The 115343-nt window shown below is 70.1% G+C and carries 99 protein-coding genes and 2 pseudogenes (2 of these 101 cut by a window edge); 54 read left to right on the top strand and 47 right to left on the bottom strand.

The genetic code is table 11. The features are described 5' to 3' along the window. Positions 1–826 carry the 3' portion of an SDR family oxidoreductase gene (locus HF323_RS13065; RefSeq protein WP_169583039.1) on the top strand. 50 nt of this gene lie to the left of the window's left edge, so the window shows 826 of its 876 coding nt (coding positions 51–876); the start codon falls outside the window, past its left edge; it ends in the stop codon at positions 824–826. 2 nt (positions 827–828) lie between these two features. Here HF323_RS13065 and HF323_RS13060 read toward each other — a convergent pair whose 3' ends face one another. Further along, complete coding sequence (locus HF323_RS13060; protein ID WP_211160579.1) at positions 829–3336, bottom strand: DEAD/DEAH box helicase; 2508 nt, start codon at positions 3334–3336, stop codon at positions 829–831. 183 nt (positions 3337–3519) lie between these two features. Between HF323_RS13060 and HF323_RS13055 the strand changes: the two genes are divergently transcribed. Together HF323_RS13055 and HF323_RS13050 are read left to right on the top strand one after the other, a co-directional pair. Next, the gene (locus tag HF323_RS13055) at positions 3520–3837 is read left to right on the top strand and encodes a GNAT family N-acetyltransferase (protein WP_169583037.1); all 318 of its coding nucleotides are present in this window, start codon (positions 3520–3522) and stop codon (positions 3835–3837) included. 10 nt (positions 3838–3847) lie between these two features. Further along, positions 3848–4834 carry a pirin family protein gene (locus tag HF323_RS13050; RefSeq protein WP_169583036.1) on the top strand — a complete coding sequence of 329 codons (987 nt, stop codon included), beginning with the start codon at positions 3848–3850 and terminating at the stop codon, positions 4832–4834. 64 nt (positions 4835–4898) lie between these two features. Here the strand turns inward: HF323_RS13050 and HF323_RS13045 are convergent, their stop codons facing one another. Then, positions 4899–7907 (bottom strand): S8 family serine peptidase, encoded by a 3009-nt coding sequence (locus tag HF323_RS13045; protein ID WP_169583035.1) that lies wholly within the window; start codon positions 7905–7907, stop codon positions 4899–4901. A gap of 141 nt (positions 7908–8048) precedes the next feature. Here HF323_RS13045 and HF323_RS13040 point away from each other — a divergent pair, with 141 nt between their 5' ends. The 5 genes from HF323_RS13040 to HF323_RS13020 all read left to right on the top strand — a co-directional run bounded on the left by HF323_RS13040 (position 8049) and on the right by HF323_RS13020 (position 12772). Next, entirely contained in the window at positions 8049–8600 is a 552-nt protein-coding gene (locus tag HF323_RS13040) for an ECF transporter S component (RefSeq protein ID WP_169583034.1), read from the top strand. Between the two features lie 73 nt (positions 8601–8673). Next, the gene (locus tag HF323_RS13035) at positions 8674–10467 is read left to right on the top strand and encodes an energy-coupling factor transporter ATPase (RefSeq protein WP_169583033.1); all 1794 of its coding nucleotides are present in this window, start codon (positions 8674–8676) and stop codon (positions 10465–10467) included. A gap of 56 nt (positions 10468–10523) precedes the next feature. Beyond that, on the top strand, positions 10524–11303 hold the full coding sequence (locus tag HF323_RS13030; protein ID WP_169583308.1) for an energy-coupling factor transporter transmembrane component T: 780 nt from the start codon (positions 10524–10526) through the stop codon (positions 11301–11303). Between the two features lie 30 nt (positions 11304–11333). Then, positions 11334–12209 carry a siderophore-interacting protein gene (locus HF323_RS13025; protein ID WP_169583032.1) on the top strand — a complete coding sequence of 292 codons (876 nt, stop codon included), beginning with the start codon at positions 11334–11336 and terminating at the stop codon, positions 12207–12209. Beyond that, positions 12206–12772, top strand: coding sequence for an ECF transporter S component (locus HF323_RS13020; protein ID WP_169583031.1), 567 nt, complete (start codon positions 12206–12208; stop codon positions 12770–12772). The genes HF323_RS13025 and HF323_RS13020 overlap by 4 nt, the downstream gene beginning before the upstream one ends. 67 nt (positions 12773–12839) lie before the next feature. Here HF323_RS13020 and HF323_RS13015 read toward each other — a convergent pair whose 3' ends face one another. Together HF323_RS13015 and HF323_RS15755 are read right to left on the bottom strand one after the other, a co-directional pair. Then, positions 12840–14003 (bottom strand): acyl-CoA dehydrogenase family protein, encoded by a 1164-nt coding sequence (locus tag HF323_RS13015; RefSeq protein ID WP_169583030.1) that lies wholly within the window; start codon positions 14001–14003, stop codon positions 12840–12842. A 175-nt stretch (positions 14004–14178) separates the two neighbouring features. Next, a complete protein-coding gene (locus HF323_RS15755; protein ID WP_169583029.1) occupies positions 14179–15324 on the bottom strand; it encodes a M15 family metallopeptidase in 1146 nt (381 codons plus the stop codon). A gap of 119 nt (positions 15325–15443) precedes the next feature. Here HF323_RS15755 and HF323_RS13005 point away from each other — a divergent pair, with 119 nt between their 5' ends. Further along, positions 15444–17588: an intein-containing Rv2578c family radical SAM protein gene (locus HF323_RS13005; RefSeq protein WP_169583028.1), complete on the top strand. Its 2145-nt coding sequence runs from the start codon at positions 15444–15446 to the stop codon at positions 17586–17588. Positions 17589–17590: 2 nt separating this feature from the next. Here HF323_RS13005 and HF323_RS13000 read toward each other — a convergent pair whose 3' ends face one another. After that, entirely contained in the window at positions 17591–18496 is a 906-nt protein-coding gene (locus HF323_RS13000; protein ID WP_188241712.1) for an alpha/beta hydrolase, read from the bottom strand. Positions 18497–18567: 71 nt separating this feature from the next. Here HF323_RS13000 and HF323_RS12995 point away from each other — a divergent pair, with 71 nt between their 5' ends. Continuing rightward, positions 18568–19233, top strand: a complete 666-nt coding sequence (locus HF323_RS12995) for a TetR/AcrR family transcriptional regulator (RefSeq protein WP_169583026.1) — start codon at positions 18568–18570, stop codon at positions 19231–19233. 47 nt (positions 19234–19280) lie between these two features. On the opposite strand, the gene HF323_RS12990 is transcribed toward HF323_RS12995, so the two are convergent. Both HF323_RS12990 and HF323_RS15480 read right to left on the bottom strand, forming a co-directional pair. Then, positions 19281–21284, bottom strand: a complete 2004-nt coding sequence (locus HF323_RS12990) for a DEAD/DEAH box helicase (protein WP_169583025.1) — start codon at positions 21282–21284, stop codon at positions 19281–19283. A gap of 327 nt (positions 21285–21611) precedes the next feature. Next, on the bottom strand, positions 21612–22232 hold the full coding sequence (locus HF323_RS15480; protein ID WP_248279611.1) for a hypothetical protein: 621 nt from the start codon (positions 22230–22232) through the stop codon (positions 21612–21614). Between the two features lie 168 nt (positions 22233–22400). On the opposite strand from HF323_RS15480, the gene HF323_RS12980 reads away from it, so the two are divergent. Together HF323_RS12980 and HF323_RS12975 are read left to right on the top strand one after the other, a co-directional pair. Further along, positions 22401–23036, top strand: a complete 636-nt coding sequence (locus tag HF323_RS12980; RefSeq protein WP_169583024.1) for an antibiotic biosynthesis monooxygenase — start codon at positions 22401–22403, stop codon at positions 23034–23036. A 57-nt stretch (positions 23037–23093) separates the two neighbouring features. Further along, positions 23094–24170 (top strand): DUF998 domain-containing protein, encoded by a 1077-nt coding sequence (locus HF323_RS12975; RefSeq protein WP_169583023.1) that lies wholly within the window; start codon positions 23094–23096, stop codon positions 24168–24170. A gap of 7 nt (positions 24171–24177) precedes the next feature. Here the strand turns inward: HF323_RS12975 and HF323_RS12970 are convergent, their stop codons facing one another. The 6 genes and pseudogenes from HF323_RS12970 to HF323_RS12945 form a co-directional block, all read right to left on the bottom strand. Beyond that, positions 24178–26097 carry a clostripain-related cysteine peptidase gene (locus HF323_RS12970; protein WP_169583022.1) on the bottom strand — a complete coding sequence of 640 codons (1920 nt, stop codon included), beginning with the start codon at positions 26095–26097 and terminating at the stop codon, positions 24178–24180. A gap of 883 nt (positions 26098–26980) precedes the next feature. Next, a pseudogene (locus HF323_RS12965) lies at positions 26981–30052 on the bottom strand (efflux RND transporter permease subunit); the annotation flags it as partial. A gap of 114 nt (positions 30053–30166) precedes the next feature. Beyond that, positions 30167–30550: a CrcB family protein gene (locus HF323_RS12960; protein ID WP_317451074.1), complete on the bottom strand. Its 384-nt coding sequence runs from the start codon at positions 30548–30550 to the stop codon at positions 30167–30169. After that, positions 30547–30957, bottom strand: coding sequence for a CrcB family protein (locus HF323_RS12955; protein ID WP_169583020.1), 411 nt, complete (start codon positions 30955–30957; stop codon positions 30547–30549). The genes HF323_RS12960 and HF323_RS12955 overlap by 4 nt, the downstream gene beginning before the upstream one ends. A 9-nt stretch (positions 30958–30966) precedes the next feature. Further along, positions 30967–31953 (bottom strand): DNA topoisomerase IB, encoded by a 987-nt coding sequence (locus tag HF323_RS12950; protein ID WP_169583019.1) that lies wholly within the window; start codon positions 31951–31953, stop codon positions 30967–30969. Between the two features lie 25 nt (positions 31954–31978). Continuing rightward, the gene (locus HF323_RS12945; protein ID WP_169583018.1) at positions 31979–32248 is read right to left on the bottom strand and encodes a Rho termination factor N-terminal domain-containing protein; all 270 of its coding nucleotides are present in this window, start codon (positions 32246–32248) and stop codon (positions 31979–31981) included. Positions 32249–32510: 262 nt separating this feature from the next. Between HF323_RS12945 and HF323_RS12940 the strand changes: the two genes are divergently transcribed. Further along, positions 32511–32675 carry a hypothetical protein gene (locus tag HF323_RS12940; RefSeq protein WP_169583017.1) on the top strand — a complete coding sequence of 55 codons (165 nt, stop codon included), beginning with the start codon at positions 32511–32513 and terminating at the stop codon, positions 32673–32675. A 97-nt stretch (positions 32676–32772) separates the two neighbouring features. Here HF323_RS12940 and HF323_RS12935 read toward each other — a convergent pair whose 3' ends face one another. Further along, positions 32773–33552 (bottom strand): MerR family transcriptional regulator, encoded by a 780-nt coding sequence (locus tag HF323_RS12935; RefSeq protein WP_169583016.1) that lies wholly within the window; start codon positions 33550–33552, stop codon positions 32773–32775. Between the two features lie 135 nt (positions 33553–33687). Between HF323_RS12935 and HF323_RS12930 the strand changes: the two genes are divergently transcribed. Continuing rightward, positions 33688–34575: a DUF4097 family beta strand repeat-containing protein gene (locus tag HF323_RS12930; protein ID WP_169583015.1), complete on the top strand. Its 888-nt coding sequence runs from the start codon at positions 33688–33690 to the stop codon at positions 34573–34575. Next, complete coding sequence (locus HF323_RS12925) at positions 34572–35183, top strand: helix-turn-helix transcriptional regulator (protein WP_169583014.1); 612 nt, start codon at positions 34572–34574, stop codon at positions 35181–35183. The genes HF323_RS12930 and HF323_RS12925 overlap by 4 nt, the downstream gene beginning before the upstream one ends. Before the next feature lie 66 nt (positions 35184–35249). On the opposite strand, the gene HF323_RS12920 is transcribed toward HF323_RS12925, so the two are convergent. Next, positions 35250–35792 (bottom strand): universal stress protein, encoded by a 543-nt coding sequence (locus HF323_RS12920; protein WP_169583013.1) that lies wholly within the window; start codon positions 35790–35792, stop codon positions 35250–35252. Positions 35793–35952: 160 nt separating this feature from the next. Here HF323_RS12920 and HF323_RS12915 point away from each other — a divergent pair, with 160 nt between their 5' ends. Then, on the top strand, positions 35953–36129 hold the full coding sequence (locus HF323_RS12915) for a DUF3073 family protein (RefSeq protein ID WP_169583012.1): 177 nt from the start codon (positions 35953–35955) through the stop codon (positions 36127–36129). A gap of 37 nt (positions 36130–36166) precedes the next feature. Here HF323_RS12915 and HF323_RS12910 read toward each other — a convergent pair whose 3' ends face one another. The 4 genes from HF323_RS12910 to HF323_RS12895 all read right to left on the bottom strand — a co-directional run bounded on the left by HF323_RS12910 (position 36167) and on the right by HF323_RS12895 (position 41239). Further along, on the bottom strand, positions 36167–37396 hold the full coding sequence (locus HF323_RS12910; protein WP_169583011.1) for an MFS transporter: 1230 nt from the start codon (positions 37394–37396) through the stop codon (positions 36167–36169). Positions 37397–37450: 54 nt separating this feature from the next. Beyond that, positions 37451–38911, bottom strand: a complete 1461-nt coding sequence (gene purF, locus HF323_RS12905) for an amidophosphoribosyltransferase (RefSeq protein ID WP_169583010.1) — start codon at positions 38909–38911, stop codon at positions 37451–37453. A gap of 6 nt (positions 38912–38917) precedes the next feature. Further along, positions 38918–40072 (bottom strand): phosphoribosylformylglycinamidine cyclo-ligase, encoded by a 1155-nt coding sequence (gene purM, locus HF323_RS12900; RefSeq protein WP_317451075.1) that lies wholly within the window; start codon positions 40070–40072, stop codon positions 38918–38920. Positions 40073–40372: 300 nt separating this feature from the next. After that, the gene (locus HF323_RS12895) at positions 40373–41239 is read right to left on the bottom strand and encodes a DUF559 domain-containing protein (RefSeq protein WP_169583009.1); all 867 of its coding nucleotides are present in this window, start codon (positions 41237–41239) and stop codon (positions 40373–40375) included. Positions 41240–41460: 221 nt separating this feature from the next. Between HF323_RS12895 and HF323_RS12890 the strand changes: the two genes are divergently transcribed. Continuing rightward, positions 41461–42072, top strand: coding sequence for a zinc-binding alcohol dehydrogenase (locus tag HF323_RS12890; RefSeq protein WP_169583008.1), 612 nt, complete (start codon positions 41461–41463; stop codon positions 42070–42072). Between the two features lie 23 nt (positions 42073–42095). Here HF323_RS12890 and HF323_RS12885 read toward each other — a convergent pair whose 3' ends face one another. From HF323_RS12885 to HF323_RS12875, 3 genes are read right to left on the bottom strand one after another with little or no spacing between them, the layout of a single operon-like run. Continuing rightward, positions 42096–43778: an aminotransferase class V-fold PLP-dependent enzyme gene (locus HF323_RS12885; RefSeq protein WP_169583007.1), complete on the bottom strand. Its 1683-nt coding sequence runs from the start codon at positions 43776–43778 to the stop codon at positions 42096–42098. Between the two features lie 39 nt (positions 43779–43817). Further along, positions 43818–44150, bottom strand: a complete 333-nt coding sequence (locus tag HF323_RS12880; protein ID WP_169583006.1) for a potassium transporter Trk — start codon at positions 44148–44150, stop codon at positions 43818–43820. 43 nt (positions 44151–44193) lie between these two features. Beyond that, entirely contained in the window at positions 44194–44559 is a 366-nt protein-coding gene (locus HF323_RS12875) for a sterol carrier family protein (protein WP_169583005.1), read from the bottom strand. A 173-nt stretch (positions 44560–44732) separates the two neighbouring features. On the opposite strand from HF323_RS12875, the gene purD reads away from it, so the two are divergent. Next, positions 44733–46004 (top strand): phosphoribosylamine--glycine ligase, encoded by a 1272-nt coding sequence (gene purD, locus HF323_RS12870; protein ID WP_169583004.1) that lies wholly within the window; start codon positions 44733–44735, stop codon positions 46002–46004. A gap of 25 nt (positions 46005–46029) precedes the next feature. Here the strand turns inward: purD and HF323_RS12865 are convergent, their stop codons facing one another. Both HF323_RS12865 and HF323_RS12860 read right to left on the bottom strand, forming a co-directional pair. Further along, positions 46030–47556, bottom strand: coding sequence for a DHA2 family efflux MFS transporter permease subunit (locus tag HF323_RS12865; protein ID WP_169583003.1), 1527 nt, complete (start codon positions 47554–47556; stop codon positions 46030–46032). Then, complete coding sequence (locus HF323_RS12860) at positions 47553–48173, bottom strand: PadR family transcriptional regulator (protein ID WP_169583002.1); 621 nt, start codon at positions 48171–48173, stop codon at positions 47553–47555. Before HF323_RS12860 ends, HF323_RS12865 begins: the two co-directional genes overlap by 4 nt. A 167-nt stretch (positions 48174–48340) precedes the next feature. On the opposite strand from HF323_RS12860, the gene HF323_RS12855 reads away from it, so the two are divergent. From HF323_RS12855 to HF323_RS12845, 3 genes are all read left to right on the top strand, one after another. Further along, a complete protein-coding gene (locus HF323_RS12855; protein ID WP_169583001.1) occupies positions 48341–49303 on the top strand; it encodes a phosphoribosylaminoimidazolesuccinocarboxamide synthase in 963 nt (320 codons plus the stop codon). Positions 49304–49369: 66 nt separating this feature from the next. After that, positions 49370–50707: a solute carrier family 23 protein gene (locus HF323_RS12850; protein ID WP_169583000.1), complete on the top strand. Its 1338-nt coding sequence runs from the start codon at positions 49370–49372 to the stop codon at positions 50705–50707. Positions 50708–50779: 72 nt separating this feature from the next. Beyond that, a complete protein-coding gene (locus HF323_RS12845) occupies positions 50780–51649 on the top strand; it encodes a VOC family protein (protein ID WP_169582999.1) in 870 nt (289 codons plus the stop codon). A gap of 17 nt (positions 51650–51666) precedes the next feature. Here HF323_RS12845 and HF323_RS12840 read toward each other — a convergent pair whose 3' ends face one another. The 5 genes from HF323_RS12840 to HF323_RS12820 form a co-directional block, all read right to left on the bottom strand. Next, positions 51667–52680 (bottom strand): LacI family DNA-binding transcriptional regulator, encoded by a 1014-nt coding sequence (locus HF323_RS12840; RefSeq protein WP_169582998.1) that lies wholly within the window; start codon positions 52678–52680, stop codon positions 51667–51669. Between the two features lie 42 nt (positions 52681–52722). Beyond that, positions 52723–54192 carry a family 1 glycosylhydrolase gene (locus HF323_RS12835; RefSeq protein WP_169582997.1) on the bottom strand — a complete coding sequence of 490 codons (1470 nt, stop codon included), beginning with the start codon at positions 54190–54192 and terminating at the stop codon, positions 52723–52725. Between the two features lie 49 nt (positions 54193–54241). Next, complete coding sequence (locus HF323_RS12830; protein ID WP_169582996.1) at positions 54242–55165, bottom strand: carbohydrate ABC transporter permease; 924 nt, start codon at positions 55163–55165, stop codon at positions 54242–54244. Beyond that, on the bottom strand, positions 55162–56118 hold the full coding sequence (locus tag HF323_RS12825) for a sugar ABC transporter permease (protein WP_317451081.1): 957 nt from the start codon (positions 56116–56118) through the stop codon (positions 55162–55164). Before HF323_RS12825 ends, HF323_RS12830 begins: the two co-directional genes overlap by 4 nt. Positions 56119–56267: 149 nt before the next feature. Further along, on the bottom strand, positions 56268–57548 hold the full coding sequence (locus HF323_RS12820) for an ABC transporter substrate-binding protein (RefSeq protein ID WP_169582994.1): 1281 nt from the start codon (positions 57546–57548) through the stop codon (positions 56268–56270). Between the two features lie 315 nt (positions 57549–57863). Between HF323_RS12820 and purS the strand changes: the two genes are divergently transcribed. After that, positions 57864–58112, top strand: a complete 249-nt coding sequence (gene purS, locus HF323_RS12815; protein ID WP_169582993.1) for a phosphoribosylformylglycinamidine synthase subunit PurS — start codon at positions 57864–57866, stop codon at positions 58110–58112. After that, positions 58109–58816, top strand: coding sequence for a phosphoribosylformylglycinamidine synthase subunit PurQ (gene purQ, locus HF323_RS12810; RefSeq protein WP_169582992.1), 708 nt, complete (start codon positions 58109–58111; stop codon positions 58814–58816). The genes purS and purQ overlap by 4 nt, the downstream gene beginning before the upstream one ends. A 6-nt stretch (positions 58817–58822) precedes the next feature. Here the strand turns inward: purQ and HF323_RS12805 are convergent, their stop codons facing one another. After that, positions 58823–59251, bottom strand: coding sequence for a DUF1761 domain-containing protein (locus HF323_RS12805; protein WP_169582991.1), 429 nt, complete (start codon positions 59249–59251; stop codon positions 58823–58825). Between the two features lie 94 nt (positions 59252–59345). Here HF323_RS12805 and HF323_RS12800 point away from each other — a divergent pair, with 94 nt between their 5' ends. Then, on the top strand, positions 59346–60278 hold the full coding sequence (locus tag HF323_RS12800) for a 2-hydroxyacid dehydrogenase (protein WP_188241713.1): 933 nt from the start codon (positions 59346–59348) through the stop codon (positions 60276–60278). A 40-nt stretch (positions 60279–60318) separates the two neighbouring features. On the opposite strand, the gene HF323_RS12795 is transcribed toward HF323_RS12800, so the two are convergent. Then, on the bottom strand, positions 60319–60834 hold the full coding sequence (locus HF323_RS12795) for an adenine phosphoribosyltransferase (protein WP_169582990.1): 516 nt from the start codon (positions 60832–60834) through the stop codon (positions 60319–60321). A 95-nt stretch (positions 60835–60929) separates the two neighbouring features. Between HF323_RS12795 and HF323_RS12790 the strand changes: the two genes are divergently transcribed. The 9 genes and pseudogenes from HF323_RS12790 (at position 60930) to HF323_RS12750 (ending at position 72151) form a co-directional block, all read left to right on the top strand. Further along, positions 60930–62612: a glycoside hydrolase family 13 protein gene (locus HF323_RS12790; RefSeq protein ID WP_169582989.1), complete on the top strand. Its 1683-nt coding sequence runs from the start codon at positions 60930–60932 to the stop codon at positions 62610–62612. A 42-nt stretch (positions 62613–62654) separates the two neighbouring features. Then, positions 62655–63668: a LacI family DNA-binding transcriptional regulator gene (locus HF323_RS12785; RefSeq protein WP_169582988.1), complete on the top strand. Its 1014-nt coding sequence runs from the start codon at positions 62655–62657 to the stop codon at positions 63666–63668. 123 nt (positions 63669–63791) lie between these two features. Next, a complete protein-coding gene (locus HF323_RS12780) occupies positions 63792–65012 on the top strand; it encodes an amidohydrolase (RefSeq protein ID WP_169582987.1) in 1221 nt (406 codons plus the stop codon). An 89-nt stretch (positions 65013–65101) separates the two neighbouring features. Further along, positions 65102–67255, top strand: a complete 2154-nt coding sequence (locus tag HF323_RS12775; protein WP_169582986.1) for an APC family permease — start codon at positions 65102–65104, stop codon at positions 67253–67255. Positions 67256–67373: 118 nt separating this feature from the next. Further along, entirely contained in the window at positions 67374–68648 is a 1275-nt protein-coding gene (locus HF323_RS12770) for a SufS family cysteine desulfurase (protein WP_169582985.1), read from the top strand. Then, positions 68645–69088 (top strand): Fe-S cluster assembly sulfur transfer protein SufU, encoded by a 444-nt coding sequence (gene sufU, locus HF323_RS12765; RefSeq protein ID WP_169582984.1) that lies wholly within the window; start codon positions 68645–68647, stop codon positions 69086–69088. Before HF323_RS12770 ends, sufU begins: the two co-directional genes overlap by 4 nt. A gap of 86 nt (positions 69089–69174) precedes the next feature. Beyond that, on the top strand, positions 69175–69360 hold the full coding sequence (locus tag HF323_RS12760; RefSeq protein WP_223169401.1) for a hypothetical protein: 186 nt from the start codon (positions 69175–69177) through the stop codon (positions 69358–69360). Between the two features lie 698 nt (positions 69361–70058). Then, positions 70059–71474 (top strand): annotated as a pseudogene (locus HF323_RS12755) (DUF4118 domain-containing protein); the annotation flags it as partial. Beyond that, complete coding sequence (locus HF323_RS12750; RefSeq protein ID WP_169582982.1) at positions 71471–72151, top strand: response regulator transcription factor; 681 nt, start codon at positions 71471–71473, stop codon at positions 72149–72151. The pseudogene HF323_RS12755 and the gene HF323_RS12750, both read left to right, overlap by 4 nt. Before the next feature lie 145 nt (positions 72152–72296). Here the strand turns inward: HF323_RS12750 and HF323_RS12745 are convergent, their stop codons facing one another. Both HF323_RS12745 and HF323_RS12740 read right to left on the bottom strand, forming a co-directional pair. Then, positions 72297–74552: an esterase-like activity of phytase family protein gene (locus HF323_RS12745; RefSeq protein ID WP_169582981.1), complete on the bottom strand. Its 2256-nt coding sequence runs from the start codon at positions 74550–74552 to the stop codon at positions 72297–72299. Between the two features lie 108 nt (positions 74553–74660). After that, positions 74661–75572, bottom strand: coding sequence for a TerC family protein (locus HF323_RS12740; protein ID WP_211160578.1), 912 nt, complete (start codon positions 75570–75572; stop codon positions 74661–74663). A 182-nt stretch (positions 75573–75754) separates the two neighbouring features. Between HF323_RS12740 and HF323_RS12735 the strand changes: the two genes are divergently transcribed. Further along, positions 75755–76876 carry an acyl-CoA desaturase gene (locus HF323_RS12735; protein ID WP_188241722.1) on the top strand — a complete coding sequence of 374 codons (1122 nt, stop codon included), beginning with the start codon at positions 75755–75757 and terminating at the stop codon, positions 76874–76876. Between the two features lie 53 nt (positions 76877–76929). On the opposite strand, the gene HF323_RS12730 is transcribed toward HF323_RS12735, so the two are convergent. Both HF323_RS12730 and HF323_RS12725 read right to left on the bottom strand, forming a co-directional pair. Continuing rightward, positions 76930–77910, bottom strand: a complete 981-nt coding sequence (locus HF323_RS12730) for an SRPBCC family protein (protein WP_169582978.1) — start codon at positions 77908–77910, stop codon at positions 76930–76932. A gap of 1 nt (position 77911) precedes the next feature. Further along, entirely contained in the window at positions 77912–78307 is a 396-nt protein-coding gene (locus HF323_RS12725; RefSeq protein ID WP_169582977.1) for a metalloregulator ArsR/SmtB family transcription factor, read from the bottom strand. 100 nt (positions 78308–78407) lie between these two features. On the opposite strand from HF323_RS12725, the gene purL reads away from it, so the two are divergent. The 10 genes from purL (at position 78408) to HF323_RS12675 (ending at position 88579) form a co-directional block, all read left to right on the top strand. Further along, the gene (gene purL / locus HF323_RS12720; RefSeq protein ID WP_169582976.1) at positions 78408–80741 is read left to right on the top strand and encodes a phosphoribosylformylglycinamidine synthase subunit PurL; all 2334 of its coding nucleotides are present in this window, start codon (positions 78408–78410) and stop codon (positions 80739–80741) included. 9 nt (positions 80742–80750) lie between these two features. Beyond that, positions 80751–80888: a hypothetical protein gene (locus tag HF323_RS12715; protein ID WP_169582975.1), complete on the top strand. Its 138-nt coding sequence runs from the start codon at positions 80751–80753 to the stop codon at positions 80886–80888. Positions 80889–81077: 189 nt separating this feature from the next. Continuing rightward, positions 81078–81878, top strand: coding sequence for a hypothetical protein (locus HF323_RS12710; protein ID WP_169582974.1), 801 nt, complete (start codon positions 81078–81080; stop codon positions 81876–81878). A 63-nt stretch (positions 81879–81941) separates the two neighbouring features. After that, positions 81942–82886 carry a hypothetical protein gene (locus HF323_RS12705; protein ID WP_169582973.1) on the top strand — a complete coding sequence of 315 codons (945 nt, stop codon included), beginning with the start codon at positions 81942–81944 and terminating at the stop codon, positions 82884–82886. Positions 82887–82981: 95 nt separating this feature from the next. Continuing rightward, positions 82982–83374 carry a GntR family transcriptional regulator gene (locus HF323_RS12700; RefSeq protein WP_169582972.1) on the top strand — a complete coding sequence of 131 codons (393 nt, stop codon included), beginning with the start codon at positions 82982–82984 and terminating at the stop codon, positions 83372–83374. Further along, positions 83371–84285, top strand: a complete 915-nt coding sequence (locus HF323_RS12695; protein WP_169582971.1) for an ABC transporter ATP-binding protein — start codon at positions 83371–83373, stop codon at positions 84283–84285. Before HF323_RS12700 ends, HF323_RS12695 begins: the two co-directional genes overlap by 4 nt. Then, the gene (locus HF323_RS12690; protein ID WP_169582970.1) at positions 84282–84977 is read left to right on the top strand and encodes a hypothetical protein; all 696 of its coding nucleotides are present in this window, start codon (positions 84282–84284) and stop codon (positions 84975–84977) included. Before HF323_RS12695 ends, HF323_RS12690 begins: the two co-directional genes overlap by 4 nt. Positions 84978–85138: 161 nt before the next feature. Continuing rightward, positions 85139–85786: a GntR family transcriptional regulator gene (locus HF323_RS12685; RefSeq protein ID WP_169582969.1), complete on the top strand. Its 648-nt coding sequence runs from the start codon at positions 85139–85141 to the stop codon at positions 85784–85786. A gap of 67 nt (positions 85787–85853) precedes the next feature. Beyond that, the gene (locus HF323_RS12680; RefSeq protein WP_188241714.1) at positions 85854–87788 is read left to right on the top strand and encodes a hypothetical protein; all 1935 of its coding nucleotides are present in this window, start codon (positions 85854–85856) and stop codon (positions 87786–87788) included. Next, positions 87785–88579, top strand: a complete 795-nt coding sequence (locus HF323_RS12675; RefSeq protein ID WP_317451076.1) for a ribonuclease activity regulator RraA — start codon at positions 87785–87787, stop codon at positions 88577–88579. The genes HF323_RS12680 and HF323_RS12675 overlap by 4 nt, the downstream gene beginning before the upstream one ends. Positions 88580–88603: 24 nt before the next feature. Here HF323_RS12675 and HF323_RS12670 read toward each other — a convergent pair whose 3' ends face one another. After that, positions 88604–88897, bottom strand: a complete 294-nt coding sequence (locus HF323_RS12670; RefSeq protein ID WP_169582968.1) for a chorismate mutase — start codon at positions 88895–88897, stop codon at positions 88604–88606. A 130-nt stretch (positions 88898–89027) separates the two neighbouring features. Between HF323_RS12670 and HF323_RS12665 the strand changes: the two genes are divergently transcribed. Both HF323_RS12665 and HF323_RS12660 read left to right on the top strand, forming a co-directional pair. Continuing rightward, positions 89028–90236: an AI-2E family transporter gene (locus HF323_RS12665; RefSeq protein WP_169582967.1), complete on the top strand. Its 1209-nt coding sequence runs from the start codon at positions 89028–89030 to the stop codon at positions 90234–90236. 83 nt (positions 90237–90319) lie between these two features. Further along, positions 90320–92191 carry an alkyl sulfatase dimerization domain-containing protein gene (locus HF323_RS12660; protein WP_169582966.1) on the top strand — a complete coding sequence of 624 codons (1872 nt, stop codon included), beginning with the start codon at positions 90320–90322 and terminating at the stop codon, positions 92189–92191. Between the two features lie 9 nt (positions 92192–92200). Here the strand turns inward: HF323_RS12660 and HF323_RS12655 are convergent, their stop codons facing one another. Together HF323_RS12655 and HF323_RS12650 are read right to left on the bottom strand one after the other, a co-directional pair. Next, on the bottom strand, positions 92201–93406 hold the full coding sequence (locus HF323_RS12655; protein ID WP_169582965.1) for a beta-propeller fold lactonase family protein: 1206 nt from the start codon (positions 93404–93406) through the stop codon (positions 92201–92203). Positions 93407–93413: 7 nt separating this feature from the next. Further along, entirely contained in the window at positions 93414–94700 is a 1287-nt protein-coding gene (locus tag HF323_RS12650) for an adenylosuccinate synthase (protein WP_169582964.1), read from the bottom strand. 78 nt (positions 94701–94778) lie between these two features. Here HF323_RS12650 and HF323_RS12645 point away from each other — a divergent pair, with 78 nt between their 5' ends. Beyond that, entirely contained in the window at positions 94779–95543 is a 765-nt protein-coding gene (locus HF323_RS12645; RefSeq protein WP_223169402.1) for a Pr6Pr family membrane protein, read from the top strand. Between the two features lie 9 nt (positions 95544–95552). Here HF323_RS12645 and HF323_RS15300 read toward each other — a convergent pair whose 3' ends face one another. Continuing rightward, a complete protein-coding gene (locus HF323_RS15300) occupies positions 95553–97118 on the bottom strand; it encodes a DUF1254 domain-containing protein (RefSeq protein ID WP_211160577.1) in 1566 nt (521 codons plus the stop codon). 89 nt (positions 97119–97207) lie between these two features. Between HF323_RS15300 and argG the strand changes: the two genes are divergently transcribed. Both argG and HF323_RS12630 read left to right on the top strand, forming a co-directional pair. Continuing rightward, positions 97208–98650: an argininosuccinate synthase gene (gene argG, locus HF323_RS12635; RefSeq protein ID WP_169582963.1), complete on the top strand. Its 1443-nt coding sequence runs from the start codon at positions 97208–97210 to the stop codon at positions 98648–98650. 178 nt (positions 98651–98828) lie between these two features. Further along, positions 98829–101444, top strand: a complete 2616-nt coding sequence (locus tag HF323_RS12630; RefSeq protein WP_169582962.1) for a penicillin acylase family protein — start codon at positions 98829–98831, stop codon at positions 101442–101444. A 20-nt stretch (positions 101445–101464) separates the two neighbouring features. On the opposite strand, the gene mnhG is transcribed toward HF323_RS12630, so the two are convergent. From mnhG to HF323_RS12600, 6 genes are read right to left on the bottom strand one after another with little or no spacing between them, the layout of a single operon-like run. Next, the gene (gene mnhG / locus HF323_RS12625) at positions 101465–101821 is read right to left on the bottom strand and encodes a monovalent cation/H(+) antiporter subunit G (protein ID WP_169583294.1); all 357 of its coding nucleotides are present in this window, start codon (positions 101819–101821) and stop codon (positions 101465–101467) included. Between the two features lie 2 nt (positions 101822–101823). Further along, entirely contained in the window at positions 101824–102093 is a 270-nt protein-coding gene (locus tag HF323_RS12620) for a monovalent cation/H+ antiporter complex subunit F (RefSeq protein WP_169582961.1), read from the bottom strand. Beyond that, positions 102090–102707 carry a Na+/H+ antiporter subunit E gene (locus HF323_RS12615; RefSeq protein WP_169582960.1) on the bottom strand — a complete coding sequence of 206 codons (618 nt, stop codon included), beginning with the start codon at positions 102705–102707 and terminating at the stop codon, positions 102090–102092. Before HF323_RS12615 ends, HF323_RS12620 begins: the two co-directional genes overlap by 4 nt. After that, positions 102704–104296, bottom strand: a complete 1593-nt coding sequence (locus HF323_RS12610; protein ID WP_169582959.1) for a Na+/H+ antiporter subunit D — start codon at positions 104294–104296, stop codon at positions 102704–102706. The genes HF323_RS12615 and HF323_RS12610 overlap by 4 nt, the downstream gene beginning before the upstream one ends. Next, the gene (locus HF323_RS12605) at positions 104293–104847 is read right to left on the bottom strand and encodes a Na(+)/H(+) antiporter subunit C (protein WP_169582958.1); all 555 of its coding nucleotides are present in this window, start codon (positions 104845–104847) and stop codon (positions 104293–104295) included. Before HF323_RS12605 ends, HF323_RS12610 begins: the two co-directional genes overlap by 4 nt. Further along, positions 104844–107765: a Na+/H+ antiporter subunit A gene (locus HF323_RS12600; RefSeq protein ID WP_169582957.1), complete on the bottom strand. Its 2922-nt coding sequence runs from the start codon at positions 107763–107765 to the stop codon at positions 104844–104846. Before HF323_RS12600 ends, HF323_RS12605 begins: the two co-directional genes overlap by 4 nt. A gap of 151 nt (positions 107766–107916) precedes the next feature. Between HF323_RS12600 and HF323_RS12595 the strand changes: the two genes are divergently transcribed. Continuing rightward, positions 107917–109461 (top strand): hypothetical protein, encoded by a 1545-nt coding sequence (locus HF323_RS12595; RefSeq protein ID WP_317451077.1) that lies wholly within the window; start codon positions 107917–107919, stop codon positions 109459–109461. Here HF323_RS12595 and HF323_RS12590 read toward each other — a convergent pair. Then, entirely contained in the window at positions 109458–110513 is a 1056-nt protein-coding gene (locus tag HF323_RS12590) for a LacI family DNA-binding transcriptional regulator (protein ID WP_169582956.1), read from the bottom strand. The two genes, HF323_RS12595 and HF323_RS12590, sit on opposite strands and share 4 nt — an antisense overlap. Positions 110514–110593: 80 nt before the next feature. Here HF323_RS12590 and HF323_RS12585 point away from each other — a divergent pair, with 80 nt between their 5' ends. The 4 genes from HF323_RS12585 (at position 110594) to HF323_RS12570 (ending at position 115067) form a co-directional block, all read left to right on the top strand. Next, complete coding sequence (locus tag HF323_RS12585) at positions 110594–111823, top strand: MFS transporter (RefSeq protein WP_188241715.1); 1230 nt, start codon at positions 110594–110596, stop codon at positions 111821–111823. Positions 111824–111848: 25 nt separating this feature from the next. Continuing rightward, on the top strand, positions 111849–112544 hold the full coding sequence (nucS, locus tag HF323_RS12580; RefSeq protein WP_169582954.1) for an endonuclease NucS: 696 nt from the start codon (positions 111849–111851) through the stop codon (positions 112542–112544). 581 nt (positions 112545–113125) lie between these two features. Next, entirely contained in the window at positions 113126–113809 is a 684-nt protein-coding gene (locus HF323_RS12575; protein ID WP_169582953.1) for an HAD hydrolase-like protein, read from the top strand. Beyond that, a complete protein-coding gene (locus tag HF323_RS12570; protein ID WP_169582952.1) occupies positions 113802–115067 on the top strand; it encodes a hypothetical protein in 1266 nt (421 codons plus the stop codon). The genes HF323_RS12575 and HF323_RS12570 overlap by 8 nt, the downstream gene beginning before the upstream one ends. A 159-nt stretch (positions 115068–115226) precedes the next feature. On the opposite strand, the gene HF323_RS12565 is transcribed toward HF323_RS12570, so the two are convergent. Continuing rightward, positions 115227–115343 carry the 3' portion of a cold-shock protein gene (locus HF323_RS12565; RefSeq protein WP_135062416.1) on the bottom strand. It continues 90 nt past the right edge of the window, so 117 of the gene's 207 nt are visible here — the last part of the coding sequence; its start codon lies off the right edge, out of view; it ends in the stop codon at positions 115227–115229.

Genomic DNA, 115343 nt, shown 5'->3' with positions numbered 1-115343 from the left:
GACCGGCGTCTCGCGCCGCCGCGGCATCGGGTTCGCCGTCGCGCGACGCTTCGCCGAGCTCGGTGCGAGCGTCTTCATCCACCATTACTCTCCGCACGACACCCCGCTGCCGTGGGGCGGCGACGACCTCGACGCGGTCCGCGACGAGCTGCGCGCGGCACTCGCGGACGACGCCGTCCTCGGTGACGTCAGTGCCGATCTGCGGGATGCCTCGGCCCCCGACGACGTCATCGCCGCCGCTCAGACCCTCACCGGCCGGCTCGACATCCTCGTCTGCAACCACGCCCAGTCCGGCGACGACGGCTCGCTGCTGGACATGACCGCCGAACGCCTCGACGGCTTCTGGTCGGCGAACGCCCGGTCGACGCTGCTCCTCACGCGCGCATACGCCGCGCTGCACGTCACCCAGGCGCCCGGGGCACGACCCGGCGAGCGGACCGAGCGCTCGGGCCCCTTCGCCGAGCCCGTGGGCCGGGTCTTCTGGATGACGTCGGGCCAGATCCACGGACCGATGCGCGGCGAGGTGGCCTACGCCACGAGCAAGGCCGCCCTCGCCGGGATCACCCCGACGGTCGCCGCCGAGCTGCTCGACCTGGGCATCGTCCTCAACACCGTCAACCCCGGCCCGGTGAACACCGGCTACCTCGACCCCGAGACGACGGACCGGCCCCTCGACGAGATCCAGGAGTGGATCCGCACGACGCCGTTCGGCAGAGTCGGACGCCCCGCCGATCCCGCGAACCTCATCGCGTGGCTCGCGACCGACGAAGGCGCATGGGTCGTCGGCCAGGTGCTGACCTCCGACGGCGGCTTCAGTCTCGGCTGAGACTAGAGCCGGAGGACGTGCGTCACGCGCAGCACGGCGGTGCCGGCCTCCTCGGACGCGGCGAGGTCGACCTCGCCGCGGATGCGCCAGTCATGGTCGCCCTCGGGGTCGTCGATGGTCTGCTCGACCCGCCAGACGCCGGCCGAGGCATCCGACTCGTCGATCGTGACCAGCCGCGGCGAGCGCGCCGGCCCGCCCGTCAGGATCTCGTCGTGCTCGTCGAAGTAGGCGTCGAGCGCAGCGGACCAGTCGACGTCCGGGTCGACGGCGAGCAGCTCGTCGTCGCGCTGCAGCGCCGCCAGCTGCACCCGCCGGAACAGCTCGTTGCGCACGAGCACGAGGAACGCGCGCCGATTGGTGAGCACCGACGGCGGGGCCGGCGGCACGACCGGCTCGTCGGGATCGGTCGACGGATTGACCAGCGCCTCCCACTCGTCGACGAGGCTCGAGTCGACCTGCCGCACCAGCTCGCCGAGCCAGGCGATGAGGTCGAGCAGCGACTCGGTCTGCGCCTCGGCCGGCACGGTCTGCCGGATCGCGCGATACGCATCGGAGAGGTAGCGCAGCACCAGCCCCTCGCTGCGGGCCAGCTGGTAGTGCGAGATGAACTCGGCGAACGACATGGCGCGCTCGAACATGTCGCGCACCACCGACTTCGGCGAGAGCTCGAAGTCGCGCACCCACGGCTGGCTCGTCGCGAACACCTCGTACGACTGCGCGAGCAGCTCCTCGAGCGGCTTGGGCCAGGTGACGCCCTCGAGCAGCTCCATCCGCTCGTCGTACTCGATGCCCTCGCGCTTCATCGCGGCGACCGCCTCGCCCCGTGCGAGGAACTGCTGCTGCGACAGCACCGGACGCGGGTCGTCGAGCGTCGCCTCGATCACGCTCACGACATCGAGGGCGTAATGGCCGGTTCCCGCGCCGCCCGGCGCCTCGTCGGGATCGAGCAGGCCGATCGCCGCGAGGGCGAACGGCGACAGCGGCTGATTGAGAGCGAAGTTCGGCTGCAGATCGACGGTGAGACGGATGCCTCCCGCGCCGTCCACCTCGACGACATCCGCCGCCACCAGGGTGCGGAAGATCGCGAGCGCCCGCCGGGCCAGCTCGAACTGCCGCGCGCGGGGTTCGTGGTTGTCGCGCACCAGCGCACGGACGTTCGCGAACACGTCACCGCCGCGCGCGATGACATTGATGAGCATCGCCGCCGTCAGCTGCAGCTGCGGAACGAGAGGCTCGGGCTCGGCATCGACGAGCCGCTCGAACGTGGACTCGCTCCAGTTGACGAAACCCTGCGGGGCCTTCTTGCGCACGACCTTCTTGAGCTTCTTGGGATCGTCTCCGGCCTTGGCGACAGCTGCCGCGTTCTCGATCTCGTGGTCGGGCGCCATCACCACGACCGTGCCGGCGGTGTCGAACCCGGCCCGGCCGGCGCGACCGGCGACCTGATGGAACTCGCGGGCGGTGAGCTGCCGCATCCGCTGTCCGTCGTACTTGGCGAGCGCCGTGATCAGGACCGTGCGGATCGGCACGTTGATGCCGACGCCGAGCGTGTCGGTGCCGCAGATCACGCGCAGAAGACCCCGCTGGGCGAGCGTCTCGACGAGGCGCCGGTACCGCGGCAGCATGCCGGCGTGATGCACGCCGATCCCCGCGCGCACATAGCGAGACAGCGTGCGCCCGAACGCGGTGGTGAAGCGGAAGCCGCCGATGGCCTCGGCGATCGCGTCGCGCTGCTCCCGCGTGATCACCTTGATGCTCGAGAGCGCCTGCGCGCGCTCCATCGCCGCGGCTTGCGAGAAATGGACGACGTACACCGGCGACTGGTTCGTCTGCAGCAGCTCTTCGACCGTCTCGTGCACAGGCGTGCGCGCGTAGGAGAAGTGCAGCGGCACCGGGCGCTCGACGCCGGTGATCCGCGCGGTCGGCCGCCCGGTGCGGCGGGAGAGATCGTCGGCGATCGCGGTCACGTCCCCGAGGGTCGCCGACATCAGCACGAACTGCGCACGCGGCAGCAGGAGGAGCGGCACCTGCCACGCCCAGCCCCGGTCGGGATCGCCGTAGTAGTGGAACTCGTCCATGACCACCTGGTCGGCCGAGGCATCCGCCCCCTGACGCAGCGCGAGGTTCGCCAGGATCTCGGCCGTGCAGCACACGATCGGAGCATCGGGGTTCACGGAGGAGTCGCCCGTGACCATGCCGACGTTCGCGGCGCCGAAGATATCGACGAGCGCGAAGAACTTTTCGCTCACCAGCGCCTTGATCGGCGCCGTGTAGTACGTACGCCCGCCCCTCGCGAGCGCCGCCGCGTGGGCGGCCACGGCGACGAGCGACTTGCCCGTGCCCGTCGGGGTCGACAGGATCACATTCGACCCCGACGCGATCTCGATGATCGCCTCGTCCTGCGCCGGATAGAGAGTGAACCCGCGCTCCTCGGCCCACTCGACGAAACCGGTATAGACGGCGTCGTCGTCGGCGCCGGCCGGCACGGCGTCGAGAAGCGAGAGCATCATCCGAGTCTGCCAGGCCGCGCGAGCGGCCCGGCAGCTCGGACGAATGGGCGGATGCTGCGCGCCTGCGCGCCGGCTACGGCATCAGCGCGGCGGCGATGACGTCAGGGCGGGATGCCCGGGGTCAAGCGGTGGCGGAACACCCGGAGCGGCCCGTACGTTGAAACGGACGACGAAAGGACGCCGATGACCGCCACCGAAGAGATCACCGTCGTGCGCAATGACGAGGACGCCCGCTACGAGGTCCATGTGGGCGACGTGCTCGCCGGCTTCACGACTTTCCGCATCGACGCGCGCGGTCGCCTCAACTTCCCGCACACCGAAGTCGACCCCGCCTTCCGCGGCCGCGGCCTCGCGCAGACCGTCGTGGCCGAGGCCATGGCAGACCTCGCCCGTCGCGGCGAGACCGTCGTGCCGCACTGCCCCGTAGTCGTGAAGTACCTGCGCGAGAACGAGGTGCCGGGCCTCGTCATCGAATGGCCGGCGCACGCCCGGCCGGAGTGACGACCCTGCGATGACACGGCTCGACACCGGCGAAGGCGTGCAGGCCGAGGCATCCGCCGACTGCGACGGCCCGCGCGCACTGCTGCTCGAAGCCCGCGAGGTGCCTCTCGGCGGCGTCCGTGCCATGAACGTGCGGCGCGCGCTGCCCCAGCGCGACCTGCCGCTCGTGGGCGCGTGGTGCTTCCTCGACCGGTTCGGGCCGCAGGTCACGCGCATGCGCGTCGAGCCGCACCCGCACATCGGCCTGCAGACGGTGACCTGGCCGCTGACCGGCGACGTGCGCCACCGCGATTCGGTGGGCAGCGACGTGATCGTGCGCCGGGGTGCGCTCAATCTCATGACGAGCGGCGCCGGCATCTCCCACTCGGAGTACTCGCTGGGGGAGGATGCCGCGCCCCTCGATGCCCTCCAGCTGTGGGTCGCCCTCCCCGAGTCCCGTCGGCACGGCGCACCGGCGTTCGAGCAGCATGCGACGCTCCCCGAGATCGCGCTCGCCGCGGTCGAGGGGGCGGAAGGCGCGGCGACCGTGGTGCTCGGCGACTTCGCCGGCCTCTCGTCGCCCGCGACCGCGTACACGCCGATCGTCGGGGCCGAGGTGCGCGTCCCCACAGGCGCCAGGCTGCGCGTGCCCCTCGATCCGTCGTGGGAGCACGCCCTCGTCGGAGTGATCGGCGAGGCGACGGTGCACGCGGGCACCGAGGACCGCATCGACCTCGACGTCGAGCACCTGCTCTACCTCGGCATCCACCGCGAGGAGATCGAGATCTCGAGCGCGACCGGGGCCACGCTGTTCCTCCTCGGCGGTGAGCCCTTCCCGGACGAGATCGTCATGTGGTGGAACTTCGTCGGCCGCAGCCACGAGGAGATCGTGGTCGCACGGGACGCCTGGGAGTCCGCCGACCCTCGGTTCGGCCGCGTGGTGGACCACGGCGACGAGCGCATCCCGGCACCGCCGCTGCCCGCCGTGCGGCTGACGCGCCGCCGGCGTCGGGTCTGACCCTCCCCTCGAGCGGCGAAGGGCGCCCGGGCCGAAGCCCGGACGCCCTTCGCCTGTGCAACCGTTACGGCACGTCGACCGAGAGCACGGTGCGCACCTGCGAGTCGCCATAGCGGACGACGCCCAGGTAGCTGCCGGCCTCGAGCCCCGACCACGACACGGTGTACTCGGTCGGAACGCTCTCCGTCGCCGCGACCGGGTTGGGCGTCGCAGTGAGCGAGCCGTCACCGGCGGGCATCACGACGGCGCTGGTGCCCTGCCACGTGAACGGCGCGGTGTGCGAGTACACGTGCGCCTCGACCAGGTAGTAGCCGGCGGTGGGCGCCTCGAGCTGGACGGACTCGTCGGCAGCGGCCGACGCGGACGTCCAGGTCTCGTAGTAGCGCCAGTCCTCGGGGCCGACCACGCGGTAGACGAACAGGTCGAGGTCCGACCCGCTGTCGTCCGACGAGTCCAGGGCGAAGCGGGCGAGCTCGGCACCCTCCTCGACCTCGACCACGTAGTAGCTGTAGCCGTCCTCGGCCTCGCCCGTGGTCTCGTCGCCGTCGACCAGCACCTGCTCCTTGGCGAGACCCGCCAGGTTCAGGGCGAGGTCGCCGGTGACGCCGGGCGTGAACTCGACGTCGACGCTTCCGGCCGCGCCGCTGCCCTCCACCGAGGCCGGGGCGTCGGCGGTCACGGGGAACACCGCGATGGGCGAGCGCACGGTCGAGCCGGCGCCGGTCCACGTGAGCGAACCCGTCGACCACGCCTCGACATCCGCGTCGCCCTTGGCGAGCGTGACCGTGAAGGACTTCGTCTCACCGGCCTTCGCGAAGGTGAGGGTGCTGGGTTCGACGGTGACGTCGATGCCGGGAACCGAAGCGGATGCAGTGAAGGTGCCCGCCTTAGTCGAGGTGACCGACCGCGTCACGGTCTGCGGACCCGCGAGCGAACCGATGCCGATCGAAGCGAGGTTGAGGTCGCTCGCGTCGGTCGGCTCCACGCCGAAGTCGAAGAGGTCGAGACCCTGCAGGTACGAGGCCCAGTTCTCCGGGCCGTTGAGGTACAGCAGTCCGGCGTCGAAGTACTTCGTGGGGTCGACGTGTCCGGCACCCTGCGCGAACGGATCGGTGTTGGTCGAGCCGTCGCCGTTCTTCGAGTCGTATGCCGTCGTCATGAGGGCGGACTTGATCTCGGCGGGAGTCGCGTTGGGCTTCTCACCGAGGTAGAGCGCGCCCAGTCCGGCGACGTGCGGCGACGACATCGAGGTGCCCGACTTGAAGCCGAACGTCGCGGCCTCCTTCGGACCGTTGTGGGTGGCGGCGAGGATCGCCACACCCGGTGCGGTCACATCGGGCTTGATGACATCGCTGCCGTCGGCGAGCATCGGTCCGCGGCTGGAGAAGCCGGCGACCACGGGGGTCGGCGTCTCCTCACCGGTCACGTTGTCGCCCACGAGGGTCGCGGTGGCACCGGCCGTGTTGCGCACGTAGTCGAGCAGCGCGGTGCGGTGCTCGGCGTTGAGGTGCACGGTGGGAACGGAGTGGAAGTCGTTGTCGAGCGAACCCGCCGTGACGTTCACGAGGATCATGCCCGTGCCGCCGGCCTCGGCGACCGCCTGCGACTTCTCGACGCGCGCGTTGGTGCCGCGGTCGCACACCACGATCTTCCCGGCGATCTTGGCCGGGTCGAGGGTGTCGAGGAAGCAGAGCGCCGCCTCGGCGGGCGCGGCGCCTGCGGCCGCCGCGTCACCCGCATAGACCACGGGACCGCTGATCGTCTGACCGAACGGCACGGTGACCGACGCCCCGGCCTCCTCGAATCCGTTCGGCAGCTGAACCGTTCCCTCGTACGTCGGAACGGTCGACGCGGCGACGGTCGTGTACCACGGCGCCGCGTGGTCCGCCGTGGACGCACCCGGTCCGTCGTTGCCGGCGCTGACGGCGACATAGACGCCTGCCGCGGCCGCGTTGAAGAACGCGATGTCGTCGGCCTGCAGGACCGTCGTGGCCGCCCCGCCGCCGATCGAGTAGTTGATGACGTCGACGCCGTCTGCAACCGCCCGGTCGATCGCGGCGAGGAGGTCGCTGCCTGCGCAGATGTCGTCCGAGGTCACGAGGTCGTCCGGGCCGACGTAGCACGCCTTGTACGAAGCGACCTTGGCGGCCGGGGCGACGCCCGAGATCTTGCCGAAGTCGACGCCTTCGACGGATGCCTGGACGCCGAAGTTTCCGGCTGCGGTGCTCGCGGTGTGGGAGCCGTGGCCGTCGCCGTCGAGCGGGGACAGGTAGTCGTAGGTGAAGTCGAACCCGGCGGCGGCGGCGCCTTCGCTGAAGTGACGCGCGCCGATGAGCTTGGTGTTGTAGTCGAGCTTGTTCCAGCCCTGACCGATCTCGATGGCGCTGCGGAACTGGCCGCCGTCGGCCTTGTCGAAGACGATGGTGTCGCCGTTGACCGTGTACGGCTCGGCGCCCGGCTTCTTCTTCAGGGGTGCCCCGGCGAAGGACGGGTTGTCGGCGGCGATGCCGGTGTCGATCACACCGACGACGATGCCCTTGCCGGCTTCCTTCACACCGCCGACAGCATCCCAGACGCCGCCGGTGCCCTTGTCGCCGCTGCCGAGCCCGAGGAACTCGGTCGACGGCGTTGCGGTCGGGTGGTACACCTCGTCGGGGTATACCGCGAGCACATCCTTGCTGCCGCGCAGCTTGGCGACCTCGGCGCCGCTGAGGTCGGCGCTGAAGCCGTTCAGCGTGACCTGATACGTCGTGGCCGGCTCGACGCCGGCCTCGGCGGCGACGTCCTTCTGCTGCTTCTTGAGGTGCGCGACGTACTTCTGCGAGTTCGCGGAGTGGGCGTCGAGCTGCTTGCCCTTCGCGGGCTTCGTGCGCGCGATGCCGCTCTCGCCGCCTTCGTAGGTGGCCAGCGGTGCGTCCTTGAGCAGGACGATGTAGCGGCCGGCCGGAGAATCGATCGGAATGGGGGTTCTCACCTCCTCCGGAGCTGCACCGAAGCTTGCGGTTGCTGCTGTGCCGGTGAACAGTGCGGCGAGTGTGACGACCGCGGCTGCCCGCACGGAGGATCTACCCATCAGGGCCCCCATCTAGGTGTACAGGAGTGATGTTGCGCCGCGTCTTCGAGGCGCAACAGGCTCAAACGTAACTTCCGCAACACCCGTCGCAGATGAGGAATATGTGAGAATCGCGGAGTCGCTCGCCAGTACGCTGGGCATGTGGCCAACCCGTCCCGAATCTCGACGAGCGTTCTGCTCACGTGCGCCGCGATCGGCGTCGCAGCGGGCATTCTGCAGGCGATCGCGGGGGTCTCCAGCGGCTTCGTCGTCGCCTTCGCGCCGATCGTCTACGGCCTCGTCCTCGGTGTGCACGTGCTGCCGGGAGTCATCGCGCAGGAGCTGCTCCGCGCGCCGTGGGTGGCGCTGATCACGCATCTCGTCGCCGCGCTCGTCGCCAGCGCGGTCACTCCGGTCTGGATCGGGCGCTACGTCGGCACCGCGCTCCTGATCGGCGGGCTGCAGGAGCTCATCGCCGCCGTGTCGCGCTACCGTCGCTGGGAGCCGTGGCGGTTCTTCCTGTCGTCCGTGATCATCGGCGTGGTCATCGCCGCCGTCATCTGGTTCGCCGCCGACATCGCACGCTTCGCGCTGTGGGGACAGGTCGTCTACGTCGCCCTCTTCGTGCTCGGTCCGGTGCTCTGGACCGCCATCGGCCTCGCGATCGGACGGGCGCTGCGCCGTGCCGGCGTCCCGCGTCAGCGCGGCGCCTAGCGTCATCGACTTCTCCGCCCAGGTAAGGGTCGGCTAAGTTAGGAGAGACTTAGTACTCTCCCGAGGAAGATCCGTGACCGCACCCGAGCGCGACCCTTCCGCCGCGCTCGCGGCGGACCGCGACGCGCTCCCGGTGCGCGTGCGCGGCCTGGGAGTCACCCACGACGGCGAGAGCACGGCGGCACCGGCATCCGTCACCTTCGACCTCGCCCCCGGCGAGGTCGTGCTGCTGCTCGGACCGAGCGGCTCGGGGAAGTCGACCCTGACCCTCGCGCTGAACGGACTGATCCCCCACGCCGTCCCCGCGGCGCTGACCGGTTCGGTGCACGTCGCCGGACTCGACACGAGCGCCGCAACCGTGGCCGAGCTCAGCACGCACGTCGCGATGGTGTTCCAGGACCCCGACGCGCAGCTCGTCACCGGCACCGTGCTCGACGAGGTCGCCTTCGGTCCCGAGAACCTGCGGATTCCTGCGGCCGACGTGCTCGCCCGGGCCGAGACCGCGCTGCGACGGGTCGGCCTGTGGGAGCGGCGTTCCGAGAATCCCGATCGCCTCTCGGGGGGCGGGCGCCAGCGCCTCGCGATCGCGTGCGCACTCGCCATGGGCTCGCCGCTCCTGGTGCTCGACGAGCCGACCGCCAACCTCGACCCGGCCGGCATCGAAGACGTCTACGAGGCACTCGCCGGCGTCGTGGCCGACGGTGATCGCGCGATCCTCCTCGTGGAGCACAACCTGGATGCCGCCGTGGGATTCGTCGATCGGGTCGTCGTGCTCGATCACGATGGATGCCTCTCGATGGACGGAACGGTCGACGCCGTGCTGCGCGGGCGGGCCGACGAGCTCCACGACATGGGGGTGTGGCTGCCGGTGTCCACCCTCGCCGCGCTGCGACTGCGTCGCGCCGGCTACACCCTCGACCCGCTCCCTCTCACGCCCGATGAGCTGCGATCGGCACTGGAGGCGACGGATGCCCCGGCGCCGCGCTCCCCGGCCGTCACCGCAGGCACGAGGACCGCCGCCGAACAGCGTGCCGCCCACGATGCCCGCGCCGAGGCATCCGCCCCCCTGATCAGCGTCCGCGGCCTCACCGTCCGTCGGGGGCGCACCGAGGTGCTGCACGGCATCGACCTCGACATCGCGGCCGGCGAGTTCGTCGCCGTCGTCGGCACCAACGGCGCGGGCAAGACCACGCTGATCCAGGCGCTCGCCGGCGTGGTGCCGCCTCCCCGCGGCACGGTGCGCGTCGACGGGCGCGACGTGGGGCGCACCGATGCGCGCACGCTCGCGCGCCGGATCGGGTTCGTGTTCCAGAACCCCGAGCACCAGTTCATCGCGCACACGGTGTTCGACGAGATCGCCCACGGCCTCCGGCGTCAGCACCTGCCCGAGACCGAGGTCCGCGAGCGGACGATCACCCTGCTGCGCCGGTTCGGACTCGAGACGCGCGCCGACGCGCACCCGTTCCTGCTCTCCGGCGGCCAGAAGCGCCGGCTGTCGGTCGGGACCGCACTCGTGACGGGGGCATCCGTGCTGGTCCTCGACGAGCCCACCTTCGGTCAGGACCGTGCGCGGGCCGACGAGCTGCTGGGCCTGCTCGACGAGCTCAATTCCGAGGGCACGACCGTCGTGGTGGTGACCCACGACATGCAGCTCGTCACCGATCACGCGCACCGCACGATCGTGCTCGCCGACGGGCGGGTCCTGGCCGCCGCCCCCACCTCCGAGGTCTTCGCCGACGACGCCCTGATCGAACGGGCGGGCCTTCGGCTGCCGCCGCTGCGCCGCGCGCTGCGCGGTCTGACGTCGCACCCCTTCCTTTCGACCGTCGCCCGCATCGGCGATCTGCCGGCGGAGGCATCGGCATGACCGGACGCCTCACCGCCGCCCAGGGCATCCGGGCGCCCTTCGATCCGTATGCCGGGATGGCGCCGTCCTCACCGGCGCGGTTCCTGTACGCCCTCAATCCGCTGGCGAAGATCGCGGCACCGCTGCCGGCGATCGTGCTCCTGGTCTTCGTGCGCGACCTCGCGACGCCGATCGCGTTCCTCGTGCTGAGCTATGCGATCCTCCTCGTGGGGGTCAGGTTCTCGGCCGGTCTGGCGGCGATGCTGGCCGCGCTGCCGGTCGGCGCGATCGTGATCGGTGTCGGCTTCTCGCTCTGGACCGATCCCGCGCGGGTCGATCAGTCGGTCATCGTGTTGCAGCTCGGTTCGTGGACCCTGTACGGCGGCGCGCTGTCCGTCGGCCTCGCCACCGGCGCGCGGATCGCCGCGATCGTCGCCCTCACGTTGATCGCGGGCGTCTCGACGACCGGCCCCGACCTGGTCCGGGCGACGGTGCAGCAGCTGCGCGTGCCGTACCGCATCGGCTATACGGCCCTCGCGGCGTTCCGCTTCGTTCCGCGGTTCGGTCACGAACTCGATGTCATCCGGCAGGCGCACCGGGTGCGCGGCGCGCACGGCGGGCGCGGACCGTTCGCCGCGATCGCGCGGTGGTTCGGCTACGTCGTGCCGCTCATGGCGGGCGCGATCCGTCACGCCGAGCGCGTCGCCCTGGCGATGGATGCCCGCGCGTTCGGCGCCTACCCCGACCGCACCGAACGCCACCTGGTGCCGTTCCGCGCCCGCGATGCCGTCTTCATCCTGCTGCTGTGGGCGGTCTCGGCGGCGATCTTCACCTTCTGCTTCCCCTGGGGCCTCTGAGCCCCCTCACCTCGCACCGACGGAGGATCCATGGCCGGCGCCAGCAAGCTCGTGAAGCCCGAGACGCAGGGACTCGTGCACCTGACGGTGCTGCGACGCGAGCGGCTGTCACCGCACTGGATGCGGGTGACCCTGGGCGGGGGTGAGATCGAGCAGTTCCGGCCGATGGGCTTCGACCAGTGGTTCCGCCTCTTCCTCCCGCTCGGCGGAGACGAAGGGCTGGATCGCCTCCCCGCCAAGGCCAACAAGCTCATCGGCTACCTGCGGTATCTGCGCATCCCCGACGGCGTGCGGCCGGTCATGCGCAACTACACCGTGCGAGCCTTCCGCCCCGCCACAGCGCAGAGCGGTGCCGAGCTCGACGTCGACTTCGTGCTGCACGGCTCCGCCGAGGACGGGACCGCGGGTCCCGCCTCCCGGTGGGCCGAGACCTGCGAGCCGGGCGAGAGCGTCGTCATCATCGACGAAGGGCTCGCCTTCAACCCGCAGCGCGGCATCGACCGCGTCCTGCTGGTCGGCGACGAGACCGGCCTGCCCGCCATCGCCGGGATCTGCGGGTCGCTGCCCCCGCACGCGTCCGGTCTCGCGATCGTCGAGGTGCCGACTGCCGAGGATGCGCTCGGCTTCGACCGCCCGACGGGCGTCGAGGTGCGGTGGCTCGTGCGCGACCACGATGTCAAGCCGGGCACGCTCGCCCTGCAGGCCCTTCGCGAGGCGTCGATTCCGGATGCCCCGTTCCACGCGTACCTCGTCGGCGAGCAGGCCCTGCCGACCGAGGGCCGCCGCTACCTCGTGAACGAGTGCGGCGTCGCCAAGGACGCGGTCAGCTTCTGCGGATACTGGCGCGTGGGCGCGGCATCCCCCACCCCGAAGGCGCACCTCGCGACGAGCGAGGCCTCCGCATGAGCCGGATCACGACCGCGTACCTGCTTACCTGCGCCGCGATCGGGGTGGCGACGGGCCTGCTCGTGATCCCGGCGACCGCGCTCTCGACGGCCCTCTACGTGTCCGCGCCCCCGCTGTCCGCACTGACCTACGCGGCGTGGGTGATCGGCTACGTCCTGGCGATGCGCCTCCTCGAGCGGCCGGGGGCGGCACTGCTCACCGGATTGATCTCGGGGATCGTCGCCACTCCGCTGTCGGTCACCGGCCCGGCGATCATCGTCACGAACCTCATGTTCGCCGCGGTGATCGAACTGCCCTTCCTGGTGACGCTGTACCGGCGCTGGTCGGCCTGGCTGCTCTACGCGGGCAGCATCGCCGGCGCCGTGCTGTACTCGGCGTGGACGGTGCTCGCCGCCGACATGACGGCCTTCGCCGCGTGGGTGCTGGTCGCCTACATCGCCGCCACGCTTCTCTCCGCGGCGGCGGGCGCCTGGCTCGGCATCCTGATCGCCGACCGCCTGAAGCGCGCAGGCGTCGCAAAGGTCGCCCGCCGGCGCCCGGCCGTCGTCGGGCGCGACGCCTGAGACGACGGATGCCGCGGCCCGACCATCTCCGAGAGACGGGGGCCGCGGCATCCGGAACCGCGGAACGCTACCGCTTGCCGACGATCTGGCGCGCGACGAGGTCGCGCATGATCTCGTTCGTGCCGCCGTAGATGCGGTGCACGCGGGCGTCGAGGTAGGCGCGGGCGATCGGGTACTCGGTGATGTAGCCGTAGCCGCCGTGAAGCTGCACGCCGATGTCGAGCAGCTCGGCCTCGCGGTCGGTGGTCCAGAACTTGACCTTCGCCGCCTCCTCGGCCGTGAGCTTCTCCTCCTTGTACAGCTTCATGGCGCGGTCGACGTAGGTCCACATCACGTCGACGGTCGTGGCCATGTCGGCGAGCTTGAACCGCGTGTTCTGGAAGTCGGCGATCGACTGGCCGAACGCCTCACGGCTGAGCACGTACTCGCGGGTCCAGACGAAGGCGGCCTCGCCTGCGGCGGCAGCGGCCACGCCGATCGACAGGCGCTCGAGGGGCAGGTTCATCATGAGCTGGATGAATCCGAGACCCTCCTTGCCGCCGATGAGGTTCGCCTCGGGCACGAAGACATCGCTGAACGAGAGCTCGGCGGTGTCCCAACCGTGGAAGCCCATCTTCTCGAGCTTCTTGCCGTGGTCGAAGCCCTCCATGCCGTCCTCGAGGATCAGCAGGCTGAAGGCGTCGGGACGGTTGCCCTCGCCGGTCTTGACGAAGGTGACCACCATGTCGGCGGTCTTGCCGGAGGAGATGAAGGTCTTGGCGCCGTTGACGATGTAGCCGCCCTCCACCTTCTTCGCGGTCGTCTTGATTCCGCGCAGGTCGGAGCCGGCGCCGGGCTCGGTCATCGCGAGAGCTCCGAGGATCTCGCCGGTCGCCATGCCGGGTAGCCACTTCTCCTTCTGCTCCTGCGTGCCCATGTGAACGATGTAGGGCACGGCGAGGTCATCCTGGATGCCCAGCGCTCCAGCGAGCGATCCGAGGCCCGCGCCGATCGTCTCTTCCAGGACGATCGAGCGGAAGCGGTAGTCCTGGAGCATCCCGGCACCGCCGAACTCCTCGGGAACCGACAGGCCGATGATGCCGGCCTCACCGGCCGCGAGCATCGTGGCGCGGTCGATCTCGCCGTCGCGGTCCCACTGCTTGCGCTTGTCGTCGCTCGCGTAGCGCTTGATGAACTCCTTGACGACGTCGCGAAACGCCTCGTGGTCCTCGTCGTAGATGTCACGCTCCATGCGCGCCTCCTTCTCGTCTTCGAGTGGCGCGCCACGGCGGTCGGATGCGATTGCCGCCCGGCGCTGCCCCCTCGAATCCTAGGGGCCCGCGACGGCGGAACCACGTCGATGTGAGATCGGATCCGAAGAAAGCTGGCACTCAGTGTCGGACGTTGTGGGATGCCTCCAGCCGCCGTCACTCGACGTAGTTCGGGGCCGCCTCCAGGCCGAAGAACGCCTCGAGCGACGTCCAGGCGCCGTCGTGATACGTGCGGGCGAGCTCGGGGCCGATATAGCGAAGGTGCCACGGCTCGGGCAGGTATCCGGTCACATCCGTCGCCCCGTCGGCGTACCGCACGATCCACCCGTACTCCCACGAGTGCGCGGCGACCCAGTCGCCCTGTGGCGAGCCGGCGAGGTCATCGAGGGAGCCGCACGTGCCGGCGCACGGGACCACGTCGCCGGCGAGGCCGGACTGATGCTCGCTGTACCCTGGCCGGGCGCTGACCTGGTCGGCGCCCTCTTGGCCGCGCGCGGCTACGTGCCGCCCGTAGGTGTCCTCTTGCGACGGGTACGACCGGAACGCGCTCAGCAGAGCGATCTCCCCGACGCCGGCCTCACGGGCAGCCGTCACCATCGCGGTCATGGCGGCCGAGGCATCGGACCGCAGCGATCCTCCCTCGAGGCTGCGAACGCCGTCGGGGAACATCAGGCCGGCGGGCCAGTAGTCGATCGGGACGTACTGACGGTGCTTGTTGACCACGACCCACAGCCGGGTGGGGTCGTCGAGGTCGACGCACGACGCGGCTCCCGCGGCGACAGCGGCGCGGAACGCCTCGCCCCCGCCCGCGGCGAGGATGGCGCCCGCGTCGTCGTGCGCCTCGAGCGCGGCGATGACGTCGGGCTTCGCGCAGATGTCGTTGGAGACCGGCTTCTGCTCGACCCGCGGCACCGGCAGGCGGTCCACGTTCGGCGGCGGCTCCAGCACGGGCGCCGTCGCGGCGACGGCTGCGGGCTGCGCGCCCGACACGAGAGCCGTCACCGCGGCCGTCGACCCGGCGAGGAGCACCCCCGCGACGGCGATCACGCCGACGACGCCCGCCCGCGTGAGGCGGCGTCTACCCGCATGCCGCGGGGCGAAGACCCCGGCAGGCGGGCCCCCCGGTCGCGCGAGCGAGGCCGGCCGCATGTCGGGGCCGACGAGGTCGTCGGGCAGCACGAACGGGGAGAAGGCGCGCGCGTCATCCGAGCGCGTGTCGCGGGCACGCCCATCGGCCTCTTCGCGCAGGGCTCGGGCGGCGCGACGAGTCACCGGGGTCTCGGGTGGGCCGGAGGCCGTCACGCGTGCCATTCTGGCCCCCGCGGGCGCGCCGCGCAAAAGCCGGTGCTCGCATCGGACGAGATTCGAAGATAGGCCGACTCGGTCTTGACAGTCTCTCGAACATCTGTTCCCATGGTTGCATGCGGTGGCAGGGTCAGGAACTGGGTGTGGCGGATGCCGCGGCCCTCCCCGGCCTCGAGCATCTGAACGGCCTCGTCCGCTCTGTGACGACGCCCGAGTTCGCTGACGTGACCTTTCACGAAGTCCTCGCACGGACCGCGCTCAACCATGTGCCCAGCGCGTCCGCGATGCCGTTCGACTGGACCGTGAACCCCTACCGCGGATGCAGTCACGCCTGTGTCTATTGCCTCCACCCCGATACGGCCATCCTCATGGCTGACGGGCGCACGAAACCCCTGCGCGAGATCACCGTCGGCGATGCGGTGGTGGGAACGCGCCGCGAGGGCGCCTATCGCAGATACGTGACCGCGACCGTCGGTGCGACCTGGGCGACGCGCAAACGGGCGTATCGGGTGCGGCTCAGTGACGGAACGGAGGTCGTCGCGAGCGGCGACCATCGCTTCCTGACCGAGCGTGGATGGAAGTTCGTCCAACCCTCCGAGTCGGGTGGACAGCGCCCGATCCTCACAACGAACAACCGCCTGCTCGGCTACGGCACCGCTGGGGCGGGGCCAGTTCCTGAGGAGACCACCGACTTCCGCGTGGGTTATCTCAGCGGGATGATCCGCGGCGACGGCATGATGCTGAAGCGGGAGTACCGACGCGCGCGGGGAGGGACGTACACAGCACACAGGTTCCGACTGGCGCTGGCAGACCGAGAGGCGCTCGACCGGTCGCATGCCTACCTCACGGCCGCCGGAGTGACACTTCGCGAGCACGCATTCTCGCCCGCCTCCGCCACGCGGCGTCAGATCGATGCGATCCACTCATCCCGCGCCGCCGATCACGAGGTCATCAGCTCCATCATCCAGTGGCCGGTGGACCCCTCGTCGGAGTGGTCTCGGGGCTTCCTGTCAGGAGTCTTCGACGCGGAGGGCAGCTGCAGCCGGGGCATCCTGCGCATCAGCAACAAAGATCAGCACATGCTGCTCACGATCGCTCGATCGCTGCGCGCGCATGGATTCGAATACGTGACCGAACCGGCCCGCGAGAACGGGGTGGTCTCGATTCGCCTACTCGGAGGCCTGCTCGCGCGGCGCCGGTTCTTCGATCTGACGCAACCCGCGATCACACGCAAGCTGAACCTGGTCGGAGCTGCCGTCAAGACGACCGCACCTCTTCGAGTGGTCGCGATCGAGGACGTCGGCGAGACGATCGACATGATCGACATCACGACCACCACCGGCGACTTCGTTGCCAATGGCGTGATCAGCCACAATTGCTTCGCGCGGGGCACGCACGAGTACCTCGAGCTCGACTCGGGGCGGGACTTCGACTCTCAGGTCATCGTCAAGATCAACGTGGCCGAGGTGCTCGAGAAAGAGCTGCGCCGCGGCAGCTGGGTCCACGAGCCGGTCATGCTCGGCACCAACACCGATCCCTACCAGCGCGCGGAGGGCCGCTATCGCCTGATGCCGGGGATCATCGGCGCGCTCACCGAGTCGGGCACACCGTTCTCGATCCTCACGAAGGGCACGCTGCTGAGGCGAGACCTGCCACTTCTCACGGAGGCGGCGAAGCAGGTCGATGTGACGCTTGCCATGTCGATCGCCGTCTTCGACGACGCCCTGCAGCACCTCATCGAGCCCGGCACCCCTACTGCCACCGCGCGCCTCGAGACCGTTCGGGCGGCGGCCGACGCCGGCTTCCGCGTGACGGTGTTCCTCATGCCGATCATCCCCCACCTCACCGACTCCGTCGCGGCCATCGACGACGCGCTCACGCGCATCAAGGCCGCCGGTGCGGTGCGGGTGATCTACGGGGCACTGCACCTGCGACCCGGCGCCAAGCAGTGGTTCATGCAGTGGCTGCAGCGGGAGCATCCCGAGCTCGTGTCGTCGTACCTCGGGCTGTACCCGGGCGCGTCCACGACGGCTCCCAAGGCCTACCGTGCCTGGCTCGCGAAGAGAGTGCGTCCGCTCCTCCGCGTGCACGGTCTCGATGGGCGGGCCGAGGACGACCACCCCCGCGACACGCCGGTCTCGGGTCTTGCGGCGCGCGCGGAGGCGCGGACGGCCGGCGTCGTCGTCACGTCGCGCGGTCGAGCAGCCGCCTCGCGCGCGGTGTCGGCCGGACCCGTGGTGCCCGAGCCCCGGCTCTTCTGAGGTCAGGCCGGGCGAGCGACCGCACTCGTCGTCGACGGCAGGGCGACCGGTCCGTCGACGAATTCGAGGATCGCGTCCAGCACCGGGTCCGCCGAGAGCACGCGATTGTGACCGAAACCGCCCGTGAGAAGCACTCGCGCGTGCGGATGTGCGTCCGCGAGCCGCCGCACCTCGTTGACAGGAACCACCCGGTCGCGCTCGTCGTGCACCAGCATCATCCCGACAGTCGTCCCCACGGGATGGCGCAGCGGCGACAACCGTGCGAACGGGTCGCGCTCGCCGGGGAAGTACCGGGATGCGAACGCGCGGCGCAGCGCCTCGGCGGTCGGGTCGGCCACGCGCAGCATCGACTGGAACTGCGACAGAAGCGAGTCGGCCTCTGCTGGCGCGGCGATGCTGACCACCCGCGCGACATCCAGTCCGTGGCCGGCCGCGACCAGCGCGGCCAGCCCGCCGAAGGAGTGGCCGACCACCGCAGCGAGGGTGCCGTACCGCCCTTGCAGTTCGGTGAGGATGTCGGTCCAGTCGATCAGATAGGTGCCCCGCGCGAGCGTATCGCCGTGCGCGGGTGCGTCGAAGGCGACGACGCGAAAGTCCTCGGCCACGAGCTCCCGCACGAGGGTGGCGAATTGACTCGCGCGCCCATCCCAGCCGTGGGCGAGCGCGATCGTGCCGCGACCACCACCGCCCCACGCATACGTGACCACATCGACGCCGCGCCCGCGCACCCCCGCGACGCGCACGGTCGAGCGGCGAGCGCGATCCATCGTCGGGATGTCGTGGTCGGCCACGGGACGCGGCCGGGCGACGCGAGCGAACAGCGGCAAGGCCGCCGTCGCCGCCAACCCGGGCGACAGGGCTCCCAGCGCGCGTACGGAGGATCCGGCGATCGAGAGCGCCACGTCCATTGAAGCCACCATCCTATCTATACGAACGATCGTGCGTATGAATACGAACGATCGTACGGTAACCTCGTCCCATGGCACAAGAGGTTCGCGATGGCCGCCGCGTCCGCGGCGATGAGTCGCGGCGGGTGGTCCTGGCGCACGCGATCGATGCCGCGTCCGTCGACGGTCTGGAGGGCCTCACGATCGGCCGGCTGGCGGATGCCTCTGGTCATAGCAAGAGCGGTATCGCAACGCTGTTCGGCTCGAAGGAGCAGCTGCAGCTGGCGACGATCGCGGCGGCTCGCGAGGTGTTCGTCGATCGCGTCATCGCACCCGCCCGGGCCCGCTCGGAACGTGGACTCGACCGCCTGGTTGCCCTGATCTCGGCGTGGCTGGAGTACTCCGACGAGCGCGTCTTCCGCGGTGGCTGCTTCTTCGCCGCGACATCCGTCGAATACGACGCGAAGCCGGGTCCGGTGCGGGACGCGGTCGTCGCCGCCTCGACGGCGTGGGAGGACTACCTGACGATCTCCATCGAATACGCCATGGCCGCAGGCGAGCTCCCCCGGCTCGAGGAGGCCCGACAGCTCACGTTCGAGATCGTCTCGTTCCTCGAGGCCGCGAACACCCGGTCGCTGCTGCATGCGAGCACCGAGCCGTACGATCGCGCCGCCGTGGCTTTGCGCTCACGACTGCTCGACCTCGGCGGCGACCCTGACATGGTCGCGTCCATCACGCGCACGGCCACCGCCGCCTGAGCCGGCTCACCTCCTCAGCGAGGGAGATGAGCCGGCGACCAGACGCTTCAGGCGTCGACGCCCGAGAGCTGACGACCCGAGAGCTCCTCGAGCAGGTCATCGCCGGGACGGACCTCGTCGAACGGCGCGTGAATCTCGGCGCGATCCAGCAATTCGGTCATGCGGCGGCGGCGCTGGCGTGTGATGAGCGTGACGACGGTTCCCGAGCGGCCGGCGCGACCGGTGCGGCCCGACCGATGCAGATAGGTCTTGTACTCGTCGGGCGCGTCCGCCTGCACCACGAGATCGATGTCGTCGACGTGGATGCCTCGCGCGGCGACATCGGTGGCGACGAGCACCTGGACGCGGCCCGACGTGAGGCGCTCCAGGTTGCGCGTGCGCTTGGCCTGGTTCAGATCGCCATGGAGTGCGAGGGCGCGGATGCCGGCGTCATCGAACTCTTCCGCGAGCATCTCCGCGTACGCGCGGGTGCGGGCGAAGACGAGGGTCTTGCCCTCGCGCTCGACGAGCGACGCGAGGATCTCACCCTTGTCACGGTGATCGATCACGAGGACGCGGTGGTCGATCGTGCCCGAGTCCTGGTCCTCGCCGGCGACCTCGTAGACGGCCGGGTCGACCAGGAACTCGTCCACCAGTGCGGCGACTTCGCGGTCGAGCGTGGCCGAGAAGAGCAGCTTCTGGCTCCCGTCGGCGGTGAGGCGCAGGATTCGCTGCACGGGCTCGAGGAATCCGAGCTCGCACATGTGATCGGCCTCGTCGAGCACCGCGACGCGGATGCCGGACAGATCGAGCTTGCCCTGGTTGACCAGGTCCTCGATGCGTCCGGGGGTTCCGATGATGATGTCGACGCCCCGCTTGAGGGCGCCCACCTGGCGGCCCTGGGGGACACCGCCGTAGATCTGGGTGGTGAAGAGGCCGACACTGCGCGCGATCGGCTGGATCGTCCGGTCGATCTGGAGGGCCAGCTCGCGCGTCGGCGCGAGGATGAGGGCCTTCGGCGCCCGGCCGAACTCACGGCGCTGCCCCGTCTGGGACCGGAGCACGCTCTCCACCAGCGGAGCACCGAAGGCGATCGTCTTGCCCGATCCGGTGCGTCCGCGGGCGAGCACGTCCTTGCCCGCGAGGATCGGCGGGATCGTCGCCGCCTGAATCGGGAACGGCTGGGATGCCCCGAGCTCGGCGAGCGTGCGGACGATGTTGTCGCCCAGGCCGAGGTCGGCGAAGCTCACGTCTGCGACCTCGCCCGCCTGGACGGCCTCGGCCTGAAGGCGCTCGTGGACGACGTCGACGTGCGCCTCGTGCGCGGCCGAGCGCGCCGGCGCGTTCCAGTCCGATCGGGTCGGCGCGGCGCCGCGGCGCGGCCGGTCATCCCGACGCGGGCGGTCGTCGAACGAACGCGCCGGACGATCATCCCGACGCGGGCGGTCGTCGAACGAACGAGCCGGACGATCATCCCGACGCGGACGGTCATCGAACGAACGAGCCGGACGATCATCCCGACGCGGACGGTCATCGAACGAACGCGCCGGACGATCATCCCGACGCGGACGGTCATCGAACGAACGCGCCGGCCGGTCATCCCGACGCGGACGGTCGTCACGGCGGTACGACGGGCGGGCGTCGCCGAAGGAGCGGCGGTCGTCGCGGTCGACCCGGTCGAGATGGGACGGGCGGGACGTGCGGTCGGAAACGGACCGCGCGGGGCGGTCCTCGTACGAGCGGCCGGCACGGGGGTCGCGCCCTCCTCGCTCATCCCGACGCGGGCGGTCGTCGTACGAGCGGCCGCCGCGCTCGTCACGCGCGCCGGCGTGAGTGCGGATGCCGCGGGCCTCGTCGCGCCCTGCCCGCTCCTGAGCGGTCCAGCGGCGCTTGGGCGCGGCATCCGCCTGCTCCGGACGATGACCGCGGTGGCCGGCGCTCTTGCTTCCGGGCTTCCCCGCTGACGACTCCCCCGGCCGGCGTTTGCGGTCCTGGTAGCTGGTCTTCGCGGCGTAGCGGGGCTCGAAGTTCTTCGCGGGACGGCCGCCGGCTGGCTTCTTGTTCTTGGGCACGTGCGTGTCCTTCTGGGTTGTTCTGCAGAGAACAGCGCTCCGCCGCCGCACGCGTGTCAGGACGCCGTGCGACGCGAAGAGACCCGGACTGTCGTCGGCCGGGGGCCATTCAGTGATGGTCGTCGAGACGGATTCGTCTCCACCATCGGCCCCTTGGACTCACAAACCCATCCGCGCAATCACGCGGTGTCCAGAGCCGACGAAGCCAGATTAGACCACCGATCTGGGAAAGTTCCTCATCCGGGATTTGGATACACCCTGGGGGTTTACATGCAGTTGGCGTTATCATGTCCCCAATAGCGGTCCATCCGCTTTCCTGGGGACCCGTCAGCGTAGCGCGCGACGATTCTCCGAGGCGTTCGACTTGGGGGGTCGACGACTCGGGGTCTCGACGCACACACAGAACGTGAGTCCCGTGACCCTCCTCGCATATCCCGAACGCCCGAGCGTCGCCTCCTTGGCGCCCTCCGCGGCGCAGCGACCGAGCGCCCGGCACACCGCCCACCACTTCAGCCACGGGGCCATGGCGGCACTCGCCGCAGGCGTCATCGTCGCCGTGCTGACCACCCGCGATCCGCTGTGGTGGCAGCTCCACTTCTCGCAGCTCGGCACCTTCGACGACCTGTCCGGCCACGTGTTCAACGGCACGGCGATCGTCTCCGGCTTCCTGCTGGCCACGTACGGTGTGCTCGCCGTCACCGTTCTCCCGACGAGCACCGGGCGCAAGACGGCCCGCGCGTTCCGGGTCTCCGTCATGTCGGCTGGCCTGCACCTGACGGTGGTCGGCCTCATCCCCATCCCGGTGAGCCCTGTCATGCACGACGTCGCGGCGGCGGGTCTCGGTCTCTCCCTCCTCGCCATCGTCGCGACGAGCCTCGGCATCCCCGGCTTCGCGCGGCGGTTCCGCACCGCCTCGGCGCTGTGCGTCATTCTGCTGGCGACCGGCATGGTCCTGCTCACCGCTGGTTTCATCACCCTCGCCTGCTTCGAGTTCTTCGGGTTCGCGTCCGTGGGCGCCTGGCTGAGCGTGCTCCCGCGGATGCTCGCCGCGTGTCCGGACGCCCCGCCGCACCTCTCGCTGCGCGAGGCGGTCACCGAACCGCTCGATCGTGTGGAATGGATGGCATGGCAGAACCCGTGGCCCACCCCATCACCGTCGCGATCGAACGACGGATCGACCCGTCCCGCACTGTCGAAGCCACGAGTTGGATGCAGGCGGGTACAGATCTCGCGACCGGCTTCGCGGGCTTCCTCGGCTCGGGCTGGGTCCGCGCCGGCGAAGGCAGCGACCTCTGGTACATGCTGTACCGCTTCCGCGACATCCCGACCCTCGAAGCGTGGGAGCAGTCGCCCCAGCGCTCGTGGTGGCTCGACTCCGGCCGCGCTTTCGCCCGCGAAGTCCGCGTCGAGCGTCGTACCGGCATCGAAGGCTGGTTCGACGCGCCTTTCGCGACACACGTCGAGTCTCGTGACGCCGGAGGGGACGCGGATGCCTCTTCCGCGACCGGCCCGATCCAGCAGCCGATTCCCGCAGCACCGCCCCGCTGGAAGCAGGCCGTCGCCATCTGGCTCGGGTTCTTCCCCACGAACCTGCTCGCGTCGTGGCTGCTCGGCTTCGTCCCCGGCTTCGCGGATCAGCCGCTCGTCCTCCGCGTCCTCCTCGCGACTCTGCTTCTGACGCCAGTGATGACGTACCTCGTGCTGCCGTGGGTGACGCGGATGCTTCGGCCCTGGCTGCACCGGACGCGCTGACCTGGCCGGTCCCGCGCGTCGCGGGGCCGAGGCATCCACCGGTCCTACACTGACGCCATGGCCTCGCCTCGCACCGATCTCCTGCCGGATGGCACGCCTGCCCCGACGCGCCGCGTCGAGTCGGAAGCGGTCTACCTCGCCTTCGCCGGCGGCATCGCCGGCGCCCTGTACGGCTTCGTCGTCGCACTGCTCGCACCGTCGCTCAGCCTGGCCGACGAGGATCCGTTCGCGCTGTGGGCGGCGATCGGGGCGGCCGTCGTGGCCGCGATCGCCGCGACGATCGGCTACTGGCGCTCACGCAACCGGCCCGGTCAGGAGTGGCGGCGATCCCTGCCCTCATGGAAGTTCACGGTCAACACCATCTCGGTCGTGATCGTCCACATCGCACTCGCCTTCCTCGCGACGTACGCGCTGTACCGCGTCCTCGCGCTCGGCTTCATCGGCCTGCCGGTGATCACCTTCTGGGCCGTGGTCCTGATGACGGTCACCCTCGGACTGTCCGCCTACATCGTCTATCTGTCGGTCTCAAGCATGACGACGCAGCGGATGTCGTCCCTGCTCATGACGTTCATCGTGATCGGCACCTTGACCGCGATGGTCACGACCCCGGATCCGGAGTGGTGGACCGTTCATTTCAGCCACCTCGGCTCGTTCGATGCGCTGTCGAGCTGGATCTTCAACGGCACGCTCATCGCGGGCGGTCTGCTCGTCACGACCTTCGCCGTCTACATCGCCAACGACATGGAGGAGCAGGTTCGCGCCGGCGTCCTCGAGAACCCGCGAGGCGCGCGCGTCGTGCCGATCCTGTTCGTGGTGATGGGCATCATGCTCGCGTGCGTCGGGATCTTTCCCGTCGACGTGAACCTCGCTCTCCACAACATCTCGGCCTCCGGGATGGCCGCGATGTTCATCGTGCTGCTGGTGAGCGGGCCGACGCTCCTGCGCGGCATGCCCCGAAGCTATTTCGTGGCGTCCTGGTCCTTCTTCGCCGCGACGATCGCCTCGGTGATCCTCTTCATCCCTGCGGTCGGGTACTTCTCGCTGACCGCGTTCGAGATCATCGTGTTCGCGTTGATCTTCGGCTGGATCGCCGTCTTCATCCGCTTCCTCGAAGCGGCCGGTCGCGCCGACTGACCCCCGGTCATTCGATGTCGACCCAGACCTCCACGTCGTCGCCCGCGCCGCTGTAGTCGCGCACGATCAGGTCGAGAAGCAGCTTGGTTCCGGCGGGTACCGGCTCGATCGCGTACTCGAGCGAATCGAGGTCGGCCGAGACGCCCTCGTCACCGGTGCGCTGGTACACCCACTCGTCATCCTCCGTCGAGACCAGCGCGATCGGGAAGAGCGTCCCCTCGGGGTCGGGCGCGTAAGCGCCGAGGGTCCCACCGGCATCACGCGCATAGAAGTCCTGCTCGATGATCTCGCCGTTCTCGTCGATGACGATCGACAGGAGGGCATCCTCGTAGACGTCGGGGTCGTCGCCCGGGGCCACGTAATCCAGCGGGATGTCGATCACCGTGTTTCCGGTCCCCGGGTCGATGCCGATGCTCTGATAGACGAGCTCCGATTCCGCGCCGTCGCCGATCGTCATGTAGGTCAGGTCCGAGTCGGCCCGGATGCCGGTCCGGCCGTCCTGCTCGACGACATACGCCGGCATCTGCATGGCGTAGACCGACTCGCCCTCCCACTCGAACCCCACCGCGACGGTCGCCTCGACGACCGAGTCGGACGACCCGTCGGCGAGCGGGGCGAAGACGCTGAGACCCTCGTCTCCCGTGGTGGCCACGGGCGGTGCGCCTTCGTCGAAGGTCGCCTGTCCCGACGCGCCCAGCGTCTGTCCGCTCGCGTAGAACTCGGCGAGCGCCGCCGGCCACGCGGGGACGTCCTCGAGACGCATGTAGTCGTCGTAGAACCACGAGCGCAGCGGCGGGAAGTAGATGGAGAGCCCTGTCGACGCGCTCGTCGCCTCACCCGCGATGTGCTGGAGCACCATCGCGTCGAGCGCCTCGCGGGCGGTGGCCGCGCTCTCCGCCAGCTCCCCCTCGCCGTCTTCGATGAGGTTGTCGAGGAATCCGCCGAGGTCGATCTGATAGAAGCTCTGCGACGGATCGGGGTCGCGGCCGAACTCGAGCACATCGTGCTGCGCCAGCGCGAGGTCCGGCGTGTACGCCGCAGGGTCGGCGACGAAGTCCGCGGCCACGTCGTCCATCGCCGTCACCAGCGCATCGACGCCGCTCAGATCGAGGATGCCGAGCGTGATGTCGGAGACGGTGTCCTCCTCGACCGCCTGCTCCTGGAACCCCTCGAGCATCGCGGCGGCGAGAGTCGGGGCATCCGTCGACGGATCCTCCTCGATGACGGCGAGCTGCTCGTAGTTCCAGCCGTGCCCCGGCTCGACCTCCTCCGAGGCGACCATGTAGTCGGCGTAGGGCGCGAGCGAGCTGACCACCTCGTACGTCGCCATCAGGCAGGCGTCGAAGCCGAGCAGGTCCAGCTTGTCGACCCCGGCCGCCGAGAGCCCCTCGCCGATGCCCTGCGAGATCTCGTCGAGTTCGAGGGCATCCTCGTCATCGGTCTCGTCGGCCCCCATGCCGAGCCATCCGCCGCCGTGGTCCCACAGCAGCAGCGCATAGTTGTCGGCGGGGTACTCAGTGATCGCAGTCTCGATGAATGACGCGAGCGTGGCGGGATCGCCCGTGTTGAGCTCACCGAGGTCGTCGAGCTCGACGAACTCGTCCTGCTGCACCTCGAAGAGCTTCGTGTCTTCCCAGTCGTCGAGGTTGAGCACGCCGTCCGACGAGTAGTCGGGGCTGCGGTCGACCATCGTGACGATGTTGAGCTCTTCGCTCGACCCGACCGAAGCCATCTCGCTGAGATCGTCGAGCGCGTAGGGCTCGAGGTTGGTGTCTCCCATGACATACGCGATGAACGTCCACGAGGGTTCGTCTCTCGAGTCGGCCTCGGTGTCGCCGCCTCCCGACTGCGTGAGCACGAGCGCGACGATCGCCACGATCGCGACGAGGGGAAGCGCGACGAGGAGCATGAACCGTTCAGGTTTCACCGGTGATCCCTTCCATGGAGGGGAGCCCGACGAAGAAGACCCCCGATCCGTCGGCAGCGAGCCTAGATCGGGGGGTCTTGAAGGATCATCACCCGGCCTGGGCGATAGTAAGCGCCTTCCCTCAGTCGCGGCGCTCGTCCTCCCGGCGCTCGTGGGCGTCGCCGGCCGACTGATCGGACTCGGTATCGACCGCCTGCTCGGCTGCCTCGGAGTCGGCCGCGATGCCGGCGTCGGTCTCGGAATCGGCGTCGGCGTTCGTTGCGGAATCGGCGTGGGACTGCTCCTCCGCTTCGGAGGCCTCAGCCGACTCCCTCTCCTCGGCCCGCTCCGGCTCCTCAGCAGGCTCCGGCTCCTCGGCAGGCTCGGGCTCCTCGGCAGGCTCGGGCTCCTCGGCTGGCTCGGGCTCCTCAGCAGGCTCTGTCGCCGGCGTCTCAGCCGCGACGTCACGCTCCGCTTCGGCCTCCTGGGGCGCGGCCTCATCGGGCTCGGCCTCCCCGGGCTCGGCCTCCCCGGCCCCGCCCTGCGGCTCCGCGAGGTCGCCCTCGGCGAGATCCGGCGCCGCCGCGGCTGCGGCCGGCGGAGCAGCGGCGGAGTCGGAGACCTCGATATCGGGACCCTCCTCGATCACCGGCACCTCACCGGCCCGCGCCGTATCGGCGTCGTTCGAATCGATGTCGCCGGCCGAGGCATCCGTCCCCGCTGCGGTGTTCGAGACCTCGATGTCGGGTCCCTCCTCGATCAGGGGCACCGGCGTCTGCGCGAGCACGGCGGGAGCGATGCCCGCCTCGAGACGGCGACGCTCACGCCGCGTCATCGCCGCAGCCCCCACGAGCTCCGGCGCCGGAACCGCGTCGGCTCGCGCCGGCACGGGGGCGTCGCCCCGGCGGCGGGCAGCCCGCCGCTCCTTGGCGCCCTCGACCAGGTTGTAGAGCGTCGGCAGCACCAGCAGCGTCAGCACGGTGGACGAGACGAGGCCGCCGATCACGACGATCGCGAGCGGCTGCGAGATGAATCCGCCCTGCCCGGTGATCCCCAGCGCCATGGGCGTCAGTGCGAAGATCGTCGCGAGAGCCGTCATCAGGATCGGGCGCAGACGTCGCGATCCTCCGGCGATCGTGGCGTCGTGCGCTGTGAGACCCTTCGTCCGGTACTGGTTCACGAGGTCGACGAGCACGATCGCGTTGGTGACCACGATGCCGATGAGCATCAGCACGCCGATGAGCGAGGCGACGCCGAGCGGCACGCCCGTGATGATCTGCAGCAGGATCGCGCCCGTCGCCGCGAACGGCACAGACACGAGCAGCAGCAGCGGCTGGCGCAGCGACTTGAAGGTCGCCACCATGACGATGTAGACGATCAGGATCGCCGCGAGCATCGCGAGTCCGAGCTGTGAGAACGCGTCCTGCTGCTGCGACACGACCCCGCCGAGCGAGGCGTCCGCGGCGTCGGGCAGGTCGGCGGTCTCGAGCGCGGCGGTGACGGCGGCGGATGCTGCGGCCAGGTCGTCTGTGGAGGGGGTGACGGTCACCGTCGCGGTGCGCTGGCCCCGCTGTGTCGTGATCGAGGTGGGCCCCTCGCTCTCCTCGACGGTCGCCACCTGCTCGAGCGGGACCGGACCGGTGGCAGTGGGAACCGGCAGCTGCCGCAGGTCGTCGAGCGACGCGGGCGTCGACGGGGCCGCGAGGTAGACCGTGAGAGCGGTGTCGTCGATCTCGATCGACCCGATCGACTGCGGCTGCATCGTGCTGGACACGAGGGCGCCGACGGCGACCTCGGACAGGCCGAGCGCGGCGGCCGCGTCACGGTCCACCGTCACGGCGATGTAGGGCAGCGAGGCCGAGAGGTTGCTCGTGACCTGGCCGACGCCCTCCTCGCCTTCGACGGCGCTCACGACGGCGTCGGTCGCAGTCTGCAGCGTCTCGGAATCGGGTGCCGTCACGTCGATCTCGATGTCGCTCGATCCGAACCCGCCGCCCGCGGTGGCGACGGTGATCGTGCCGGCGTCCTCGAGGCCGGCAACGGCCTCCTGCACGTCCTCGCGGAGGGCGACCTGATCCACGGTCGGGTCCGTCGTGATGGAGTAGGTGATGCCGCTGCCACCGCCCGAGAAGGCGTCGCGCAGCGCCGACCCGCTGGAGCCGATCGACACCTGCACCGTCTCGATTCCCTCGATGTCGGCGAGAGCCGCCTCCACCTGCTCTGCGGCCGCGCTCTCAGCATCGAGGCTCGGCGCCTCACCGATCGTCTGCGTCATCGTGAACGTGTTCTGACCGGAATCGCCGAGGAAGTTCGTCTTCATGAACGGCGCCGCGGCGGCCGTTCCGACGAGCACCAGAACGGCGAGGAGCAGCGTGACCCACGAGTGCTTGAGCGTCCAGCGGAGGATCGGGAGGTAGGACTTCTGCAGGCGGCTCGGCGGAGCGTCGGGGTGCTCCGGGTCGATCGCCTCGCCGTCGGCGTCGAGCAGCGGCTTTCCGGGCCGCAGGAACCAGTAGGCGAGCACCGGCACGATGGTCAGCGCGACGAAGAGCGACGCGGTCATCGCGATCGTCACGGTCATCGCGAAGGGCCGGAAGAGCTCACCGGTGACGTCGCCGACGAAGGCGATCGGCAGGAAGACGGCGACGGTCGTGATGGTCGACGCGGTGATGGCGGCCGCCACCTCGCGCACGCCGAGGAGGATCGACTGCCGCTTGTCGGCGTCGCCGACGTAGTGGCGCTTGATGTTCTCGATCACGACGATGGAGTCGTCGACGACACGCCCGATGGCGATCGTGAGCGCGCCGAGCGTGAGGATGTTGAGCGAGTACCCGAAGGCCTGGATCCCGATGAACGTGATGAGCACGCTCGTCGGGATCGAGATCGCCGTCACCAGGGTCGCCCGCACCGAGAGAAGGAAGACCAGGATCACCAGCACGGCGAAGAACAGGCCGAGCAGTCCCTCCTTCGCGAGGGTGTCGATCGACTCCTGGATGTAGGGGGCCTGGTCGAACACGACGGTGAACTGCGCACCGCCGAGGCTCTCCTCCAGATCGGGGAGCACGGCCAGCACGCCGCGCGACACGTCGACGGTGTTCGCGGCGGGGAGCTTCGTGACGGCGATCGTGAGAGCGGGCTCGCCGTTCACGCGCGAGATCGTGGTGACCGGGTCGGGCCCCTGCGCCACGGTCGCGACGTCGGAGATCGTGACCGTGCCGGACTGCAGCTGCTCCGCGCTCGAGGGCACCAGGGGCAGCGCGGCGATCTCTTCGACCGAGGCGATCTTCGTGCCCGTCTGCACGGTGAGGGTCTCGCCCTCGGCCGTGATCTCGCCGCCGGGGAACAGCACGCCGTTCTCGTCGAGGGCGTCCCGGATCGCCTGCTGCGTGTAGCCGGCCTCGGCGAGAGCGGCCTGGTCGGGGGTGATCGTCACGCGCTGCCCGACGCCGCCGACGATCTCGGCGGCATTCACGCCGGGTACGTCCTCGAGGTCGGGGATGACGGATGCCTCGAGCTGCGCCTGGATCGTGGACTCGTCCTCGTACCCCGTGACCGCGAGCTGGATCACCGGGAAGTCATCGATGCTGGCCGAGATGACCGTCGGCTCGACGCCTTCCGGAAGGGACGGGATGCGGTTGATCGCCTGCGTCAGCTTCTGCTCGGCGGTCGCGAGGTCGGTGCCGTAGGTGAACGAGGCCTGCACGATGGACGCGTTCGTGGTGCTCGTCGCCGTCGTCGACTCGAGCCCGGGGACACCCTGGATGGCGGTCTCGATGGGCACCGAGACGTCGTTGTTGACGACCTCGGGCGACGCGCCGGGATACGTCGACACGATGATGAGCGTGGGGAACTCGATCGACGGGATGAGCTCCTGCTTGAGGTTCACGAGCGCGAGCGAGCCGAAGAGCGCCGCGACGATCGTGACGAGCGCGATCAGCGCGCGGTTCTTGAGGCTGAGGACGGCGAGGTTCGACACGGATGCCTTCGTGGGAATGATGCGACCGGTGGCGCGCCGAGCGGCGCAGGGATACGGGAATGTATCGAGTTCAGTATCTCACCCGGTTCCCTGATCGACGCCTGCGAGCAGGGATCATCGGAAGGCGTTCGCGACCAGTGCGCCGACGCCGAGGCCGGCGGCCGCGGCGGCCGCCGACAGCAGCAGCGTTCCGAGGAGGTTGGCGGCGGCATCCCGCCACCGTCCGCGCTCGGCGAGGAGGACCGACTCCACCGACACGGTGCTGAAGGTGGTGTAACCGCCCAGCAGCCCCAGCCCCAGCACGAGACCGAGCTGCGGCGCGACCACCGCGCCGAGCCCGGTCAGCACCCCGAGCGCGAGGGAGCCGCTGATGTTCACGAGCAGGACGCCGACCGGGAACCCGCGCCGGGCGGGTACCAGACGGTCGACGACGTATCGCAGTCCGGCGCCGGCGCCACCGGCGAGCGCGACCAGGAGCATCAGGAGCGGGCGACTCACTCGGCGACCTCGGGATCGATCGCCCCCGGTCGGGCATGAGCGCCCAGGCGGCCGACCGCGAGCCCGGCGACAGCGCCGGCGACGCCGGCGGTGACGGATGCCGCGGCGAGCGCGACAGCCAGGATCGGCGTCGTGAGCCACAGCGCCGTTTCGACGGCGAAGGCGCTGTAGGTGGTGAATCCTCCGAGCACGCCTGTTCCGAGGAATGCGCGCGCGTGCGGGCGCCGGTCCCCGAGTGCGCCGACCACGACGCCGAGGAGGAACGATCCGACCGCGTTGATCGCGAGCGTGACCCACGGCACCAGCGCGGGATCGGCGGCCGGCTCGAGCAGCGCGGCACGGGCGAGGACGCCGAACGCCCCGCCGACGACGACGTACCCGAGGGTCGGCAGGTCGACGCGGCTCATCCCCTCACGCTACTCGTCGGCCGGGCGTCGTCCTTTGGGCCGGATGAGCGCGATGATCGCCGATTCCGGCGACCTCGACAGGTCGAGCGTCTCGCCGTCGCGGTATCGCACGAACACGCGCGGGTCGATGTACGAGCCTCGCGCGACGGCGGGAGTGTTGCCGAGCGCTTCGGCCGTCGCGCGAACGGCCAGCTGCTCGGCGCGCTTGCGCTCGGCTGCGGTGTCGACCGTCCCGATGCGGGCGAGCGCCTCGGCGGCGAGGATCGTGCCGCGAAGCGTGCGGAAGTCCTTGGCGGTGAACCGCCCGCCGGTGAGCGAGCGCACGTAGGCGTTGACCTCGGTGGGAGTGAGCGCCACGCGACGCCGGCTGCGCTCCCACGCCAGCAGCGGCGACCGGGGGCGGCCGGCCGCGAGCAGCTCGACCGCGACGGAGAGCTCGTCGTCGTCGATCTCGAGGTACTGCCGCTTGCCGCTCTTGCCGGGGAAGGAGAGGGTGGTGACGGATGCCTCGACCGACGCGTCCCGGCGTTGCAGCGTGGTCAGTCCCCGGCTGCCGTTCGCGGCGAGGTACCGCTCGGAGCCGATGCGCGGCGCGGCCTGGTCGAGCAGGCGGAACGCGACCGCCAGGACCCGCTCCCGGTCGAGATCGCTGCGCCGAAGACCCGTCGTCACCCGGGCCCGCGCCCGCGGGAGAGTCTGCGCCAGCTGCAGCGCACGCGCGTACTTGCGGCGGTCGCGGCCCGCCGACCAGTCGGGGTGATACAGGTACTGCTTGCGCCCGGCGTCGTCGGTGCCGACGGCCTGGATGTGGCCGTCCGGGCGGACGCAGATCCACACGTCCTGCCAGGCAGGCGGGATCACCAGCGCACGGATGCGCTCGACATCGCGCTCCGGTGCGGAGCGTCCCTTCGCATCGAGGTACCGGAACCCGGCGCCGGCGCGCACGCGGCGGAAGCCGGGGTCGTCGAAAGGACGGACGCGCGACAGTTTCGGCATCCGTCCTCCCTTCGGTCTCTCGGTGTCAGTGGTTGCGCAGCATATCGATGAGCTCGGACTTCCTCTTGCCCGAGTACCCGGTGATGCCGAGCTCTCTAGCTCGGCTTCGCAGGTCGTCGACGGTCCAGTCGTCGTACGAGCCCGACTCGCCGCCGCGCTGCCCGACGTTCTCGCGCCCGTCTCGTGCCGCGGCATTCGAGATGCGCGCGGCCTTCTCTTTCGAGGCCCCGTCCTTGCGCAGCTCCTCGTAGAGCTCCGGGTCCTTGAGGCTGTTCGAACCCCGTCCCTGAGGCATCGCTCCTCCTCGCTTCGACCGATGGTGTGCGGCCACGTTACGACGCAGTCTCCCGCCGATCCGGGGGCTTGACAGCGGGCGCGGGTGGAGTCGGCCGGATGGATTCCGCGGACGGCACGTCCCCACGGGCGCGGCTACACCCGGAAATCCGGCGGCGTCAACCCCCTCCCCGCCGCGGGGGCATGGTGGGAGCGTGGGGTGGTGTCCACGAGACACCCGGTACGTCAACCCCGCGTATCGACGAAGGAGTAGGAGAACCTCCATGAACCTCGCACTCATCATCATCATCGTCGTGGCCGTGATCCTGGCCATCGTCGGCGGACTCAACACCGCCCTGAGCTGGCTGCTGTGGGTCGCGCTGATCGTCGGCGTCATCGCCCTGATCGTGTTCCTCTTCCGCGTCATCAGCGGAAGCCGGCGCGTCTGACGCCGGAGAAGTACTCCGGGGCCTTCCCCCCGAATACACGGATGCCGCGACCCATCGGGCCGCGGCATCCGTGGTTCTGTCACTGGCCTGCCCGGGCTCAGAGGTTGGCCTCCGCGTAAGCGCGGAGGGCGTCGCGGACGAACTCCGCACCCGCCGTGCCACCCTCGCTCGTGGCGTAGTTCGCCCCGAATCGCGGGTCGGCGACGTACATCTCGCCGAGCCCGATGACGTATCCCTTCACGTCGCCGCCGGGCGCGGCGGCGGGTGTGCCGGGAATGCCGGTGAGCCACTCGACATGGCGCTTGGCGACGGCCTGCGCCTCATCCGAGTCCGGAGCGACGCCGCTCTCCGCGGCGGCGATCCAGTCCCGTCCGAGGTCGGACGCGCGCTGCTGCCACGCCGCCTTCTCATCGGCGCTCATCGAGCGCCACCAGCGGTCGCCGTCGGCGTATGCCTTCTTGCCCCAGCGCTGCTCGACCTCGTCCTTGTACTTCGTGTGATCGAAGCCGTCGAACATGTTCTCTGCCATCAGTCGTTCACCTCCTCTCAGTGCCGTGATGGTGTTCTCGACCGAGGCGACCTGTCGCCTCAGCCGGTCCTGCTCCTGCCGCAGCCACGCGAGATGGCTCTCGAGGGCGGGGATCTCGGATGCCTCGCGCTCGAGCACCTCCGCGATCTGCGGCAGTCCCAGTCCGAGCTCGCGCAGCAGCAGGATTCGCTGCAGCCGGACGAGCGCGGACGGGGAGTAGTACCGGTAGCCGTTGTGGCCGATGCTCGACGGCGTGAGCAGACCGATGTCGTCATAGTGACGCAGCGTCCTGCTCGTCGTGCCGGCGATCTTCGCGATCTGCTGGATCGACCACTCGTCCTGGTTCATGTCTACGACGGTAGATGTTGACGCAGCGTCAAGGTCAAGTCGCCGTCATCGGACCGGTTGACCAACTCGCGATATATCGTGATACCTTCTCAGTACGCGATATATCGCGAGTAACCCCAAACCCTGGAGAACACCATGACCCTGGAGAAGTGGATCATCCACCCGGGCGAGACGCGCGTCATCGACATCGAGACCGTGCGCTCGCTGAAGGTCGGCCTCATCGGCGGCCAGATCGACGTCATCGCTCACGACGAGCCGGGCGCCCGCATCGAAGTGCACGGCGTGACCGTGAAGGACCTTCGCATCGAAGTCGTCGGCGACGCCGTCGAGATCGACCACCCGCAGCTGCGCTGGGACAACTTCCTCGAGGTGTTCCGCAACTTCACCGCGAGCGGCCCGAAGGCGGAGATCAGCGTCGCCGTCCCCCGCGATGTCGCCCTCAACCTCGGCGTCGTGAGCGCCAGCGCCCTTGTCGCGGGACTGCGCAACGGCGCCCGCCTGAACACCGTGTCGGGCGACCTCATCGTCGACGGGCTGACCGGTGAGCTGAGCGTCAACGCGGTCTCGGGAGACGTGCAGGTGCGCGAGCTCGTCGGCTCGCTCAACGCCAACAGCGTCTCGGGCGACGTCGCTGCCACCGGCACACTCGCCAAAGCCACCATCGACACCGTCTCCGGCGCGACGCTGATCGACTCGACGGGCGACCTCCTGTCGGTGAACATCAACACGGTCAGCGGCAACGCGACGGTCCGCGTCGACGAGGGGCATCCCGCCAACTACGTCGTGCGCAGCGTGAGCGGGAAGGTGCAGATCGACGGCGTCATGCGCTCCGGCAACGGCACCGGCCCGACCACCAACTTCACCGGCTCGGTCGGCGAGCTCAGCGGCAGCTTCGCGGATGTCCGCGCCAACACCGTCTCGGGTGACGTGACCGTGCTGCGCCGGCCGGCGGTCGCGGCATCCGCCCCCGACACCCCCCTCGAGCAGGCTCCCTCGTCCGACACGGAGGAGGAGCGGCGATGAGCCCCGTCTTCTCGCACGGCGATCTGCGCCTTTATCTGCTGAACCTCCTCGACGAGGGTCCGCGCCACGGGTACGACATCATGCAGGCGCTCTCCGACCGCACCGGCGGCACCTACACGCCGAGCGCGGGCACGATCTACCCCCGCCTGGCCAAGCTGGAGGAAGAAGGACTCGTGACGAAGACCGTCGACGGCCGCAAGACCGTGTACGCGATCACCGAGGCGGGCCACGCCGAAGTCCAGGCCCGCGCCGGAGAGCTCGAAGGCATCGAGGCCGGGCTCGCCGACTCCGTTCGCCTCATCGCCGACGAGGTGCGCGGCAGCGTTCGCGAGGCGATGCGGAGCCTCCGCGCCGATCTGGCGGCCGCGCGGACCCAGGAGCGGGAGACCGCGACCGCCGACCCCATCGGTTCGGACGACCCGCGCGTCCTCAGCCGCGAGCAGCTGCACCGCGCGGATGCCGCGATCAACGACTTCCGTGGGCGGGTGCGATCGGATCTTCGCTCGCACGTGGCGCGCGGAGGGGAGCTCGCGGCGACCTTCGTCGACGAGCTGACGGCCGAACTCGACCGCATCGCCCGGGACGTCACGCGCGCGACGCGAGGCTGACCGGACGCGAAAGCACGAGGGGCAGGAGCCGGCGATGCCGGCCCTGCCCCTCGTTCGCATCCCGCCTCAGGCGGGCCAGATCTCCTCGTCGTCGGGCACCGGCTCGCCGAGAGGAACGACGAGGATCGCTCGATGCTGACGGTGAGCCAGGCGTGCGGCGACCGAGCCGGTGAAGAACTCGCGGATCGACTCGCCCAGGCCACGCTTGCGCGTGCCCACGACGATGAGCTTGGCGTCGACCTTCTCGGCGAGGTGCTTGATGGACATCGCGGGGTCGCCGACGAGCTGCCGCACCGTCCAGCGCAGGTCATGCCCCTCGAGGAACGTCTGCGCGGTCGTCTGCACCTTCTCGAAGTCCGCCTCGCCGCTGGCGATGTTCATGTCGATCGGCGCAGAGTGCACGTAGCCGTCCGGATCCTCGTACGTCACGAAGCGCGTGACGTCGACGTGGACGACGATCAGTGGAGCGCCCAGCAGCCTCGCATAGCGGGCTCCCTCGGCCAGCACGCGCGTCGACTGCCCGGGGACCACGCCGACGATGACACCGCCACGCAGCTCCTGGTCGTCGACGGCGGCGGCCTCCGCCGCGTCGGATGCCTCGTCCGTCATGCGTCCTCGCCCCTTCGTCGCACCGATGCCATGACCGATACGGAGCCGGCCGGGGTGCGGAGGCTCCGTGTTATCCTGAATGCTACTCTTACCGGCCTCGAGCCGGCGTCGTTGCGGCGGGCACTCGAAAGCCCGCGACTCACAAATGAGGGGGTCTCGCATGGGGCGTGGCCGTCAGAAGGCGAAGCACACCAAGATCGCCCGCGAACTCAAGTACGACGTGCACAGCGTCAACTACGGTGCGCTCGAGCGCGAGCTCGGGCACCCCGCCGACGATCAGTACGTCGACAAGTGGGCAGACCAGTACTCCGACGAGTACGAAGACGAGAAGGCGTAGTCCTACGCACTCCTCCGGTGCCGCCTGAGCGCGTACCTCACCATGCGCCGTGACGGCGTTCCCAGTCGTCCTCGACGGTGTGCGTGCGTGCCGCGATGACTCCCGCGGGGATCGCCGCAGCGATGACGGCGGCGAGGACGACGAGCGGCATCGACCACGAATCCGTCGCCTCGTGGAGCAGGCCGATCCCGAACGGGAACACGGCCGCGATGGCGTAGCCGACGCTCTGCGTGAACCCGCTGAGCGCAACCGAGCCCTCGTGCGTGCGTGCGCGGAGGCCCAGCAGCACGAGGATCATCGGGAACAGCAGCGGAGCGAGGCCCAGCAGCGCCACCCAGAGCCCGGGAGCGGCGGCCGGCGCGAGCAGCAGGCCCGCGATGCCCGTCAGACCCGTCACGACCGAGACGGCGAAGAGTGCGCGCGTGGCGTTCAGCCGGGTCACCAGAAGGGGCACGGCCAGCGACGCCGGCAGCCCCATGAACGCGAACAGCGACAAGAGAACGCCCGCCAGCGCAGGGGTGACGCCCGCGACATCCACGAGGATGGTCGGAAGCCACGCGAACGACGTGTAAGCGACCGTGCTCGACACGGCGAACCCGACCATGAGCGCCCAGGCGAGCGGCAGACGCCACATCCGGCGAAGCACTCCCGGCGCGGCCGCCTCGATGTCGTCATCGCCGAGCGCGGCCTTGCGCCGCGCAGCCAGGCCGATCCACGGGATCATCGCGACGACGGCGAAGACGGCCCACAGCCCGAGCGAGAAATGCCAGTCCGAGGCATCCGCCACCGGCACAGCGATGAGGGGCGGCACGAATGTCGCGACGGCCATCGTCGTGGAGAACACCGTCGTGAGCAGCCCGATCCGGTCGGGGAAGTAGCGCTTCACCAGCGGCGGCAGGAGGATGTTGCCCGACCCGACGGCGGCGAAGATCAGCGCCGTCCCGGCCAGCAGCAGCGCGGAGTTCGGCGCGACGGCCCGCGCGATCAGCCCGAGCGTGACCACGGCCATCGCCGCGACGGCCAGGCGCTCCAATCCGAATCGGCGCTCGAGCGCCGGCGTGACGAGCCCGAAGACGGCGAAGCAGACGGGCGGAGCCGTGCCGATGAGTCCGATGACCGCCGGGGGCACCGCGAAGTCCTCGCCGATGTGGTCGAACAGCGGCGACAGCGAGGCGACGGCCGACCGCAGTGAGAACGCGAACAGGACGATGCCGACGAGGGCGAGGGTGCGTCCCTGCCACAGCGGGCGGGCGGGGGAACGACTCACCGGTCAAGCCTAGGCCGGTGAGCGGATGCCTCGGCGACAGCCTCGCGCTGCCCGTCAGCTCTCCTGCGAGCCCTCGACCCAGGCCAGGTACTCCTCGGTGACCGTGCCGGTGACGTACCGGCCGTCGAAGCAGCTCATGTCGAGATCTTCGACATCGGACCCCTCGAGGATCGCCGCCTTCAGGTCTTCGACCTCCTGGTAGACCATGTAGTCGGCGCCGAGCTCCTCGGCGATCTCGGGGATCGTGCGCCCGTGCGCCACGAGCTCGTGGCGAGAGGGCATGTTGATGCCGTAGACGTGAGGGAAGCGCACCGGCGGAGCGGCGGAGGCGAACGTCACGCTCTTGGCTCCGGCATCCCGAGCCATCTGGATGATCTGCTTCGACGTCGTGCCACGCACGATCGAGTCGTCGATGAGCAGCACATTCTTGCCCTTGAACTCGCTCGACATCGCGTTGAGCTTCTGGCGCACGCTCTTCTTGCGGGCCGCCTGGCCGGGCATGATGAACGTCCGGCCGACGTATCGGTTCTTGTAGAACCCCTCGCGGTACTCGATGCCGAGCTTGCGGGCGACCTGCATCGCGGCGGGACGCGAGGAGTCGGGGATCGGCATGACGACGTCGATCGCACCCTTCGGCGTGTACTTGGCGATCGTGTCGGCGAGACGCTCGCCCATGCGAAGCCGCGCCTCGTACACCGAGATGCCGTTCATGACCGAGTCGGGGCGTGCGAGGTACACGTACTCGAACGAGCACGGCACGAGCTTCGGATCGGCCGCGCACTGACGCGTGTGGAGGTGCCCGTCGAGGTCGACGAACACCGCCTCGCCGGGGTCGACGTCGCGTACGACCTCGAACTCGCCGTTCTCGAGCACGAGCGACTCGCTCGTGACGACCCACTCGTAGCTGCCGTCGTCGTTCTTGCGCGTGCCGAGGATGAGGGGCCGGATGCCGTAGGGATCGCGGAAGGCGAGCAGTCCGTGCCCGGCGATGAGCGCGATGGCCGCATACGAGCCTTCGACGCGCTCGTGCACGCGGCTGACCGCCTGGAAGATCTGATCGGGCTCGAGTTCGACGCCCGAGATCGAGGCCTGCAGCTCGTTGGCGAGGACGTTCACCAGCAGCTCTGTGTCGCTCGAGGTGTTGAGGTGGCGGCGGTCCTTGTGGAACAGCTCGTCGGTGAGCTCGCGCGTGTTGGTGAGGTTGCCGTTGTGGACGAGCACGATGCCGTAGGGCGCGTTCACGTAGAACGGCTGTGCCTCCTCCTCGCTGGAGGCCGTGCCCTTGGTGGCGTAGCGGACGTGACCGAGTCCCAGGTTGCCCAGGAGCGCGCGCATGTCTCGAGTGCGGAAGGCCTCGCGCACCTGGCCCCGCTCCTTGTGCACGTGGAAGACCCCGTTGGTCTCGGCGGTCGCGATTCCCGTCGAGTCCTGACCGCGGTGCTGCAGCAGCAGGAGTGAGTCGTAGATCTCCTGGTTGACCGCGCCGCGGCCCACCATCCCGACGATTCCGCACATGGGCTGTTACTTCGCTCCGTTGTCGTTGTATGAGCCGACGAGACGCACGGCGCCACCGTCGACGCCTTTGGCGCCCTGCTCGAACTCGCCCTCGGGGCGGGCTCCCGAGTGGACGACGCCAACCTGCCATGTGGCGATGCCCTCGGCGGTGAGGGCGGATGCCGCGGCCGCCGCCTTCTCAGGCGCGACCACAGCGAGGAAGCCGATGCCCAGGTTCCAGGTGCCCTCGGTCGCCTGCAGCTCCAGGTCGCCGAGGTCGGCGAGAACCCGGAAGACCGGCGGCGGAGACCACGTCGAGCGGTCGACCTCGACCCACGTGCCCTGGGGCAGCACGCGCGCGAGGTTGGCCGCGATCCCGCCGCCCGTGACGTGGCTGAGCGCGTGCACGGCGTCGCCGGTCGCGGCGATGAGGCGCAGGAGCGGCTGCGTGTAAAGGCGGGTGGGCTCGAGGAGGGCCTCGCCCCACGTCGTGCCGTGGCTGCCGAGGTCGCCGGCGCGGTCGCCGTACTGCACGCCCGCATTGGCCACGATGTGGCGCACCAGCGAGTACCCGTTGGAGTGGAGGCCCGAGCTGGCGAGGGCCAGCACCACGTCACCGTTCTGCACGCGGTCGGCGCCCAGGACGCGGTCGGCCTCGACGACGCCGGTGGCGGCACCCGCGACGTCGTAGTCGTGGATGCCGAGAAGTCCGGGATGCTCGGCCGTCTCGCCGCCGACCAGTGCCGTGCCGGTCTCGGCGGCGCCCTGCGCGATGCCGCGCACGATGTCGGCGATGCGCTCGGGGAAGACCTTGCCGCACGCGATGTAGTCGGTCATGAAGAGCGGCTTGGCGCCCACCACGACGATGTCGTCGACGACCATGCCCACGAGATCGAGGCCGATGGTGTCGTGCTTGTCGATGGCCTGGGCGATCGCGACCTTGGTTCCGACGCCGTCGGTGCTGGTCGCGAGCAGGGGCTTCGCGTAGGCGCGCAGCGCACTCGCATCGAAGAGCCCGGCGAATCCGCCGACCCCCCCGAGCACCTCCGGACCGTGCGTGCGCCGGACCGCAGACTTCATCAGCTCGACCGCGAGGTCACCGGCGGCGGTGTCGACGCCCGCAGCGGTATAGGGATTCACCGGGGCGTCGGGGGAAGGGGCATCGGGCGAAGAGGAGGCCACGCCTCCAGCCTACCGGCGGCGCGCCCGGGCGGATGCCGCATGACGGCGCACCACAGGCACGCCGGCCGAGGCATCCGCCCCCCTGCCCCGTCACGAGGGGAGGAGATGGAAGGACGGGAGGACGGATGCCGCGCCCACGGTCCTCCCTCGGTGACATCTCCTCCCGCGGTGCCCCCGGTCTCGAACGGAGGTGTCCCCCCGTCCCGTCACGAGCGGAGGAGGTGGCACGACAGGAGGACGGATGCCGCGACTTCTGTCCTCCTCCGGTCGCATGATCCTTCGCTCGTGACCATTCCTACGTCAGGGTCGCCCCCGATGAAGGCCGGCCGCGACCGCCCGCATGATCGACAGCTGCACGGCCGGCCAGTCCTCCACGATCTGGATGTACCCGACGCGGATGACGTGATACCCCATCAGCCTCAGCTGGGCGTCGTGTGCGTTGTCGTCCGCCCGCTGACGCCCCACGTGGTGACCTCCGTCGACCTGGAGGATCAGGCGCTCCCCGATGAGGAAGTCGACGCGGTGCCCGGCTATCCACACCTGGGGCACGATGCGCACATCCATCCAGCGAAGCCGGACCGTGACGAAGGTCTCGAGGCCGGAGTCTGAGAACGGGCTGGCTTCGGTCACGATCCGGCGGGCCACGCCCGGCAGGGGGAGTCCGAGGAGGGAGTCCTTGTCGACGAGCCGCTTATTCAGCGCGGATTCGACGACCGCGAACGCCGATTCGTACGGCTGGCACGCGCAGACGAGGGCCAGTACGTTCTCGATCGGATCTTCAAGAGAGTCCGGATGCCGCGGCACCAGGGGCCGCGCCCGATGCACGCGCGCGCCCGGTGCCGCGGACACGCGCCCGGCGTTCGGGCTCGCGGCGACGTGCGGAGCGGGGTCGGCGCCGTCGACCCAGAGTTCGAGGCGGCGTGCCTGCGTCACGCAGGACAGAGTGACGCCGGCGCGGGCGGCCGCGAGGCGCAGCGGGTCCGCTGTCCGCAGCGCCACCCACAGACGCCGGACGGCGACCAGCTCGCCCGCTGCGATCACCGCCGCGATGGTGCGCTGCGAGTGCCCGGCCTCCACCAGGCGGGCGCGACGTGCGATGCCGCCTGCCGCGACGACGGCCGCGAGCACCGCCGCGGCCCGGCGGGCCGAGGCATCCGTCCTTCTCATCCCGACATGCTCGCGCCGCGCGACGAGCGAGTCGGAATCAGTCCGCGCGGCCGCGGAATCCTTGCCGCCTCGGCATCCCTGGGGAGGAACGAGCGGAGGAGAGGGAAGGACGGGAGGACGGATGCCGCGCCCACGGTCCTCCCTCGGTGACATCTCCTCCCGCGGTCACGCCGGCACGGGACCAGCGGCCCTGCGGGGGCTGCCCGACCTACAATGTCGGCATGGGCGGCACCGGTGCTCCGGAGTGGCTGATCCGCGAGGACGCAGGTCAGCCGGTGCTGCTTGCCCTCTACCTGCGTCAGGTGCTCGGCATCCGGTCGCCCGACGAGCTTCCGCACCTGCGGGGCATCCCTCCCCGCGTGCACGAGAGGGACGACGAGGCTCAGGCCCTGCTGGAACGGCAGTGGCGCGAGTACTGGGCGATGACCGTCGAGCCGCAGGCGCACCCCTCCCCGGTTCCGCTCGACCTGGTCGACGGGTTCGACACGCTCCTCGCACTTCCATCCGAGGGTGCCGAGGCGCTGCGGTCGGCCGTCGTCCCGCACGCCGCCGAGGCGCTCGCGTTCGCCCAGTCCGTCCACGCGCGGTATCGCCGCGACGCCAGCCACAGCACCGGCACGGCCTATCGGGCGTATGCCAGCGCGATCGCCGAGCACGAGCGCCAGGTCGGCCGGCGCGCCCACTCCTTCGAGCTCAACGTGCAGGTGCTCCCGCTCACGCAGCGCGGCGTGTGGTGGATCGGTTCGCTGACCATCGCGGTCACCGACGGCCTGAGGGGCGACGTCGCGGCATTCGACGCGGCGATCCACCCGATCATCGCCGAGCTCGCCTAGCGGGTCGGTGCTGCAGCGACGGGTCAGTGCTGCAGCGACGCCGGCGGCAGGTCGAACCAGCGGAGGTGCTCGAAGTCCTCGCTCAGCCGCTCGTCGGCGACGTGGGCCGGCTCACCGTCGGCGTACGGGTCGGGCAAGGACGCGAAGAGGGCACGCGCCTCGTCGAGGTATCCGGCGAGCGCACTCTCGGGCGCGCGGTCGTGGTGCTGCGGGAAGGTCAGGCGTCCTTCTGCGTCGTAGGCCAGCTGATCGAGCCGCAGCGGCGGTTCGACGAGTCCGTGCTCGTGATGCCACAGCCCCGATACCGGGTCGAACCGGTAGTGCGGCACGAGCTTGTAGCCATGGTCGGCGATGAGCGACACCGCCTCGACGATGTAGTCGAAGACCGCGTCGCTGAGGAAGTAGTTGAAGCTCACGCGCACCCAGCCCGGCTTGATGCCCTCGCACCCGTGGGCGATCTCGCGTTCGAACTCGTGCGAGCGCTCCAGGTCGATGCCCAGCAGCCGATGCCCGTAGGGGCCCGCGCAGGAGCAGCCCCCGCGCGCCTGGATCCCGAACAGGTCGTTGAGGATCGCGACCACGACGTTGTGGTGGAGATAGCGGCCACCCGGCCGGGTGATCACGAACGAGACGATCGAGAGGCGGTCGGCGCTCGGGCTCCCGAGGATCTGGATCGACGGATGCCCCTGCCACGCGCGCCGGGCACGATCGAGGAAGCCCCGCTCGAGCTCGCGGATGGTGTCGACGCCGACGGCATCCTTCAGCGCGAAGACGAGTCCCGCCCGGATCGACTCGATGATCGCCGGAGTGCCGGCCTCTTCCCGGTGGGCGGGATCGGACAGGTACCGGTGCTCGAACGGGTTCACATACGCGACCGTGCCCCCGCCGACCGCTTCGGGAACGGTATTGGTCAGCAGCCGCCGGTTCACCACGAGCACGCCCGGCGTGCCCGGGCCGCCGATGAACTTGTGCGGTGAGATGAAGACCGCATCCTCGTCGGACGCGTCGACGTCGATGTACGGGGCGGCCGCCGCGAAGTCCCAGAACGCCAGCGCGCCGTGCGCGTGCAGCACGTCGGTGAGGCGCGCCGTATCGGTCAGGATGCCGGTCACATTGCTGGCGGCGCTGAAGGAGCCGATCTTGAGCGGCCGCTCGGCGAACCGCTCGAGTTCGGCCACCAGGCGATCCACGTCGACGTGGCCCTCCGCGTCTTCGGGGATCGTGACGACATCGGCGATCGACTCCCGCCAGGGCAGTTCGTTGCTGTGGTGCTCGTAGGGGCCGATGAAGACGACGGGACGCTGCGCAGGCGGGATGCTCGCGGTCAGGGCATGCTCGCGATCGAGGTCAGCGGGGATGCGCAGGCCCAGGATGCCGATCAGCTTGTTGATCGCGCCGGTGACCCCGTTGCCTGCGAAGATCACGACCGTGTCGGGGGTGCCGTGCACGCAGCGGTGGATGATCGCGCGGGCATCCTCGCGCAGGCGCGTCGTCTGCAGCCCGGTCCCGCTGGATTCCGAGTGCGTGTTGGCGTACCGCGGCAGCACCTCGTCACGGATGAAGTCCTCGATGAACGTGAGGGCGCGACCACTCGCCGTGTAGTCGGCATAGGTCACACGGCGCGGTCCGAACGGCCCGAACATCACCTGGTCGTCGCCGATGACGGCCTCGCGGATGCGCGTGATGATGGGCGGCTCTGCCCTCATGGTGCGAGGGTACCGCGTGCCCCCGACGGGCGCAGGAGGTCAGGGAGCGTCGGTGTCGTCGACGTGCACGGACTCGTGGTCGACGAGGGCCGTGCGGGTGTGTGCGCGCGACCGGCGGTCGAGCAGCAGCGCCACCACAGCGGCAATCGCGAGTCCGACCGGGATGCACGTCAGAAGCAGGAAGCCGAAGACCTGTCCCTGCGAATATACGAGGCCCGTGTTGGGGCTGACGTCCTGGGTGCCGTCGAACGCGAAGGTGAGGATCATCGCGACGACCACGCCCACGGCGGCGCCGAGCAGGAGGAAGACCGAGAACTTCGGCGCGCGGCGCACCCGAACGGTCTCGATCCTGTCATCCACGTGCTCGCCCATGGGTCCATTCTCCCACTCCGCGGGCGGGCGCGGGGCCCGGGGTTCAGGGTCGCAGCGGAAGGAGGTCGGAGATGTCGGCGCGCGTGCCCGAGGCGACGATGCGGCCTTCGGCCGCGGCATCCGCCCACTTCTCCGCTCCCGTGGCCAGGGCGATCCACGTGACGGCATCGGTCTCGACGACGTTGGGGGGCGTTCCCCGCGTGTGACGCGGCCCCTCGACCACCTGCACGGCGCCGAACGGCGGAACGCGCACCTCGACGGAGTTGCCCGGAGCCTTCTCGACCAGCAGCTGGAGCAGGTACCGCACAGCGGTCGCGAGATCGGTGCGGGAGGGGAGGGAGGCCTCGCCCGCGGCCTGGACCGCCTCGAGGGCTGTCCGGCCCTCGTCGGTGGTGATCCTGCGCGGCATGCTCCAACGCTACGCCGCGTGACGCATGCGGGATCCGTGCGCTCCGGCGCGGCGGGAGTGTCGATGAAACAGGAAACCCGCCGCAGGGGAGGCGGGGCGAGGCACTCCGCGCGGCGTTTGTGCTGAATCCTCACCGCCGAAATGCGGCAGATGCCGCTCGGTAGGCTTGTCGGGTGAAGATCCTGGTTCTCGGCTCGGGCGCGCGCGAGCACGCCATCATCCTCGCGCTGCGGTCGGAAGACGCGGCGCACGAGATCCTCGCCGCCCCCGGCAACGCGGGCATCGCCCAGGACGCGACGCTCGTGGACCTCGCCGCGGACGACCCGGCGGCGGTCACGGTCTTCGCGAACGAGAACGCCGTCGACCTCGTCGTGATCGGTCCGGAGGCACCGCTCGTCGCCGGCGTGGCCGACGCTCTCCGCGAGCGTGGGATCCCGGTGTTCGGCCCGGGCAAGGCGGCCGCCCAGCTCGAGGGCTCGAAGGCGTTCGCCAAGCGGATCATGGATGCCGCCGGCGTGCCGACCGGCCGCGCGCTGCGCGCCGCGACACCGGCCGAGCTCGAGGCCGCGCTGGACGAGCTCGGGTCGCCGTACGTCGTCAAGGCCGATGGCCTCGCCGCGGGGAAGGGCGTCATCGTCACCGAGGACCGCGGCGCGGCCATCGAGCACGCCGCGGCCTATCTGCCCTCCGGGCCGGTGCTGGTCGAGGAGTTCCTCGCCGGTCCCGAGGTCTCTCTCTTCTTCCTCAGCGACGGCGACCACGTGCTGCCGCTCAGTCCGGCGCAGGACTACAAGCGCCTGCTCGACGGTGACGAGGGGCCCAACACGGGCGGCATGGGCGCGTACTCTCCCCTGCCCTGGCTCGCCGAGCGGTTCGGCGGCGAGGACGAATTCGTCGATCTCGTCACGCGCGAGATCGCCGAACCCGTCATCCGCCGGCTCGACGCCGAGGGGACGCCGTTCATCGGGCTCCTCTACGCGGGCCTCATCCTCACCGAGGCCGGCGTGAAGGTGATCGAGTTCAACGCACGCTTCGGCGACCCCGAGACCCAGGTCGTCTTGCCGCGGCTGGTGGACCCGCTGTCCGAACTGCTGCTGGCCGCGGCATCCGGAAACCTCGAATCCCGACCGAGACCGGCCTTCGCCGACGCGGTCGCCGTGACCGTCGTGGTCGCGAGCGAGGGGTACCCCCAGTCCCCGGCGACCGGCCGTCCGCTGTCGGGGCTGGATGCCGCAGCCGCAGTCGAGGGTGTGCACCTCGCGCACGCAGCGACCGCCCCCGGCGAGGGCGGGCTCGTGGCGACGGGGGGCCGCGTACTCAACGTCGTCGGGCTCGGGACGACCTTCGCCGAGGCGCGCGACCGCGCCTATCGCGCCGTCGCCCGGATCGGCCTCGAGGGGGGCCAGCACCGCACCGACATCGCCGCGCGCGTCGTCGAGTCCTGAGCTCGGGCTGTCCGCAGCGCTCGCCTCACACCGCTTCTTCGGCCGCCTGCCACTCGGAGGTCGGGGTCGGCACGGGCCGGCGCAGGAACAGCACCGCGACCAGTCCGACGAGCATCACGGCCGCGGGCAGCAGGATCGCCTGCGACATCGCGGTCGAGAACGGCTCGGCGATCTGCGGGGGCAGCGCTCCACCGGCGAAGCTCGCGTCGGCGTCGGCCGCGCCGGGGATGTTCGCCTCGAGCCGCGCCTGCATGAAGACGGCGATCGCGGCTGAGCCCAGCACCGACCCGATCGTGCGGGTGGTGTTGTAGATGCCCGCACCGGCGCCGGCCTGACGGGGGGCCAGGTTGCGGGTCGCGGTCGTGGCGAGCGGCCCCCACATCCCGGCGTTTCCGACGCCCATGATGAAGGACGGGATGAGGAACGCCCAGATGGGGGTGTCGAGGTTCATGAGCGCGGAGTACAGCACGAGGGATCCGGCCACGAGGAGCAGCCCGGGCACCAGCAGCACGCGCGGATCGGTGCGGTCGAGCCAGCGCCCGGCGATCGGAGACAGCACGCCGGCCGCGATCGCCATCGGCACGAGCAGCAGAGCGGCCTCGGTGGGCGTGAGTCCCCGGCCGAGCTGGATGACGAACATCAGCGGCAGCGACATGCTCGTGACCGTGAACCCGACGGTCGCGATCCCGATGTTGGCGATCGAGAAGTTGCGGTCGCGGAAGAGCTCCAGCGGCACGAGCGCCTCGCTCTTCGTCTTTGCCTGCTGCCAGATGAAGAGGCCGAGCACGACGACACCGGCGATGATGAGTCCCCACACCGTGATCGGGCCCCAGATGACGCCCCAGTCGTAGGTCTCGCCCTCCTGCAGGCCGAACACGATGAGGAACAGGGCGACGGCGCTCAGCACCACCCCGACCATGTCGAAGCGATGCGGGTGGGTCTCGAGCTTCGGCACGAGGATCCACGCGAGGACGAACCCGACGATCCCCACCGGGATGTTGATGAAGAAGATCCACTCCCATCCGAGCCCGTCGACCAGGAGGCCTCCGGCGAGCGGGCCCACCAGCATTGCGACACCGGATGTCGCACCCCACAGTCCCATCGCGGCGCCGCGCTGATTCGGCGGGAAGGTGCGGGTGATGACCGCCATCGTCTGCGGGGTCATCATCGCCGCGCCGAGGCCCTGCACCGCCCGGAATGCGATCAGCGCACCGAGGGTGGGCGACAGGCCGCACGCCAGCGAGGCGAGCGTGAAGACGGCCAGTCCGATGAGGTAGATGTTCTTCGGCCCGAAGCGATCGCCGAGGCGCCCCGTGATGAGCAGGGGCACGGCGTAGGCGAGCAGGTACGCCGACGTCACCCACACCACGTTGTCGAGGTTGTTCGTCTCGGGGTCGAGCGCCGCCTTGATCGCAGGATTCGCGACCGACACGATCGTGGTGTCGACCAGGATCATGAAGAACCCGATGACGAGGGCCCACAGGCCGGGCCACGGGCTGCGCGGGCGGGTCGAGCGAGCGGATGCCTCGGCCGCCGTCTTCTGTTCTGTCATAGCCGTGCGGCCTTCCTCTGGGCGAGATAGCGCTCCGAGGGCTCGGGATCGGGCCCCCAGGCGAAGTCGGGATCGGCGAGACGGGCGAGCAGCCCGTCGAGCCACGCCAGGTCGGCCGCGAGCATCGCCTCGTCGCGGTCGACCTCGAGCAGGTACTGGTCGGGCACGCCCTTGTGCCTGGCGAACCGGTGTCCGTCCGTGAGCGCGGCGTGAGCGGCGGCGAGGTGCGCGCGGCGCGCCGTGAGCAGGTCAGCCACCTCGGGGCGGTCGAGGTTGTGGGCTTCGGCGAGCGCGACCCGGAACTCCACCGGTCGGTCGATGCGGGGCAGCTCGCGGCGCACCCATTCGCGGACGGTGGCGGTTCCGGCATCCGTCACCGCGTACGTCGTGCGCTCGGGACGGTTGCCTTCGCGGTCGACTCCCACCTCGGTCACGAGACCGGCCCGTTCGAGGCGGGCGACCGTGTGGTAGACCGTGCCGTGGGTGATCGGAACCAGGCGGTCGTCGCGGCGGATCCGCAGGAGCCGGATCATCTCGTACGGGTGCATGTCGCCTTCGGCCAGCAGCGCGAGCAGCATCAGGCCGAGGGGGGTGAGCCGGTCCGCCGCGTCCTTCATCCGTTCCCCGATCGATTAGTCCACATGGACTATACCTCCGCTCCTGCGCCGGCGGCCCATCCGCGTGGGATCGACGCGGCCGACCGGCGCGAGCTGCCGCCGCTGCCCTCCAGCGAGCGGTCGCCTCAGCGACATCCCTCCGCGGCACGCGCAGACCGTCCGGGATAATGGGGCGGGTGACGAGCCCCCTCGACCTCCCCGGCTGGCGCCATGCCTACTCGGGCAAGGTGCGCGACCTGTACATCCCCGCCGACACCGCCGAGGGTGCGCGCCCCGGCCGCATGCTCGTCGTCGCCAGCGACCGGGTGAGCGCCTTCGATCACGTGCTCGAGCCGGGAATCCCCGACAAGGGCGTTCTGCTGACGACACTCAGCCTGTGGTGGTTCGACCGTCTCGCCGGCGCGGACGGGGGCCGCGGCATCCCGAACCACCTCGCCGCGTCGCACGTGCTCACCCTGGGAGCGGACGGCAAGGCGAACACGGCCGACGACCTTCGCGCGCTCATCCCCGAATCCGTCAGCGGCCGGGCGATGGTCGTGAAGGCCCTCGACATGCAGCCCGTGGAGTGCGTCGTGCGCGGCTACCTCACCGGATCGGGCTGGGCGGAGTACCGCGAGAGCGGGACGGTGTGCGGCATCCCGCTCCCCGCCGGACTGCACAACGGCGACGGGCTACCCGAGCCGATCTACACCCCGGCCTGGAAGGCGCCCCTGGGCGAGCACGACGAGAACATCTCGTACGAGCGCACGGTCGAGCTCGTGGGCGCGGAGCGGGCGGCCGAGCTGCGCGACCTGTCGCTCGAGATCTACACGCGCGCGGCCCGTACGGCGGAGGCGCACGGGGTGATCCTCGCCGACACGAAGTTCGAGTTCGGGCTCGACGACCAGGGTGTGATGACCTTGGCCGACGAAGTGCTCACGAGCGACTCGTCGCGGTACTGGGATGCCTCGGCCTGGGCGTCGGGCACCACGCCCGAGGAGCGGATGGCGAGCTTCGACAAGCAGATCGTGCGCGACTGGCTCGCCGCGAACTGGGACAAGCAGGGCGAGCCGCCGGCGCTGCCCGACGACATCGTCGAGCGCACCGCCCAGCGGTATCGCGAGCTGCTGGAGCGCCTCACCGCCGCGTGACCCGGCGGCCGTGCGCGGCGCCGCTAGGGTGATGGGCGCACCATCCCGCGAGCTCAAGGAGCGCCCATGCCGCTGTGGACCCTTCACGGAAACGGCCGGACCGTCGAGGCCGGGAAGGTGGTGAAGCCGCAGGAGCGCCTGAACTGGCCTGCGACGATAGCGATCGGCGCGCAGCACGTCGTGGCGATGTTCGGGGCGACCTTCCTCGTGCCCGTCCTGACGGGCTTCCCGGTCTCGGCGACGCTGTTCTTCTCGGGCGTCGGAACACTGCTCTTCCTGCTCATCACGCGCAATCGCCTGCCCTCCTATCTCGGGTCATCGTTCGCGTTCATCGCGCCCGTCACGGCGGCGACCGCGTCGCAGGGCATGGGCTCGGCGCTCGCGGGCATCGTCGCAGTCGGCGTGCTGCTGGCAGGCGTCGGCTTCATCGTGCAGTTCGCGGGCATCGGCTGGATCGACAGACTCATGCCGCCCGTGGTCGCAGGAGCCATCGTCGCGCTGATCGGCTTCAACCTCGCCCCGGTGGCGTGGACGAACTTCCGCCAGCAGCCGGTGACGGGCACGATCACGCTCGTCGCGGTGATCCTCTTCAGCGTGCTCTTCCGCGGCTTCCTCGGCCGGATCTCGATCTTCCTCGGAGTGATCGTCGGGTACGTCGTGGCGCTGCTCCTGAAGGAGGTCGACTTCTCCGCCGTCGAGGAGGCCGCGTGGTTCGGCCTGCCCGAGTTCCATCTCGCCGACTTCGCCTCACCGGGGACGTGGAGCGTGATCGCGATGTTCCTCCCCGTCGTGCTCGTGCTGGTCGCCGAGAACGTCGGGCACGTCCGCGGCGTGGCGACGATGACGGATGCCTCGGTGAACGAGCACACCGGGCGGGCCCTCATCGCCGACGGCGCCGCAACGACCCTCGCCGGCTGCTTCGGCGGCTCGGGCACGACCACGTATGGCGAGAACATCGGCGTCATGGCCGCGACGCGCGTCTACTCGACGGCGGCCTACTGGGTCGCCGGCATCGTCGCGATCCTTCTCGCTCTCTCGCCCAAGATCGGCGCGGTCATCGCCTCGGTGCCGCCCGGGGTGCTCGGCGGCGTGACGACCGCGCTCTACGGGCTCATCGGGATCATCGGGATCAAGATCTGGGTCGACAACCGCGTGGACTTCTCGCGCCCCGTGAACCAGTACACCGCGGCAGTCGCGCTCGTCGTGGCGATCGCGGGCTTCACGATGACGTGGGAAGGCGGCTTCGAGCTGGGGGCGATCGTCATCGGCGCCGCGTCGGCGCTGCTGATCTACCACCTGGGCAACGCCATCGCCCGCTGGCGCAGGACCGGCGCCGACGACGGCGGTCCGATCCCGGCGGTCGGCCCCCTGGGCGGTGATCCGCAGGGCCCCGAGATCCGCTGACGGCCTCGCCGGGGCATCCGTCCCCGTCGGCGCCGGGGAATGGGGGACGAAGGCCCGGCGTTGTCCATTCATATGAATGAGAAGCTCGCCGCCGACACCGGCATGGGCGCCGTGACGCTCCTCGTCGGAGATCTCGACGGCATGACGGCGTACTACCGCGACGTGGTCACCCTGCAGGTGCTCGCCGCCGACGGCGACACCGTTGCTCTGGGTCGCGCCGGTCGGCCCATCGTGGTGCTGCGCCACGAGCCGTCCCTGCGTCACGCCGCACCGGGTGCCGCCGGGCTCTTCCACACGGCGATCCTGTTCGAGACGCAGGAGGCTCTCGCCGCGGCGCTCTACAGCGTCGCCCGCCACGCCCCCGGGACCTTCACCGGGTCCGCCGACCACCTCGTGAGCCAGGCGTTCTACTTCACCGACCCCGAGGGCAACGGCATCGAGCTGTACTGGGATCGCGCCCGCTCCGAGTGGTCGTGGACCCACGGAACAGTGGAGATGGCCACCCTCTTCCTCGATCCGAACGCGTTCCTCGGCGAGCACCTCACCGAGGAGGCGGCACTGGGCTCGACCGCGACGGAGGCGGCATCCGTCGGACACGTCCACCTGTCGGTGGGGGATGTCTCGACCGCCCGCGCCTTCTACGTCGACACTCTCGGCTTCGACGAGACCGCCGCGCTGGGCGGCCAGGCGGTGTTCGTGAGCGCCGGCGGCTACCACCATCACATGGCCATGAACGTGTGGAACTCGCGCGGCGCCGGACCACGCATGCCCGCGCTGGGCCTCGGACGGGTCGACCTCATGCTGCCGGACACCGACTCCCTCGGCGCCCTCGCCGACCGCCTGGCCCACCACGGCGTGGCCGTCCGCGACGACGGGCGGGCGGTGCGATTCGACGACCCCTGGGCGAACGTGCTCGAGGCCACGGCCCCCGGCCGCGGCTGAGTCGCGCGACAGCCCGATCAGACGGAGTCGCGGACGACCAGCTCGGTCTCGAGGATCGTCACGTGGCGCGGATGCCTCCCCGCGAGCAGCTCGAGGAGCACCGTCGCCATGCGCTCGCCCTGAGCGAATGACGGCTGTCGCATGGTGGTCAGCTGCGGCTGGACCGACGTCGCCACGGGCGAGTCGTCGAACCCCATGATCGCGATGTCGTCGGGCACCTTGAGCCCGGCACCGGCCAGCACGCTGAGAGCGCCTCGGGCCATGAGGTCGCTCGCCACGAAGATCGCGTCCGGGCGCTCGCCCGACTCCAGGATGCGACGCATAGCATCGGCGCCGCCGTCGGCCGTGAAGTTGCCGTCGACGACCATCCCCTCGGGCAGGTCCCACGCCTTGAGCGCATCGCGATACCCCTGGAGTCGGTCGACTCCCGCCGGCATCGTCAGGGGACCGGTGATCGTCGCGATGCGGCGATGTCCCCGCTCGATCAGGTACGTCGTGGCGTCGTGGCCGCCGCGGACGTTGTCGACGTCGACGTAGTAGTCGCGCTCTCGCTCGCGGACCGGGCGACCGCCGTAGACCACCGGGACGGCGCTGGCGATGCGGTCGATGAACGTGTCGCTGGTGTGGTGCGAGACGATGATCGCCCCGTCGACCGCGCCGCTGCGGACGTAGCTCGTGGTCTTGTCGCCGGGGTCGTCGTTGGCGATGAACAGGTTCAGCACGTAATCCGAGCGACTCAGGCGCGCATTGATGCCCGAGACGATCGCCGCGAAGAAGGGGTCGCCGAAGAACCGGGTGGTGTCTTCGGGCACGACGAGCGCGATCGCGTGCGTCTGACGGCTGGCGAGCGAGCGAGCAGCCCGGTTGGGCACGTAGTTCAGCTCGGCGATCGCCTTCGTGACGGCTTCGAGCGCTTCGGGGCTGACGGCCGTCGAGCCGTTCACGACGCGCGAGACCGTCGATCGGGAGACGCCCGCCGCAGCGGCGACCTCCTCGATCGTGACGGTTCCCCGCATCGTGTCCGTCGTCATCTCCCCCTCGTCCTCCTTACGGATGCTACGACCTAACGGATGCTACGACGCGACAGCGGCGGCGTCTCGGTCAAGCGCCCGCGCGGCGATGATCCTGCTGTACTCGCGGCCGCTGTCCTTCACCGACCGCAGCTGCGTGTCGTAGTCCACGCGCACGATGCCGAAGCGCTTCTCGTAGCCCCACGCCCACTCGAAGTTGTCGAGGAGGGACCAGTAGAAGTATCCCCGCACATCCACGCCCTTCTCGATCGCGTCGAGGATGGCGCCGAGGTGCGAGCGCACGAAGTCGGTCCGGTCGGCGTCGTGCACCCGCACCTCGCCCTGCTCCTCGACTCGCTCGTCGTCGTAGGCCGCGCCGTTCTCGGTCACGTAGAGGACCGTGTCCGACGGGCGTGCGTACTCGTCGGACACGCGCTCGAGGAGGCGCGTCAGACCCTCGGGCTGCACCTCCCAGTTCATCGGCGTGCGGGGCAGACCGCGCTCGTGCCACCAGATGCCCTCATGGGACGGGAAGGGCGAGCGACCCGGACGGTCGGTCGGCGCGTCGCCCGGGGTCGGCGGAACCGCCGGCGGACGACCTCCGACGTACTCGCCGTGGTAGTAGTTCACGCCGAGACTGTCCAGGGGCGTCGCGATCGCCTCGAGATCGCCGGGGCGGATCGCGGCGTCGAGCGCCTCGATCGCATCGGCGTCCACCGCGCGGATGTCCTCGACGACGTCGGCCGGGTACGACGCCCGGAAGATCGGGTCGAGGAACCACCGATTGAACTGCCCGTCGATGCGGCGCGCGGCGTCGAGGTCGGCGGCGTCGTTCTCGTCCACCGGGTCGGCCACCGTCAGATTCAGCGTGATGCCCAGGTTGAGCGACGCGTCCCGCGCACGCAGCTCGCGGACGGCCTGCCCGTGACCGAGCATCAGGTGGTGGGCGGCGAGGACGCCCTCGGTCACGCTGTACCGGCCCGGTGCGTGCAGCCCCGCGGTGTAGCTGAGGAATGACGAGCACCACGGCTCGTTGAGCGTCGTCCACACGTTCACTCGATCGCCCAGGGCGTCGTGCATGTCGAGCGCGTACTCGGTGAAGAGCTCGGCGGTCGCGCGGTTCGCCCAGCCGCCCTTCTCCTGGAGCGCCTGGGGAAGGTCCCAGTGATAGAGGGTGAGCCAGGGCAGGATGCCGGCATCGAGCAGTTCGTCGACGAGGCGCTTGTAGAAGTCGACGCCCTGAGCGTTGAGGGCGCCCCCGTCGGGACGCACGCGCGACCACGAGGTCGAGAAGCGGTAGGTCTGCAGACCCATCGACTTCATGAGCGCGACGTCGTCGGTGTACCGGTGGTAGTGATCGCACGCCACATCGCCGTTGTCGGCGTTGATGACGGCGCCGGGAACGCGGCAGAACGCGTCCCAGATCGAGTCGCGGCGGCCGTCCTCGTGGGCGGCACCCTCGATCTGGAAGGCGGCGGTGGCGGCACCGAAGAGGAAGTTCGACGGGAAGGTGCGCGCGGTGGTCGCGGTCATGCGGACAGCGTCCTCTCTGAAGGGGGCGAAGCAGGGAATGCGGGCTCGGTCAGCCCTTGACGGCGCCGGCCATGATTCCGCTCACCAGCTGCTTGCCCGCGAACGCGAACAGGAGGAGGAGCGGGATGGTCGACAGCAGCACGCCGGCGAGCACGACCGAGTAGTCCACGAAGTAGTTCGACTGCAGGAGCGACAGCGCCACCGGCAAGGTGGGATCGCGCCGGTCGAGCACGATGAACGGCCAGAAGAAGTTGTTCCAGGCGCTCACGAAGGTGAAGAGGAACAGCATCGCGGCAGCGGGGCGTGCGGCGGTCGCGCCGACCGTCCAGAAGGTGCGCATCATCGATGCGCCGTCGACGCGAGCCGCCTCGATGAGCTCGTCGGGGACGGTCTGCTGGAGGTACTGGGTCATCCAGAACACGCCGAACGCGCTCGTGAGCGACGGGATGATGATCGCGCCGATCGTGCCGGTCCAGCCGAGGTCCGAGAAGAGGATGTACAGCGGCACGACGCCGAGCTGCATCGGCACGGCCATCGTGGCGACGACGAATACAAGCAGCCACTTGCTCCCGGGGAAGCGCAGCTTCGCGAACGCCCAGCCCGCGAGGGTCGAGGTCACCACGACCGAGACGGCGATGAGGGTCGAGCTGTAGATCGAGTTCCACAGGGCCGGCCAGAAGCCGACGGCCGGATCGTTGACTACCGAGGCGGCGTTGGCGAGGAAGTTGCCCCCCGGGATCCAGGACATGTTCGGGTCGTTGATCGTCGAAGCGTCTCCCGAACCGATCAGGAACGACCAGTAGTAGGGGAAGACCGCGGCGACGAGCACGACGGCGAGGCCCGCGTAGACCCAGAAGCCGGCGCGGTAGCCGCGGATGCGGGTGGTTCGAGCGCGCCGGTTGCGGTTCACTTCGGGAGTGCCGGCGGTGGCGACGGCCTGCTCGACCATCGCGATCGGAGGAGTCGTGCTCATCGGCGGAAGCCCTTTCTGCGCGGTGCGGTCACCCCACGGCCACCCTCGTCGCGCACGAGGCGCCGGGTGATCATGAGATTGATGAGGCCGATCACGAGGATGATCAGGAAGAGGATCCACGCCAGCGCCGCGGCGCGGCCGAAGTTCCACTCGCGCCAGCCGATGTTGTAGAGGAAGAGCGTGATCGTGAGCCACTGCTGTGCGGCGCCGCCCTCACCGGTGTTGTCGTACATGCGCGGCTCGTCGAAGATCTGCAGACCGCCGATCGTCGATGTGATGATCACGAAGATCAGCGTGGGGCGCAGCGACGGGAGCGTGATGCTCCAGAACTGTCGCCACGCGCTCGCGCCGTCGACGGTCGCGGCCTCGTAGTAATCGCGGGGCACAGCCTGCATCGCGGCGAGGAGGATGAGGGCGTTGTACCCGGTCCAGCGGAAGTTGACCATGGTCGCGATGGCGACGTGGCTCCAGAACGGGCTCTTGTGCCACGGGATGGGCTGGAGCCCCAGGTCGGTGAGGATGTTGTTCACCAGACCGTGGTTGTCGCCGAACATGTTGCTGAAGATCAGCGCGACGGCGACAGGGGCCATGACGTACGGCAGCAGGACGCTCGTCCGCCAGAAGGTCTTGGCCCGGATGTTGCGGTCGAGCATGGCGGCGATGAAGATCGCGAGGATCAGCTGCGGGACGCTCGAGAGCAGGAAGATGCTGAACGTGTTGCGAAGCGCCGTCCAGAACTGCGGGTTCTGGAGGATCCAGATGTACTGGTCGAATCCGATGAACTCACCCGAGTTGCGGACGAGATCCCAGTCCTGGAAAGAGATGACGGCGGTGTAGGCGATCGGGAACAGGCCGACGATCGCGAAGAGGATGAAGAACGGGGAGATGTACAGGTAGGGCGAGACCTTGAGGTCCCACCGGCTGAGCTTCTGGCTGAACGACAGCACGCGGATGCGCTTGGTCTTCTCCTCGCGCGGCGTTGTCGCCGGGGGCGCCTCATGGCGCGTGTCTGTTGCGGTCACGGCTGCTCCGTCGGGTTTGGGCGAGTGCGTGCGGGCCGGGGAGCGACCCGCACGCACTCGCTCGATCGGGAGATCTCGGCTCAGAAGGCCTCGACCTCGGCGACCCAGGTGTCCCACGAGGTCTGCGCGTCCTCGGTTCCGTCGAACACCCGGATGACCGCGTTCTGCAGTGCGTCGTGGTACTTGAAGTAGTTCGCGTCCTTGTACGGAGCGACCGTGACGGCCTCGGCGCGGTTCGAGAGGATCTCACCGGTCGGAGCGTCGTTGAAGTACTCGTTCGTCGCCGAGGCGAGCTCTTCGCTCTCGAGCGCCTCGAGCTGGCTCGGGAAGGTGCCCGCGTTGGCGAACGCCTTGAGCTGCTGCTCGGGGGCGGTCAGCCAGTCGGCGAGGGCGAGTGCGGCGTCGACGTTCTCACCGTTGGCCGGAACGGTGAGGTACGAGCCGCCCCAGTTGCCTCCACCGTTCGGGAACACGTCGGCGATGTCCCAGCCGGTGACGTCGGGCGCGTTGCCCGAGATGACGCCGAGCATCCAGCCCGGGCAGAGCATCGCGGCGAACTCGCCGTTCGCCATCGAGGCGAACCAGTCGTCCGACCACTGTCCGGAGTAGGCCGAGTTGGGAACGGCGCGCTCGGTGACCAGCTCGTACGCAGCCTGAACGTCGGGGTTCTCGGTCGCGATGACGGCGCCGTCCTCCTCGGTGTAGGTGTACTCGATCTGGTTGACGATGCCCTGGAGCACCGAGTTGGCCGAGTCGATCATCGGCTTCCCCGTCGCCTCGCGGTACTGGTCGGCGACGTCGAGGAAGTTCTCCCAGTCGCCGTCGAACAGCTCGGCGACGCCCTCGCGGTCGCTGGGCAGACCCGCCGCCTCGAAGAGGTCGCCGCGGTAGCAGATGCCCTGCGGGCCGATGTCGGTTCCGAAGCCGACGAGGCGTCCTTCGCCGTCGGTGGCTGCCGCTTCCTTCCAGTCGAGCCAGCGGCCCTTCACGGAGTCCGGCGCCTCGGCGAGCAGGTCGCTGTACTGCATGGCCTCGGCGAACCAGTCGATCTCGACGGCCTCGATGTCGGCGAGGCCGCCCTTGCCGAGCTTCGCGAAGTAGTTCGCGCGGGCGTCGCCGGACTCGGCGGCGCGGGTGTGCTCGATGGTGACGTTCGGGTTCTCGTCCATGTACTCCTGGAGGAGCTCGTCGGTGTAGCCGAAGTCGTTGAACGTGGCGATGGTGAGCGTGACCGGCTCGTCCGAGTCGGTCGAACCCTCCCCGTTGCCGCTGCCGCTGCTGGCGCAGCCGGCGAGCACGAGAGCGGTGGCCGAGAAGGCGGCGACCGCCACGGCGCTCCTGCGGAAGGCGCGTGAGTTCACTGTCACTCCTTTGTGTTGTCAGGGTCGGTGTGTTGCAGGTGCGGTCAGAGACGGGTTCTCGGCCGCGGTGCCATGGGAGCGTTCCCACCGGACGAGACCCGAGATTATGGGATCGCTCCCATGGATGTCAAGGGAGCGCTCCCACGCTTCGGGTCACGGTTGTGTCACGACCGGCGCCGACGACGACGTCACCTCGCCGGCGCGCCCCGGTAGACTGGCGCTGAACCCCTTCCCGCGACATCCGGCGTTTCGACTGCTCGCCGCGCTCGTCGCCCAACGACCGCTGAGGCCCCGCGCGGCCGCCAGGAGGATTCCGTGCCCACCATCGTCGTCGACGTCATGCCCAAGGCCGAGCTGCTGGACCCTCAGGGCAAGGCCGTGTCCGGCGCCCTCGCGCGACTCGGGCAGGACGCCTTCTCGTCCGTCCGCATCGGCAAGCGGTTCGAGCTCACCGTGGACGGCGAGGTCACAGACGAGGTCCTCGCGGCAGCACGTCAGATCGCCGACGAGATCCTGTCGAACTCGGTGATCGAAGACGTCGTCGGCGTCGAGGTGGTCGAATGACCGCCCGCATCGGCGTCATCACCTTCCCGGGCTCGCTCGACGACCGCGACGCCCACCGCGCGATCGCCGCGGCCGGCGCCGAACCGGTCGCACTGTGGCACGGGTCGCACGATCTCGAGGGCGTCGACGCTCTCGTCCTCCCCGGCGGATTCAGCTACGGCGACTATCTGCGCGCCGGCGCGATCGCCGCGCACGCGCCGATCATGGCCGAGGTGAAGGATGCCGCGGCAAAGGGCATGCCGGTGCTGGGCATCTGCAACGGCTTCCAGATGCTCGTCGAGGCCCACCTGCTCCCCGGCGGACTGATCCGCAATGCCCATCAGCAGTTCATCCGGCGCGACCAGCGGCTGCGCGTCGAGAACAACGACACGGCCTGGACCAGTGACTTCGCCTCCGGTCAGGAGATCGTGATCCCGCTCAAGAATGCTGACGGCGGTTACATCGCGTCGGAGTCCGAACTCGATCGCCTGGAGGGCGAGGGACTCGTCGCGTTCCGCTACCTCGGCGTCAACCCCAACGGGTCGCTGCGCGACATCGCCGGCCTCACCAACGACCGTGGGAACGTCGTGGGGCTCATGCCCCACCCCGAGCATGCGGTGGAGCCGGGCTTCGGCCCCGACACGGCAGCCGCGATGCGCTCCGGCGTCGACGGCCTTCCGTTCTTCACGTCGGCGGTCGCCGCCGTCGTCGGCGCGGCCGCCTGACCCCGGTCAGACGGTTCCGGCCGGGGGCCACACCCCGATGATGATCGCCATCACGACGATCGTCACGAGCTCGTGAGCGATGTTCAGGACCGTGAGCGACGACGGTCGCCCCTCGAACGCGTCGTGGGTGATGAAGCGCGCCGCCGTGAAGCCCGCCCACAGGATGACGCCGGTGCCGAGCGCCGCGAGCAGGTAGCCGCCGCCGTAGAAGTGCCACGCGATGTTCGCCGCTCCGGCGAGCACCCAGGCCGTGAGGAAGCTCACCAGCAGCGTGACCAGCAACGGCAGGACGGCGTTGCCTCCCCGGTCCATGTCGACCTTGGCCAGCCGGACCCAGCGCTTGCCGAAGACCTTCATCGAGTACCAGATCGCGCCGACGGCCATGCTCGACAGCGTCGCCAGCAGCACCGCCCAGTAGTTGATCTCGGGAACCATCTGCGCCTCCTCGGTCGGCGGCGCGGAGCCGCTCGGGGCGAGCGTAGCGCCACGTCTCAACCCTGGCGGGACAGCGCGCCGGTAGCGTAGGAGGGTGAGCCGAGGCTTCCGGAATCTCATCGTCAGCGTGCCCACCGAACGACTCGCCGCCGACCTGGGGAACCTCCCCGACGGCGTCGAGGTGGTGGTGTGGCCCATGGACGGTCCGGCGCCTCGCGACCGATTCGACATCGTCGTCCCGCCCTACATGCAGATGTCCACCGTGCTCGAGCGCCTTCGCGATGTGCCGACAGGCCTCGTGCAGAGCCAGTCCATCGGCTACGACGGCGTAGCCGGCACCCTCCCCGACGGACTCGTCTTCGCCAACGCCGCGAGCGTGCACGAGACCTCGACAGCCGAGCTCGCCGTGGGCCTCGCGATCGCCGCGCAGCGGAAGATCGACGTGTTCGCGCGCGATACCGCCGAGGCCCGGTGGAAGTCGCGGTTCTCGCAGAGCCTCGCGGACCGCCGCGTGCTGCTGCTGGGCTACGGCGGTGTGGGCAAGGCGGTCGCCGCCCGGCTGGCGCCGTTCGAGGTACATCTGACGGTGGTCGCGCACCGGGCGAGGGTGGAGGACGGGATGCCCGTGCACGGGGTAGACGAGCTGCCGGCGCTTCTCGGCGACACCGAGATCGTGATCGTGACCCTTCCCGGAGGAGAGGCCACGCGGCATCTCGTCGACGACGCGTTCCTCGCTCGGCTGCCCGAGGGCGCGCTGCTGGTGAACGTCGGCCGTGGGTCGATCGTCGACACGGACGCTCTGGTGGATCATGTGCAGCGCCGGCGCATCCGGGCGGCCCTCGACGTGACGGACCCCGAGCCGCTTCCCCAGGGCCACCCGCTGTGGGCCCTGCCCGGCGTGCTCATCTCTCCCCATGTCGGCGGCGACTCGAGCGCGATGGCTCCCCGCATCGCGCGCCTGGTGCGCACGCAGATCGAGCGGATGTCGCGAGGCGAGGCGCCGCTCAACGTCGTGCTCGGCGGCTGAAGCCTCCGAGGCGGACTCGTCCCGTCTCGCCGCGGCGACCTCAGCCCGTGAACACCGCGTGCACGTCGCCGACGACGTCGCGACCGCCGAGCGCCGTCAGCTCCATCAGCACCGCGGTTCCCACGACTCTGCCGCCGAGCCGCTCGACGAGCGTGTGGGCGGCGACGAGCGTGCCGCCCGTGGCGAGCACGTCGTCCACGAGCAGCACGCGCATGCCGTCGCGGATGTCGTCGTGCGCCTCGATCGTCGCGGTCCCGTACTCGAGCGCATAATCGACGGATGCCGCGGGCCGAGGCAGCTTGCCGGCTTTGCGGATCGGCACCAGCCCGGCGCCCGCCTCCATCGCGGCGGCCCCCGCGAGCAGGAAGCCGCGGGCCTCGACCCCCGCGACGACGTCGAAGTCGCCCTCGAAGGGCGCGATCATCGCGTGGATGACGGTGCGCAGTGCCGAGGCATCCGCCAACAGGGGCGTGATGTCGCGGAACTGCACGCCCGGCTCGGGGTAGTCGGGGATCGTGCGGATGAGCGCCTCGGCGCGCTGGAGGGCTTCGGTCACCGCCTCACGATACCGCCGACGTCCGATCGGTCAGGCATAGGACATCCACAGCCAGGTGGGCGTGGAAATGTAAGCGCTTGCACTATCCTGGAGCGATGACTTCCCCGCAGATCGCCGAGCGCACCGACGCGCAGACCGTCACCGCTGGTCGCGAGTGGTGGCGCACCGCCGTCATCTACCAGATCTACCCCCGCTCCTTCAGCGACAGCTCGGGCGACGGCATCGGCGACCTGCCCGGCATCACCTCGCGCCTCGACGACCTGCGCGACCTCGGCGTCGACGCGATCTGGCTGAGCCCGTTCCAGCGCTCCCCGCAGAAGGACGCCGGCTACGACGTCTCGGACTACTGCGATGTCGACCCGCTGTTCGGGACGCTCGCCGACTTCGACGTGATGCTCGCCGAGGCGCACGCCCGCGGCATCCGCCTCATCGTCGACCTCGTCCCGAACCACTCGTCCGACCAGCACGAATGGTTCCAGCAGGCGCTGGCCGCCGCCCCCGGCAGCCCGGAGCGCGCGCGCTACATGTTCCGTGACGGCAAGGGCGTCGAGGGCGAGCTGCCCCCGAACAACTGGGAGTCGATCTTCGGCGGCCCCGCGTGGACCCGCGTCGTCGAGGCCGACGGCACCGCCGGCCAGTGGTACCTGCACCTGTTCGACTCGTCCCAGCCCGACTTCGACTGGTCCAACGAGGAGGTGCGCGAGGAGTTCCGCCGCATCCTCCGCTTCTGGCTCGACCGCGGGGTCGACGGCTTCCGCGTCGACGTCGCCCACGGCCTGGTCAAGGCCGAGGGTCTGCCCGACTACACGCCCGACCCCGAGGCCGGCTCGATGGGCGGCGAAGAGGCGAACGTCCCCTACTGGGGCCAGGACGGCGTGCACGAGGTGTACCGCGACTGGCACCTGCTGATGGAGGAGTACGACGGCGACCGCGCCCTGTGCGCGGAGGCGTGGCTGCCGACTCCCGAGAAGACCGCGCTGTGGGTGCGCCCCGACGAGATGCACCAGGCGTTCAACTTCTCGTACCTCGAGACCGCGTGGGACGCTGCGGCCCTCCGCTCCGTGATCGCCGGATCGATCGCCGCGTACTCCGCCGTCGGCGCCCCGAGCACCTGGGTGCTCTCGAACCACGACGTCGTGCGCCACGCGTCGCGTCTCGCGCTCACGGCCGAGAACCCGCAGGGCCACGGCATCGGGCCGGACTCCCCCGGCAAGCCGATCCCCGAGGTCGGCCTGCGTCGCGCCCGTGCCGCGACGACCCTCATGCTCGCGCTGCCCGGCTCCGCCTACCTCTACCAGGGCGAGGAGCTCGGCCTGCCCGAGGTCATCGACATCCCCGGCGACGCGCGGCAGGACCCGACCTGGTTCCGCACCCACGGCGAGCGCTACGGCCGCGACGGCTGCCGCGTGCCGATTCCCTGGTCGACGGATGCCCCGGCCTATGGCTTCAGCCCGACCGGTCAGTCCTGGCTGCCCCAGCCCGCCGAGTGGTCGGTTCTCGCCCGCGACGCGCAGGCGACCGACCCCGAGTCGACCCTGTCGCTGTACCGTGCGCTCATCGCCGAGCGTCGCGCCCGCGGTCTCGGCGCCGGCTCGCTCGAGTGGCTCGAGGGCTTCGGCACCGACGTCGTGGCGTTCCGCAACGAGAACATCACCGTCATCGGCAACACCGGTGCGACGGCGGCGCCGTTGCCGGACGGTATCGTGATCGCGTCGAGCGGCCCGATCGACGGTGGCATGCTGCCTCCGGACACGACCGTCTGGCTCGCGAACGACTGACGAGGGCTCGGCCTGGGGGCCGAGGCGAGAGGTGGGGACGACGTGGTCAGCATCGACGAGGTGGCGCGACATGCCGGCGTCTCGACGGCGACGGTCTCGCGTGCGCTGAGCGGGCGCGGACACGTCTCCGACGCGACCAAGGCGCGTGTCGAGGCCGCGGCGAAGACCCTGGGCTACGTCGTGTCGGCGTCGGCGTCGAGCCTGGCGTCCGGTCGCACGCGCAACATCGGCGTGCTGGTGCCGTTCCTCGACCGGTGGTTCTTCTCGACGGTGCTGAGCGGCATCGCGTCTGCGCTCATGCGGCGTGGGTACGACATCACGCTGTACAGCCTGACGGCCGACCGCGCCGAGCGACGCGACGTGTTCGACACGTTCCTGCGACGGCAGCGGGTCGACGGCGTCATCGCCATCTCGATCGAGATCGGCGAGGAGGAGACGGAGCAGCTGATGGCGCTCGACCTGCCGGTGATCGCGATCGGCGGACCGAACCCGCGGCTCACCACGCTCACGGTCGACGACGTCGCCGTGGCGCGGCTGGCCACCGAGCACCTGCTCGCCCTCGGGCATCGGGAGATCGCCCATATCGGCGCGAGCCCGGAGTTCGACATCGACTTCCACATCCCGACGCACCGCCGTCAGGGGTTCGAGCAGGCCCTCGCCGACGCGGGGATCCCGGTCAAGCCGTCGCTGTTCGAGCCGGCTGACTTCACGATCGAGGGCGGCTTCCGCGCCGCGAAGCAGCTGCTCGGCAAGCCGGGCGGCCGGCCGACGGCGATCTTCGCGGCGTCCGACGAGATGGCGATCGGGGCGCTGCTCGCCGCCCGCGAGCTCGGTTATCGCGTGCCCGAGGACATCTCGGTCGTCGGCATCGACGGCCACGAACTCGGCGAGTTCTTCCGCCTCACGACGGTCGACCAGTTCCCTCGGGGGCAGGGCGAGCGTGCCGCCGACGCGATCCTGGCCGAGCTCGAGAAGGGCGTCGCGCCGACGCACCAGCCGGGCGAACTGCCGTACGAGCTGATCGTCCGCGGGTCCACCGCGCGCCTCGCCGACTGACGCTCGTCTCGTCTCGGTCGCTGCGCTCCCTCGCTCGACGACCCGGGCCGCCGCGCGCCGCTGGTCCCCCTCGGTCGTCGAGCGAGCGAAGCGCGACGAAACGCGCCGGTTAAGCTCGAACGCATGACGATCGACCTCGAAGCGCTCTACAAAGACCTGCACCGGCATCCGGAGCTGTCCTTCCAGGAGACCCGCACAGCCGGGGTCGTGACGAAGCACCTCGAGCAGCTCGGCATCGAGTTCGAGGAGGGCATCGGCGAGACAGGCGTCGTGGGCGTGATCCGCAACGGCGATGGCCCGGTCGTGTGGCTCCGCGCCGACATGGACGCCCTGCCCGTGCCCGAGCAGACCGGTCTCGCCTACGCCAGCACCGCGCGCGGAACGGATCCGTCGGGCACCGTCGTGCCGGTCATGCACGCGTGCGGACACGATATGCATGTCGCCGCCCTGCTCGGCGCGCTCGAGAAGCTCGTCGCCACGAAGCACGAATGGTCGGGAACCGTCGTCGCCGTCTTCCAGCCCGCCGAGGAGTACGGCGCGGGTTCGCAGGCGATGATCGCCGACGGCGTGCTCGACCGCTTCCCCAAGCCCGACATCGTGCTCGGCCAGCACGTGACGCCGCTTCCGGCCGGAATGATCGGGGTGCGCAGCGGCACCCAGATGGCGGCCTCCGACGGCCTCACCGTCACGCTTCTCGGGCGCGGCGGCCACGGCTCGCGCCCGCACTCGACGATCGACCCGGTCGTCATGGCAGCGGCCACCGTCATGCGTCTGCAGACGATCGTCTCGCGCGAGGTCGACCCCCGCGACGTCGCCGTCGTGACCGTCGGCTCGATCCACGCCGGCCTCAAGAACAACATCATCCCCGCCGAGGCCCGGCTCGAGCTCAGCCTGCGCTACCCCGACGACGACGCCCGGGACCGCATCCTCGAGAAGGTCGAGCGCGTGGTCCGCGCCGAGGCGCAGGCGTCGGGCGCCGCCGAGGAGCCGGTCATCGAGATCGACCACTCCCTCCCCCCGACGATCAACGACATCGACGCGACGGCCCGCCTGCGCTACGCGTTCGACAACGCCTTCGGCGAGAATGCCGTCATCGATCCCGGGATGTTCACCGGCAGTGAGGACGTGTCGTGGTTCGCGCGTGAAGCGGGAGCCCCGCTGGTGTTCTGGTTCTGGGGCGGGGTCGACCCGGCGAAGTACGCCGAGGCGACCGCCGCCGGCACGGTCGAACGCGACATCCCGACCAATCACTCGCCCTTCTTCGCGCCGGTGCTGCAGCCCACGCTCCGCAACGGCGTGGCGAATCTCGTCGTCGCCGCACGGGAGTTCCTGGGCTCGCACTGACGGGTGCGGGGACGGATGCCGCGGCATCCGTCGTATGGATTCCGTGAGGATGCCCGGATCGAGGCCTGGCATACCCCACAGCGGGCGTAATGTCGTCCGCCGTGACAAGCGAGAGCCGGGAACCCGGCGACGAAACCCCGCGGGCCAAACGCCTCATCATCGGCGACCCGCTCACCTCGGAGAAGCTCGACGAACAGCTCCTCCCGAAGAAGCGCGCACTGCCGATCTTCGCGTCCGACGCCCTGAGCTCGGTCGCGTATGCGCCGCAGGAGCTGCTGATGATCCTCCTCATCGGCGGCACGGCGTTCCTGGCGTTCGCGCCCTGGGTCGCCGCGGCCGTCGTCGTGCTGCTCCTCGTCGTCGTCGCGAGCTACCGGCAGCTGATCAAGGCGTACCCGTCGGGCGGTGGGGACTACGAGGTCGCGCGCAAGAACCTCGGGGAGGTGCCCGGGGTGGTCGTGGCATCCGCTCTCCTGGTCGACTACGTGCTGACCGTCGCCGTGTCGGTGGCCTCGGGAGTCGACAACATCATCTCGGCGATCCCCGAGCTGAATCCCGGCCGCATCGAGCTGGCCGTGGGATTCGTGATCCTCATCGTCATCGTGAACCTGCGCGGCGTGCGTGAGGCATCGTTCGCGTTCGCGATTCCGACCTATGTGTTCATCGGGTCGGTCGCGCTGATGGTGGTCGTGGGGCTCACCCGCACGCTGCTGGGCGACCCTCCCGTCGCGTCGAGCGCCGAGTACGCCGTGCAGGGTGAGCAGCTCACGCAGGCGGCCGTGATCCTGCTGGTGCTGAGGGCGTTCTCGAGCGGATGCTCCGCCCTCACCGGCGTCGAAGCCGTCTCGAACGGCGTGCCCGCGTTCCGCAAGCCGAAGGTGCGCAACGCCCAGATGACGCTGACCCTCATGGGCGGCATCGCCATCCTGCTGTTCTCGGGCCTCACCGCGCTCGCCCTCGTGTCGGGCGTGAACTACGCCGAGAACCCCTGCCATCTCGTGGGCTTCGACTGCGAGGGCCAGCCCCAGCCGAGCCTCATGGCACAGGTGGCGGCCGCGACGTTCGGAATGGGATCGCTGCCGTTCTACCTGATCCAGGCGGCGACGGCGTGCGTGCTGCTGCTCGCCGCCAACACCGCCTTCAACGGCTTCCCGCTGCTCGGATCGGTGCTCGCGCGCGACGGCTACGCCCCGAAGGCCCTCAACACCCGCGGCGACCGCCTCGTCTACTCCAACGGCATGATCATCCTCGGGATCGCGGCGATCGGCGTGCTCGTGGTCTACCAGGCGAACCTCACGACGCTGATCCAGCTGTACATCATCGGCGTGTTCGTCTCGTTCTCGCTCGGCCAGATCGGCATGGTGCGCCACTGGCGACGGGTGCTGCGGAATCTCGCCGGTTCGTCGCCGGATGCCCCGGCCGAGGCATCCGATGCCGCCCAGCGCCGCTCGGCGCACACCGGCCTGGTGATCAACAGCGTCGGCGCCGCGATGACGATCTTCGTGCTGCTGATCGTCACCGTCACCAAGTTCACCCACGGCGCGTGGCTGGTGTTCATCGCGATCCCGATCCTGACGCTGCTCATGGTGGGGGTGAACCGCTACTACCGCGACGTCGAGCACGAGATCCGCGTCGACGACGAGACCCACTTCGGCTCGGACGGCGACGTCGCCATCGTGCTCGTCAACCGCCTGCAGAAACCGGTCATCAAGGCGATCGACTACGCCCTCGCCGCCAAGCACGACAAGACACTCGCCGTTCACGTCGCCGTCAGCGCCGAAGAGTCCGCCGAGCTGCAGCGCCAGTGGGACGAGCACCGCATCCCGGTGAAGCTCGTGGTCATCGAATCGCCGTACCGCTCCTACGCGGCGCCGGTCGCCAAGTTCATCAAGCAGTATCGCGAGAAGTTCGGGTCGTCGGTGGTCACCGTCTACCTTCCGCAGTACATCGTCGGGCACTGGTGGGAGTCGCTGCTCCACAACCGCCGCTCGCGCCGCATCGCGCAGCAGCTCATGCTCGTGCACGGCGTGAGCATCACGCTCGTGCCGTGGCTGCTCGATTCCTCCGAGCTCATCTACGGACGGCGCTCACGCCCGCTGCCGGGCGAGGACCGCGCCGGTAGGCCGTCGGTACCCGAGATCCAGACGGCCGGGCGCCGCGCGATGAGGCCCGCGGGTCCGCCGCAGGCGGGCGCCGGATCGGCGGCGTCCGAGCCGGTGGAGCCGGTGGGCACGGGTCGCTGACGCCCGGCCCCTCGCCGCCGGGCTTCAGGGCCGCTTGCGCCGGCAGGGCCGTTTGCGCGTGTGATCGGCGCCAGGCCGCGCCCAGCCGCGGGGCGGCGGCACGGCGTAGCCTGGAAGGGTGACCCTCGTGCTCGACCTCGCGGCCATCCGCGCCGACTTCCCTCTCCTCGGCGAACGCGTCGGCGACGCGCCCCTCGTGTATCTCGACTCCGCCGCCACGAGCCAGAAGCCGCAGGCCGTCATCGACGCCGAGGTGTCGTTCCTCACCCGCGCGAACGCCGCCGTCCACCGTGGCGCTCACACGCTCGCCGCCGAGGCGACCGAGCTCTTCGAGGATGCGCGGTCTGCTGTCGCCCGCTTCGTCGGAGCGCGACCCGAGCAGCTCGTCTGGACGAGCGGCGCCACCGCCGGACTCAACCTCGTCGCCTACGCGATCGGCAACGCCACCTCGGGCCGCGGCGCTCCGGCCAGCGCCCGCTTCGCCCTGAAGCCCGACGATGAGCTGGTCGTCACCGAGAGCGAGCACCACGCGAACCTCATCCCGTGGCAGGAGCTCGCCGCCCGCACGGGAGCCGTGCTCCGCCATATCCCGGTGCGCGACGACGGGACGATCGACACGGATGCCGCGGCATCCGTCATCTCGGAACGCACCCGCCTCGTCGCGTTCCCGCACGTGTCGAACGTGCTGGGCATCGTCAACCCGGTCGCCGAACTCGTCGCCCTCGCGCAGAGCGTCGGCGCACTCACGGTGCTCGACGCGTGCCAGTCGGCCCCGCACCTCCCGCTCGACCTGCCGGCGCTGGGTGTCGACCTCGCGGTCTTCTCGGGTCACAAGATGCTCGGACCCTACGCGGTCGGGGGACTCTACGGCCGCTCCGAGGTGCTGGCCGATCTGCCGCCGTTCCTCACCGGCGGGTCGATGATCACCACCGTCACCCTCGACGAGGCCTCGTACCTTCCGCCGCCGCAGCGGTTCGAGGCCGGCACGCAGCCGGTGTCGCAGGCGATCGGTCTCGCGGCCGCGGTGCGCTATCTCGACGCCGTCGGCATGCCGGCGGTGCACGCGCACGAGCGCGCGCTCGAGGCCCGCATGGGCGCGGGGCTGCGGCAGATTCCCGGCATCCGCCTGCTCGGCGATGCCGAGGGGGTCGAGCGGGTCGGTCTGTGGGCGTTCGACGTCGACGGGGTGCACGCGCACGATGTCGGCCAGTTCCTGGACTCCCGTGGCATCGCCGTCCGCGTCGGTCACCACTGCGCTCAGCCGCTGCATCGCCGGTTCGGTCTGACGGCGTCGGTGCGGGCATCCGCCGCTCTCTACAACACCGAGGACGAGGTCGACGCGTTCCTCGACGCCGTCTCGGGCGTGCGTGCGTTCTTCGGAGCCGGATCGTGAGCGGGCTCGAGTCGCTCTACCAGGAGCTCATCCTCGACCACTCGAAGCGCCGCGTCGGGTTCGGGCTCGCCGACGAGGAGGGGCGCTCCGCGACCTCCCACCAGCACAACCCGCTGTGCGGCGACGAGATCACGCTGCGCCTGCGCCTCGACACCGACGGCGAGACGGTGCGCGACGTCACGTGGGAGGGCAACGGCTGCTCGATCTCGCAGGCTTCGGCCTCGATGCTGACCGAGCTCGTCGAAGGGATGCCTCGGGCCGAGGCATCCGCCCTCATCGACGGCTTCCGCGAAGCGCTGCGCTCGCGCGGAACGGTGGAGCTGGACGAGGACGTCTATCTCGACGCCGCCGCGCTGTCGGGAGTCTCGAAGTACGTCGCGCGCGTCAAGTGCGCGATGCTCGCGTGGGTGGCCCTCGAGGACGACCTCGCCCGCGCCTGAGTCCGCGCGAGGATCATCCCTTCGGTGGAGGGAGATGAGCCCGGGGGCGGATGCCTCGGCCCGCCCCGCTTCGTAGCGTCGAGGGCATGATGCATTCGACCGTCTCGACCACCCTTCGCACGACGCCGGGCCGCCGGATCCCGGCCCTCGGTGCCGCGTTGCTGGCGATCGCCGGCAACGTGCTGGTCGTCACGATCCTCGCCATCTCGGCGCTGGCGGTCGTCGGCGCCGCGGCATTCGTGTTCGGTGCGGGGCTGCTCGAAGCGCTCTGACTCTGATCTGGGGCGTGCTCGCGTTTTGGGCGCGCTCTAGCGTTTGGGGCGCGCTCTCGCGTTTGGGGCGCGCTCTCGCGTTTGGGGCGCGCTAGAACCCACCCCGAACCCCGGAACCAGCCCCGAACCAAGCAGCCAGCTCCGGACACGGCCATCCGCCCGAACCCGCGGGGTCACGCCCGGACGGCATGCCGCCGATGCGGGTTTGGGGCGCGCTCTCGCGTTCGGGGCGCGCTCTCGCGTTTGGGGCGCGCTCTCGCGTTTGGGGCGCGCTCTCGCGTTTGGGGCGCGCAAGCGCCAGCCCCAAACCCCGGAACCAGCCCCGAACCCCCGGGAGCCAGCCCCGGAACCAGCCCCGAACCCCTGGAACCAGCCCCGACCAGCCCCGAACCCCGGAACCAGCCCCAAACCCCGGGAACCGGGCCAGAGTCCCAGTGCGACAGGGCCCGCGGGAACCAGGCCCCGAGGGTGCCAAGCCGCTGCGAACGGGGAAGCCGACGCGAACACCGGGACATGAGGCCCACCCCGCATGGATTGCGTGAGGATCGCCCTCTCGCGGCGGCCCCGCCATCCGGCGAGCCTAGGATTCGAAGGTCCGGGACTCGCGCCCGGGCCCGAACCGGGCACGGAGGAGGGTCGCCATGGAGTCCGAGGCATCGCGCTCGGGTGTCGCGCTCGTCGGCGGCGCCGTCGGCGGATTGATGAAGGTGCCCGGCGGGGCCCTCAGCCGCGGACGCGTCATCATGGGGTTCGTCGTCGCGCTCGTCGGCGGGCCGCTGCTGACGTGGCTGCTCTACTCGATCCGCACACCCGAGTCGATCACGTCCGACGTGCTCGCGTTCCAACTGCTCGTCGTGATCGTCGCGCTCGTCGGCGGCATCTGGCCGGCGCTGTTCGCCGCGGTGCTGTCGGGGCTCACCCTGGACTACCTCTTCGTCGCGCCGCAGTTCGCTGTGACGATCGCCGACCCCCTGCACCTGTGGGCGCTGTTCCTTTACGTCGTGATCGCGATCCTCGTGAGCTACATCGTCGATCAGGCCGCCCGACGCGCGCGCATCGCGCAGCGGGCGACGGCTGAAGCGGCCCTGCTCGCCACCGTTGCCGGGAGCGTGCTGCGGGGTGAGAGCGCCGTTCCCGCGCTCGTGTCGCGCGCCCGCGAGGCGTTTCCGGTGACGGGTGTGCGGCTGCTCGCGCCCGACGGCACGGTGATCGCCACCGATGGCGAGCCGGTGCCCGACGGACGCGTGCTGCGCGTGCCGATCGGCCCCGGCGACCGCGGCACCCTCGAGCTGCACGGCGGCGAGCTCGACGACGCGGAGCGGCGTCTCCTCGATGCCGTCGTCGCGCAGCTCGGGGCCGCCCTCGAGCGCGCGGAACTGACCGAGACCGCTCGCAAGGCCGCCGTCCTCGCCGAGACCGACCGTGTGCGAACGGCGCTCCTGTCGGCGGTGAGCCACGACATCCGGCGCCCGCTCGCGGCGGCGATGGCTGCGGTGAGCGGGCTCCGCACCGCCGGGCAGCGCCTTTCGGACGAGGATCGCGAGGAGCTCATCTCGACCGCCGACGAGTCGCTGTCGGCGCTGTCGGCGCTCGTGACCGACCTCCTCGACGTCAGTCGCGTCGAGGCCGGCGTGCTGGCGGTCTCGCTCGGCTCGGTCGATGCCGCCGATGTCGTGCTGGCCGCGCTCGACGAGCTCGGCGCCGGTCCCGATCTCGTCGAGGTCACCCTCCCGACCGATCTGCCGCCGGTCGCCGCGGACGGCGTGCTGCTGCAGCGCGTTCTGGTCAACGTGCTGGCCAACGCGCTCCGCTTCAGCCCGGCGGACGAGAAGGTGGAGGTCGCCGGACGGTCGCGTCGGGGCGCGGTCGAGATCCGCGTCGCCGATCACGGCGCGGGAATCGCGATGGACCGCCGCGACGACATGTTCGCACCATTCCAGCGCCTCGGCGACACCGACAACACGACCGGCCTCGGTCTGGGACTCGCGCTGTCGAGGGGGTTCACCGAAGGGATGGGCGGTACGCTCAGCCCCGAGGACACCCCCGGCGGAGGACTGACCATGGTGATCGCGCTGTCGGCGGCCGAGGCATCCGTCCCCGAGGGCCGCCCGTGAAGATCCTCGTCGCAGACGACGACCCCCAGCTCGTCCGCGCCCTGCGCATCACGCTCGCCGCACACGACTACGACGTCGTGGCCGCGCCCGACGGCGCCTCGGCGATCGCCCTCGCGGCAAAGGAGCTGCCCGACATCGTCATGGTCGATCTCGGGATGCCCCGGCTCGACGGCGTGCGGGTGATCCAGGCGCTGCGCGGCTGGACGCAGGTGCCGATCATCGTCGTGTCGGGACGCACCGGCTCCGCCGATAAGGTCGAGGCGCTGGATGCCGGTGCGGACGACTACGTCACCAAGCCGTTCCAGATCGACGAGCTGCTCGCGCGACTGCGCGCGCTCTCGCGCCGCGTGGTCGCGCCGTCCGACGTTCCGGTGGTCTCCTTCGGCGACGTGACCGTCGATCTCGCGGCGAAGTCGGTGACCCGCGGCGGCGACCGCGTGCACCTGACGCCCACCGAATGGCTCATCCTCGAGTTCCTCGCACGCAATCCGGGGGTGCTCGTCACCCGCCAGGCACTGCTGAAGGAGATCTGGGGCACCGCTCAGGTCACCGACACCGGCTACCTGCGGTTGTACCTGTCGCAGTTGCGAAAGAAGCTCGAGGCCGACCCCTCGCGACCGGTGCACCTCCTGACCGAGCAGGGCATGGGGTACCGACTGGTGCTCGACGGATCCTGAGCCGACCGGTGCTCGACGGATCCTGAGCCGACCGGTGCTCGACGGATCCTGAGCCGACCGGTGCTCGACGGCTCCTGAGCCGACCGGCATGCGCAGACGGCAGAGCAGGCGGATGCCGCAGCATCCGCCCGCTCCTGGTGTCAGGTCAGCCGACCGTCGCGACCGCGACCCCGGGCTGGTCGCTGAAGAGGCCGTCCATGCCCGCGTTCAGGAACACCCGGATCTCGCCCGGCAGGTCGCCCGGCGCGTTGGGGTCGGTGCTCGAGCGGAACTCGGCCGGCAGGAACTGGTTCTCGAGGCGGAACGTCCAGCCGTGCACGGTGAGGCCGGCCGCGTGCGCGTCGGCGATCACCGTGGTCGGGGTTCCGAGGGTGCCTGCCGCGGTTCGCGGGATCATGACCGACTTCTCGAGACCGACGCCGTCGGCGTAGGTCGCGATCTCCGCCAGGCCTGCGGGTGTCACGAGATCCCGGTAGGTGCGGGGGTCCCCGCTGGCGGTGAAGTCGTAGGGGCGCCCCGACGGGCTGATGAGTTGGGCGATGGTCACATTCGTGAGCTCGTTCAGGTCCCTGAGGTTGCCGACCTCGAAGCTCTGCAGGATCACCGGTGCATCAGCCCGGTCGACGCCGTTCTGCTGGAGCGCCGCGGCGAGCGGCTCCTCGAGCGACAGCCCGATCGAGTCGAAGTACGTCGGGTGCTTCGTCTCGGGGTAGACGCCGACCTGACGGCCGTCGCAGCTGATCGAGCGGCGGGCGAGGTCGATCACCTCGTCGAGTGTCGGGACAAGGTAGAGCCCGTCGAACGCCGTGTTGGCCGGACGCGTCTGCGGCAGGCGCTCCTTGGCCCGCAGCGTGCGCAGCTCGGCAAGGGTGAAGTCCTCGGTGAACCAGCCTGTGATGCGCGCACCGTCGATGGTCTTGGTCGTGCGGCGGGTGGCGAACTCCGGCCGTGTCGAGACGTCGGTCGTGCCGCCGATCTCGTTCTCGTGACGCGCGACGAGCACGCCGTCCTTCGTCGAGACCACATCGGGCTCGATGTAGTCGGCGCACTGGACGATCGCGGTCTCGTACGCCGCGAGGGTGTGCTCGGGCCGGTGGCCGCTGGCACCGCGGTGTCCGACGACGGTGATCTCCGAGGGCTCGATGCGCTCGCGCTGCAGGTCGATGATGTCGAACTCGGTGTCGTCGGGCGTGCCGGGGATGCGCGCGTCGTTGCCCGGGTAGTTGTTGTCGTTGCCGATCAGCAGGCGCCCGTCCGCGAGCTGCACGACCGTCTCGAACGACTGGACCGGCAGTGAGAAGACCAGACCGGTCCCGTAGCCGTCGCCCTCGCCGATCAGGTCGGGGTTCTGGATGCGCAGCGCATCGACGACGAGCGTCTTCTCGAGGTACCCCTGAGCGTCGGTGCGCTTGAGATCGACTTCGTAGATGCGCTTGGTCACGGACTGCTCACCTTCGAAGTCGTCGCGCTCGACGATCAGCAGGCGGTCGTTGCCGGACAGGAACGCGTCGCCGATGACGTTCGCCTCCTGGTCGGTCTGGTAGCTCCAGGTGCGGCCGGTGTACTGCCCGCGCTTCACGTCGAACTCGAGAATCTCGCGGCGACGGGGGTCGGGATCGTCCGCGTACGCCCCCTCGACGATCGGGTAGAGGTACTTCCCGCTGACGGCCCCGGCGAGCGCCTCGAAGCCCCGGCTCGCACGCACGCGGGGCGTCTCGCCCGGCTGCAGGTAGGGATTCTGCGGCGATTTGGCGCCGGGAAGCGAGTACGGCTTCTCGAGGAGCGTCCCTTCTGCGTCGAAGTGCAGGAGGAACGGCCCGAACTCCTCGCCGACCCAGAAGGTGCCGTCCTCCGCGCGGACGACCGACTCGATGTCGAAGTCGGCGCCCGTGAGCAGGCGATCGTCGGTGTTCTCGTTGACGATCGGGAAGTCGAGCACGCCGTTGCGATCGTTGTAGGAGAGGAACCGTTCGACGGCGATGGTGCCGTCACCGCCCGCGGCCGTCTCCCAGGCCGGGCGCACGAGGTAGTTGCGAAGGAGGAAGTCGGCCGAGTTGGCCTTCGAGCCGAAGCCGTTGTCGGGCTGCGCCCAGAACGTGCCGTCGCCGTTGTCGATGGCGGCGGAGAAGCCGGGGATCACCTGGCCGTCCCACGGACCGGTGCGCCCGTTGGCCGAGGAGGCGAGCGCGCCGGACGGCGGCCCGGGCTCGAGGTGGTCGGCCGACAGCGTCGCTCGCGCGACGAGGGTGGGGGCCACGGCCTTGACCGCGCCGGAGCTCCCCGGCGTCGAGTCGGGGGCGGCGAAGGCTGCGCCGGGGGTCAGGACGGAAGCGGCGGTGACGGCCGCGACGGTGAGGGCGACGACGCGCGGCAGGGCGCGCGAGCGGGGGATTGGGCTCATGAGGCGAGCCAACCGAGCGCGGCCTGCGACGTCGTGTCAGGTGGGGGAAGTCCAGACGACGCCCGCGTGAACGGATGCCTCGGCCGAGGCATCCGTCGTCCCTACAGCTCAGCCGAGGCCCTGGCGCTCCTCTTCGGAGGGCGCGTCCTCGCTCGCCACCGGCCTGCGCGACAGACCGACCGACCCGCCCGAGGCCGCGCCGGAGAGTGCGGTGTGCACCGCCACGGACTCGTCGATGTCGGGGTACTGCGGGCGCAGCTTGACGGCGTGCTGCGCGCGCTTCTCGCGCTTGGCCTTGCGGGCGGCCGCCCACAGGTTCAGGCCCTCGACGAGCACCGCGAACGCCATCGGCATGTAGATGAGGGCCTTGTCGATGTGCAGCCCGAAGCCCTCGGCGATCAGGAACACGCCGATGAGGAGCAGGAACGAAAGCGCCAGCATCTTCACGGTGGGGTGCTTGTTGACGAACATGAAGATGAAGCGCGACGCGAACAGCATGATGCCGAACGACAGCACGACGACCGTGATGATCACGATCATGTTCTCGGTCATGCCGACCGCCGTGATCACCGAGTCGAGCGAGAAGACGATGTCGAGCAGCAGGATCTGAGCGATGACCGACCCGAAGGTGATCTGAGCGACCTTCTTGCCCGATCCGTGCTCCTCCTCGGCGCCCTCGAGCTTGTGATGTATCTCGGTGACCGCCTTGTAGACGAGGAACAGACCTCCCGCGATGAGGATGAGGTCCTTCCACGAGAACCCGAGGTCGCCGATGAAGAAGACCTCCTCCTTCAGCGTGATGATCCAGCCCGCGAAGAACACGAGGATCACGCGGATGAGCATCGCGAGGGTCAGACCCAGATTGCGGGCCTTCGCCTGCTGCTCCTTCGGCAGCTTCGACGCGAGGATCGAGATGAAGATGACGTTGTCGACGCCGAGCACGATCTCGAGCACGAACAGCGTGAGGAAGACGGCGATGAGGTCCGGGGTGAATTCGAGGGAGAAGTCCACGAGACCCATCGTACGGGGACGGATGCCTCGCCCCGCCGGTCCCGATCCTGGACGCCGCCTCCGAACGCCCGGTGAAAGCGCCCGCATTCCGGGAGCGCCATACTCACGCGCGTAGTGTGAGCAATAGCGATCGGCATCCGCCTGTGGCTCCGCGTCGACCGGGTTGGTCGGCATCCGACCAGGCAGGTGCGATCATCGCAACCATCACCGCAGTCGCTCCGACCGAAGCCCGTCTCGGCGCCGTCCGCCAGACCTATGCCGGCGCAGACACGTTCCCTCCGGTCGCCCGCGCGTACACCGAGGTGTCGCAGGTCGTCCGCGAGACCGGACTCCTGGCGCGCGCCCGCTGGTTCTATGCGCTCGTCGGCGTCGCGCTCGTGCTCGCGCTCGGCGGGGCGATCACGGGATTCATCCTGCTCGGCGACACGTGGTACCAGCTCCTCATCGCCGGGGCGCTCGGCGTGATCTTCACCCAGGTGGCGTTCCTCGCTCACGAGGCCGCGCACCGTCAGATCCTCGTCTCGGGTCCCGCGAACGACCGACTCGGCCGCATCCTCGCCGCCGGCGTGGTCGGCATCAGCCTCTCGTGGTGGAACAACAAGCACAATCGCCACCACGCCAACCCGAACCGCGTGGGCAAGGACCCCGACATCGAGATCGACACGATCTCGTTCCTCGAAGAGGATGCGGCGACGGCGCGCGGACTGCGCGCGTTCATCACCCGCAAGCAGGGGTGGCTGTTCTTCCCCCTCCTCACGCTCGAGGGCGCCAACCTCCACGCGCTCGGCCTCAAGCACCTTCTCTCGCGCGGCGAGGTCAAGGGCCGCTGGATCGAGCTCTCGCTCATCGCCCTGCGCTTCTCGCTCTTCCTCACCCCCATCTTCGTGTTCCTGCCGATCGGCATGGCGTTCGCGTTCCTCGGCGTGCAGCTCGCTGTCTTCGGCGTCTACATGGGCGCCTCGTTCGCCCCCAACCACAAGGGCATGCCGATCATCGCCGCCGACGCGAAGCTGGACTTCTTCTCGAAGCAGGTCCGCACGTCGCGGAACATCCGCGGCGGATGGTGGGCGACCACGCTCATGGGCGGGCTCAACTACCAGGTGGAGCACCACCTCTTCCCGAGCATGGCGCGCCCGCATCTGGCCAAGACCCGCGAGATCGTGATGGAGCAGTGCCGCACGCGCGGCGTGCCCTACACCGAGACCAGCCTGATCCAGTCGTACGGCATCGTGATCGCGTACCTGAACCGCGTGGGCCTCGCCGCACGCGACCCGTTCGACTGCCCGATGGTGAACCGGTTCCGTCAGGCCTGATGAGACGAACGAGGGACGGATGCCTCGGCATCCGTCCCTCCTTCGTTCGTTGCTCAGACGGCGGTGAGCACTCCCTCGAGACGTGCGTAGCTGGCCTCCATGCCGTCGGTCATGCCGGTGGCGAGGACCATGTCGCGCGTCTCCTTGTCGGGGTACTCGATCAGCAGCGTGATGAGCGTCGCCCCGTCCTCCTCGTAGAGGTTGAGGTCGTTGAGCGTGGACGGGAAGTCGGTGCCGATCATGTGCTCGGTCGTGACCGCGCGACGCGGGGCCTCCGACAGGAGGGTCTCGCCGTCGAAGCCGAACCGCTCGCCCTCGATGCCCTCGGCGGGCTCCCACTCGTAGCGGTAGCGTCCGCCGACCGAGGGGTCGACCTCGCACACGTCCAGACGCCAGCCGTCGGGTCCGAGCATCCACTGCTTCAGCAGCTCGGGCTCCTGGTGCGCCCGCCACACGAGGTCGATCGGACCGTCGATGAGCCGCGTGATCCGCACGTGGGTGTCGTCGAGGATCTCGGTCTGCGTTCCCTTGCCGCCGGCATACTCCCGCAGCCCCGCGAGCACGCGGTCGAGCTGGTTGATCGCCATCGTCGAGCCCTCGACGGCGCCGAACGCGACGACCTGCTCGAGCGCCTCGGCGGAGGCGAAGTGCGAGACGTTGACCATGCGCGAGCCGGTCGCGGTGGGCTCGAACGTGAAGACCACGCGCATTACGGGCATGCCCTCGAGCGGGCCCCCCTCCTCGTTGGCGAAGTTGTCGAGCACGGTGAATCCCCGGGGCTCGTCGATCTCGAGGAACTCCCACGAGGCGTAGGACTTCTCGCCCTGTGGACTGGTCATGAAGTAGAGGGCGCGCCCGCCGACCTCGAAGTCGAAGGTCGGGAAGGTCGCCGGCCAGCCGGGAGGACCCCAGAAGCGCTCGAGCTGGCGCGGGTCTGTGAACGCGTCCCACAGCCGGTCGACGGGCGCGTCGAACTCGGCCGTGAGCGTCATCGTGAGGGCGTTCGGATCGGTGGTGACATCGGTGACGGGCATCTCATGCTCCTTCGGTTTCCGTGCTGTCGGGGTCGTGCGGGCTCGGGCGGCCGGTGCCGCCCGAGGGTTCGGCGAGGAGGGCGTCGAGGCGGTCGATGCGAGAGCGCCACAGCTCCTCGTAGCGTGCGAGGAGAGCGCGGGCCCGGGCGATCATCGCCGGATCCGCTCGCACGAGACGCTCGCGCCCTTCGGCGCGCTTGATGATGAGGCCGGCCGCCTCGAGCACGGCGACGTGCTTCTGCACCGCGGCGAACGACATGTCGTAGTCACGGGCGAGCGCCGAGACCGAATGCTCGTCCTCGATCGTGCGACGGAGGATGTCGCGCCGCGTCGCCGCCGCGAGTGCGTGGAACACGCGGTCGATCTCGTCATCGCTGAGCTCTTTTCGTACAACCATTTGGTTGTAGGTTACGACGGGCCGCGGCATCCGTCAACCCCCTTCACGCCCAACTAGACTGGACAGGTCCGGCATCCCCCGATTCCTGGAGCTGAGCCGCGTGACCACCCCCTCCCCGAAGGCCCTGGCCGACACCGTCTCGAACGCCGAGGCCACGCCCGAGAAGGAGCAGCCCTATGCGGCGCTCGGACTCAAGCCCGACGAGTACGACAGGATCCGCGAGATCCTCGGCCGCCGTCCCACGTCGGGCGAGCTTGCGATGTACTCCGTCATGTGGTCGGAGCACTGCTCCTACAAGTCGTCCAAGATCTACCTCCGAAAGTTCGGCGAGAAGGTCTCCGACGAGATGAAGGAACGGCTCATGGTCGGCATGGGCCAGAACGCCGGCGTGGTCGACATCGGCGAGGGCTGGGCGGTCACCTTCAAGGTCGAGTCGCACAACCACCCCAGCTACATCGAGCCGTTCCAGGGCGCCGCGACCGGCGTCGGCGGCATCGTGCGCGACATCATCTCGATGGGCGCGCGCCCAGTCGCGGTCATGGACCAGCTGCGCTTCGGCGCGATCGACAACCCCGACACGGCGCGCGTCGTGCACGGCGTGGTCTCGGGCATCTCGTTCTACGGCAACTGCCTCGGCCTGCCCAACATCGGCGGCGAGACGGTGTTCGACGCCGTCTACCAGGGCAACCCCCTCGTCAACGCTCTCGCGGTCGGCGTGCTCCGCCACGAGGACCTCAAGCTCGCCAACGCCTCGGGCGCCGGCAACAAGGTCGTGCTGTTCGGAGCCCGCACCGGCGGTGACGGCATCGGCGGGGCATCCATCCTCGCCTCCGACACCTTCGCCGATGGCGGGCCCACCAAGCGGCCCGCCGTGCAGGTCGGCGACCCGTTCGCCGAGAAGGTGCTCATCGAGTGCTGCCTCGAGCTGTACAAGGGTGAGCTCGTCGAAGCCATCCAGGACCTCGGTGCCGCCGGCATCTCGTGCGCGACCTCCGAGCTCGCCGCCAACGGCGGCTCGGGCATGCGCGTCGACCTCGAGAACGTGCTGCTGCGCGACCCCTCGCTCACGCCCGAGGAGATCCTCATGAGCGAGAGCCAGGAGCGCATGATGGCCATCGTCGCGTCCGAGAAGCTCGACGCGTTCCTCGAGGTCACCGCCAAGTGGGACGTCGAGACGAGCGTCCTCGGCGAGGTGACCGGCGACGGCCGCCTGCAGATCTTCTGGCACGGCGAGGAGATCGTCAACGTCGACCCCTCGACGGTCGCCGTGGACGGCCCGGTCTACGAGCGCCCCGTCGCCTACCCGACGTGGATCGACGCGCTCCGCGACGACTCCGCCTCCGCCCTTCCCCGCGAGACCGACCCCGACACGCTCCGCCGTCAGTTCACGCAGCTCGTCGCGAGCCCGAATCTCGCCGACACGTCGTGGGTCACGAACCAGTACGACTACTACGTGATGGGCAACACCGCGCTGTCCTTCCCCGACGACGCCGGCATGATCCGCGTCGACGAGAACTCGGGCCTCGGCTTCGCGATCGCGACCGACTGCAACGGCCGCTACTGCCAGCTCGACCCGTACCAGGGGGCGAAGCTCGCCCTTGCCGAGGCGTACCGCAACGTCGCCGTGACCGGCGCGGTGCCCACCGCCGTCACCGACTGCCTCAACTTCGGGTCGCCCGAGAACCCCGAGGTGATGTGGCAGTTCTCGCAGGCCGTGGACGGCCTGTCGGACGGATGCCTCGAACTCGGCGTCCCCGTCACCGGTGGCAACGTGTCGTTCTACAACCAGACCGGCGACCAGCCGATCTTCCCGACGCCGGTGGTGGGCGTCCTCGGCATCATCGACGACGTCGCCCGGCGCATCCCCTCGGGCTGGCAGGATGCCGGCGAGAACATCTACCTGCTCGGCGTGACGTCCACCGAGCTGTCCGGCTCGCAGTGGGCGGGGACGATCCACGGCCACCTCGGCGGACGCCCGCCGGCCGTCGACCTCGCGCAGGAGAAGAAGCTCGCCGAGCTCATCCACGCCGCGTCGCTGCAGTCGCTCGTCTCCAGCGCGCACGACCTGTCGTCGGGCGGTCTCGCGCAGGCGCTGGCCGAGGCGGTCATGCGCTTCGGCGTCGGCGCGCGGGTGTGGCTCAACGAGATCCAGGAGCGGGACGGGGTGGATGCCGCGACCGCGCTGTTCTCGGAATCGACCGGTCGCGTGATCGTGTCGGTGCCGCGCGAGGACGACGTGAAGTTCCGCGGGCTGTGCGAGGGCCGCGGCTACCCCGTGCTGCGGATCGGCGTGACCGACGCCGCGGGAGACGGCGACGCGCCCGCGCTCGAGGTGCAGGGCCTGTTCACGGTTCCGCTCACCGAGCTGCGCGACCTGTCGACCTCGACGCTGCCCGCCGCCTTCGGCCCCATCATCTCCGAGCCCGCGGCCTAGGATCGACTCATGGCGGCCGACGACGAAGAGTACAGCGGTTTCAACGACACCCGGCAGCGGCGCGTCAAGATCATCGCGTGGGTGACGATCGTCGCTCTGATCGTGGTCGGCGGCGGCGCCACGGTGCTGTCGCTCCTGTTCGGCTGACGCCCGCGGTTCACGAGACTCGCAGAATCGCGCGAATCTCGCAGATTTCCCGCCGGATGCTGCGAAGTTGACGCGCTTCTGCGATCAGGGCGCGCTCCGCTGAGCGCCCGCGAGCGCCGGCGGGTCTCCCGCGAGGGCGCTCAGCAGACTCCCCGGGACGCCGAGGCAGCGCGCGGCTACCATGAAGGAGTGGAGCCGATCCTCCTGGTCATCGGGAGCTGGTGGTGGATCGCTCCGGCCACCGTTGCGGCTGGAGCCGGCGCGTACGGCGCATTGACCACCGGCCGTCGCCGCGCGCGCCGACTCGAGCTCGACGCCGCGCGCCACGAGGAGTCCCAGGCCTACCGCGCTCTCGTGGCCGCGAAGGCGCAGGTGCGCGCCGCACAGGCCGACGTGCTCACGGCGCGATCGCGCCCCGGGGTGTCCGGGCAGCTGCAGGCCAAACACGCGCTGACGGCGGCGCGCAGCAACGAGAGGACCGCGTCGCTCGCCCTGCGTGCCAGCCGCGCGCGGGTCAAGGCGTCGTACGTGCAGTACCGCTCCAACACCCCCGCCGAACCTCTGCCGATCGACCGGCTGTGCGCCGCGCACGACGCGATCAACGCACGCTGGCTCGCGTACGAGACGGACGTCGACAAGGCACTGGCGTTCCCGCAGCTGACCGATGCGCGGCATCCGTCGACCGTCGCGTTCCTGCACGCACAGCGAGAGGCGCAGTGGCTCAGACCCACACCCGGCAGGCGCGTGGCTCCGGCCGAGTACGTGGCCTACCGCAACGCCGTCGCGGCTCTCGACGCGGCGTTGACCGAGGCCGAGCGCCAGGCCGGCGTGCCCGGTCCGGCGCGCCCGGCTCCGGCCGGAATGTCCGGGGTGCTCGATTCCATGGCGGGCGTGCTGGACGCCGCGATCCCGGTGCTCGAGGGTCTGCGGTCGACGCTGCTGACTCCTCGCCGGTTCTCGCCGAAGCCTCCCGACTCCGCCACGCGCTGACCTCCGCCTGTGGGGCTCCTCCGAGCCCGGGTGCGCGGCTCCGCGGGCCGTTAGCATGACAGGGTGGAGCCGATCCTCGACTTCCTCCGCGACTACTGGTGGCTCGCGTTCCCGTTCATCGGTGTGATGAGCGGCGTCGGCAGCGCCTGGGAGCGCGCTGCCCGCCGCCGCCACCGGCGCCGGCTCGAGGTGCTGCATGCCAAGGCCGAGCTGAAGGCCGCCGCGCGTGGGCAGACGGTGGCCGCGGCATCCCTCCCTCCCGTCACCGCCCCGACGGCGACGACGATGGGCGCCCCCGCGGCTCGCGAGACGCAGGCCACCCAGCTCGAGCGCCTGTTCGCGACCCACGACGCCGTCACGGCGCGCTGGCTGGAGTACGAGCTCGACGTGGCGAAGATCATCGCGTTCCCGGCGATGAGCGACGGCAGGCAGCCGCTGACGGCGGCCTTCCTGCGGGCCAAGCGCATCGCCGACGGTCTGCGCCCGGCGTCGCCGAAGGCACGGCTCACGCGGGACCAGCTGACGGAGTACCGCAACGCGGTGGCCGACTTCGAGGTGGCCTTCGACGTCGCCGAGCGCGATGCCCGCCGCATCAAGGACTCCAGCTTCACCGAGGGGGAGCGCAAGCGCCTCGAGACCGCGAAGCAGCTGCTCACGGTGGCGATCGACCAGGCGGCCACTCCCGCGGAGCGGCAGCTCGCGTATCGTCGCGTGCGCGAAGAGCTCGACGGCCTCATCTCACTCTCGGACGGGGCGATCGAGGTGCTCGAGACCAGGGTCGCGCTCGAGCTTCCGGCCAGTGCGACGAGTGCGCAGGCGACGGATGCCCCGCCCCGCCGCATCTCGACGACTCCTCCGGCCGCGCCCGGCGCCCGGCCCGCGGGGGGCGCCGGCACGGGGGTCCCGCCCGCTGCCGGATCATCCCCGAGCGCGCCGTGGCCGGTGCCGGCACGCCCGACGACGGATCCGGCTCCGGGTCGTGTCGTCCGCCCCAAGCCCCACTCCTGACCACGCCCTGGCATGGGACGGCGGAGCGGGGTTGCGGCGTGCGTGCTTCTGTGGTTACTTAGTCAAGTAAGTAACCGACAGACCAGGGGTCGCACGTGATCGAAGAAGGCCGGGCGCTGTTCCTCCAGATCGCCGAGAGCGTGGAGGATTCCATCGTCGACGGGAGTCTCGCCGAGGAGAGCCAGGCGCCGTCCACGAACGAGCTCGCCGCCTTCTACCGGATCAACCCGGCCACCGCGGCGAAAGGAGTCGCCATGCTCGTCGACAAGGACGTGCTCTACAAACGGCGGGGCATCGGCATGTTCGTCGCGCCCGGCGCGCGGGAGCGGCTGCTCGCCGAGCGCCGCGCCGCGTTCGCCGACCGCTTCATCGATCCCCTGCTCACCGAGGCGCGAAAGCTCGGCCTCGGCGCGGAGGACCTGTCCACCCTCATCCGCGACCGGGCGCTCGCACCCGTCGCGCCGACCTCTCAAGGAGATGCCCGATGACGCACGTGATCGAGGTGACCGGGCTCACCAAGCGCTACCGGGAGACCCTCGCGGTAGACGACGTGAGCTTCACGATCGAGAAGGACACCATCTACGGCCTTCTCGGTCGCAACGGCGCCGGCAAGACGACCGTCATGTCGATCCTCACCGCGCAGAACTTTCCCACGCGCGGCGAGGTGCGGGTGTTCGGCCAGGATCCGTACGAGAACGCCAAGGTGCTGCGTCGGATGTGCTTCGTCCGCGAGAGCCAGAAGTATCCCGACGACGCCAAGCCCGCGCACGCGCTCAAGACGGCCCGCCTGTTCTTCCCGAACTGGAGCCAAGAGCTCGCCGAGCAGCTGATCGAGGACTTCCAGCTGCCGATGAACCGGCGCATCAAGAAGCTGTCGCGCGGGCAGCTGTCGGCCGTCGGAGTCATCATCGGCCTGGCCTCCCGCGCCGAGATCACCTTCTTCGACGAGCCGTACCTCGGTCTCGACGCGGTGGCGCGGCAGATCTTCTACGACCGGCTGCTCGCCGACTACACCGAGCACCCGCGCACGATCATCCTGTCCAGCCATCTCATCGACGAGGTCTCCAACCTCATCGAGCGCGTGCTCGTCATCGACCGCGGCCGCATCATCATGGACGAGGATACGGATGCCGTCCGCGACCGCGCCGCGAACATCGTCGGAGACTCTGCCGCCGTCGAGCAGTTCGTCGCCGGCCGCGAGGTGATCCACCGCGAGAGCCTCGGCCGCGTCTCCTCGGTCACGGTGCTCGGCGCACTGTCGGCGACCGACCGCGAGCGCCTCGTCGGTGCGGGCCTCGAGGTCGCTCCCGTCTCGCTTCAGCAGCTCATCGTGCGCACGACCCAGCACGCCGGTGCCGCGCCCGAGCCGACCACCATCGACGAAGGAGCACTCCGATGAACCGGACCGTCAACGTCGTCCGCATGCAATTGATCAACCGCCAGACGTACATCTGGGTGCCGCTCCTGGTGCTCGGCGGCGCGTTCCTGCTGACACTGGCCGTCTACGCGATGCTCCAGAGCTCGGGCGTGACCGGCCCGAAGTACGGTGGCGGTGCGCAGGCACCGCTCTGGTACTTCTGTGTCGTCGGAGTCCAGGCGCTGACGCTCAGCTTCCCGTTCTCGCAGGCGATGAGCGTGACGCGCCGCGACTTCTTCTCGGGCACGCTGCTGACGGCCGCGACGACCAGTCTCGTGCTCGCCGTCGTCTACGTCGTGGGGGGCCTCATCGAGGACGCCACCGGCGGCTGGGGCCTCAACGGCTACTTCTTCACCCTGCCGTGGGTGTGGGGGTCGGGCGCCGGAGTCGCACTGGTGTTCTGGTTCACCTCGGCGATGCTCGTCTTCGTGTCGGGCTTCTGGGCGGCCACGATCTACAAGCGCTCCGGGTCACTGGTGCTGACCCTGGTGCTCGTCGGGCTCGGTGCGCTGCTCGTCCTGTGGATGTACCTCGTCGGCCGGCTGAACGCGTGGGCGCAGGTGTTCGAGTGGTTCGCGGCGCAGGGGCCGCTCGGACTGTCGCTGTGGGGACTGCTCCTCGGTGCGGTCCTCGCTGCCGTCGCGTTCCTCACGCTCCGGCGCGCGGTTCCCTGACCCCCTGCCGCTCGCCCGGAAGAAGACCCGCCCCTCCCGCCAGGGGCGGGTCTTCCGATCGCCGGCGAGAGATCGGCCGCGCGCCCCGGGAGCAGGATCGATTTGCGATCATGGATCGTCGCTAGGCTGGGAGCGCGCACACACCAGGAGCGGAGGCGCCCATGGAACCCGGGACGATCAGCCGGAGCCTGCTCTCGGATCAGGTATACGAGCTGATCCTCGCGTCGATCCTCGACGGCACGCGCGCGCCCGGCTCGCGTGTGGTGGAGTCCGAGATCGCGCGGCAGCTCGGCATCAGCCAGGCGCCCGTGCGCGAGGCGGTGAAGCGGCTCGTCCACGCCGGGCTGGTGGAGTCTCTTCCCCGGCGGGGAAGCTATGTGACCGAGATCTCGCTCCGCGAAACGGAGATCTCGCGCACGATGCGCGCCTCGATCGAATCGGAGGCCGCGCGCATAGCGGCAGAGGAGGCCGGCGACGCCGAGTTCGCCACCCTCGAAGGGGTCGTGGGACGGATGCGGGCGGCTGTCGACGCCGAGGACTGGGCGACGTTCCGCGCCCTCGATCTGGAGTTCCATCGGGCGGTCGTCAGCATGACCCAGCGCACGGTACTCGTGCGCCTCTGGCAGACGCTCGAGCCCACGCTCGTCAGCCAGCGTGCGATCGGCGACCCGGCGTTCTCGGGGGATCGGTCGCAGGTGGTGGCCTGGCACGCCGATCTCGTCGAGGCGTTGAGGACGGGGCCGGATGCCGCGGCCGCCGCGTTCTCGGCCCACGCGTCCGGCGCGCTCGACATCGACGAGGAGCGGTGATGTTGTGCACCGGCCGATCGCGGACTACGCTCTTCTCGTCTATCGATAGACGATTAAAGGGGGATCCATGACGCGCCGAATCCACGCGTCGGCCCCACTGCGCGAGGTGCCGCAGTGGGCGGTACTGCAACGTGAACTGCTCACGCTGCAAGATGCCGCCTGGCGCCTCTTCATCCAGCGGTTCTGCGAGACAGACGGGCGTCTGCGCTACCGCGGCCGGATGTACGGGCGCGACGGCGCGGACGACTTCTACGAGGCGTTCTTCAACTGGCCCGCGCTCTACCGCCTCGGTGGCTCTGACGACCTGCTCGAGGCGGCGAAGCATCATTGGGAGGGCGTGACTCGGCAGCTGACCGAGTACGGATTCGTGCACGACGAGTACGAGGTCGGCTACGACTGGTTCCACCAGGGGGAATCACTGCCGCTCTTCCTCGGGATCTGCGCCGCGGACCCCTCGGACGGGGCCTTCCGCGACCGTGCGCGCAGGTTCGCGGGCTTCTACCTCCCTGATTCGCCCACGGGGAACTACGACGCCGCCACGCGCACCATCGTCGCTCCGCATACCGGTTCGCGCGGGCCGCGATGGGGCGTCGGCGAGGATTGGGAGAGCTACGGCGCCGACCAGGACGGCATGCGCATCTACGGCCTGCCGCTACATGACGTGGACGGGGTCGACTCCTGGGACGACCTGCGGGCGGATGGTGCGGCTTCGCGCATGGGACGGGCCATGCAGGAGCGGATGGGCCGAGGCGACACCGCGGTCAATCTCGCCGCGACGACCCTGGCGACGAACGCGTGGCTGTACGACAACGACGCCCGCTTCTCGGAGTGGGTGCTGGAGTACATCGACGCGTGGCGCGAGCGGGCCGCACGCAACGACGGACTCCTGCCCGACAATGTCGGTCCCGGCGGCACGGTCGGGGAGCTGCACGACGGGGCGTGGTACGGCGGCCACTACGGGTGGACCTGGCCCCACGGCCTCTACACGATCGGACCCGCCGCCACCGTCGCGGCCCAGAACGCCGCGCTCCTCACGGGCGACCTCGAACGCCTCGACCTGGTCCGCGGGCTCTTCGACGCCGTGCTGGCCCACGGCCAGGTCCTCGACGACATCGGCCGGCGCGGCAGCCTCGGTCCCGGGTGGGCCGACCGGCTGCACGCCGACGAGCGCACGCGCGAATTGCTCGTGCCCTACCGCCACGGCCCGGGCGGGTGGTTCGACTTCCACCCCGTTCCCCTTCAGCCCCTCCTCTGGCTGGCGTGGATCTCGCAGGCGCCTGCCGACCAGGAGCGGCTCGACCGGATCCGCGCCTCCTCGACGGTGGACTGGACCGCGGTCCACTGGTTCCACGACAAGGAGGAACAAGGACACGAGGCCCCGTGGAGCGAGTATCTCGCCGGCCGCAATCCGGATTACCCCGAGCGCGCGCTGCGGCTCGCGATCGCGCAGGTGCTGCGGCGGATCGCGCTCATCGAAGAGGCCCCGGCCGAGCCGGACGACGGCGACATCCACTTCTGGCAGCGGCTGAACCCCGTGGTGACCGAGGTGCTGACGCAACTCGTGTTCGGCGCTCCGCCGGCGCTGTACTACGGCGGACTCACGCATGCCCGCGTCATCGTCGGCGATGCCGTTCGCGGGCGCCCCGGGCTCCCCGAGGACGTCGCGGCGCTGGTCAGCGGCATCGAATCCTCGCGACTCACCGTCGAGCTCATGAACCTCGGCGCCCGGACGCGCGTGGTGACCCTCGTCGCCGGTGCTTTCGGCGAGGACCGCTTCGACACGGTCGCCTACGACGCCGGGTCGCCGGGCTACCCCGGCGACCCGCACCGCTACGCGATCCCCGACGCGAGCGTCGTCAGCCGGCGAGAGGACGTGGGTGACGCGCGGCTCACCGTCGAGCTTCCCGCGCGCACGCGGATCCGCCTCGACCTCGACATCACGCGCCGCGTCCGCGCCGCCCGGCACCAGCACTTCAACCGATCCGATGAGGAGAAACCGTGAGCATCACCCACCCGACCCCCCTGTCATCCGTGTACCCGCTGCCGGTGCGCGGCGAGCCGTTCGAGCGCGCCGACGCCGACATCGTCCGGCGGATGGAGATCGTCAGCGCCGCCACGGCGTGCGCCAAGCTGAACGGCATGGGCATCACCCGCACGGCAGTGCAGGGCCCGCTGCCGCTCGAGCGAGGCAGCCGTGTCGTCGGCTCGGCACTCACGCTCCAGTTCATGCCGCAGCGCGAAGACGTCGCGAGCGGCGTGAGCCAGGAGTACATCGAGCGCCACACGGCGCTGTGGGAGGTGCTCGAGACGGTCCAGGAGGGCGACGTTCTCGTCGTGCAGGCCTACGGCAGCGCCTTCACGGGATGCTTCGGCGACATGCTCGTGCGCTACTTCAAGCGTCGCGGGGGTGCCGGCATCGTCGTCGACGGCCGCATCCGCGATGTGGCGCGCGTGCGCGAGCTCGGGGTGCCGATCTGGTGCACGGGCGTCACCCCGCACTACGCCTCGCAGACCGACCTCTTCCCCTGGGCGTACGACGTGCCGATCGCGGCGGGCGGCGTGCTGTGCCTTCCCGGCGATGTGGTCGTCGCCGACGACGACGGGGCGGTGATCGTGCCCGGCAGCAGGGCCGAGGAGCTGGTGCGTTCGGCCGAGGACCATGAGAACTGGGAGGACTTCAGTCGCATGCGCCTCGAGCAGGGCGCACGTCTGTCCGAGTACTACCCGCTCACTCCCGACAGCAGGGCGGAGTACGAGGCGTGGCGCGACGGCGGGCGCATCCCGCTCGTGTGACGTCGACGCGGTCGACGCCGCGGTTCAGCGGCTGTCGGCTGCCTCGGTGTGGTGGCGGATCACCTCGGCGACCACGAAGTTGAACCACTTCTCGGCGAAGGCCGGGTCGAGCTCGGCCTCCTCGGCGAGCCGGCGCAGCCGGGCGACCTGCTGCTCCTCGCGAGCGGGGTCGGATGCCGGCATTCCGTGCTCCGCCTTGAGATGGCCGACCTGCTTCGTTGCCTTGAACCGCTCGGCGAGGAGATAGACGAGGGAGGCGTCGATGTTGTCGATGCTGTTGCGCAGCCGCTTCAGCGTCGTCGTCGGGTCCTCGGTCATGGCAACCTCCTCGGCCTCCGACGATACCCGAGCGCTCGACCGGTCACGGCGCCGCCGCCTATCGCCCGCGCGGGGTGAAATATCGAGCGTGTCTTCGCCGGCGACAGGCCGCGGTCCTAAAGTGTGACGCATGACCGACGCTGCCACCTCGCCGGGCGCGAGCGACGCCGAGACCCTCACGCCCCTCGCCGTCACGCCGACGGCCGGCACGAACGCCGCTCACGAGCTGGGTGACGCGGTTCCCGACGGGGTCGCGGTGTTCTCGGGCGAAGCTCCCGCCTCGAAGACGTTCTGGGCCAACCTGAACCACCCGTTCGGGCTCGGCCTGCTGCTCACCCTCGGCGGCCTCGTGGCGGTGCTCCTGGGGCTCGCCTTCTGGAACCTCTCCACGATCATCATCTACGTCGTGTTCGCGCTCTTCGTCGCTCTCGGCCTCGACCCCGTCGTGACCTGGCTCGAACGGCACAAGGTGCCGCGCGCGTGGGGCATCGTGACGGTGTACACGGCGTTCGCGCTCGTCTTCGCCGGCGTGCTCCTCCTCGTCGTCCCTGCTCTGGTCCGGCAGATCACGGCCTTCTTCACCGACCTCCCCACCACGATCGCGGACTTCCAGAAGTCCGACTTCTACAGCTGGCTCTCCAGCACCTTCGGCGCCCAGGTCGGCGACATCATCAAGCAGATCGAGGCGTTTCTCACCAATCCGTCGAACATCGCCTCCATCACCGGCGGCGTCTTCCAGTTCGGCGTGACCATCGCGACCACGATCTCGGGGCTGATCATCGTTCTCGTCCTGAGCCTCTACTTCCTGGCGTCGCTGCCGTCGATGAAGGTGTCGCTCAACCGCTTCGCGCCCGCGCGCAACCGGGCGAAGGCCGCCGACCTCACCGAGCAGATCACGAGCTCCATCGGCGGTTACCTGATGGGCATGGTCATCCTGGCCTTCTGCAACTCGATCGTCGCCTTCCTGCTGCACCTGTTCCTCGGTCTTCCGTTCCCGGCCCTGATGGGTGTGCTCGCGTTCTGCATCACGCTGATCCCGCTCGTGGGATCAGTGCTGTACTGGATCACGGCGACGGTCCTCGCGCTCTTCACCGGGTGGGTGCCCGCGCTGATCTTCGCGATCATCTACCTGATCTACATGCAGCTCGAGGCGTACGTCCTCACCCCCAAGGTCATGAACCGCGCCGTGTCGGTGCCCGGCGCCCTGGTCGTCATCGGCGCGCTGGTCGGTGGCACCCTCCTCGGCCTGCTCGGCGCACTCGTGGCGATTCCGATCACCGCGTCGATCCTGCTCATCATCAAGCAGGTGTTCATCCCACGGCAGGACGCCAAGCTCTGACGCTCCCTCGCCGGTCGTGCCCGCAGGCGGTCGGATGATCCTGACTCCCCGCACCGGCACCGTTGCGGAAAGAAGGATCTCGCATGACCTCGCAGGAACCTCACCCCGCCGTCGTCGCGGCCAACGACGCCGCACGGAAGTCGCTGCCGTTCTCCGACCGCGCGGACTTCGACGATGCCGACCGGGGCTTCCTCGGCACGGTGGAGCCCCTGATCATCCGCGCCGCAGACGGCGCTGTCGTGTGGGATGCCACCACGTACGCGTTCCTCGAGGGGGAGGCTCCGGCATCCGTCCACCCCAGCCTGTGGCGCCAGTCGCAGCTCGCCGTCAAGCACGGTCTCTACGAGGTCGTCGAGGGCATCTACCAGGTGCGCGGCTTCGACCTGTCGAACGTGACCTTCGTCGAGGGTGACACCGGCGTCATCGTGATCGATCCGCTCATCACGACCGAGGCCTGCGCGGCGGCGCTCACGCTGTACCGCACTCACCGCGGCGAGCGCCCCGTCACGGCGGTGATCTACAGCCACAGTCACATCGATCACTTCGGCGGGGTCTTCGGGGTGACCACGCAGCAGGAGGTGGATGCGGGCCGCGTGCCGGTCATCGCACCGGACGGCTTCCTCGAGCACGCGATCGCCGAGAACGTCTACGCCGGCACCGCGATGGGCCGACGGGCCGGGTACATGTACGGAGCGGCGCTCGCGCGGGGGCCGCGCGGCCAGGTCGGCGCGGGGCTCGGGCAGACGACGTCGATCGGCAGCCCCGGGCTCATCGTGCCCACCCTATCCGTGCAGGAGACGGGTGAGACGCACGTCATCGACGGCGTCGAGATCGAGTTCCAGCTGGCGCCGGGCACCGAGGCGCCGTCCGAGATGCACTTCTACTTCCCGCGCTTCCGCGCGCTGTGCATGGCTGAGAACGCCACGCACACGCTGCACAACCTGCTCACCCTGCGCGGCGCGCTGGTGCGGGACCCGCACGTGTGGTCGCAGTACCTGACCGAGGCGATCGACACGTTCGGCGATCGCACCGAGGTGGTGTTCGCGTCGCACCACTGGCCGACTTGGGGCGGCGCCGAGCTGCGGGAGTTCCTGTCGCTGCAGCGGGATCTCTACGCCTACCTTCACGACCAGACCCTGCGCCTGCTCAACCGCGGGCTCACGGGCGCCGAGATCGCCGAGGAGTTCGTCCTGCCGCCGGCGCTCGAGAACGCGTGGCACGCGCGCGGGTACTACGGGTCGGTCAGCCACAACGTCAAGGCGATCTATCAGCGCTACATGGGCTGGTTCGACGGGAACCCGGCCCGCCTGTGGCCCCACCCGCCCGCCGCGCAGGCGGAGCGCTACGTCGAGGCGATGGGCGGGATCGGACGAGTCGTCGAGCTCGCGCAGCGGGCGTACGACGAGGGCGACCTCCGCTGGGCGGCCACCCTGCTCGACCACGCGGTGTTCGCGGATGCCTCGCATCAGCCGGCGCGAACGCTCTACGCCGACACGCTCGAGCAGCTGGGCTACGGCATCGAGAACGGCACGTGGCGCAACTTCTTCCTGTCGGGGGCCACCGAGCTGCGCGAGGGGAGCTTCGGGACGCCCACGCAGCCCAACGCCCCGTCGATCCTCGCGGAGCTCAGCCCGGAGCAGCTCTTCGACGCGCTCGCGATCCAGGTCAACGGTCCCGCGGCGTGGGATCTCGACCTCGCCACCGACGTCACGTTCACCGATCTCGGCCGCAGCTTCCGGGTGACCCTCAGAAACGGCGTGCTCGTCTACATCGAGAAGGATCCCGCGCCCGGCGCCCAGCTGAGCGTGAAGCTCACCAAGTCGCGACTGCTCGCGTTCGCGGCGGGCGACGCGTCGCAGGAGGGCATGGAGATCGAGGGAGACTTCGGCGTGCTCACGACCCTGCTGGGCGTGCTGCAGCCGGGTGATCCGGACTTCGAGATCGTCGTCCCCTGAGTCGGGGGCTCAGCGTACCGGCAGCACGCACGTGGGCGAGGGCGCGTCCGCGCGGTGTCGCACCCGGCCCGGGACGCCGGTGCGCAGATCGAGGGTGAGCGACACCACGTCCTCGGACTTCTGCCCCGCGACGAGCAGCGTGTCGCGCACCACGAGGTGGTGGCGCGGCCAGTCGACACCCGCATCGGCGAGGGCGACGGGCGCGAGGCTCTCACCCGCACCGCGGACCCGCAGCGTCGCGATCGTGTTGCTGCCGCGCACGCCCGCATAGAGGAACTCGCCGTCGCGCGAGGAGGCCAGCTCGGCGGCTGCGTCGCCTGGAAGCGTGGCGGCACCGAGCGGGGTCCCCCCGACGAGGCGCCACGAGCCGTCGGCCGCGGCCGCGAGAACGAAGACCTCGCACGACAGCTCGGTCACGACATAGAGGTGGCCGCTCGGGTGCGCGAGCAGGTGCCGCGGTCCGCTGCCCTCGGGCAGCGCGACGTGCTGCACCGCGCGGAGCCCGGTCGGCCCCGCCCGCCAGAACCGCACCAGGTCGAGGCCGAGGTCGGTGGTCGCGATCACGCCCCCGGATAGGAAGGTCACCTGGTGCGCACGGGATGGGCGAGCGGATGCCTCGGCACCAGCCCCCTCGGCACCAGCCCCCTCGGCGTCGTGGGCGCCGTGGTCGGGCACGAGGTGCGCGTACTCGTCTCCCGCCGCTTCTCGCAGCGCGCGTGCCGCGGCCGCGAGATCGAGCCCGGCGCCGAAGCCGGCGTCGGCACCGATGCGGTCGGACCGCTCGGACGTGTTGTGGTGGGGATCGGTCGCCGCGGGGGCGATCACCGGGCTGTGCGGCCGTCCGCTGCCGTCGAGGCTCATGCGCACGACGTTTCCGTCGGCCCAGCACGCGGCGACGAGGGATGCGCCGTCCGGAGCGACGGCGACGTGGCAGGTCGCGTCGCCGGCGTCGACCGGGTCGCCGAGCGGGGCGAAGGACGCCTCGCCCGTGCGGCGGAACGCCTGCACCGCACCGCGCTTCTCGAGGGTGGCGTATATGACGTCGAGCGTCGGGTGCGATGTCAGCCACGACGGCGAATCGGCGGGGGTGACCGAGCCCGTGTACGCCAGCGGCCCACCGGCCGATGCGTCGTCGACAGCGCCGGCGCGCAGCATCCCGATTCCGCTGGCGGACCCGTCCATATCGGCGGTGTACCCGCCCAGCAGGAACCTCATCGGCGCGTCAGTCGATGAGGTCGTGGCGCACGATCACGGCGTCGCGCGCGGGCCCCACGCCGATCACCGAGATCCGCGTGCCGCTCATCGCCTCGAGGGCGAGCACGTACTCCTGCGCCTCGACCGGGAGGTCGTCGAACGAGCGCGCCGTCGAGATGTCCTGCTTCCACCCGGGGTAGTACTCGAGGATCGGCTTGGCGTGGTGGAAGTCGGACTGGTTGACCGGCACCTCGTCGAACCGCTCGCCGTCGACCTCGTAGGCGACGCACACGGGGATCTGCTCGAGGCCGGTGAGGATGTCGAGCTTGGTGAGCACGAGGTCGGTGATGCCGTTGATGCGCGTCGCGTACCGCGTGATGGGAGCGTCGTACCATCCGACGCGGCGCGGGCGCCCGGTGGTCGTGCCGAACTCGAAGCCCCGCGAGCGAAGGTAGTCGCCGTTGTCGTCGAAGAGCTCGGTCGGGAACGGTCCCGAGCCGACGCGAGTCGTGTAGGCCTTGACGATTCCGACGATGCGGTCGAGCCGGTTCGGCCCCACCCCCGATCCGGTCGCGGCGCCTCCGGCGGTCGCCGACGACGAGGTCACGAAGGGGTACGTGCCGTGGTCGACGTCGAGCATCGTCGCCTGGCCCCCCTCGAACACCACGACATCGCCGGCGTCGAGCGCGTCGTTCAGAAGCAGCCCGGTGTCGGCGACCATGGGGCGCAGGCGCTCGGCATACGAGAGCAGGTCTTCGACGATCTCGTCGGCGGTGATCGCCCGGCGGTTGAAGATCTTCACGAGAAGGTGGTTCTTCTGGTCGAGGGCACCCTCGACCTTCTGACGCAGGATGTTCTCGTCGAAGAGGTCCTGGACGCGGATGCCGACGCGGTTGATCTTGTCGGCGTAGGCCGGCCCGATGCCGCGACCGGTCGTGCCGATCTGACGCTTGCCGAGGAAGCGCTCGGTGACCTTGTCGAGGGTGCGGTGGTACTGCGTGATGATGTGCGCATTCGCGCTGACGCGGAGACGCGACGTGTCGAGGCCGCGCGCGTTGAGCGCCTCGAGTTCGGCGAAGAGCACCTCGAGGTCGATGACGACGCCGTTGCCGATCACGGCGTTCACCCCCGGCGACAGGATCCCCGACGGGAGCAGGTGCAGGGCGTACTTCTCGTTGCCGATGACGACGGTGTGCCCGGCGTTGTTGCCGCCGTTGAACTTGACGACCCAGTCGGTGCGGTCGCCCAGGAGATCGGTGGCCTTGCCCTTGCCCTCGTCTCCCCACTGGACTCCGACGATCACGATGCCTGGCATGGGCTACTCCCCCGTTATCGGACGGTTACACCCCATCCTATCGATCCGATCCGCACGCCCCTCGCTAGTGTGTGCGGTATGCGTAACCGTACGTGGGCGGGGGCCTGGTCGGCGATGCGTCTCGTCATGGCGGCGCTGATCATCGCGGCGATCGTCGCGCAGCTGTCGGCCTCGGTGGGGACGGCCGCCGAGCTGGGTCGGGATGTCGCGACCACGGTCGCCAACTTCTTCAGCTTCTTCACGATCCTGTCCAACAGCCTGGCGGCGGTCGTGCTGGCGTGGGCGGGGCTCTGGCACTTCACGCGCGGACGCGGTGCACACGTGGAACCACCCGCGCTGGCGATGGCGCTCGCCTGCGTGACGACGTACATGATCATCACCGGCGTGGTCTACAACTGGCTGCTCCGCAGCATCGAGCTGCCGCAGGGCAGCGCCCCGATCCCGTGGTCCAACGAGCTGCTGCACCTGATCGGCCCGCTCTTCCTGCTGGTCGATCTCTTCGTCGGCCCGCGGCGGCGGGCGCTGCCGTGGCGCGCCGTGTGGGGCATCATCGCGTTCCCCATCCTGTGGGTGCTGTACACGCTGCTGCGCGGACCGCTGGTGACGAACCCGGTCTCGCGCGATCCGTTCTGGTACCCCTACCCGTTCCTCAACCCGAACAACCCCGGCGGATGGACGGAGGTCGCGTTCTGGATCGTGGTGATCTCGGCGGCGTTCCTCGTCGTCGCGACGCTCGTCGTGTGGTGGGGGCGCCGCGTCGGCGCCGAGCGCGAGCTCGACCACCGCACCGGCGACCACCTCGAAGAGGAGTGGGACGAGGCCCGCGAATCAGCGATGGAGTGAGGTCGGCTTCTACGGGAGCCGGCTGAGATCGTCTCCGTCGCTGTTGCGTCGCCGCTCGACCCGCTCGGTGTCGTCGTCGAGATCGGATGCCTCGTCCTCGGCCTCGTCGGACACGGCGGCGTCGGCGGCCGTGTCCTCCTCGCTCCGCCCCCACGACGGCGAGTCGTCGTCCGCATGGGTTTCGGTCAGCTCCTCGGCGGGGGTCTGCACCCACGGCGCCGGGGCGTCGGACGACTCCGTGCCGGCGTCGGAGGCCTCCGCGGACCCCGCGCCATCGGACCCCGCGTCATCGGACCCGGCCTCCTCGGCGGGCTCGCGCTCGGCATCGTGCTCGGCCTCGGCATGGTGCCCGGGCCCGGTGGCCTCGTCGTCGTGCTCGGCCTCGTTCTCGTGCTCGGCCTCGTTCTCGTGCTCGGCCTCGTCCTCGTGCTCGGCCTCGTTCTCGTGCTCTGCCTCGTCCTCGTGCTCGGCCTCGTCCTCGGCGGCCTTGGGCTCGCGCTCCACCTCGTGTCCAGCGCCGGACTCGCCCGCCTCGGCATCCGGCTCAGCCGCCGCTTCCGCGGCGACGAGGGGCGAGGCATCCGTCCGCTCTTCTTCCGACTCGGAGGTGTGGTTCGTCGCCCGAAGATCCGCGCGCCGAATGAGGTCGGGCACGTGCCACGAGCCCTCGAGGAACTCCGGCCGCGGGCGGTAGAGGCGCACGAGGTAGTTCCAGCCCTCGGGGAGCGGGATGCTGTTAGGTGCCGTCGCTTCTCCCGGCGGCGTGAAGCGCACGGTGATGGCCCCGTCCTCATCGGGCACCCCGGTCACGCTGTTCACGGTGTACCGGTTCTCGGCGTTCGGCTCGAAGTAGCCCTGCGCGTTGTAGACGGACACCGACCAGAAGGCATCGACCGGCACGTCGCGCATGGTGAGGTCGTAGAAGCCCACCGGCTGCTGCGGCGCGACGCCCACATACGAGGCCTCGGTGATCGGCAGGCCGCCCCAGCCGGCGGCCGCACCGATGAGGTGCCGCACCGGATCCACGTCGTGCTCGCCCCCGAACATGCGGTCGAACCCGCGCAGCCCTGCCGCCAGCGACAGCAGCGCGCTGCGCGTCGCGTCCAGCGATGCGACGTCGTAGTCGGGCATCTCGAACGGGCGCGCTGAGCGTGCCTCGAGCTGGATCGCGTCCTGCAGGCGGGCGACCACGGCGAGATCGGAGGGATCCTGCGGATCGACGAGCGTGCGCGCGGCCACGAGGACGTAGTCGGCGTCGGGGGCCAGGTCGCGCAGTTCATACGAGCCGGCGTCGTGCAGCACGGCGCGGACGTAATGCCGCTGGTCCAGCACCATGACCGAGAGGTAGCGGCCGTCCGCGTCGGGAATCACCAGCGTGGCACCCTCGGAGAGGTCGACGATCGCGAAGCTGTAGAGCGTGTCGCGGTTGAGGCGGATCACTGTCTGCCCCTCGATGGGCGCCGGCTCGCGATTGTGCCGGAACGTGTTCACGCCGCCCGCGTCGCGCTGGATGTCCGCGAACATGCGGTCCGTCTCCGCGCGCACGAAGTTGTCGGCATTCACATGGATGCTCATGTGACAACTCTGTACCACGGGTCGCGCTTGCGCCATTCCGCCACGTCACACCGGATTTCGGGTATACGGCGCTGAAATAGACTGAACGCATGTCGAAGGTCCTTCAGTCCCTGCCCGTCGGCGAGCGCGTCGGCATCGCCTTCTCCGGAGGACTGGACACGTCGGTGGCCGTGGCCTGGATGCGCGACAAGGGCGCAGTGCCGTGCACCTACACCGGAGACCTCGGCCAGCCCGACGAAGACGACATCGCGTCCATCCCCGACCGCGCACTGCAGTACGGCGCCGAGATCTCGCGTCTGGTCGACTGCAAGCCCGCTCTCGTGGAGGAGGGCTTCGGCGCTCTCGCGTGCGGCGCGTTCCACATCCGCTCGGGGGGACGCACCTACTTCAACACCACGCCGATCGGCCGCGCCGTCACCGGCACGCTGCTCGTGCGCGCCATGAAGGAGGACGGCGTCGACATCTGGGGCGACGGCTCGACCTACAAGGGCAACGACATCGAGCGCTTCTACCGCTACGGCCTGCTGGCCAACCCGGCCCTGCGCATCTACAAGCCGTGGCTCGACGCCGACTTCGTCACTCAGCTGGGCGGCCGCAAGGAGATGAGCGAATGGCTCGTCGAGCACGGCTTCCCCTACCGCGACTCGGTCGAGAAGGCGTACTCGACCGACGCGAACATCTGGGGCGCCACGCACGAGGCGAAGACCCTCGAGCACCTCGACGTATCGCTTGAGACGGTCGAGCCGATCATGGGCGTGCGCTTCTGGGACCCCGCGGTCGAGATAGAGACCGAAGACGTCACCGTGACGTTCGAGGCGGGTCGCCCCGTCGCGCTCAACGGCGTCGAGTACACCGACCCCGTGGCGCTGGTCTTCGAGGCGAACCGCATCGGCGGGCGCCACGGCCTCGGCATGAGCGACCAGATCGAGAACCGCATCATCGAGGCGAAGTCACGCGGCATCTACGAGGCGCCGGGCATGGCGCTGCTGTTCACCGCGTACGAGCGCCTGGTCAACGGCATCCTCAACGAAGACACGCTCGCGACCTACCACGAGCAGGGCCGCCGTCTCGGGCGTCTCATGTACGAGGGCCGCTGGCTCGAGCCGCAGTCGCTCATGCTGCGCGAGTCGATCCAGAAGTGGGTGGGCTCGACCATCACCGGCTCGGTCACGCTGCGCCTGCGGCGCGGCGAGGACTACACGATCCTCGACACCACCGGGCCCGGCCTGTCGTACCACCCCGAGAAGCTGTCGATGGAGCGCGTCGGCGATGCGGCTTTCGGACCGACCGACCGGATCGGCCAGCTCACGATGCGCAACCTCGACATCGCCGACTCGCGTCTGCGGCTCGAGCACTACGCCGCCAAGGGAATCATCGGCGGCGCCGCGGGCGAGCTCGTGGGCAGCCTCAAGGCCGGCGACGCGGAAGAGATCACCGAGCACGCGCAGGCGCGCGACGCCGCGCAGGACGAGCTGGCGGAGGCGCTCGACGAGGCCTCGGAAGGCGCCGCGTTCGACTTCGGTTCCGACTGAGCACGCCGCATCGGTTGATCGGCGGCGGCGGGCCGCGCGGTTCGACGGCACGGTGATTCGGCTCCCGACCTGGGCCGGGTTACGATTCGAGACGGTGCGCGCGACCCGAACGCGCGAAACCGGGGATCGTCGCGCATGACACTGCGTTCCGGCCCCTCGCCGAACCGAAAGAGCTTCGATGCTGAAGACCGCCACCGCGCCGCTCGAGACCGCCGAGGAAGCCCCGCCGCGCCGCTCGATCGGCCGCCGCATCGGCATCACCCTCTTCAGCGTCGTCGCCGGCGTCGTCGCGCTCGCGCTCGTCGCGACCGGATTCCTCGCCTTCACGATCCAGCGCTCGTTCCCCCAGGTCGAGGGAGAAGTCGCGCTCAGCGGGCTGAGCGATGAGGTCAGCGTTCAGCGCGATGCGCTGGGCATCCCGACCATCACCGCGGCGACCCCCTCCGACCTCTTCTTCGCGCAGGGGTACGTGCATGCGCAGGACCGCTTCTGGGAGATGGACTTCCGACGCCACGTCACGAGCGGCCGCGTCTCGGAGATCTTCGGCGAATCGCAGCTGGCGACCGATCGGTTCCTGCGCACGCTGGGATGGCGCGAGATCGCCGAGCAGGAGGTCGCCGCCCTCGACGACGAGACGCTCGCCTACTACGAGGCCTATGCCGAGGGTGTGAACGCCTACCTCGCCGATCACGACGGGGCGGACGTCTCGCTCGAATACGCCGTGCTCGGCCTGCAGAACTCGGACTACGAGATCGAGCCGTGGAGGCCCGCAGACTCGGTCGCATGGCTGAAGGCCATGGCCTGGGACCTCCGCTCGAACATCGAGGAGGAGACCGAGCGTGCGGTGATCGCGGCGGACTTCACACCCGAGCAGATGCGCGAGCTGTACCCGACCTACCCCTTCGACCGCAATCCGGTGATCGTGCCGTCGATCTCGAGCGTTCCCGCGGTCGGCACGGCTGCCGATACCGCGGTGGAGCAGAAGGCGGCCGCCGCTACGGCGTCGATCGAATGGTCCGAGGTCGACGGGGTCGTGGAGGCGGTGAGCGCGCTCGTGGGCGGCGTCGGCGAGGGCATCGGTTCGAACTCGTGGGTCGTCTCGGGTGATCTGACCGACAGCGGCCTCCCCCTTCTCGCGAACGACCCGCACCTCGGAGCCTCGCTGCCGAGCGTGTGGCACCAGGTCCAGCTCAAGTGCCGCGTCGTCTCGGAGGCGTGCGCGTTCGACGTGGCCGGCTTCGGCTTCTCCGGCGTCCCCGGAGTCATCATCGGCCACAACGACCGCGTCGCGTGGGGGTTCACCAACCTGACCACCGACGTGACCGACCTCTACCTCGAGAAGGTCGAGGGCGACAGCTATTGGCGCGACGGTGAGCTCGTGCCGCTGGACGTGCGCACCGAGACCATCGAGGTCGCGGGCGGCGACGACGTCGAGCTCGAGATCCGGTCCACCGTCCACGGCCCGATCATCTCCGGCCTGACCGACGACCACACCGCGATCGCCGACGACCCGTGGACCGGCAGCGGCGGCGGCGTGGAGCAGCCTGCCGACGCGCCCGAGGGCGATTACGCCGTGAGCCTGCAGTGGACGGCGCTCACGCCGGCGACCACGGCGACGGCGATCTTCACCCTCAACCTCGCGAAGGACTTCGACGACTTCCGAGCCGCCGCGCAGCAGTTCGCCGTGCCCGCGCAGAACCTCGTGTATGCCGACGTCGACGGCAACATCGGCTACCAGACGCCGGGCACGCTGCCGATCCGCGGCGCCGGCGACGGCTCCATGCCTCAGCCCGGATGGGACTCCGCGTACGACTGGCAGGGATTCATCCCGTTCGAGGAGCTGCCGGTGGTCTACAACCCCGACGAGGGCTACATCGTCACGGCCAACAACGCGATCGTCGGGGAGGACTACCCGCACTTCCTCACGCGCGACTGGGATTACGGTTGGCGCGCCGCACGCATCGTCGACCTCATCGAGCGCAAGTCCGCCAACAATCCGCTGACCGCGCAGGACATGCTCGACATCCAGTCCGACAACGCGTTCTTCCTCGGCATGCGCCTGTCGGGCGCCTACGCCGAGGTCGAGACGGGCGACGAGGGAACGGATGCCGCGCTCGATCTGCTGCGCACGTGGGACGCCCAGAACGACGCGGACTCGCCCGCCGCCGCCTACGCGAACGTGCTCTGGGACGAACTGGCCGGCAACCTGTTCGTGACCGGCCGCGAGAACCCGGTTCCGCTCTCGGACCAGGCCCGCCTGTTCCTGGTCGTGGACGAGCTGCTGCGCGAGCCCGCGTCGCCGTGGTGGACGAACGAGGCGATCGACGTGTCGGGCCAGGAAGAGATGCTGCGCCGCTCGGCCGTCGACGCGTACGAGCGTCTCGTGGCCCTGCAGGGCGAGAACCCGTCGAAGTGGAACTGGGGATCGCTGCACGCGCTCTCGCTGCGCAGCGACACCTTCGGGTCATCGGGCATCGCGCCCATCGAGTGGCTCTTCAACCGCGGTCCGGTGCCGGCCGGCGGCGGGTCCTCGGTTGTCAACGCGACCGGGTGGGTCATGGGCGAGGGCTTCTCGACCGTCACCGTTCCGTCGATGCGCATGGTCGTCGACCTCGCCGACTTCGACGACTCCGGTTGGAATCACCTGACCGGCGCGAGCGGCCACGCGTTCCACGCGAACTACATCGACCAGACGGATGCGTGGCAGAACGTCGAACTCACGCCCTGGGCATATTCACCCGCCGCGGTCAGCGAGTCCACGGTCGACACCCTCACCCTCACCCCCACGCCGTAGCGCCGGCTCCCCCACGGGAGTCAGCCGCCGGCGGCGGGCGGAGTGCGGTGGGAATCCGCCAGCTCGTCGACGAGGAGTCCCGCTTCGTCGATCGTGCCGTTGCGGTACGCCTGCCGGCCGACCATGTGAGCAGACAGCGGCGCCGTCGCCAGCTGCATCAGGACGATCGGCACCAGGAAGGCGACGACCGGCCACGACCGCAGCGAGAGCGCGACCGCGAGGCAGATGAGGATCAGCCCCAGCACCTGCGGCTTGGTCGCAGCGTGCAGCCGCGTCGCGACGTCACGGAACCGCAGCACGCCGATCGCGGCCGTGAGGCACAGGATCGCGCCGGCCAGGATCAGCAGGAGCGCGGTCAGATCGAGCCAGTCGTCCAGGGTCATTGCTGCTCGTTGTCCCTTCTCGCCACGAAGCGGGCGATCGAGATGGAGCCGAACACTCCGACCGCCGCGATGATCAGCAGCACCGGGAGGGACCGGGTGTGGTGGTTGATCGCCATCTCGGCCCCGAGGATGCACATCACCTCGGTGAGGAGCACATCGGACGCCACGGCGCGGTCGAGGATGGAGGGTCCGATCACGATCCGCCACAGGGTCAGCACCGCCGCGACCGCGAACACCACGTAGACGGCGAGGAGGAGCCAGTTCATGCCGCGCCTCCTCTGATCGGCTGTGCGCGGTCGGTCGAGGCATCCGCCTTCACCGCTTCGACCTGCGCGCGCGACCCGACGGCCATGACGATGCGTCGCTCCCAATGGCGAACGCTCGCGCGCTGCGCCTCGACCTGCGCCGCCGACCGCACGCCGATGACGTGGAGGTAGAGGATGCGGCGGTCGCGATCGGTGTCGACGATCAGCGAGCCGGGGATGAGGGATGCCGTCACCGCCGTGTGGGTCATGATGAGGTCGTCGTCGGTGACGAGCGGGACCGCGATCACCGCCGTGCCCGGCTGGCGCCGGAAATCGAGCACCTGGGCGGCGACGGTCAGCGATCCGCGGACGAGCGCGATGAGGAACTCGAGCACGAAGATCGCGCCGAACCACGCGTTCACACGACCGGACAGTTCGACCGGCGGCAGCCGGAACACGCGCGTGACGATGACGGCGGCGACGAGTCCGACCAGGAAGGCGGTCCACGTGAACTGCCCCCACAGGAGCATCCACAGCGCGACCAGCCAGACCGTGAACGGCAGCTGGCGCCACAGCTGCCGGGCGAGCGTCCGCTTGGGAGCTGCGCCGGGAGGAGCGTCGACGGGATCGGTCACGGCAGCTCCTTCAGGTCTTCGCTGTCGGCGCCGAGCTCCTGCTCGAGCTGGACGAGCGAGACGGGCTCGAGCAGCGCCGCCCCGATCCGCTCGCACACCGCGTACAGGGGGCCGGCGAAGATCGTCAGCGCGACGGTCACCGCCACCATGCCGGCCGTCGACGCCGTCATGATCTTCGGGATGACGCGACGGGCGGTGTCGACGCCTCCCGGCGATGCCCCGAGGTAGGAGATGCGCGCCTCGGTCTCCGCCGAGTCGTCCTCCTCACGCCAGAACGCCAGGTTCCACGCGCGCATGAGGGCATAGAGGGTGAGCAGGCTGGTGAGGATGCCGCCCACGATCAGCACCATCATGATCGGCGTTCCGACCTCGGCTGCCGCGTCGAACAGCGCGAACTTCCCGATGAAGCCCGAGAACGGGGGCAGGCCGCCGAGGTTCACCGCCGGGATGAAGTAGAGCACCGCGATGACCGGTGCCGCGCGCATGAGGCCCTTCACGCGCAGGATCGAGGTGCTGCCTGCGCGGCGCTCGACGAGTCCGACGGCGAGGAACAGCGTCGTCTGCACCACGATGTGGTGGACCATGTAGTAGATGGTCGCGCCGATGGCCGCCGGTGTCGCGATCGCCAGCCCGAAGATCATGTACCCGATGTGGCTGACGAGCGTGAAGGACAGGATGCGCTTGAGTTCGGCCTGCGCCACCGCGCCGAGCACGCCGACGATCATCGTCGCGAGCGCCACGACCATCAACAGGAAGTTGACGTCGTTCTGCAGGAAGAGCTCGGTCTCGGTGCGGATGATCGCGTAGACGCCGACCTTCGTCAGCAGACCCGCGAACACCGCCGTGACGGGGGCGGGGGCCGTCGGATAGGAGTCGGGCAGCCAGAACGACAGCGGGAAGACCGCGGCCTTGATGCTGAACGCGAGCAGCAGCATCAGGTGCAGCACGAGCTGCGTCTCCTGGGGCAGATCGCCCATGCGCTCCGAGATCTGCACCATGTTCACCGTGCCGAGCGCGCCGTAGATCATCGCGATCGATGCCAGGAACAGGATCGACGACACCAGCGAGACCACGATGTAGACGACGCCGGCGCGGATGCGCGACTCCGTCGAGCCGAGCGTGATCAGCACGTACGACGCCACGAGCAGGATCTCGAAGCCGACGTAGAGGTTGAACAGGTCGCCCGCGATGAAGGCGTTGAAGATTCCCGCCGCGAGGATCAGGTACGACGGGTGGAAGATCGAGACCGGCGTCTCGTCGTCGCCGTCGGCGGCACCCTGCCCGACCGAGAACAGGAGAACCGCGAGCAGCACGATGGCCGAGACGACCACCAGGAGCGCGGCGAGCCGGTCGACGTAGAGCACGATGCCGAAGGGGATCGGCCAGCCCCCCACCGATACGGCGATCGCCTGGTCGGAGGTGTCGACCACGAACAGCAGCACGGCGGCGATGACCGACACGATCGTGAGGGTCACGACGGAGACGACCACCTGCGTGCGGCGGTGCCGTCCGGAGATCAGGGCGATCGCCGCGCCGAGGAGCGGAAGCGTCACCAGCAGCGGGACGAGGGCCGGGGCGAACTCGATCATCGGTCGTCACCGCCGGTGTCCTTGCGGGGCCGCGAGGCGGGAGCGTCGACAGGAGCGTCGTCCCGCAATCCGGCGACGTCGGTGCTGCGAAGCACGGTGATCGGCGAGGTGTCGAGGCCGACGAAGTCCGTCGTCGCGTCGTCGTCCTCGTCCTCGATCTCGATCTCCTCGTCCATCGTCTCGTCGACATCCGCGGTGCGCTCGCGAACCGCGCGGTCGGCCTCGTCATCCTCGAAGGTGTCGGCCTGACCGAGCTGCCACGAGCGGTAGATGAGGGCGAGCAGGAACGCCGAGACGGCGAACGTGATGACGATCGCCGTGAGGGTGAGGGCCTGGGGCAGCGGGTCGGACATCTCGTCGGATGACGCCGCCGCGCCGAAGAACGGGGCCACGCCCGGCTCGCCCATGACGATGAGCAGCAGCAGATTGGCGGCGTTTCCGAGGAGCAGGAATCCGATGAGCACGCGGGTCAGGCTGCGCTCGAGCATCGCGTAGACGCCGCAGGCGAAGAGCACCGCCATGACGACGATGAGCACGGTCGACACGGTCATCGCGCGCTCACCCCCTCGCGCTGGCTCTCGCGAGCCTCTTGCGCCTGACGGTCGACCTCGGCGCCGAGGCTGCGCAGGACGTCGAGCACGAGGCCGATCACGACGAGGTACACCCCGACGTCGAACAGCGTCGAGGTCACGAACTCGACGTGACCCAGGACGGGCAGCTCCGCTTCGAACCACGTGCTCGTCAGCGGGGGCGCGCCGAAGAACAGCGGCACGATCGCGCACGCGACAGCGATCGACATGCCCACCCCGAGCAGCCGCCCGGCATCGGTGGGGGCGGCGGCGCCGAGCTCGTAGCGTCCGCCTGCGACGTAGCGCATCACGAGCGCCATGCCCGCGACGAGTCCGCCCGCGAATCCGCCGCCGGGCAGGTTGTGGCCGGCGAACAGCAGGTACAGCGACACGATGATGATCGAGTGGAAGAGGATCCGCACGATCACCTCGAGCATGATCGAGCGGTTCTCGGGGCGCACGCGCTGGCCGCCGACGAGCCAGGCCATGCGGCCGCCGTGCTCGCCGCGCGGCTTGACGCCCTCGGCCGTCTCGACCAGTGGCCGGCGGGTGCGGGCGGCGGCGGCGGGGAGCGGCGCGATGAAGCGCGACAGGGTGTCGGCGCGGTGAGTGACGAAGACGAGGGATGCCACACCCGTCGCCGCGAGGATCAGCACCGACAGCTCGCCCATCGTGTCCCATCCGCGCAGGTCGACGAGGGCGACGTTCACGACGTTCTTGCCGTGACCCTGGTAGTACGCGAGATCGGGGAACTGCTCGGAGACGGGCGTAGTGCTGCGCGCCGCCGTGGCGACGAGAGCGACGGCCGCCATGGTGGCTCCGACCGCGGCTCCGAGCACGGCTCGCGCGACCGGCCAGACCGAGGCGTTGTGCTCGCCGAGGCGCGACGGGATGCGCCGCAGCACGAGGGCGAACGCCACGAGCGTCACGGTCTCGACGAGGATCTGCGTGAGGGCGAGGTCGGGGGCCCCGCTCGTCGCGAAGAGCAGGACCATGCCGAGCCCGGTCGCCGAGACCAGCACGACGCCGGTGTATCGCTTGCGCGCGCGCACGGCGATGAGTCCCGCGATGATCATGATCGGAGCGACCAGCAGCTGGACGGGCGTGTGGAAGGTCTCCAGCTGTGCGCGCCATTGGGGGCTCGCGAACAGCGCCGTCCCCTCGGCGGCGACGAACACGACGAAGATCGTGCCGACGTAGACGGGAAGCGATCCTCGCTGGGTGAAGCTGGTGGTGACCACCGACAGCCGTGCCACCCCGCGGAGTACGGCGTTGTAGACGTCGGCGGCGGTGAAAGGAAGTACGCGCCGGGACCACCCCGCGCGCGCGGTGAACCAGAACACCACGGCGCCGACGGCGATCGTCGTGAGAGAGATCCACAGCGCCGGCTCGAATCCGTGCCACAGCACCAGATGGGCGGGGGATTCGGATGCCCCGGCCGGCGCCTCGTCGGCGTAGCCGGCGAACGCGATGTCGAGGGCGGGTGCGGCGAACCCGGCGACCACCGTCAGTCCCGACAGCAGCACGGGCGCGCCGAGGAATCCGATGGGAGGGTCGGGCCACTCCGTCGTGGGGAGCGGCCGGCGGTCGGCGTCCTTCTTCGTCCAGAAGGCGCCCCACAGGAACCGGATGCCGTAGGCGGTCGTGAGGACCGAGCCGAGGACGACTCCGGCGAACGCGACGATGCCCCAGGGCTGGCCGCCGAGCGCCTCGTCGAGGAGAGCCGTGAGGGCGGTCTCCTTCGCCACGAACCCGATGGTCGGGATGATGCCGATCATCGAGGCGACCGCGATGAACGAGAACGTCGCCATGACGGGCGCCTGGCGGCCGACGCCGCTCAGCTCGGCGATGTCACGCGTGGAGAGCTGGCGGTCGATGACGCCGACCACCAGGAACAGCGCGGACTTGAACAGTGCGTGACTGAGGAGCAGAGCCAGACCGGCGAGCGCGGCGTCGCGTGTGCCGTAGCCGAGGACCACCGAGAGGAGCCCGAGCTGGCTCACCGTGCCGAAGGCGAGGATGCGCTTGAGGTCGGTCTCACGCAGCGCCTGGTAGCCGGCGAGCAGCATGGTGAAGACCCCGAGCGAGATGACGATCGGTCGCCACGTCGGTGCCGCGGCGAGCACCGGGGCGAGCAGGGCGATGAGGTAGATGCCGGCTTTCACCATCGCCGCGGCGTGCAGGTACGCGCTCACCGGGGTGGGAGCGGCCATCGCGCCCGGCAGCCAGAAGTGGAACGGGAAGATCGCCGACTTGCTCAGTGCGCCGACGAGGAGCAGCACGAGCGCCGCATCGACGACCGGACCCGTCGGCGCTTCGGAGAGGATCGCCGAGATGCTCGAGGTGCCGGCGTCGACGACCATCAGCACGACGCCGATGAGCATGACGAGGCCCCCGAGCGTCGTGACGAGGAGCGCCTGCAGCGCCGCACGCCGGCTCGCGGCGCGCCTGTTGTAGTACCCGATGAGCAGGTACGACAGCACACTCGTGATCTCCCAGAACATCACGAGCACGACGAGATCGTCGGTCAGCACGAGGCCGTACATCGCTCCGGCGAACGCGAGGAGCACCGCCGAGAACTGACCCAGGCCCTCGCTCTTGCCGCGGAAGTACCAGCGGCAGTAGAGCATCACGAGTGCCCCGACGCCCGTCACGATGAGCGTCATGAGCCACGACAGCGTGTTCATCCGCATCGACAGCTCGATCCCGAGGGCGGGGATCCAGTCGTACGACTCGAACGGATCGGCGCCGGCCAGCACAGCGGGCGTGAGCACGAGCGCGTGGACGAACGCGACGATGGGGAGCACCGCGGCGATGTAGAACGCCCTGGCCCCGATCCGGCGCACCAGCCACGGAAGAATCAGCGGAACGACGGCGAACGCGCCGAGGAGGAGGAGCATGGGCGGCCTCCTCTTGGTCGTCGGCCGGGGGCTCACGCGCGCGGCACGGGCGATCAGGGTGTCGCGTTCAGTCTACCGGCGGGCTCCGCCGCCCGGTCCGCGGGGCGAGACGGGATCGGATGCCGCGGCCGGGGCGTGCCAGAGTGGAGCGGTGGCCGCCGATCCCGCCGTGACGCGCGAACCGCGCTGGGCGCGGGAGCTGCTGGGCCTGGCCGCTGCCGCGGCGATCGCGGTGACGACGGCGGCGGTCGTGGCCTCGACGTCGCGGGTGGATCTGCTGCTGAGGGACGGCGACTCGCTCGTGACGACACTCGTCGTCGAGTCGCTTCTCGCCGCGCAGCCGCAGGACTGGGCGATGTCCTCGGTGCTCTTCCTACCTGAGAGCGCCGTCCTGTTCGTCCTGTCCCTGCTGGGCCTGGGCGTCGATGGAACGCTGCTGCTGGCAGGCGTTCTGAACCTGCTCGCCCTCTACGGCGCGCTGCGCCTCGTCGCCGGGGCGGCGGATCGCGGACGAGCGCCCGTGGCCGGCGCGCTCCTCGCGTACTCGGCCTTCGCGCTGTTCGCGGTCACCGAGGCGTCCTCCGACCGTGACGCCCTCGAGCCCGCGTCCCTCTTGCTCACGACCACGTACTACAGCGCGACGGTGATCGCCGCCGTGTTCGCCGTCGGCCTCGCCCGCCGCGGGCTGGACTCCGGCCGCCGCCGGCACCTGTGGGTGCTCGCAGCGGTGGCCGCGGCATCCGTTCTCACCAATCCGCTGTTCGCCGCCTGGGTGACCGTTCCGCTCGCGATCGTGCTCGCGGTCGTCGCCGTCCGCGCGCGGCGCGCGCACGCACCGAGTGCCGCGGCCGGGCTCGCGGCGGCGCTCGTCGGCGGCTCGGTGGTGGGCTTCGTGGGACGGATGCCTCTGGCCGGCGTCATCGCGAACACCGGTGCCGGCTACGCCGATCCGGCGCGCTGGGCCGAGTCGCTCGGCTACTACGCACGACTGGCCGCAGACCGCATGGCCGAGCCCGCGGGGGTCGTCGCGATCTCGGCGGGGGTGGCGCTGTGGGTGTGGTGCCTCGTCGCGACGGTCCGCCTCGCGCGCCTCGGCCGCACCGGGGCGGCTGTGGTCGCGGCCTGCGGCTGGCTCATGCCGCTTCTGGTCGTGGTCGGGGCGATCGCGCTCGGCACGCACGCCGCACGGTACCTGCAGCCGATCGCGTTCGCCCCCGTGCTCGGACTGGCCGTGCTGCCCGGCATCGTGCGGTCGCCCCGGCGGACGGATCTCGTGTGGGCCGCGGGAGCTGCCGCGGTCGCGCTCGTCGGCGCGGGAGTGCTCGGCGTCCCGCGACTGGTCGCAGCGGCGAGCGCGGCCGACGCCGACCTCGCGTGCGTCGTGCGGTGGACGGATGCCTCGGAACGCACCGGCGCGGGACAGTTCTGGACCATCCGGCTTCCGAAGGCGCACGTGGCCGACCCCCGCTCACTCGTACAGGTCGACCACGAGCTCCGCGGGTACGCGTGGCTCGTCAATCGCGACGACTTCGCCCCCGGCGAGGTGACGTTCCTGGTGATCGACGCCGAGACGGTCGCGTTCGCACTGCCGGGGGGACGGCAGATGACGGATGCCTCGGCCGTCGTCGACTGCGGCCGGTACACCATCGTCGACTTCGGCGATGATCCGCTGCCGATCGGACCGCTGCGCTCCTAGCCCGCGGCCGGCGGCGCGGTGGTGTTGCCCTCGCGGAACTCGCACGTGAAGCGGATGGATGCCGCCTCGCCGCCGTCGAGCATGGCCGCGACGGCCTGACCGGCAGCGCGCCCCTTCTCGGCGGCGGGCTGGACGAGCGTCGTCAGCTCATAGGGCGCGAGGCCGTCGACGACGATCCCGTCGAAGCCGGTGACGCTCACGTCGTCGGGCACCCGCAGTCCGGCCTCCTCGGCCGCCCGGATGACACCGGCCGCCAGGAGGTCGCTCTGCGCGATGACGGCCGTCGGGCGAGACGCCGGGTCGGCGAAGAGCACGCGGCCCGCTTTCAGTCCCTCGTCGATGAAGCTGCCCGCGGCGGCATAGGCCGGGGCATCCGGGAACACCTCCCGCGCACCTGCCAGCCGCTCGCGCGTCACGTCGATGCTGATGGCGGTGCCGTCCAGGATCCAGCCCGCCTCCCACCCGGCGCGCGCGGGAAGGGTCACGATCGCGACCCGGCTGTGGCCGAGCGCACGCAGATGGCTCGCGGCCTGGCGCTGCGCCTCGCGGTTGTCGAGGCCGATGCGGGGAACGTCTTCGCCCGCATCGCCTTCGATGACGACCACCGGGATGCCCCGGGCGCGCACCGCGTCGAGCGACTCGCGCAGGTGGCCGCTGCACCCGACGAGCACGGCGGCGTCGAGGGGCGCCGTCGTGAGGGACGCGCCCGTGGCGGTGCCGTCGGGCAGGTGATCGCGCAGCAGCAGCAGCCCTGCCCCGAGCGGTTCGACGCCGTCGGCGAGGCCGTCCATCGTGAGGGTCTTGACCGGGTCGAGGAAGGCGGCGCCGAGGTGCTCTTCGAAGACGACGCCGACGATCCCCGAACGCCCCCGCCGCAGCGAGGCGGCCCGCGGGTCAGGACCGGTGTACCCGAGTGCCGACGCGGCGTCGAGCACGCGACGGCGGGTGGCCTCCGACACCGGGGTCTTGCCGCTGAACACGACCGAGGCCGTCGATGGCGAGACGCCTGCCTCGCGGGCGACGTCGGAGATGGTGGCGCGACGCGTACTCATGTGGCGACAATCGTACCGGGTCGGCACGGGGCGCGTCGAATCGATTCGACAAGCGGAAGCGCGGCCGCTACCGTGGTCGGGTGGACAAGGTACTCACGCGCTCCCAGCTCGTCAACTGGCGCACCGCGGTCTTCACGATCTTCTTCGTGACCGGCCTCGGCTTCGCGTCGTGGGCGTCGCGACTGCCCGCCGTCAAGCGCGATCTCGGGATCAACGATCTCGAGATCGGCATCCTGCTGTTCATCTCGGGCGCGGCGGCCATCGTCGGGCTCTCGATCGCGAACGTCCTGGTGGTGCGGCTCGGGGCCCGCCGTGGAATGCTCCTCACGATCATCGCCTTCTCCGCCGGCGTGGTCGTCGTGGGACTCGGCGTGCAGTTCATGGAGTCGTATGCGGTCACCGCGATCGGGCTGGCCCTGATGGGCATGGGGATGAGCGCGACGGACGTCATGATGAACGTCGAGGCGGCGGCGGTCGAGCAGGCGTTCGAGCGCACGCTGATGCCGCTCTTCCACGCCTTCTTCAGCCTCGGGACCGTCGCCGGAGCCGGCCTGGGCGTGCTCATGGCCGCGTGGAACGTCGGCGTGGCGTGGCACCTGTGGATCGTGGGCGCCCTCGTGCTCGCGGCCGGCCTGTTCGCCCTGCGCGCGGTACCCATCCGCGAGACCATGCACGACGACCCCGCGACGCCGGCCACCCGCCGAGAGCGGATCGCCGAGCAGCTCGCCGTGTGGCGCGACCCGCGCACCTACGCGATCGGCGCGATCATGCTCGGAATGGCCTTCGCCGAGGGCAGCGCGAACGACTGGCTCACCATCGCGATGGTCGACGGGCACGGTCAGACCGAAGCCATCGGCGCGGTCGCGCTCACGGTGTTCTCCGTGTCGATGACGGTGTTCCGCATCCTCGGCGGTCCGATCGTCGACCGCATCGGCCGCGTGTGGACGCTCCGCGTCCTCGCGGTCGCGGCCGGCGTCGGCCTCATCATGTTCATCGTCGCGCCGAACCTGCCGATCGCGTTCGTCGGCATCGCCCTGTGGGGCGCGGGCGCGTCGCTCGGCTTCCCCCTCGGCATGTCCGCCGCCGCCGACGATCCGGCGAAAGCCGCGGCATCCGTCTCCGCCGCCGCCACGATCGGCTACCTCGCGTTCCTGTGCGGGCCGCCCGTGCTCGGCTGGGTGAGCCACCAGATCGGCATCCTGCCGACGCTGTGGATCATCGTCGGCCTCATCGCCGTGTCGGGTCTGGCGTCGGGCGCGGCCAAGCCGATCGCAGGCTCGAAGGTGGGCGCCGGCCACGCGCATCACTGACGGCCGCGCGGGCTAGGCTCGTCGGGTGCGTCTCGTCATCGCCCGCTGCTCCGTCGATTACACCGGGCGCCTCACCGCGCACCTGCCCCTGGCGACGCGTCTTCTCGTGCACAAGGGCGACGGCAGCCTGCTCGTGCATTCCGACGGCGGCTCGTACAAGCCGCTCAACTGGATGAGCCCGCCCTGCCGGCTCGATGTCGAGGAACCGGATGCCGATTCCGCCGCCGCCGGCGTCGTCGAGCACTGGCGCGTGACGCACGCCAAGACCGGTGACGCGCTGCTCGTGCGCATCTACGAGGTGCTGCACGACTCGTCGCACGAACTGGGCATCGACCCGGGGCTGCAGAAGGACGGCGTCGAGTCCGACCTGCAGCGCCTCCTCGCCGAACAGGTCGACGTCATCGGCGAAGGGCTCACGCTCGTGCGCCGCGAGTTCCCCACCGCGATCGGCCCGGTCGACCTGCTGCTGCGCGATCCGGCGGGCGGAACGATCGCCGTCGAGGTCAAGCGCCGCGGCGACATCGACGGCGTCGAACAGCTGACGCGGTATCTGGAGCTGCTCGGGCGGGACCCCCACCTCGCGCCCGTCACGGGGGTGTTCGCGGCTCAGGAGATCAAGCCTCAGGCGAAGGTGCTGGCCGCGGATCGAGGCATCCGCTGCGTCACCCTCGACTACGAGGGCATGAAGGGCATCGAGTCCGGAGCTCCCCGCCTGTTCTGACGGCGGAGGCGGCGGCTTCTGGCGCTCACCCGCGTACGGATGCGTGTCCCCTCGCGTACGTGGGCGTGTCCCGAAGTTTGCCGCCTGCGGCCTCGCTCGCGTACGTGGGGCGTGTCCCGAAGTTGATCGCCTGCGGCCTCGCTCGCGTACGTGGGGCGTGTCCCGAAGTTGATCGCCTGCGGGCCCCGCAGGCGGCGGACTTCGGGACACGATCGTCGAACTTCGGGACACGATCGCCGGCCGCACACCCGGCGGCGCCAGCCACCCGGCCGCACACCCGGCGGTGCCAGCACCCGGCGGCAGCACCCGGCGGTGCCCAGCACCCCGGTGCGCCCCGGCGGCCTCCCGTCGAAGCGTGTCCCGAAGTTGATCGCCTGCGGGCCTCGCAGGCGGCGAACTTCGGGACACGAACGGCACAGTTCGGGACACGCTCCCGGAAGGGCTCCCGGAAGGGCACCTGGAAAGGCGGCGGCAGGTCCGGCCCTGAAGCCACGTCCAGCCGCCCGGATACGGGCGTCGGAAGGGCCGGGGACGTTACCGCGGGTTGGCCCGGCCGGCGAGCGCGCCCATAGGCTGGGACCATGCCGACGCGATCTCCCTGGACCTGTGTGCTGTGGGACGTCGACGGCACGGTGGTCGACGCCTCCGACGGCATCCTGCGCCGGCTCACGATCGCCCTCGAGCACTTCGGCAGGCGTCCGCCGACCCGCGCCGAACTGGTGCACTGGATCGGTCCGCCCATGTACGAGTCGTTCCAGGTCAACGTCGGCATGACCCCCGCCGAAGCGGCCGAAGCGGTGGCGTTCTACCGCGTCCTCGGCAAGAAGGACGGCTACACGACGGGCGCGAAGCTGTTCGACGGCGTCGGCGAGCTGATCCGCGACATCGCGGCGGCCGGGATCGCGCAGTCCACGGCCAGCTCGAAGCCCGAGATCCAGGTCGCGGCCCTCATGGATCACTTCGACCTCTCCCCGGCGCTCACCGCGATCGTCGGTGCGACGCCCGACGAGAAGACCCTCAGCGCCAAGGCCGACATCGTCGCAGAGGCGCTGCGCCGGCTCGAGGCCGCCGGCGCCGACACGAGCCGCCCGGTGCTCGTCGGCGATCGTCACCACGACGTCGAGGGTGGGGCCGAACAGGGTGTCCCCGTGATCTTCGTCCGCTGGGGATTCAGCTGGCCGCACGAGTCCGACGGCGCGCAGGCCGCGGTCGACGACGTCGCACAGCTGCGGCGGCTGCTGCTCTTCGAGGAGTCCGATGCCTGAGTTCGTCGGCACGATCCTCGCGTGGCTGGTGCCCGCGCTGGTCGTGTTCGGCGTGACGGCGATCGCGATCGCGGTGATCGCGTGGGGTGTGCGCCGCGCCCGCCGCTCACCACGCGCGCGTGCGGCCGCGGACCAGGTGCGGGTCCGCAGCGGCGCCGCGCTGGTCCGCCTGGACGACGAGGTCACCGATCTGGATCTCGAGGTCGGCCTCTCCGGGGCGCTCTACGGCGGCGGCGCACCCGGCTCGCTGCGGCGAGCGCGCCTGACCGCGCAGCACGTGCGCGACGAGTCCTTCGACGAGTACCGCCGTATCAGCGCGCCCGGGGTGCTCCCCGACGACGTGCGCCGGTCAGCGGCGCGCATCGAGCGCCGCGCCGAGGAGGCGCTGCGCCTCATCGCCTCCGCTCGCGCCGAGCACTCCGCATGGGTCGCCGCGAACGTCTCGGCGGCGAGCCAGGTCGAGGCCGCCCGCCGTCATCTCGCCGAGCTCCGCGCGACGATGGGCGATCCCGCGGCTCTGGTCGCGGACCTCTCCGCCCGGTTCGCGGAAGACGAGTGGAGGGATGCCTCGCGGGCGGCGCACTCCGCGGCCGTGGAGGCCGCCGAAGCCGAGCGCCTGCTCGATGCCGCCGCGGCGCGCGCCGCCGACCCGTCCCGCAGTGCGCTGTCGGAGCTGGCGGCGGCCGAACGGGCGCTCCGCCAGGCCGAGGCCGACGCGCGGATCCTGGAGGAGTCGCACCGGCTGGTGCTGCAGGCCGCGCAAGCCGTGCCGGGTGAGCTCGAGGCCGCCCGCGCGGCGCTGCGCCATGCCTCCGTCGTGCGCGAGCATCTCGACGCTCCCGACGCCGAGCGTCTCGGTGCCGAGCTGACCGCCCTCCACGCCGAGCTGACGAAGATCGAAGCGGATGCCTCGACCCGTCCGTCCCGCACGGTCGACGGCATCGCGCGGCTCCGCAGCCGGCTCGACCTCGCGCTGGGCGACGCCCATACCGCGCAGCAGCGGATCCGCGGCGCACGCACCGCGCTGCCCGGGACGCTCGCGGCCGCCCGTTCGGCGCTGGCTCAGGCCGAGGCATCCGTCGCCCACTCGCAAGCCGGCGCTGACGCACGGTCCCGCTTGAAGTCGGCCGAGCACGAACTCGCGGCCGCCCGGCAGGCCGCCGACCCGGTGGCGGCGCTCGACGCGGCACGCCGGGCCCTGAGAGATGCGGAGGACGCGAAGGCCCTCGCGGACTACTCGCGCATCGCCCGCGCCTGAGGCGCCGACGCCGCACCAGTGCGGGGCCGGCGCCGGGAATACGAAAGCGCCCGGTCGTGACCGGGCGCGGCTGAGTCGCGGCATCCGCCCCCGACACTGTCGGCGGAAGCGATGATGCCGCGACGCAGCTTCGCGTGCTCGGACCTGAAGGTCCGGGGCTTAGATGGGGCGGATGTTCTCCGCCTGCAGGCCCTTGGGGCCCTGGGCGATCTCGAACTCGACCCGCTGGTTCTCCTCGAGGGAGCGGTAGCCGCTCGCTTCGATCGCGGTGTAGTG

The organism is Microbacterium sp. MF43, assembly GCF_012847295.1.
Taxonomy (GTDB): domain Bacteria; phylum Actinomycetota; class Actinomycetes; order Actinomycetales; family Microbacteriaceae; genus Microbacterium.
Note: the sequence above shows the minus strand (reverse complement) of the source record. Positions and strands in the feature narration are given on the sequence as shown.

What these genes read in the sequence shown, in the direction of transcription:
- HF323_RS12840 (WP_169582998.1), bottom strand. Translation starts at nt 52,680, where the DNA reads ATGACGACGGACACGATGCGGGGAACCGTCACGATCGAGGAGGTCGCC.
- HF323_RS12620 (WP_169582961.1), bottom strand. Translation starts at nt 102,093, where the DNA reads ATGAACTGGCTCCTCCTCGCCGTCTACGTGGTGTTCGCGGTCGCGGCG.
- HF323_RS12680 (WP_188241714.1), top strand. Translation starts at nt 85,854, where the DNA reads ATGACGCGCCGAATCCACGCGTCGGCCCCACTGCGCGAGGTGCCGCAG.
- HF323_RS12925 (WP_169583014.1), top strand. Translation starts at nt 34,572, where the DNA reads ATGAGCCCCGTCTTCTCGCACGGCGATCTGCGCCTTTATCTGCTGAAC.
- HF323_RS12685 (WP_169582969.1), top strand. Translation starts at nt 85,139, where the DNA reads ATGGAACCCGGGACGATCAGCCGGAGCCTGCTCTCGGATCAGGTATAC.
- HF323_RS12950 (WP_169583019.1), bottom strand. Translation starts at nt 31,953, where the DNA reads ATGCCGAAACTGTCGCGCGTCCGTCCTTTCGACGACCCCGGCTTCCGC.
- HF323_RS13005 (WP_169583028.1), top strand. Translation starts at nt 15,444, where the DNA reads ATGCGGTGGCAGGGTCAGGAACTGGGTGTGGCGGATGCCGCGGCCCTC.
- HF323_RS12690 (WP_169582970.1), top strand. Translation starts at nt 84,282, where the DNA reads ATGAACCGGACCGTCAACGTCGTCCGCATGCAATTGATCAACCGCCAG.
- HF323_RS12670 (WP_169582968.1), bottom strand. Translation starts at nt 88,897, where the DNA reads ATGACCGAGGACCCGACGACGACGCTGAAGCGGCTGCGCAACAGCATC.
- HF323_RS12575 (WP_169582953.1), top strand. Translation starts at nt 113,126, where the DNA reads ATGCCGACGCGATCTCCCTGGACCTGTGTGCTGTGGGACGTCGACGGC.
- HF323_RS12975 (WP_169583023.1), top strand. Translation starts at nt 23,094, where the DNA reads ATGGCCTCGCCTCGCACCGATCTCCTGCCGGATGGCACGCCTGCCCCG.
- HF323_RS12610 (WP_169582959.1), bottom strand. Translation starts at nt 104,296, where the DNA reads ATGATCGAGTTCGCCCCGGCCCTCGTCCCGCTGCTGGTGACGCTTCCG.
- HF323_RS12605 (WP_169582958.1), bottom strand. Translation starts at nt 104,847, where the DNA reads ATGACCGTGTCGACCGTGCTCATCGTCGTCATGGCGGTGCTCTTCGCC.
- HF323_RS13015 (WP_169583030.1), bottom strand. Translation starts at nt 14,003, where the DNA reads ATGGAGCGTGACATCTACGACGAGGACCACGAGGCGTTTCGCGACGTC.
- HF323_RS12725 (WP_169582977.1), bottom strand. Translation starts at nt 78,307, where the DNA reads ATGGTTGTACGAAAAGAGCTCAGCGATGACGAGATCGACCGCGTGTTC.
- HF323_RS12570 (WP_169582952.1), top strand. Translation starts at nt 113,802, where the DNA reads ATGCCTGAGTTCGTCGGCACGATCCTCGCGTGGCTGGTGCCCGCGCTG.
- HF323_RS12880 (WP_169583006.1), bottom strand. Translation starts at nt 44,150, where the DNA reads ATGGGCGAGCACGTGGATGACAGGATCGAGACCGTTCGGGTGCGCCGC.
- HF323_RS12665 (WP_169582967.1), top strand. Translation starts at nt 89,028, where the DNA reads ATGACCGACGCTGCCACCTCGCCGGGCGCGAGCGACGCCGAGACCCTC.
- HF323_RS12860 (WP_169583002.1), bottom strand. Translation starts at nt 48,173, where the DNA reads ATGAAGGACGCGGCGGACCGGCTCACCCCCCTCGGCCTGATGCTGCTC.
- HF323_RS12885 (WP_169583007.1), bottom strand. Translation starts at nt 43,778, where the DNA reads ATGAGGGCAGAGCCGCCCATCATCACGCGCATCCGCGAGGCCGTCATC.
- HF323_RS12805 (WP_169582991.1), bottom strand. Translation starts at nt 59,251, where the DNA reads ATGGTTCCCGAGATCAACTACTGGGCGGTGCTGCTGGCGACGCTGTCG.
- HF323_RS12790 (WP_169582989.1), top strand. Translation starts at nt 60,930, where the DNA reads ATGACTTCCCCGCAGATCGCCGAGCGCACCGACGCGCAGACCGTCACC.
- HF323_RS12890 (WP_169583008.1), top strand. Translation starts at nt 41,461, where the DNA reads ATGGGCGGCACCGGTGCTCCGGAGTGGCTGATCCGCGAGGACGCAGGT.
- HF323_RS15480 (WP_248279611.1), bottom strand. Translation starts at nt 22,232, where the DNA reads ATGCCGGTCGCCAGCAGAATGACGCACAGCGCCGAGGCGGTGCGGAAC.
- HF323_RS12590 (WP_169582956.1), bottom strand. Translation starts at nt 110,513, where the DNA reads ATGAGTACGCGTCGCGCCACCATCTCCGACGTCGCCCGCGAGGCAGGC.
- HF323_RS12600 (WP_169582957.1), bottom strand. Translation starts at nt 107,765, where the DNA reads ATGCTCCTCCTCCTCGGCGCGTTCGCCGTCGTTCCGCTGATTCTTCCG.
- purF (WP_169583010.1), bottom strand. Translation starts at nt 38,911, where the DNA reads ATGTGCGGAATCGTCGGGATGGTGGGCCGCGGCGCGGTCAACCAGGAG.
- HF323_RS12930 (WP_169583015.1), top strand. Translation starts at nt 33,688, where the DNA reads ATGACCCTGGAGAAGTGGATCATCCACCCGGGCGAGACGCGCGTCATC.
- HF323_RS12980 (WP_169583024.1), top strand. Translation starts at nt 22,401, where the DNA reads ATGGATGGCATGGCAGAACCCGTGGCCCACCCCATCACCGTCGCGATC.
- HF323_RS12940 (WP_169583017.1), top strand. Translation starts at nt 32,511, where the DNA reads ATGAACCTCGCACTCATCATCATCATCGTCGTGGCCGTGATCCTGGCC.
- HF323_RS12645 (WP_223169402.1), top strand. Translation starts at nt 94,779, where the DNA reads ATGCGTAACCGTACGTGGGCGGGGGCCTGGTCGGCGATGCGTCTCGTC.
- HF323_RS13045 (WP_169583035.1), bottom strand. Translation starts at nt 7,907, where the DNA reads ATGGGTAGATCCTCCGTGCGGGCAGCCGCGGTCGTCACACTCGCCGCA.
- HF323_RS12845 (WP_169582999.1), top strand. Translation starts at nt 50,780, where the DNA reads ATGAATGAGAAGCTCGCCGCCGACACCGGCATGGGCGCCGTGACGCTC.
- purQ (WP_169582992.1), top strand. Translation starts at nt 58,109, where the DNA reads ATGACCGCCCGCATCGGCGTCATCACCTTCCCGGGCTCGCTCGACGAC.
- HF323_RS13055 (WP_169583037.1), top strand. Translation starts at nt 3,520, where the DNA reads ATGACCGCCACCGAAGAGATCACCGTCGTGCGCAATGACGAGGACGCC.
- HF323_RS12895 (WP_169583009.1), bottom strand. Translation starts at nt 41,239, where the DNA reads ATGAGAAGGACGGATGCCTCGGCCCGCCGGGCCGCGGCGGTGCTCGCG.
- HF323_RS13025 (WP_169583032.1), top strand. Translation starts at nt 11,334, where the DNA reads ATGGCCGGCGCCAGCAAGCTCGTGAAGCCCGAGACGCAGGGACTCGTG.
- HF323_RS12945 (WP_169583018.1), bottom strand. Translation starts at nt 32,248, where the DNA reads ATGCCTCAGGGACGGGGTTCGAACAGCCTCAAGGACCCGGAGCTCTAC.
- HF323_RS12715 (WP_169582975.1), top strand. Translation starts at nt 80,751, where the DNA reads ATGGCGGCCGACGACGAAGAGTACAGCGGTTTCAACGACACCCGGCAG.
- HF323_RS12775 (WP_169582986.1), top strand. Translation starts at nt 65,102, where the DNA reads ATGTCGTCCGCCGTGACAAGCGAGAGCCGGGAACCCGGCGACGAAACC.
- HF323_RS12855 (WP_169583001.1), top strand. Translation starts at nt 48,341, where the DNA reads ATGGGGCGGGTGACGAGCCCCCTCGACCTCCCCGGCTGGCGCCATGCC.
- HF323_RS13030 (WP_169583308.1), top strand. Translation starts at nt 10,524, where the DNA reads ATGGCGCCGTCCTCACCGGCGCGGTTCCTGTACGCCCTCAATCCGCTG.
- HF323_RS13060 (WP_211160579.1), bottom strand. Translation starts at nt 3,336, where the DNA reads ATGATGCTCTCGCTTCTCGACGCCGTGCCGGCCGGCGCCGACGACGAC.
- HF323_RS15300 (WP_211160577.1), bottom strand. Translation starts at nt 97,118, where the DNA reads ATGAGCATCCATGTGAATGCCGACAACTTCGTGCGCGCGGAGACGGAC.
- HF323_RS12830 (WP_169582996.1), bottom strand. Translation starts at nt 55,165, where the DNA reads ATGAGCACGACTCCTCCGATCGCGATGGTCGAGCAGGCCGTCGCCACC.
- HF323_RS12630 (WP_169582962.1), top strand. Translation starts at nt 98,829, where the DNA reads ATGCTGAAGACCGCCACCGCGCCGCTCGAGACCGCCGAGGAAGCCCCG.
- HF323_RS12695 (WP_169582971.1), top strand. Translation starts at nt 83,371, where the DNA reads ATGACGCACGTGATCGAGGTGACCGGGCTCACCAAGCGCTACCGGGAG.
- HF323_RS12745 (WP_169582981.1), bottom strand. Translation starts at nt 74,552, where the DNA reads ATGAGCCCAATCCCCCGCTCGCGCGCCCTGCCGCGCGTCGTCGCCCTC.
- HF323_RS13050 (WP_169583036.1), top strand. Translation starts at nt 3,848, where the DNA reads ATGACACGGCTCGACACCGGCGAAGGCGTGCAGGCCGAGGCATCCGCC.
- HF323_RS12875 (WP_169583005.1), bottom strand. Translation starts at nt 44,559, where the DNA reads ATGCCGCGCAGGATCACCACCGACGAGGGCCGGACAGCCCTCGAGGCG.
- HF323_RS12915 (WP_169583012.1), top strand. Translation starts at nt 35,953, where the DNA reads ATGGGGCGTGGCCGTCAGAAGGCGAAGCACACCAAGATCGCCCGCGAA.
- HF323_RS12655 (WP_169582965.1), bottom strand. Translation starts at nt 93,406, where the DNA reads ATGAGGTTCCTGCTGGGCGGGTACACCGCCGATATGGACGGGTCCGCC.
- HF323_RS12650 (WP_169582964.1), bottom strand. Translation starts at nt 94,700, where the DNA reads ATGCCAGGCATCGTGATCGTCGGAGTCCAGTGGGGAGACGAGGGCAAG.
- HF323_RS12760 (WP_223169401.1), top strand. Translation starts at nt 69,175, where the DNA reads ATGATGCATTCGACCGTCTCGACCACCCTTCGCACGACGCCGGGCCGC.
- HF323_RS12740 (WP_211160578.1), bottom strand. Translation starts at nt 75,572, where the DNA reads ATGGGTCTCGTGGACTTCTCCCTCGAATTCACCCCGGACCTCATCGCC.
- HF323_RS12780 (WP_169582987.1), top strand. Translation starts at nt 63,792, where the DNA reads ATGACGATCGACCTCGAAGCGCTCTACAAAGACCTGCACCGGCATCCG.
- HF323_RS12955 (WP_169583020.1), bottom strand. Translation starts at nt 30,957, where the DNA reads ATGAGCCGCGTCGACCTGCCGACCCTCGGGTACGTCGTCGTCGGCGGG.
- HF323_RS12850 (WP_169583000.1), top strand. Translation starts at nt 49,370, where the DNA reads ATGCCGCTGTGGACCCTTCACGGAAACGGCCGGACCGTCGAGGCCGGG.
- HF323_RS12920 (WP_169583013.1), bottom strand. Translation starts at nt 35,792, where the DNA reads ATGACGGACGAGGCATCCGACGCGGCGGAGGCCGCCGCCGTCGACGAC.
- HF323_RS12935 (WP_169583016.1), bottom strand. Translation starts at nt 33,552, where the DNA reads ATGAACCAGGACGAGTGGTCGATCCAGCAGATCGCGAAGATCGCCGGC.
- argG (WP_169582963.1), top strand. Translation starts at nt 97,208, where the DNA reads ATGTCGAAGGTCCTTCAGTCCCTGCCCGTCGGCGAGCGCGTCGGCATC.
- HF323_RS13020 (WP_169583031.1), top strand. Translation starts at nt 12,206, where the DNA reads ATGAGCCGGATCACGACCGCGTACCTGCTTACCTGCGCCGCGATCGGG.
- HF323_RS12835 (WP_169582997.1), bottom strand. Translation starts at nt 54,192, where the DNA reads ATGACCGCGACCACCGCGCGCACCTTCCCGTCGAACTTCCTCTTCGGT.
- HF323_RS12995 (WP_169583026.1), top strand. Translation starts at nt 18,568, where the DNA reads ATGGCACAAGAGGTTCGCGATGGCCGCCGCGTCCGCGGCGATGAGTCG.
- HF323_RS13000 (WP_188241712.1), bottom strand. Translation starts at nt 18,496, where the DNA reads ATGGACGTGGCGCTCTCGATCGCCGGATCCTCCGTACGCGCGCTGGGA.
- HF323_RS12730 (WP_169582978.1), bottom strand. Translation starts at nt 77,910, where the DNA reads ATGCCCGTCACCGATGTCACCACCGATCCGAACGCCCTCACGATGACG.
- HF323_RS12865 (WP_169583003.1), bottom strand. Translation starts at nt 47,556, where the DNA reads ATGACAGAACAGAAGACGGCGGCCGAGGCATCCGCTCGCTCGACCCGC.
- HF323_RS12660 (WP_169582966.1), top strand. Translation starts at nt 90,320, where the DNA reads ATGACCTCGCAGGAACCTCACCCCGCCGTCGTCGCGGCCAACGACGCC.